The sequence below is a fragment of the Streptomyces sp. NPDC086519 genome (assembly GCF_040686075.1).
Lineage (GTDB): Bacteria > Actinomycetota > Actinomycetes > Streptomycetales > Streptomycetaceae > Streptomyces > Streptomyces shenzhenensis.
This window is the reverse complement of sequence record NZ_JBFBJL010000029.1, coordinates 1-113349: the sequence shown is the minus strand read 5'-3', so window position 1 is coordinate 113349 and position 113349 is coordinate 1. Positions and strand designations below refer to the sequence as shown.

General features: G+C 71.3%; 96 protein-coding genes, 1 tRNA gene and 2 pseudogenes. 55 read left to right on the top strand and 44 right to left on the bottom strand.

The genetic code is table 11. The features are described from left to right. Positions 1 to 437 precede the first annotated feature (437 nt). Both AB0P24_RS26655 and AB0P24_RS26650 read left to right on the top strand, forming a co-directional pair. Positions 438 to 1520 (top strand): helix-turn-helix transcriptional regulator, encoded by a 1083-nt coding sequence (locus AB0P24_RS26655; RefSeq protein WP_365798154.1) that lies wholly within the window; start codon positions 438 to 440, stop codon positions 1518 to 1520. A 334-nt stretch (positions 1521 to 1854) separates the two neighbouring features. Beyond that, a complete protein-coding gene (locus AB0P24_RS26650) occupies positions 1855 to 2340 on the top strand; it encodes a hypothetical protein (RefSeq protein ID WP_365798152.1) in 486 nt (161 codons plus the stop codon). Positions 2341 to 3438: 1098 nt separating this feature from the next. Here the strand turns inward: AB0P24_RS26650 and AB0P24_RS26645 are convergent. Then, positions 3439 to 4092, bottom strand: a complete 654-nt coding sequence (locus AB0P24_RS26645; RefSeq protein WP_365798150.1) for a nuclear transport factor 2 family protein — start codon at positions 4090 to 4092, stop codon at positions 3439 to 3441. 266 nt (positions 4093 to 4358) lie between these two features. Here AB0P24_RS26645 and AB0P24_RS26640 point away from each other — a divergent pair, with 266 nt between their 5' ends. After that, positions 4359 to 4997: a TetR family transcriptional regulator gene (locus AB0P24_RS26640; RefSeq protein ID WP_365798148.1), complete on the top strand. Its 639-nt coding sequence runs from the start codon at positions 4359 to 4361 to the stop codon at positions 4995 to 4997. 79 nt (positions 4998 to 5076) lie between these two features. Here AB0P24_RS26640 and AB0P24_RS26635 read toward each other — a convergent pair whose 3' ends face one another. After that, complete coding sequence (locus tag AB0P24_RS26635; RefSeq protein WP_365798146.1) at positions 5077 to 5715, bottom strand: DUF6518 family protein; 639 nt, start codon at positions 5713 to 5715, stop codon at positions 5077 to 5079. Positions 5716 to 6017: 302 nt separating this feature from the next. Between AB0P24_RS26635 and AB0P24_RS26630 the strand changes: the two genes are divergently transcribed. Further along, positions 6018 to 7004, top strand: coding sequence for a GerMN domain-containing protein (locus AB0P24_RS26630; RefSeq protein ID WP_365798144.1), 987 nt, complete (start codon positions 6018 to 6020; stop codon positions 7002 to 7004). A 254-nt stretch (positions 7005 to 7258) separates the two neighbouring features. Here AB0P24_RS26630 and AB0P24_RS26625 read toward each other — a convergent pair whose 3' ends face one another. Further along, positions 7259 to 7987 carry a DUF4142 domain-containing protein gene (locus AB0P24_RS26625; protein ID WP_365798142.1) on the bottom strand — a complete coding sequence of 243 codons (729 nt, stop codon included), beginning with the start codon at positions 7985 to 7987 and terminating at the stop codon, positions 7259 to 7261. A 955-nt stretch (positions 7988 to 8942) separates the two neighbouring features. On the opposite strand from AB0P24_RS26625, the gene AB0P24_RS26620 reads away from it, so the two are divergent. The 5 genes from AB0P24_RS26620 (at position 8943) to AB0P24_RS26600 (ending at position 13531) form a co-directional block, all read left to right on the top strand. After that, a complete protein-coding gene (locus AB0P24_RS26620; protein ID WP_365798140.1) occupies positions 8943 to 10787 on the top strand; it encodes an ATP-binding protein in 1845 nt (614 codons plus the stop codon). 78 nt (positions 10788 to 10865) lie between these two features. After that, positions 10866 to 11324 (top strand): roadblock/LC7 domain-containing protein, encoded by a 459-nt coding sequence (locus tag AB0P24_RS26615; protein WP_365798138.1) that lies wholly within the window; start codon positions 10866 to 10868, stop codon positions 11322 to 11324. Then, positions 11321 to 11677, top strand: a complete 357-nt coding sequence (locus AB0P24_RS26610) for a DUF742 domain-containing protein (RefSeq protein WP_365798136.1) — start codon at positions 11321 to 11323, stop codon at positions 11675 to 11677. The genes AB0P24_RS26615 and AB0P24_RS26610 overlap by 4 nt, the downstream gene beginning before the upstream one ends. Then, positions 11658 to 12272 (top strand): ATP/GTP-binding protein, encoded by a 615-nt coding sequence (locus AB0P24_RS26605; protein ID WP_365798134.1) that lies wholly within the window; start codon positions 11658 to 11660, stop codon positions 12270 to 12272. The genes AB0P24_RS26610 and AB0P24_RS26605 overlap by 20 nt, the downstream gene beginning before the upstream one ends. Further along, entirely contained in the window at positions 12269 to 13531 is a 1263-nt protein-coding gene (locus AB0P24_RS26600) for a cytochrome P450 (protein ID WP_365798132.1), read from the top strand. Before AB0P24_RS26605 ends, AB0P24_RS26600 begins: the two co-directional genes overlap by 4 nt. A gap of 124 nt (positions 13532 to 13655) precedes the next feature. Here the strand turns inward: AB0P24_RS26600 and AB0P24_RS26595 are convergent, their stop codons facing one another. Next, positions 13656 to 14882 (bottom strand): cytochrome P450, encoded by a 1227-nt coding sequence (locus AB0P24_RS26595; protein ID WP_365798130.1) that lies wholly within the window; start codon positions 14880 to 14882, stop codon positions 13656 to 13658. Between the two features lie 39 nt (positions 14883 to 14921). Beyond that, positions 14922 to 15406 (bottom strand): annotated as a pseudogene (locus AB0P24_RS26590) (ATP-binding protein). A gap of 239 nt (positions 15407 to 15645) precedes the next feature. Here AB0P24_RS26590 and AB0P24_RS26585 point away from each other — a divergent pair. The 4 genes and pseudogenes from AB0P24_RS26585 (at position 15646) to AB0P24_RS26570 (ending at position 18289) form a co-directional block, all read left to right on the top strand. Then, positions 15646 to 16334: pseudogene (locus AB0P24_RS26585) on the top strand (helix-turn-helix transcriptional regulator). Next, positions 16331 to 16534 carry a DUF397 domain-containing protein gene (locus AB0P24_RS26580; RefSeq protein ID WP_365798127.1) on the top strand — a complete coding sequence of 68 codons (204 nt, stop codon included), beginning with the start codon at positions 16331 to 16333 and terminating at the stop codon, positions 16532 to 16534. Before AB0P24_RS26585 ends, AB0P24_RS26580 begins: the two are co-directional and overlap by 4 nt. Positions 16535 to 16779: 245 nt before the next feature. Continuing rightward, a complete protein-coding gene (locus AB0P24_RS26575) occupies positions 16780 to 17319 on the top strand; it encodes a hypothetical protein (protein ID WP_365798125.1) in 540 nt (179 codons plus the stop codon). 154 nt (positions 17320 to 17473) lie between these two features. Further along, complete coding sequence (locus AB0P24_RS26570; protein ID WP_365798123.1) at positions 17474 to 18289, top strand: SAM-dependent methyltransferase; 816 nt, start codon at positions 17474 to 17476, stop codon at positions 18287 to 18289. Positions 18290 to 18379: 90 nt separating this feature from the next. On the opposite strand, the gene AB0P24_RS26565 is transcribed toward AB0P24_RS26570, so the two are convergent. Beyond that, positions 18380 to 19831, bottom strand: a complete 1452-nt coding sequence (locus tag AB0P24_RS26565) for an amino acid permease (RefSeq protein ID WP_365798121.1) — start codon at positions 19829 to 19831, stop codon at positions 18380 to 18382. 217 nt (positions 19832 to 20048) lie between these two features. Here AB0P24_RS26565 and AB0P24_RS26560 point away from each other — a divergent pair, with 217 nt between their 5' ends. The 4 genes from AB0P24_RS26560 to AB0P24_RS26545 all read left to right on the top strand — a co-directional run bounded on the left by AB0P24_RS26560 (position 20049) and on the right by AB0P24_RS26545 (position 23339). Next, complete coding sequence (locus tag AB0P24_RS26560; protein WP_365798119.1) at positions 20049 to 20783, top strand: GntR family transcriptional regulator; 735 nt, start codon at positions 20049 to 20051, stop codon at positions 20781 to 20783. A gap of 68 nt (positions 20784 to 20851) precedes the next feature. Continuing rightward, the gene (locus tag AB0P24_RS26555; protein WP_365798117.1) at positions 20852 to 22324 is read left to right on the top strand and encodes an APC family permease; all 1473 of its coding nucleotides are present in this window, start codon (positions 20852 to 20854) and stop codon (positions 22322 to 22324) included. Positions 22325 to 22478: 154 nt separating this feature from the next. Next, entirely contained in the window at positions 22479 to 22619 is a 141-nt protein-coding gene (locus AB0P24_RS26550) for a hypothetical protein (RefSeq protein ID WP_365798115.1), read from the top strand. Between the two features lie 111 nt (positions 22620 to 22730). Then, positions 22731 to 23339 carry a hypothetical protein gene (locus tag AB0P24_RS26545; RefSeq protein ID WP_365798113.1) on the top strand — a complete coding sequence of 203 codons (609 nt, stop codon included), beginning with the start codon at positions 22731 to 22733 and terminating at the stop codon, positions 23337 to 23339. Positions 23340 to 23716: 377 nt separating this feature from the next. Here the strand turns inward: AB0P24_RS26545 and AB0P24_RS26540 are convergent, their stop codons facing one another. Continuing rightward, positions 23717 to 24595, bottom strand: coding sequence for an alpha/beta hydrolase (locus AB0P24_RS26540; RefSeq protein ID WP_365798111.1), 879 nt, complete (start codon positions 24593 to 24595; stop codon positions 23717 to 23719). 112 nt (positions 24596 to 24707) lie between these two features. On the opposite strand from AB0P24_RS26540, the gene AB0P24_RS26535 reads away from it, so the two are divergent. Next, the gene (locus tag AB0P24_RS26535; RefSeq protein WP_365798109.1) at positions 24708 to 26645 is read left to right on the top strand and encodes an AfsR/SARP family transcriptional regulator; all 1938 of its coding nucleotides are present in this window, start codon (positions 24708 to 24710) and stop codon (positions 26643 to 26645) included. Between the two features lie 261 nt (positions 26646 to 26906). Here the strand turns inward: AB0P24_RS26535 and AB0P24_RS26530 are convergent, their stop codons facing one another. After that, positions 26907 to 27314: a MazG-like family protein gene (locus AB0P24_RS26530; protein WP_365798107.1), complete on the bottom strand. Its 408-nt coding sequence runs from the start codon at positions 27312 to 27314 to the stop codon at positions 26907 to 26909. Positions 27315 to 27353: 39 nt separating this feature from the next. Then, on the bottom strand, positions 27354 to 27899 hold the full coding sequence (locus tag AB0P24_RS26525; protein ID WP_365798177.1) for a DoxX family membrane protein: 546 nt from the start codon (positions 27897 to 27899) through the stop codon (positions 27354 to 27356). Positions 27900 to 28032: 133 nt separating this feature from the next. Between AB0P24_RS26525 and AB0P24_RS26520 the strand changes: the two genes are divergently transcribed. Next, complete coding sequence (locus AB0P24_RS26520; RefSeq protein WP_365798105.1) at positions 28033 to 28359, top strand: nuclear transport factor 2 family protein; 327 nt, start codon at positions 28033 to 28035, stop codon at positions 28357 to 28359. A gap of 43 nt (positions 28360 to 28402) precedes the next feature. After that, positions 28403 to 29449, top strand: a complete 1047-nt coding sequence (locus tag AB0P24_RS26515; protein ID WP_365798103.1) for an aldo/keto reductase — start codon at positions 28403 to 28405, stop codon at positions 29447 to 29449. A 27-nt stretch (positions 29450 to 29476) separates the two neighbouring features. On the opposite strand, the gene AB0P24_RS26510 is transcribed toward AB0P24_RS26515, so the two are convergent. Next, positions 29477 to 30238, bottom strand: coding sequence for an ABC transporter ATP-binding protein (locus AB0P24_RS26510; RefSeq protein WP_365798101.1), 762 nt, complete (start codon positions 30236 to 30238; stop codon positions 29477 to 29479). Between the two features lie 82 nt (positions 30239 to 30320). Then, the gene (locus AB0P24_RS26505; protein ID WP_365798099.1) at positions 30321 to 31787 is read right to left on the bottom strand and encodes an ABC transporter permease; all 1467 of its coding nucleotides are present in this window, start codon (positions 31785 to 31787) and stop codon (positions 30321 to 30323) included. Between the two features lie 199 nt (positions 31788 to 31986). Here AB0P24_RS26505 and AB0P24_RS26500 point away from each other — a divergent pair, with 199 nt between their 5' ends. Next, positions 31987 to 33198: a serine hydrolase gene (locus AB0P24_RS26500; protein ID WP_365798097.1), complete on the top strand. Its 1212-nt coding sequence runs from the start codon at positions 31987 to 31989 to the stop codon at positions 33196 to 33198. A 240-nt stretch (positions 33199 to 33438) separates the two neighbouring features. Here the strand turns inward: AB0P24_RS26500 and AB0P24_RS26495 are convergent, their stop codons facing one another. Next, complete coding sequence (locus tag AB0P24_RS26495) at positions 33439 to 34197, bottom strand: SDR family oxidoreductase (protein ID WP_365798095.1); 759 nt, start codon at positions 34195 to 34197, stop codon at positions 33439 to 33441. Positions 34198 to 34348: 151 nt separating this feature from the next. After that, complete coding sequence (locus AB0P24_RS26490) at positions 34349 to 35347, bottom strand: Gfo/Idh/MocA family oxidoreductase (RefSeq protein WP_365798093.1); 999 nt, start codon at positions 35345 to 35347, stop codon at positions 34349 to 34351. 130 nt (positions 35348 to 35477) lie between these two features. Between AB0P24_RS26490 and AB0P24_RS26485 the strand changes: the two genes are divergently transcribed. The 4 genes from AB0P24_RS26485 (at position 35478) to AB0P24_RS26470 (ending at position 39768) form a co-directional block, all read left to right on the top strand. Further along, on the top strand, positions 35478 to 36806 hold the full coding sequence (locus tag AB0P24_RS26485) for a multidrug effflux MFS transporter (RefSeq protein ID WP_365798091.1): 1329 nt from the start codon (positions 35478 to 35480) through the stop codon (positions 36804 to 36806). Next, the gene (locus tag AB0P24_RS26480; RefSeq protein ID WP_365798089.1) at positions 36749 to 37939 is read left to right on the top strand and encodes a serine hydrolase domain-containing protein; all 1191 of its coding nucleotides are present in this window, start codon (positions 36749 to 36751) and stop codon (positions 37937 to 37939) included. Before AB0P24_RS26485 ends, AB0P24_RS26480 begins: the two co-directional genes overlap by 58 nt. Next, the gene (locus AB0P24_RS26475) at positions 37936 to 38922 is read left to right on the top strand and encodes a small ribosomal subunit Rsm22 family protein (RefSeq protein WP_365798087.1); all 987 of its coding nucleotides are present in this window, start codon (positions 37936 to 37938) and stop codon (positions 38920 to 38922) included. Before AB0P24_RS26480 ends, AB0P24_RS26475 begins: the two co-directional genes overlap by 4 nt. 105 nt (positions 38923 to 39027) lie before the next feature. Then, on the top strand, positions 39028 to 39768 hold the full coding sequence (locus AB0P24_RS26470; RefSeq protein WP_365798085.1) for a bifunctional DNA primase/polymerase: 741 nt from the start codon (positions 39028 to 39030) through the stop codon (positions 39766 to 39768). A gap of 91 nt (positions 39769 to 39859) precedes the next feature. On the opposite strand, the gene AB0P24_RS26465 is transcribed toward AB0P24_RS26470, so the two are convergent. Genes AB0P24_RS26465 through efeO form a run of 4 tightly spaced genes read right to left on the bottom strand, consistent with a single transcriptional unit; the run spans position 39860 to position 44208 of the window. Beyond that, complete coding sequence (locus AB0P24_RS26465; RefSeq protein WP_365798083.1) at positions 39860 to 40774, bottom strand: hypothetical protein; 915 nt, start codon at positions 40772 to 40774, stop codon at positions 39860 to 39862. A 34-nt stretch (positions 40775 to 40808) separates the two neighbouring features. Further along, positions 40809 to 41714 (bottom strand): iron uptake transporter permease EfeU, encoded by a 906-nt coding sequence (gene efeU / locus AB0P24_RS26460; protein ID WP_365798081.1) that lies wholly within the window; start codon positions 41712 to 41714, stop codon positions 40809 to 40811. Positions 41715 to 41717: 3 nt separating this feature from the next. Further along, positions 41718 to 43061 carry an iron uptake transporter deferrochelatase/peroxidase subunit gene (gene efeB, locus AB0P24_RS26455; protein WP_365798079.1) on the bottom strand — a complete coding sequence of 448 codons (1344 nt, stop codon included), beginning with the start codon at positions 43059 to 43061 and terminating at the stop codon, positions 41718 to 41720. 10 nt (positions 43062 to 43071) lie between these two features. Continuing rightward, positions 43072 to 44208, bottom strand: a complete 1137-nt coding sequence (efeO, locus tag AB0P24_RS26450) for an iron uptake system protein EfeO (protein WP_365798077.1) — start codon at positions 44206 to 44208, stop codon at positions 43072 to 43074. Between the two features lie 193 nt (positions 44209 to 44401). On the opposite strand from efeO, the gene AB0P24_RS26445 reads away from it, so the two are divergent. Next, positions 44402 to 45073 (top strand): PhzF family phenazine biosynthesis protein, encoded by a 672-nt coding sequence (locus tag AB0P24_RS26445; RefSeq protein WP_365798075.1) that lies wholly within the window; start codon positions 44402 to 44404, stop codon positions 45071 to 45073. Here the strand turns inward: AB0P24_RS26445 and AB0P24_RS26440 are convergent. From AB0P24_RS26440 to AB0P24_RS26430, 3 genes are all read right to left on the bottom strand, one after another. Further along, positions 45063 to 45245: a hypothetical protein gene (locus AB0P24_RS26440; RefSeq protein WP_365798073.1), complete on the bottom strand. Its 183-nt coding sequence runs from the start codon at positions 45243 to 45245 to the stop codon at positions 45063 to 45065. The genes AB0P24_RS26445 and AB0P24_RS26440 overlap by 11 nt on opposite strands. A 63-nt stretch (positions 45246 to 45308) precedes the next feature. Continuing rightward, on the bottom strand, positions 45309 to 46028 hold the full coding sequence (gene npdG / locus AB0P24_RS26435; protein ID WP_365798071.1) for an NADPH-dependent F420 reductase: 720 nt from the start codon (positions 46026 to 46028) through the stop codon (positions 45309 to 45311). Between the two features lie 37 nt (positions 46029 to 46065). Next, positions 46066 to 47145, bottom strand: a complete 1080-nt coding sequence (locus tag AB0P24_RS26430) for a sialidase family protein (RefSeq protein ID WP_365798069.1) — start codon at positions 47143 to 47145, stop codon at positions 46066 to 46068. Positions 47146 to 47225: 80 nt separating this feature from the next. On the opposite strand from AB0P24_RS26430, the gene AB0P24_RS26425 reads away from it, so the two are divergent. Beyond that, entirely contained in the window at positions 47226 to 47825 is a 600-nt protein-coding gene (locus AB0P24_RS26425; protein ID WP_365798067.1) for a hypothetical protein, read from the top strand. A gap of 91 nt (positions 47826 to 47916) precedes the next feature. Here AB0P24_RS26425 and AB0P24_RS26420 read toward each other — a convergent pair whose 3' ends face one another. Continuing rightward, a complete protein-coding gene (locus AB0P24_RS26420) occupies positions 47917 to 48150 on the bottom strand; it encodes a hypothetical protein (RefSeq protein WP_365798065.1) in 234 nt (77 codons plus the stop codon). Positions 48151 to 48208: 58 nt separating this feature from the next. On the opposite strand from AB0P24_RS26420, the gene map reads away from it, so the two are divergent. Continuing rightward, positions 48209 to 49066 (top strand): type I methionyl aminopeptidase, encoded by an 858-nt coding sequence (gene map / locus AB0P24_RS26415; RefSeq protein WP_365798063.1) that lies wholly within the window; start codon positions 48209 to 48211, stop codon positions 49064 to 49066. A gap of 89 nt (positions 49067 to 49155) precedes the next feature. Here map and AB0P24_RS26410 read toward each other — a convergent pair whose 3' ends face one another. Beyond that, positions 49156 to 49956, bottom strand: coding sequence for a site-2 protease family protein (locus AB0P24_RS26410; RefSeq protein ID WP_365798061.1), 801 nt, complete (start codon positions 49954 to 49956; stop codon positions 49156 to 49158). A 137-nt stretch (positions 49957 to 50093) separates the two neighbouring features. Here AB0P24_RS26410 and AB0P24_RS26405 point away from each other — a divergent pair, with 137 nt between their 5' ends. Both AB0P24_RS26405 and AB0P24_RS26400 read left to right on the top strand, forming a co-directional pair. Then, positions 50094 to 50639 carry a Uma2 family endonuclease gene (locus AB0P24_RS26405; RefSeq protein ID WP_365798059.1) on the top strand — a complete coding sequence of 182 codons (546 nt, stop codon included), beginning with the start codon at positions 50094 to 50096 and terminating at the stop codon, positions 50637 to 50639. Positions 50640 to 50674: 35 nt separating this feature from the next. Then, positions 50675 to 53953: a BTAD domain-containing putative transcriptional regulator gene (locus AB0P24_RS26400; RefSeq protein ID WP_365798057.1), complete on the top strand. Its 3279-nt coding sequence runs from the start codon at positions 50675 to 50677 to the stop codon at positions 53951 to 53953. A 32-nt stretch (positions 53954 to 53985) separates the two neighbouring features. On the opposite strand, the gene AB0P24_RS26395 is transcribed toward AB0P24_RS26400, so the two are convergent. Together AB0P24_RS26395 and AB0P24_RS26390 are read right to left on the bottom strand one after the other, a co-directional pair. Beyond that, on the bottom strand, positions 53986 to 54798 hold the full coding sequence (locus AB0P24_RS26395; protein WP_365798055.1) for an ABC transporter permease: 813 nt from the start codon (positions 54796 to 54798) through the stop codon (positions 53986 to 53988). After that, a complete protein-coding gene (locus AB0P24_RS26390) occupies positions 54795 to 55802 on the bottom strand; it encodes an ATP-binding cassette domain-containing protein (RefSeq protein ID WP_365798053.1) in 1008 nt (335 codons plus the stop codon). Before AB0P24_RS26390 ends, AB0P24_RS26395 begins: the two co-directional genes overlap by 4 nt. 141 nt (positions 55803 to 55943) lie before the next feature. On the opposite strand from AB0P24_RS26390, the gene AB0P24_RS26385 reads away from it, so the two are divergent. Beyond that, on the top strand, positions 55944 to 56465 hold the full coding sequence (locus tag AB0P24_RS26385; protein ID WP_365798051.1) for a GNAT family N-acetyltransferase: 522 nt from the start codon (positions 55944 to 55946) through the stop codon (positions 56463 to 56465). Positions 56466 to 56738: 273 nt separating this feature from the next. On the opposite strand, the gene panB is transcribed toward AB0P24_RS26385, so the two are convergent. Next, entirely contained in the window at positions 56739 to 57614 is an 876-nt protein-coding gene (panB, locus tag AB0P24_RS26380; protein WP_365798049.1) for a 3-methyl-2-oxobutanoate hydroxymethyltransferase, read from the bottom strand. Positions 57615 to 57840: 226 nt separating this feature from the next. On the opposite strand from panB, the gene AB0P24_RS26375 reads away from it, so the two are divergent. The 5 genes from AB0P24_RS26375 (at position 57841) to AB0P24_RS26355 (ending at position 63649) form a co-directional block, all read left to right on the top strand. Next, on the top strand, positions 57841 to 59439 hold the full coding sequence (locus AB0P24_RS26375) for an MFS transporter (protein WP_365798047.1): 1599 nt from the start codon (positions 57841 to 57843) through the stop codon (positions 59437 to 59439). A gap of 196 nt (positions 59440 to 59635) precedes the next feature. Continuing rightward, positions 59636 to 60265: a TetR/AcrR family transcriptional regulator gene (locus AB0P24_RS26370; protein WP_365798045.1), complete on the top strand. Its 630-nt coding sequence runs from the start codon at positions 59636 to 59638 to the stop codon at positions 60263 to 60265. Between the two features lie 184 nt (positions 60266 to 60449). Further along, the gene (locus AB0P24_RS26365; RefSeq protein ID WP_365798043.1) at positions 60450 to 61502 is read left to right on the top strand and encodes an endonuclease/exonuclease/phosphatase family protein; all 1053 of its coding nucleotides are present in this window, start codon (positions 60450 to 60452) and stop codon (positions 61500 to 61502) included. A 149-nt stretch (positions 61503 to 61651) separates the two neighbouring features. Next, positions 61652 to 62875 carry an MFS transporter gene (locus AB0P24_RS26360; protein WP_365798041.1) on the top strand — a complete coding sequence of 408 codons (1224 nt, stop codon included), beginning with the start codon at positions 61652 to 61654 and terminating at the stop codon, positions 62873 to 62875. A gap of 159 nt (positions 62876 to 63034) precedes the next feature. Then, on the top strand, positions 63035 to 63649 hold the full coding sequence (locus AB0P24_RS26355) for a Uma2 family endonuclease (protein ID WP_365798039.1): 615 nt from the start codon (positions 63035 to 63037) through the stop codon (positions 63647 to 63649). Between the two features lie 82 nt (positions 63650 to 63731). Here the strand turns inward: AB0P24_RS26355 and AB0P24_RS26350 are convergent. Further along, positions 63732 to 63803: transfer RNA gene (locus AB0P24_RS26350), tRNA-Gln, on the bottom strand. A gap of 459 nt (positions 63804 to 64262) precedes the next feature. Here AB0P24_RS26350 and AB0P24_RS26345 point away from each other — a divergent pair. Both AB0P24_RS26345 and AB0P24_RS26340 read left to right on the top strand, forming a co-directional pair. Further along, positions 64263 to 64757 (top strand): hypothetical protein, encoded by a 495-nt coding sequence (locus tag AB0P24_RS26345; RefSeq protein WP_365798037.1) that lies wholly within the window; start codon positions 64263 to 64265, stop codon positions 64755 to 64757. A 133-nt stretch (positions 64758 to 64890) separates the two neighbouring features. After that, positions 64891 to 66636, top strand: coding sequence for a S8 family serine peptidase (locus AB0P24_RS26340; RefSeq protein WP_365798035.1), 1746 nt, complete (start codon positions 64891 to 64893; stop codon positions 66634 to 66636). Positions 66637 to 66868: 232 nt separating this feature from the next. Here AB0P24_RS26340 and AB0P24_RS26335 read toward each other — a convergent pair whose 3' ends face one another. Further along, entirely contained in the window at positions 66869 to 67297 is a 429-nt protein-coding gene (locus AB0P24_RS26335) for an ATP-binding protein (protein WP_365798033.1), read from the bottom strand. After that, entirely contained in the window at positions 67294 to 67521 is a 228-nt protein-coding gene (locus AB0P24_RS26330) for a hypothetical protein (RefSeq protein ID WP_365798031.1), read from the bottom strand. The genes AB0P24_RS26335 and AB0P24_RS26330 overlap by 4 nt, the downstream gene beginning before the upstream one ends. 112 nt (positions 67522 to 67633) lie before the next feature. Here AB0P24_RS26330 and AB0P24_RS26325 point away from each other — a divergent pair, with 112 nt between their 5' ends. Next, entirely contained in the window at positions 67634 to 68518 is an 885-nt protein-coding gene (locus AB0P24_RS26325; protein WP_365798029.1) for a helix-turn-helix transcriptional regulator, read from the top strand. Then, positions 68490 to 68765 carry a DUF397 domain-containing protein gene (locus AB0P24_RS26320; RefSeq protein ID WP_365798027.1) on the top strand — a complete coding sequence of 92 codons (276 nt, stop codon included), beginning with the start codon at positions 68490 to 68492 and terminating at the stop codon, positions 68763 to 68765. The genes AB0P24_RS26325 and AB0P24_RS26320 overlap by 29 nt, the downstream gene beginning before the upstream one ends. A 132-nt stretch (positions 68766 to 68897) precedes the next feature. On the opposite strand, the gene AB0P24_RS26315 is transcribed toward AB0P24_RS26320, so the two are convergent. The 3 genes from AB0P24_RS26315 to AB0P24_RS26305 form a co-directional block, all read right to left on the bottom strand. Then, the gene (locus AB0P24_RS26315; protein ID WP_365798025.1) at positions 68898 to 70853 is read right to left on the bottom strand and encodes a S53 family peptidase; all 1956 of its coding nucleotides are present in this window, start codon (positions 70851 to 70853) and stop codon (positions 68898 to 68900) included. A gap of 307 nt (positions 70854 to 71160) precedes the next feature. Beyond that, positions 71161 to 71799 carry a DUF305 domain-containing protein gene (locus AB0P24_RS26310; protein WP_365798023.1) on the bottom strand — a complete coding sequence of 213 codons (639 nt, stop codon included), beginning with the start codon at positions 71797 to 71799 and terminating at the stop codon, positions 71161 to 71163. A gap of 1 nt (position 71800) precedes the next feature. Beyond that, the gene (locus tag AB0P24_RS26305) at positions 71801 to 72472 is read right to left on the bottom strand and encodes a DUF3105 domain-containing protein (protein ID WP_365798021.1); all 672 of its coding nucleotides are present in this window, start codon (positions 72470 to 72472) and stop codon (positions 71801 to 71803) included. Positions 72473 to 72640: 168 nt separating this feature from the next. Between AB0P24_RS26305 and AB0P24_RS26300 the strand changes: the two genes are divergently transcribed. Further along, positions 72641 to 73096, top strand: a complete 456-nt coding sequence (locus AB0P24_RS26300) for an Rrf2 family transcriptional regulator (RefSeq protein WP_365798019.1) — start codon at positions 72641 to 72643, stop codon at positions 73094 to 73096. A gap of 122 nt (positions 73097 to 73218) precedes the next feature. Here AB0P24_RS26300 and AB0P24_RS26295 read toward each other — a convergent pair whose 3' ends face one another. Further along, positions 73219 to 74388 (bottom strand): globin domain-containing protein, encoded by a 1170-nt coding sequence (locus AB0P24_RS26295; RefSeq protein ID WP_365798017.1) that lies wholly within the window; start codon positions 74386 to 74388, stop codon positions 73219 to 73221. 339 nt (positions 74389 to 74727) lie between these two features. Here AB0P24_RS26295 and glnA point away from each other — a divergent pair, with 339 nt between their 5' ends. Then, positions 74728 to 76089: a type I glutamate--ammonia ligase gene (gene glnA, locus AB0P24_RS26290; RefSeq protein ID WP_181802311.1), complete on the top strand. Its 1362-nt coding sequence runs from the start codon at positions 74728 to 74730 to the stop codon at positions 76087 to 76089. Positions 76090 to 76152: 63 nt separating this feature from the next. Here the strand turns inward: glnA and AB0P24_RS26285 are convergent, their stop codons facing one another. The 4 genes from AB0P24_RS26285 to AB0P24_RS26270 form a co-directional block, all read right to left on the bottom strand. Then, complete coding sequence (locus tag AB0P24_RS26285; protein ID WP_365798014.1) at positions 76153 to 77337, bottom strand: PP2C family protein-serine/threonine phosphatase; 1185 nt, start codon at positions 77335 to 77337, stop codon at positions 76153 to 76155. Between the two features lie 73 nt (positions 77338 to 77410). Further along, positions 77411 to 78430 (bottom strand): TolB-like translocation protein, encoded by a 1020-nt coding sequence (locus tag AB0P24_RS26280; protein WP_365798012.1) that lies wholly within the window; start codon positions 78428 to 78430, stop codon positions 77411 to 77413. Next, a complete protein-coding gene (locus AB0P24_RS26275; protein WP_365798010.1) occupies positions 78427 to 79701 on the bottom strand; it encodes an MFS transporter in 1275 nt (424 codons plus the stop codon). Before AB0P24_RS26275 ends, AB0P24_RS26280 begins: the two co-directional genes overlap by 4 nt. Before the next feature lies 1 nt (position 79702). After that, positions 79703 to 80575, bottom strand: a complete 873-nt coding sequence (locus tag AB0P24_RS26270; RefSeq protein WP_365798175.1) for an alkaline phosphatase family protein — start codon at positions 80573 to 80575, stop codon at positions 79703 to 79705. Between the two features lie 289 nt (positions 80576 to 80864). Here AB0P24_RS26270 and AB0P24_RS26265 point away from each other — a divergent pair, with 289 nt between their 5' ends. Beyond that, positions 80865 to 83858: a bifunctional [glutamine synthetase] adenylyltransferase/[glutamine synthetase]-adenylyl-L-tyrosine phosphorylase gene (locus AB0P24_RS26265; RefSeq protein WP_365798008.1), complete on the top strand. Its 2994-nt coding sequence runs from the start codon at positions 80865 to 80867 to the stop codon at positions 83856 to 83858. Positions 83859 to 83970: 112 nt separating this feature from the next. Here AB0P24_RS26265 and AB0P24_RS26260 read toward each other — a convergent pair whose 3' ends face one another. Then, a complete protein-coding gene (locus AB0P24_RS26260) occupies positions 83971 to 84603 on the bottom strand; it encodes a TetR/AcrR family transcriptional regulator C-terminal domain-containing protein (protein WP_365798006.1) in 633 nt (210 codons plus the stop codon). Positions 84604 to 84782: 179 nt separating this feature from the next. Here AB0P24_RS26260 and AB0P24_RS26255 point away from each other — a divergent pair, with 179 nt between their 5' ends. Both AB0P24_RS26255 and AB0P24_RS26250 read left to right on the top strand, forming a co-directional pair. Further along, on the top strand, positions 84783 to 86234 hold the full coding sequence (locus tag AB0P24_RS26255; RefSeq protein WP_365798004.1) for an APC family permease: 1452 nt from the start codon (positions 84783 to 84785) through the stop codon (positions 86232 to 86234). A gap of 82 nt (positions 86235 to 86316) precedes the next feature. Further along, the gene (locus AB0P24_RS26250; protein ID WP_365798002.1) at positions 86317 to 87888 is read left to right on the top strand and encodes an amidohydrolase; all 1572 of its coding nucleotides are present in this window, start codon (positions 86317 to 86319) and stop codon (positions 87886 to 87888) included. 368 nt (positions 87889 to 88256) lie between these two features. On the opposite strand, the gene AB0P24_RS26245 is transcribed toward AB0P24_RS26250, so the two are convergent. Next, the gene (locus AB0P24_RS26245; protein ID WP_365798000.1) at positions 88257 to 89087 is read right to left on the bottom strand and encodes a phosphatase PAP2 family protein; all 831 of its coding nucleotides are present in this window, start codon (positions 89085 to 89087) and stop codon (positions 88257 to 88259) included. Positions 89088 to 89216: 129 nt separating this feature from the next. After that, the gene (locus AB0P24_RS26240; RefSeq protein ID WP_365797998.1) at positions 89217 to 90254 is read right to left on the bottom strand and encodes a LacI family DNA-binding transcriptional regulator; all 1038 of its coding nucleotides are present in this window, start codon (positions 90252 to 90254) and stop codon (positions 89217 to 89219) included. Between the two features lie 383 nt (positions 90255 to 90637). Here AB0P24_RS26240 and AB0P24_RS26235 point away from each other — a divergent pair, with 383 nt between their 5' ends. From AB0P24_RS26235 to AB0P24_RS26215, 5 genes are all read left to right on the top strand, one after another. Then, the gene (locus tag AB0P24_RS26235; protein ID WP_365797996.1) at positions 90638 to 91912 is read left to right on the top strand and encodes an extracellular solute-binding protein; all 1275 of its coding nucleotides are present in this window, start codon (positions 90638 to 90640) and stop codon (positions 91910 to 91912) included. 147 nt (positions 91913 to 92059) lie between these two features. Beyond that, entirely contained in the window at positions 92060 to 93064 is a 1005-nt protein-coding gene (locus AB0P24_RS26230) for a sugar ABC transporter permease (RefSeq protein WP_365797993.1), read from the top strand. A gap of 13 nt (positions 93065 to 93077) precedes the next feature. Continuing rightward, positions 93078 to 93989 carry a carbohydrate ABC transporter permease gene (locus AB0P24_RS26225; protein WP_365797991.1) on the top strand — a complete coding sequence of 304 codons (912 nt, stop codon included), beginning with the start codon at positions 93078 to 93080 and terminating at the stop codon, positions 93987 to 93989. 211 nt (positions 93990 to 94200) lie between these two features. Beyond that, the gene (locus AB0P24_RS26220) at positions 94201 to 95862 is read left to right on the top strand and encodes a glycoside hydrolase family 13 protein (RefSeq protein ID WP_365798173.1); all 1662 of its coding nucleotides are present in this window, start codon (positions 94201 to 94203) and stop codon (positions 95860 to 95862) included. A 149-nt stretch (positions 95863 to 96011) separates the two neighbouring features. Further along, positions 96012 to 97385, top strand: a complete 1374-nt coding sequence (locus AB0P24_RS26215; RefSeq protein ID WP_365797989.1) for an alpha-amylase family protein — start codon at positions 96012 to 96014, stop codon at positions 97383 to 97385. Here AB0P24_RS26215 and AB0P24_RS26210 read toward each other — a convergent pair. Further along, positions 97361 to 98224 (bottom strand): helix-turn-helix transcriptional regulator, encoded by an 864-nt coding sequence (locus AB0P24_RS26210; RefSeq protein WP_365797987.1) that lies wholly within the window; start codon positions 98222 to 98224, stop codon positions 97361 to 97363. The two genes, AB0P24_RS26215 and AB0P24_RS26210, sit on opposite strands and share 25 nt — an antisense overlap. A gap of 86 nt (positions 98225 to 98310) precedes the next feature. On the opposite strand from AB0P24_RS26210, the gene AB0P24_RS26205 reads away from it, so the two are divergent. Then, complete coding sequence (locus tag AB0P24_RS26205; protein WP_365797985.1) at positions 98311 to 99096, top strand: glucose 1-dehydrogenase; 786 nt, start codon at positions 98311 to 98313, stop codon at positions 99094 to 99096. Positions 99097 to 99121: 25 nt separating this feature from the next. Here AB0P24_RS26205 and AB0P24_RS26200 read toward each other — a convergent pair whose 3' ends face one another. Together AB0P24_RS26200 and AB0P24_RS26195 are read right to left on the bottom strand one after the other, a co-directional pair. Next, the gene (locus tag AB0P24_RS26200; RefSeq protein WP_365797983.1) at positions 99122 to 99724 is read right to left on the bottom strand and encodes a DUF4232 domain-containing protein; all 603 of its coding nucleotides are present in this window, start codon (positions 99722 to 99724) and stop codon (positions 99122 to 99124) included. A 136-nt stretch (positions 99725 to 99860) separates the two neighbouring features. After that, on the bottom strand, positions 99861 to 101933 hold the full coding sequence (locus tag AB0P24_RS26195; protein ID WP_365797981.1) for a carbohydrate-binding module family 20 domain-containing protein: 2073 nt from the start codon (positions 101931 to 101933) through the stop codon (positions 99861 to 99863). Between the two features lie 189 nt (positions 101934 to 102122). On the opposite strand from AB0P24_RS26195, the gene pulA reads away from it, so the two are divergent. The 3 genes from pulA (at position 102123) to AB0P24_RS26180 (ending at position 109584) form a co-directional block, all read left to right on the top strand. Beyond that, positions 102123 to 107489, top strand: coding sequence for a pullulanase-type alpha-1,6-glucosidase (gene pulA / locus AB0P24_RS26190; RefSeq protein ID WP_365797979.1), 5367 nt, complete (start codon positions 102123 to 102125; stop codon positions 107487 to 107489). Positions 107490 to 107561: 72 nt separating this feature from the next. Continuing rightward, positions 107562 to 109184, top strand: coding sequence for a fused response regulator/phosphatase (locus AB0P24_RS26185; protein WP_365797977.1), 1623 nt, complete (start codon positions 107562 to 107564; stop codon positions 109182 to 109184). A 34-nt stretch (positions 109185 to 109218) separates the two neighbouring features. Next, positions 109219 to 109584, top strand: a complete 366-nt coding sequence (locus AB0P24_RS26180) for an isomerase (protein WP_365797975.1) — start codon at positions 109219 to 109221, stop codon at positions 109582 to 109584. Between the two features lie 85 nt (positions 109585 to 109669). Here AB0P24_RS26180 and AB0P24_RS26175 read toward each other — a convergent pair whose 3' ends face one another. Further along, positions 109670 to 110359, bottom strand: coding sequence for a TetR/AcrR family transcriptional regulator (locus AB0P24_RS26175; protein ID WP_365797973.1), 690 nt, complete (start codon positions 110357 to 110359; stop codon positions 109670 to 109672). A gap of 347 nt (positions 110360 to 110706) precedes the next feature. Continuing rightward, a complete protein-coding gene (locus AB0P24_RS26170) occupies positions 110707 to 112635 on the bottom strand; it encodes a hypothetical protein (RefSeq protein WP_365797971.1) in 1929 nt (642 codons plus the stop codon). Positions 112636 to 112788: 153 nt separating this feature from the next. Between AB0P24_RS26170 and AB0P24_RS26165 the strand changes: the two genes are divergently transcribed. Next, on the top strand, positions 112789 to 113196 hold the full coding sequence (locus tag AB0P24_RS26165) for a hypothetical protein (protein ID WP_365797969.1): 408 nt from the start codon (positions 112789 to 112791) through the stop codon (positions 113194 to 113196). Positions 113197 to 113349 lie beyond the last annotated feature (153 nt).

Below are 113349 nucleotides of genomic sequence, written 5' to 3'. Positions count from 1 at the left end.
GGGGGGTGGTGCGGCGGGGCGCCTTCTTTTCCCCTTGAGCCGGGGGCGCCCGGGGCCGGGGCGGGGGCCACCCCGTGGTGACTCTTCGGAATGCGCGGCAGATGACCTTCTCCGCGCCGGGAACGCCGACACGCGTATCCCCGCGCGGGCCGGCACCGGCGAGCTCACGCGCGGTCCGGGCGGCGGACCGGGATTTCGGCGTTTCGGCGTCGATCGTCTTTTCCTTGATCATCCTTTCCTTGTTCCATGGGGCCGGAAAGTCACGAGGAACCGCTACCGGGGCCGGAGCGCGGGCCGGGCGGCGGGCACGAGCGCTTCCGGGAAACCGCCGGCGGGAACCTGCCGCCGGGGGCGTCACGACCGGGACCCGTGGCCGCCGATCCCGCTGCGCCCGGGTGGCGTGGCCTGTTGCGAAGGTCACGCGACACGGCACCGGCGTGCCTGTGTACTCCTCCTCGTCCGGGCCGAGTTGTACGGATACTGAACGAATGAACGAACCGAAAGCGCCGGAACCTCCCCGACTCGAGGAGGACGACATCCTCGTGTACGGATGGATCGTCGACGGAGGGGACTCCCGCGCCGACGAGGTGGCCTGCGGGCTCGGTCTTCCTCCCGAGCGCGCCGCCGCGGCACTGGCGCGGTTGAGCAGCGCAGGCCTGATCAGAACCGTGAGGTCGGGCCCCGCCGAGGTCGTCGCGGTGGACCCCGACGCCGTGGCCGACACGCTGACAGAGCCCCTGAACGACTCGATCCGCCGCCAGACGGCCGAACTCAGCCGAATTCAGGGAAAAATCGACCGACTGCGTAATCGTTTCCTTAGTCAGCGGCCCGGTAGCCGGGACTCCACTGTGGAGCTGATCCCGACGCTGGAGGAGGTACGGGCCGCCCTGAACCGGGCTTCGGCGGAATGCAGGGAGGAAGTGGTCAGCAGCCAGCCCGGCGGCAACGGCCGGATCCCCGAGGCGATGGAGGAGGCACTGGGCCGCGATCACGCGCTCCTCTCCCGGGGGGTGCGGATGCGCACGCTCTACCACCACACGGCGCGCTTCAACGGTCCGAGTCAGGCCTATGTCGCCGCGGCGACCGTTCTGGGCGCCGAATACCGAACGTCGTACGAACTGTTCGGCCGGTTGATCATCTTCGACCGCAGCCTCGCGTTTTTACCGGACGACAGAGGGGAGTGGGGGGCGGTCGCGGTCAGAGAACCCGCTGTCGTCTGCTACCTCTACGACATATTCGAGCAGTTCTGGGTTCGGGCCACCCCGTTTTCGGACGCGGCCCAGGACGGTCTGGAACGCGTGGCGAAGGAGATCCACCAGACCATCGTGGACCTGCTGGCCGCGGGCCTGAAGGACGAGTCGATCGCCCGCCGGCTGGGTATGTCCCTGCGTACGGCCCGTCGGCATATCGCGGACATCATGGACAGTCTGGGGGCTGACAGCCGCTTCCAGGCGGGAGTGCTCGCGGCGAAAGCCCAACTCGCGCACCGGCCTCCGGAGCAGGGTCCCGAAGACGCGTGACTTTCGGATACCACGACGATGCGGCATAGTCGCCGCTGTGGCGGGCACGGGCGTCCGCTGCGGCGGCGTCCGGTGATTCTGCCGAAACGCCTTCTGAATTACGGGGCATCGATTCTCCGCGTACTTCGATGCCCGGCGTCAAGAGAGCTGTCCATCCGTCCGCACGGCCAGAGCGTGCTGTCGGAGTTTCCCTCGGGAAAATGCGAGCCACAGCAACGGATTGACAGTGAAACCAGCTCCCTGTGAAGCACTGCCAGATAATGTCTGAGGGCGGTCCGGCGACCGGATAGACTCCCACCTCCCTTCGACGGAATATTGCTCTGGAGAGAGGCGTATGGACAACCTGGCACCAAATTTTCATTCGGACCTGGAGAACTTCCTCCAAGACATCTTGGCGTCTTTCCGTACCCATGGCGGTCGCAGTGCCGCGGTGGTGTGGCCCCGGGGTGACGCGTCGGTCGTGCAGGCCCTTGTGGCGGCCCACGACAAGACCGAATCGTCCGTCGAGGAGACCGCCCGTGCCATGGGTCTGCTGTTCGGTGAGGTGTTGAAGCGGCGGGTCGGTGTCACGTACCGCGTTGTTCCTGCGGGGAAAAGCGACGAGGAAAGGGAGATCACGGCTGACACCTTCGCCGTGATGCTGCAAGGCGCCCTGGAGATCCAGCTCTCGCCACTGGGTGATGGCTGGCCGGCCGAAGTGGGCAGTTTTCGGCACCGATTACTGGCGGGTGAGGTGCTGTACATTCCGATCGGCTTCGGCTGCACCATGGTCGGTCAACGCAGCCTCGCGCTTCTGATGGAGCTGACGCTCCACGACTGACGGCTCCTCGGCGGGCGCAAACCCCGCGTGCCCGACCCGTGACGTACGCGGGTCGGGCAGGCGGATGACGTGCCGGTGGACGCCGTGCGCGCGGACGAGCGCCCGCGGCGGGGCGGCAACAGGCAACTGTGCGCGGGTGTTTCGGCATTCGCCAGAGCGACGCTCACGGGCACGGGGGAAGTGCCTGGAAGGGGGGGCGGCGACTTCGAGAGCTGGCGATCCGTCGCAGGGGGATGGTGACGGTGAAGGACACGCATCGGCGGGTGGGGCACGCCTGATGCGCCGGCACGGCCGGCCTCGTCACTCCTGCGGTGTCATCCCCGTGGGGTGACAGGGAACATGCGGTTCAGGGTCCTGCGGGCCGGGCTGACGCGGATCAGCCGCCCCAGGAGGTGTCGTCGCAGTGAAGCGCCGGAGGGCAGTCCGCATCGGCTTTGACCTGGGAGGCCTGCTCCGATGCGGAGGCGGGGAGGACATGAGCCGTCAGTCCTACACAGAACAACGCGGCGACCGCGGTGCAGAGCCGGATGCACTTCAGGAAAAACGTGCGCTTCATGACTTCTTCTCCTGTCTCTTGCGCGTGTCGAGACGCGGCAGCGGCAACATCGGGACGAGGTACAGCCTGGTCCGGGCAGGGGTCCGGCCGCGACAGTCGAAGGCTTCATCAAGATGCCTGGCAGTAAAACGACAAGCGAAAAAGTATCAGTAAGCACTATAAAAATGGACATTCTTCAAGTAAATCCGCTGTATCGGATGGGTGCTATGGACTCCTGGGGTTAGACATCCGGCCACGGCCTGGTGCCCGCGGCAGGTCCGCGTGACGTGGCCGCGCGCATACGACGCCGACGCCCGGCCGGCGCCGACAGCGGATCGGCGTGTTGTCCGCGAGGGTCCGCGACGGCGCCTTCCGTGAACCCGGAGCCCTCTGCCCCGCTCGACGGAAAACACAGAGGCACCCCCCTCGGAGGGTGCCTCTGTGAGCGGAGGTCCGCGCCGCGGAGGTCCGCTGCTGAGCGACGGCTGCCTGCTCTTACGTGTGGCGGGAACCGGCGGGTGATGTGCGGCCGTTGGAGCCGGGCGTCACCCGCCGGGAACGGCTCAGTGGTGGTCGACCGCCGAGGCCCAGTCGAAGTCCACGCCCATCTGGGCGTACATGGTCGAGTACCCGGGATAGCAGTTGAACTTCTCGACCTTGCCGTCGTGCAGGTACCAGAAGTCGGCGGTCGGCACGTCGACCTTCGCGCCGGTCGGCTTGACGGTCCCCGCCGGCGACTCCAGCGGCCCCTCGAAGGTGCCCTGGATCGACAGCTCGATGCTGATCACGTCGCCGTGCACGGTGATGCGCTTGAGGTCACGGTGAACATCGGGGAAGAGGTTCGCCATGTACGGCAGCACGTCGCCGAGTGTGCTGCCCCGGTACGCCTTGCCGGCGACCATGTCGTTGAAGACACCGTCCTCGGCGAAGCTGCCGACGAACGTGTCGACGTCGAGGCTCTTTCCCTCCGCCGCGTGGTACGCGCGCAGGACCACCGCGAGATTGGCCTTCTCGTGCGCGGTCAGGTGGCGGTCCGTGAGCGGCAGCCGCGCCAGGTCGCGAGCGGTCAGGCCCCCGTCGGCCGCGGCACCGGCGTGGACCGTCGCACCGCTGTGGACGGGGCCTGCGGCCTGTGTCGGCGCCGCGGCGATGGAAAGACCGCCCAGGACGGCCACCGCCGTCGCGGCAGTGATCGACTTCCGGCTTGTCAGCTTCATGTCGTGCTCCTCCAGTAATAAATCAAATGCTTGCTTGACTTTATGGTCGCCGGTGCATGCTGTCAAGCAACTGTTTGAATTGTGTGGTGGTGTGGCCGCGGCGCCGTACCTGGCCGCGTCATGGCTGGTCAGGGCGGCGCTGTGGCGGTGATCCGGAGTGGCGGCCCGGGCGTCCGGTCCTCGTGGGATCCCGTGTGCTCGGGCCGGGGCGCCCTTCGCGAGGCGTCTGTTGACGATGTACTCAAGCATCTGCTTGGGTACATGGCGTGAAACGGGCGGAAAGGACGGACCTGCGCCGGGAGGCCGGTCAGCGCACGCGGGACGGCCTACAGGCGGCCGCCCTGGAGCTGCTCGCGCAACGCGGCCAGGAGGGCGTGACGCTCCGCGAGATCACGGACCGCGCCGGAGTCAACGTCGCCGCCGTGAGTTACCACTTCGGGTCGCTGAAGGCGCTGTGTGACGCGGCGATAGAGCACGCGTTGGAACAGTATCTGGACGCACAGCTTCTGGCGCTCGGTCCGCTCGGCTCCACGTCGACGCTCCAGGACGTGGCGGCGGCGTTCGCCCGGCCGATGATGCGCGCGCTGGCGGCCGGCGGGCATGACCTGGCCGTGATGCGGACCGTGGCGCGCGTCGGGATCGATCCGCCCCAGGGGTGGGAGAGGCTGACCGGCAAGTTCGACCTGAGCCGCCGGGAGGCCCTCCGGGTGCTGACGGCGAACCTTCCCGGAGTCCCCGAGCCGGAACTCGTCTTCCGTACGCGATGCGCGGCCGGCCTGCTGAACTGGCTCGCGCTGGCACCCATCGGCACCGAGCTCGCCGCGATGTCCGCGGAGCAGATCGAGCGGCAGCTGGTCCCGGTGGTGGCCGGGGCGTTCCGGGGAGACGCGTCCGTCGGCTGCTGACCGGGTCGGAGGCGACCGGAAGCGGGCCTCGGCTCCGCCTGGCAGGCGGCAGTGGACGGCGCGGTCGGCCGAGGCGGAGTCAGACCGATCCGAGCAGGCCGTCGAGGATGCCCTTCTCGGCAAGGTAGAAGACGAGACCTCCCACGGGGGCGAGCACGGGGCACAGCCAGTAGCGGTGCGCCCCGGCGCGGGCCAGGTAGACGGTCAGGAGAGCGGTGAGCAGCGCGCCGGCGGCCAGGAAGACGGCCGCGTCCGTCCAGTAGCGGAGGCCCAGCCCCAGCCAGAGCCCCTCGCCCAGCACCACCATCGTGATGACCGCCCCGGCCACCGGCCGCAGGTCCCCCTGTCCTCGCCGCACTGTCCACCCGGCCCATCCCAGCAGGGGCCCGCCGGCCAGCCCCGCCAGCGACCACACGGCGGCGGTTCCGAGCCCTCCGCTGCCGAAGGTGCCGCCGAGCGTGGACGCCGTGTAGTAGCCGCCACAGGTGGCGAGCATCATCAATGCTCCGGCCCAGACGGCGAGTCGCCGGCCCCGGACCAGCGCGCCGGCCGCGGCGGTCCAGATGATCCAGGTGGACGTCGAGTTGGTCGCCCGGTCCAGCAGGGGCGCTGTCCCGTGCAGGGTGTACGTCGCCCAGCCGAGCAGCAGTCCGAAGGCGGTGGTCGCGGCGAGAACGGCAAGGGGGGCGTCGCGCCGGAAGGCGGTTACGGAAGACATGCCGCCGTACTATACATGCGAGGTATACATGCAGTGTGTAGTTGCTGAGGAGGGCTGGCTTGTTCTCCCATTGAGCCTCTGACCTGCGGAGTTCCCGCAGAGGTGGGCACCCGTTGTGCACGGGGGACGGCGGCGACGGTGGGCCCGCCCGGACAAGGACACCGGTGACCCGCGCCGAGGTGCTTCCGCCACGGGACCGAACGGTCCGCCGATCCATGCCGATCGGCCTCGTGAAGAGTGCCGATCAGCCCTGGAGGGCCCCCTTTTCACAGGGTTGACTCGAAGGACCGCAGGAGGCTGCCATGAACAGCGAAGCCCTCAGTATCCGCGCCCGCCGACACCACCGCACCATGCTCACCGCGGCGTTGGCGCTTCCCCTTCTCGCGGTCACCGCGTGCGGCACGGGCACCCACTCGGCCGCGCCGGGCGGCAGCAGCGGGCCCTCGGGGGCCTCGGCCGGCGCCACGTCGGGCGGTACCTCCGCAACGCCCGCGCCGTCCGCGTCGGCCACGGCCACCACGCCGGGAACGGCGGTCCCCACGCCCTCGGCGAGCGGCGGCACCGGCGGTGCGGCCCAGCAGATCCGCACGGCGGTGTACTTCCTGCACGGCGAGCAGGTCTCGCCCGCCCCGCGCACCGTGACCGCTCCGGCCACCGCCACCGCGGCCGTCCGTGCCCTGCTGAACGGCCCGAGCCGCTCCGAACGGAACCACAGCCGCACCACGGCCATCCCGTCCGGCACAAAGCTGCGCTCCCTCACCGTCCGGAACCATGTGGCGACCGTTGACCTCTCCGGCCGGTACGACGACGGCGGCGGCAGCCTGTCGATGCGGGCCCGGCTCGCCCAGGTCGTGTTCACCACGACCCGCTTCGCCACCATCCACTCGGTCCGCTTCGAGCTCGACGGCAAGCCGGTGAAGCACTTCGGCGGCGAGGGCATCGTCCTGAGCGGACCGGTGGGACGGGCCGACTTCGAGGATCTCGCGCCTGCCGTCCTGGTGGAGTCCCCGCTGATCGGCGACACCGTGCGCACTCCCGTCCGGGTATGGGGCAGTGCCAACACGTTCGAGGCCGTGTTCCGGCTGAAGGTCACCGACACCACCGGCCGCACCGCGGCAGACGTCCGGGTGACGGCCACATCCGGCACCGGGACCCGGGGCACTTTCGACGTGACCTTCCCCTACAAGCCCGTCCGCACCGGTCCGGGCCTGCTGACCGCGTACTACCTCTCTCCCCGGGACGGCAGGGCCGTGACCGTGGACACCGTTCCGCTGTACCTGAACCGGTGACGACGGTGACGGTCCGCCGCCGCGAGGCGGTGCCCCGGACACCCGGCAGCCGAAGGCGCCCGGGCCGACCGGCGCGGTCCCGGGGGAGGAGCCCGCGCTCCAGTGGTGGGCGCTGATCCGGACGCCGGTCAGGCAGTGGACCCACCCCCCTGAGAGGTGCTGATCAGCCTCCCGCCGCCGGGGCACGGCGGAAGGCCGGGGCCGGACACGACGGCCGCCCGGTCGGCGGAGGCGGTTCGGCCCAGGTCCTCACCTCACCCCGCCGCCGGACTCGGCGACACCGTGCTGTTCGCCGGCGGAGTGAGGACGACCTGCGGCTGGCCCGCGACCGCGGGCGGCGGGGTCAGGTTCTGGGCCGGCACGTTGGGAGAGGTGGTCTCCTGGACGAGGACCTGGCCGAAGTCGACCAGGCCGGTCTTCTCCACGACCGAGATGTGGTCCAGGACGGTGTTGTTGACCTGGTCGGCCAGAGCGCGGACCAGTGAGTTCCTCGTGGTGGTGCGGACGCTGGCGATCGTGGTGAGGAACTGGCCGTTCGTCGTGCGCACGGTGGTGGCCAGGTCGGTGTCGAACTGCTTGCCGCTTTCCGCGTTCAGCCGGGACTCGAGGCTCTGCTGCTGCGGCGACGGCTGGTTGGGCAGCGCGATCCCCAACTGGTTGGCGACATTGCGGCAGGCGGCGTCCAACGCGGCGTCCCCGTCGACCAGATGCTCCCCGGCGCTTCTGACCGCCTTCGTGGTCCCCTTCTTCAACGCCGTCTGACCGACGGGGTACTCCCACAGTCCGGCCGCGCGCACCTGGACGACGAAATCCCGGTCGGCTTCCGTCAGTGTCCCGGTCGCCGGGGCGGCGATGACCCGCGAGGGCGCGCTGCTGACCTTCTGAACTCCGAGCATGGAGGGGTAGAGGAGGGAACTGAGGGTGAAGCTGAGCGCGCCACCCACCACGAGAGTTCCCGCCGCCTTCTGTGAAACGAGCACCATGACTCCTGATCCGGTCCTTCGGATCCCGCACGCACAGACATACGGATGCGAGGGTTCCATGGAACCTTTTGGAATGGTCATGGATGGGTAAAGCGATGGGTGGTCGGCGAGCTTCTGAGGAGCCGTCAGTTCTGTGAGCGGCTGTTCCCCGGCCGGCCGCCGCCTTCCGCTCGACGGCGCGAAAAAGGGCCGTTCGACCCTACCGGTGGCCGGAGAAGGGACTGTTAGGCCCTATCGGGGCCGGGCGCCTCACGGCCGACCATGGAGCGGCGACCGGGAAGGGCCAGGTCCATTCCCGCACTTCTGGTCCTTTCCGGCTCGTCCACGACCCCTGGCGGGGAGGTTGCCGTTCGGTTGACGGGGGCCGGCGGACACCGGTTGTCGCCGCCCGTCACCGCCGCGACCCGTCCTGCCGGCCCGCGGCCGGCGTGGACCGCAAAAGCGCAGGCCGATTGAGTGCCTCGGGCATGCCCGGCGTACGGTCGGACTCGGCCGCCGCCCCCGCGACCGCCATCACGCAACCTTCACGATCACCGGTATTCCTGCACCTCGGCGCCCCGGTCGTCGACGCGGTCGCGGTGCCAACGGGGTTTCTCACGAGCGTGATTGGCCGATAACCGATCGCTAGTGAGGCTGATCGGATCAGTGTATGGTCACCTCTGAGCATGATGTGACGTCACATCAGGGGGATCTTCCTGTTTTCCCGCCTTTTGGTTGTGTCCCATCGGAGTCTCACCCCATACCACAACGGGACATGCAGGCGATGGTTTCACGACGAAAATCGGGTTGCCGACGGGCTGGGCCGTCGTCGGCGGCTTCCCGCACAGCGGCGTGACTAGCATGAGCCGTACGTGGTCGGAAGATCGCCTTCCCACCGGCTGACCTCCCTTCCGGCCCGCGGCGCTCCGTGCCGCCGTCCTGATTCCCCTGTTCGCACAGACCGAGGGACCGCTCCATGCCAGTGTCTGCTTCACCCCGCCAGCGCCAACCGGTGGGGGTGCCGCGCACCTCGTTCGCAGTACCGTCGGTAGTGCTGGTGGCGAGCGCCGCTGCCGGCGGCGTTGCGATCGCCTTGGCGCCGTCCGGCGCCTTCGCATGGGCCCTGGCTGTGGTGGTGACCGCCTGGGTGTGCGTGGCCGTCGCCGTCCTCGTCGGTCACCGGCTCGTCCACCGGGCCCGGAGAACGGCCGCCGAGCAGGAGGCGGAGAAGGGCCGTCTCGGGGCGGAGGCCAACCGGCGTGCGGCCGAGATATCCCACCTGGCCGGTGTGACGCTGCCCGCCGTGGCCGCACGGCTGCGGGAGGGCGCGAGCGCGGCCGACGTGCTGGGCAGCGTGCCGCCGACGTCCGACCCTCAACTTCAGCGGCTCGTGCACACCTTCGCCGCCGTCGTCGAGGAGGACGTGCACAGGACGGCCGCCGTGGACGGCGAGTACCGCAAGGCCCGGCACGAACTCGACCAGGCGGTGAACGAGTTGGAGCGGCTGGTGCGGGAGACGCTGCCCGTCTCGGTCGCCCGGCTGCGTGACGGCCGGTCCGCCGGTACCGTGCTCGCCGAGGTCGAGCTGCCCCGGCTGCCCGCGCTGCGTGCCCCGGCGGAATCGTTCATCCGCGAACTCGCCCTCAGCGAGCGGCGCGCCGCCGCGGCACAGGCCGCCTCCGCCAAGGCGCTCAGCCGCGTCCAGGCCAAGGCCGTGAGCATGCTCGCCGACCTGCGGGACATGCAGGAGCGGCACGGCGCGGAGGTCTTCGGGGACCTGCTGAAGCTGGATCACAGTACCTCCCAGCTGGGCCTGATGGCCGACCGGCTGGCGCTGCTCATGGGCGGCAGGTCCAGCCGCGCCTGGAACAAGCCGATCGTGATGGAGAGCATCCTGCGCGGTGCCGTCGGCCGCATCGCCGCCTACCAGCGGGTGCGCCTGCACTGCTCCACCCGCGCCGCGGTCTCCGGCTTCGCCGCCGAGGGTGTGATGCACCTGCTCGCCGAGCTGATGGACAACGCCGCGAACTTCTCCCCGCCGATCGACGAGGTGCACGTCTACGTCGAGGACCGCAGCGCCGGCATCGTCGTCACCATCGAGGACAGCGGCCTGAAGATGGCCGACGCGGCGATGCGGCGCGCCGAGGAGGCCGTGGCCGGCCGCGTCACCGACCTCGCCTCGCTACAGGGCACCAGGCTCGGACTGGCCGTGGTGGGGCGGCTCGCCGTGAAGTACGGCATCAGCGTCAACTACCGTCCCTCCTCCCGCGGCGGCACCGGCGTCGTCGTCCTGCTGCCCCTGGACCTGCTCGCCCAGCAGCGCGACCTGGCCACGCACGAGACGGCCGCCCCCCGGCTCGCGGCAGCGCCCGCCCCCGCGGCACCGGCGCCCGCCCCCGCGGCGCCCGCACCCGCGCCGCGCCCGCTGCCCGACGCCCCCGTCCGCCCCGCCGTCGCGGGGGCGGCGGTGGGATCGGAACCGCCCGCGGTCACCGAGCGCCCCGTCGCACGGCCCGGGCTTCCCGACCACGCGCGGCTCCGGCAGCCCGACGGCACCACGCCGAACGGTCTGCCGGTCCGTGCCCCCGGCCGCACCATGGCCGAGGCGGAGCGCGAACGCGAGCAGCGGCAGCGGGCGTCCGGGCAGGCCGATGACGCAGCGACGGCACCGGCGGCACCGAACCCCGCACGCGACGCGGGCTCGCGGTTCGGCGCCTTCCACCGCGCACGGCAGCCCGGAAACGCCACCGGAGACGGCACCGGAACGGGTACCGCCGGACCGGGTGCGCGTTTCGAGGCCGAGCCGCCGACGGCTTTGTAGTCCCAGCCCTTCCCGTACGGCGTCCGGGGCGACGGCGCCCCGTTCCGCTTGAGTTCGTGAGATAGGAGAAACGGGCCGGTGACCGGTCAGCCGGACACCACCGTCCCATCACCCATCATGCAGACCACCGACAACAGCCTCAGCTGGCTCCTGCACAGTCTCCTGGCGCAGACCCCCGGCGCGCGGCACGCCCTCGTCCTGTCCCGTGACGGCCTGAAGCTCTGCTGGAGCGAGCACCTGACGCTCGACCGGGCCGACCAACTGTCCGCGATCTGCTCCGGTATCCAGGCCCTCGCCCAAGGGGCCTCCATGGAGTTCGGCGACGGCACCGGCGGCGTCCGGCAGTCGATGACCGAGTTCCACGGCGGCCTGCTGTTCATCGTGGAGGCCGGCCAGGGGGCGCACCTCGCCGTCGTGGCCGGGGAGGAGGCCGATCCCGGGGTCGTCGGCCACCAGATGACGGAACTGGTCGAGCAGATCGGCGAGCATCTGCGGGCCGAGCCGCGGGCCCAGGCCGCGGGGAGCGGCACCTCGTGACGCGCAAACCCGTCGACACGGGTGATCCCGACCGGCTCTACACCATCACCGGCGGACGCAGCCGCGCCGACGACTCCTTCGACCTGGTCACCCTCATCGTCAGCGAGAGCGGGCCGGTGCCGGGCATGCAGTCGGAGCACGCCAGGATCCTGGAGATGTGCCGGCACCCCGCCGCCGTCGTCGAGATCGCCGCGGAACTCGGGCTGCCGGTCACGGTGGTACGGATCCTGCTCGGCGATCTGCTGGACATGGGCCGCATCACCGCCCGCCATCCGCGCGCGGCCCCGTCCGTCGCCGCCATGCCCGATTCCGCTCTACTCCAAGAGGTGCTCCATGGGCTCCGCAACCTCTGAGCTGCCCTCCCACCGCACGCCGCTGAACGACACCGCGGAGACCGGCCTGAAGATCGTCGTCGTCGGGGGGTTCGGCGTCGGCAAGACGACCCTGGTCCGCTCCGTCAGCGAGATCCGGCCGCTCAACACCGAGGAGGTGATGACCCAGGCGGGCGTGGGCGTCGACGAGAACGGCGCGGTGGCGACGAAGACCACCACGACGGTCGCGTTCGACTTCGGGCGGATCAGCCTCAACGACAGCATGGTGCTGTACCTGTTCGGAGCACCCGGACAGGAGCGCTTCTGGTTCCTGTGGGACAGGCTGTTCTCCGGCACCCTGGGCGCCGTCGTCCTCGTGGACACGCGCCGGATGGACGACTCCTGGTACGCGATAGACAGGCTGGAGCACCACCGCACCCCCTTCGTGGTGGCCGTCAACCGGTTCGACGACGGTGTCCGGTACTCCCTGGACGAGATCCGCCAGGCGCTCGCCCTGCCCGCCCACGTGCCGATGATCGACTGCGACGCACGGTCCCGGCAGTCCGGCAAGGACGTGCTGATCACCCTCGTCAATCACCTCCACGACATGGCCATCGCCCAGGAGGCGACACTGTGACCGACTCCGGCTATCCCTCCGCGCACCCGGCGCCCCCGGGCTGCCCCGCCCACGCCGACGCGGTACGCCTGGGCGGGCTCGAGTACCAGCAGGCGCCGTCACAGCTCTACCGGACGCTGCGCCGGGACTACGGCCCGGTCGCACCGGTCCTGCTCGACGGCGACATCCCCGCCTGGCTGGTCCTCGGCTACTCCGAGGTCACCTATGTGACCAGCCACGACGACCTGTTCGCCCGCGACTCACGGCGCTGGAACCAGTGGGAGAACATCCCGCAGGACTGGCCGCTGCTGCCGTTCGTCGGGTACCAGCCGTCGGTGCTGTTCACCGAGGGCGAGGAGCACCGGCGGCGGGCCGGAGTGATCACCCAGGCGCTGGAGGGCGTCGACCAGTTCGAGCTGTCCTACGACTGCCGCGAGATCGCCGACGACCTCATCGCGCGGTTCTCCGGCAGCGGCCAGGCGGAGCTGATGGCGGACTTCGCGCACGCCCTGCCCATGCGGGCCGCCGTGCAGATGTGCGGGATGCCGACCTCGGGCGACGACACCCGCCAACTCGTCGACGACCTGCGCGCCTCCCTGGACGCGGGGGAGGACGACGATCCCGTGGCGGCGTACGGGCGCGTGGGCGAGCGGCTGCGGCAGCTGGTGAAGGACAAGCGGGCCGCCCCCGGCCCGGACGTCACCTCGCGCATGCTGACCGACCAGGCCGGTCTCACGGACGAGGAGATCGTCCAGGACCTGATCTCCGTGATCGCGGCGGCGCAGCAGCCGACGGCGAACTGGATCGGCAACACGCTGCGTCTGCTGCTCACGGACGAGCGGTTCGCCGTGAACGTGTCGGGTGGCCGGCTCAGCGTCGGCGAGGCGCTCAACGAGGTGCTGTGGCTGGACACACCGACGCAGAACTTCATCGGGCGGTGGGCCACGCGGGACGTCCAGCTGGGCGGCCGGCAGATCAGGGCCGGCGACTGCCTGGTGCTGGGGCTGGCCGCGGCCAACACCGACCCGCAGATCTGGCCCGAGGGGCACGTGGGCGCGGAGAACGCCGCGCACCTGTCGTTCAGCAACGGCGAGCACCGCTGCCCCTATCCGGCTCCCCTGCTGGCGGACGTCATGGCGCGGACGGCGGTCGAGACGCTGCTGGAGCGGCTGCCCGACCTGGTGCTGACGTCGGAGCCGGAGGACCTGAGTTGGCGTCCGTCGATCTGGATGCGGGGCCTTACGGCGCTTCCGGTGCGGTTCACGCCGGTGATGCAGTAGCCCGGGTCCCCGGGCCCCGGCGAGGGGCCCGGACCCCGGCGCGCGCCGGCGAGCGGTGGATCGGTGTGCGGCGGACGGCGGATCGGCAGGCAGTGGACCGGCGGACGGTGACCGATCGGTACGGTCAACCCCGCACGGGGGTGAACCGCACCGGCAGGCTCTGCGGGCCGCGGGTGAAAACGCCCTGCTCGGCCGGTTCGAAGCCGTCGGCGAGACGTACGTCGGGCATGGCGTCGAGGAGCTGTCCGACGCCGATCTCCACCTCCGCCTTGGCCAGCAGCGCGCCGACGCAGAAGTGCCGGCCGAGCGCGAAGGCGAGATGGTCGGCGGCGGCGGAGAAGGCGGTCGTGGTGGTGAGGTCGTCGCGGAAGATGTCGAAGCGGTCGGGATCGCGGTAGCGGCTCTCGTCGCGGTTGGCGGCGCCTATCAGACAGGTGACGGTGGCCCCCGCGGGTACGGTGCCGCCGCTGAGCTTCACCTCCGTCGCCGACTGCCGCATGATCATGTGGACGGGCGGGGTGAACCGCAGGGTCTCGGCGAAGGCACGCGGGATCAGCGAGCGGTCCGCGCGGACGGCGGCGAGCTGGTCGGGGTGGAGCAGCAGGTTCGCGAAGATGCCGGCGATGGCCTTGTCGGTGGTCTCCCCGCCGGCGGCGAGCAGCAGGCTGCAGAACGCCTTGACGTCCTCGTCGCTCATCCGCACCCCGTCGACCTCGGCGGCGCACAGCGTGGACAGCAGGTCGTCCCCGAGGTTCTCGCGGCGGTCCCGGATGATCGGCAGCATGTACTCGGCGAACTCCACCCGGGTCCGCTCACCGGCCGCCGTCACCTCGGGGTCGCCCGAGAGGTTCCCGAGGAAGGCGATGACGGTCGTGTACCAGCGGTGGAAGCGGGCGTGGTCGGCCTTGTCCAGGCCCAGCATGTCCGCGATGACGTTGACGGGGAAGCGGGTGGCGTAGTCGGCGACCAGGTCGACGGATCCGGTGTGCCGGAAGGCGTCGATCAGTTCGCGGGAGTTGCGCTCGATGACGGGCAGGAACTTCTGCTCCAGGTCGCTGCCGCGGAAGGCGGGGGCGACCAGGGCCCGGCGTACGGCGTGCTCCCGCCCACTGAGCTGGAGGATCGTCTTGCCGTGCACGGGCTCGATCTGCCAGGCGTAGTTGTCGGTCGTGAACTCGCCGGCCTTGTCCTTGAAGACGCGCTCGACGTCCTCGTAGCGGGAGACGATGTAGCTCTGGGTGGCCTCGTGCCAGATGAGGGGCGCGGTCTCCCGCATGACCTTGTAGGCGGGATAGGGGGCCGCGGCGAACTCGGCCGAGAGGATGTCGGGCACCTGCTGTGCGGTGGACATGTGGCTCCCTGGTCTCATGGTGTCGCGTACCGGACAAGGTTAATGATCAACCTTCAGGTGCGACAGAGGGAGCGGGATCCGGCCGTCCACGGGGTGGGCATCGGCCGGAAATCGCCCCTGGGTGCTTGCCGCGTACGGTACGCGCAGTTCGGCCCAGACGGTCTTGCCGGGGGGGCGGTCGGGCGAGGGGTGACGCCCCAGTCGTCCGCGAGGGCGGCGACGAGGTGGAGGCCGCGGCCGGACTCGGACAGGGAGTCGGGGGCCGGGGGAGCGGGCGAGGGTTGCTTCTCGGCGCGGGTGTCGGTCACCTCGATGCGGAAGGTGCCCTTGGCCAGGGTGAGTCGGAGGTGGAAGTCCCGGCCGGGGACGTGGCCGTGGCGTACGGCGTTGGCGGTCAGTTCGGCTGTGATGAGGGTGAGTGTCTCGTTCACCGGGGCCGTGTAGGGGTGGCCCCAGTCGTTCAGACGGTGCGAGACCAGTCGGCGTGCGAGTCGGGCCCCGCGCGGGGTCGAGGTGAAGCGCATGGTGAATTCGCTGTCGGGTGCGGGGTGCTGTGGCAGGTGCCCGTTCGGGGGAGCCGCTGACTTCATGGGGTCAACGGTCGCGGCCCCTGCGTAGCGTTGACCAGGAGCGACGTGCTGACGGGTGCCTGCTGTACACGTGGGCGGTGCGCTTGTATGCGGCGCGGGGCGTGACGGTTTCCTGGCGCCGCGCGTTGGGCGAAGTCCGGTGACTGTGACGGTCGTACGGGAGGAGCTGCGGCGTGGAGGACGAGGTTCAGCAGCCGGGGTACGAGTCCGGGGCGGGCGGGTTGTGCGTGTTCGGGCGGCAGTTGAAGCTGTTCCGGGAGCGGGCGGGGATGGATCGCGCGAGGTTCGGGTCGCTGACCGGGTACTCGGCCTCGACGATCGCGGCGTTCGAGCAGGGCAGGCGTATCCCGCCGCCGAGGTTCATCGAGCAGGCGGATGAAGTGCTGGGGGCGGGCGGGGTGTTGTGCGCGAGCAAGGAGGAGGTGGCTCGGGCTCAGTATCCGTCGTTCTTTCGGGATGCGGCGCGGTTGGAGGCGGAGGCCGTTGAGCTGCATCTGTATGCGAACCAGGCAGTGCCTGGGCTCTTGCAGACGGAGGAGTATGCGCGCGCCGTCTTCATGATGATGCGGCCGCCCATGGATGACGAGCTGATCGAGCAGCGAGTGTCCGCGCGTCTGGCTCGGCAGGAGATCTTGTCTGGCCGTGATGCACCGCTCGCCAGCTTTGTCATCGATGAGGCGGTCCTGAAGCGTCCTATCGGAGGGCGGGAAGTCCTGCGTGGCCAGCTAGAGCACATCCTTCTGACGGGGGAGCGGCGGAACATCGAGATCTTGGAGGCCAAGTACGGGATCCTCCGGGCAAACAGGCCCTGACTCCTCGTGAATCATTGGCGTACGTAGAGAAGTTGCTGGGAGAGCCATGAACGAGCACGTACATCAGCCCCCCATAGGCCAGTTGACATGGCGCAGAAGCAGCTACAGCAGCGAGGAAGGCGGCGAATGCGTCGAGCTCGCCGCCTCCCCCGGCACGGTCCACGTCCGCGACTCGAAGGACACAACCCGCGCCCCCCTGGCCATCGAACCCACGGCCTGGACCGCGTTCGTCGAGTTCGCGGCACTCTGACAGGGGCAGGGCCCTGCGTACGCCCCGGCGGGCGCTTTGGGAGCGCCTGCTCACCCGCGCCGGGTCCGCGCGGTGGCTCCGTGACGGTCTCCGCACCAGGCGGCGCCCGGAAGGCTGCGGCCTTCCGAGGCGCGTGGTGCGGAAGGGCCCCCTGCGCCGCAATGGACTGCTCCACCACGCACAACCTTCCGGAAGGCCGCCGGTCTGAACAGGCACACACCTACGCGGAACTACTGGGGGTAGTCATGCGACGGATAGGTACTGCACTGGCCGCCATGGTGCTGGCGGGCGGCGGCCTGCTGGCCGGCACGGTTCCGGCGGTGGCCGCGCCGACGGCCGTGGACTGTGCCGTGACATGGGGGAGCCTGGACAAGTCCGGTGACGCGGTTGCCTCCAGGCGACTGGCCGGCGTGCGGGCCGGGCAGCACGAGTGCTTCGACCGGCTGGTCTTCGACGCCGCGGGCACGGCGGCCGACCCGATCGGCTACTACGTTCGCTACGTCGACGTGCTGCACCAGGACCCGTCCGACGCCGTGGTCCCGATCAAGGGCGGAGCCGTTCTGGAGATCTCGCTGTTCTCCCCGCGCTACGACCCCGAGACCGGCGAGCCCTACCCGCCGCTTCCGGCCGTCGACGTCGCCGGGTACCGGACCTTCCGGGAGTTCAAGTTCACCGGTGGCTCCGAGGGCCACACCCAGGCCGGGCTGGGCGTCCGCGCCCGGCTGCCGTTCCGGGTCTTCCAGACGGCCAACCATCTCGTGGTGGACGTGGCCCACACCTGGTGACCGTGTACAGCCGGGGGCGTGTCTCTTCCGGCACGCCCCCGGCGGCCACGGCCAAGCCAGGCAGGAAGGCATGAACGGGCAGGCGGGGAACCGGAGTTCGATCGTAGGATGGGCCGCGAGCGATCCCCGCCCCGCCGAAGGAGGTACCCGGCCCATGGCCGACCCCGTGACCGCGCCCGAGCCGGCCGAGCGGCAGGAGATCGACACGTCGGTGCCGCATTCCGCCCGCATCTGGAACTACTGGCTCGGCGGCAAGGACAACTATCCCGTCGACGAGGCGGCCGGCGACGCGTACACCGATGTCTTTCCCGGGATCGTCACCATCGCCCGCTCCAGCCGGGCCTTCCTGCGGCGCACCATCACGTGTCTCGTCTCCGAGGCGGGGATCCGGCAGTTCCTGGACGTCGGTACCGGGCTGCCGACCGCGCAGAACACCCACGAGGTCGCCCAGAGGCTCGCTCCCGAGGCGCGGATCGTCTATGTGGACAACGATCCGATGGTGCTCGCGCATGCCCGGGCGCTGCTCACCTCCACGGAGGAGGGTGCGACCGCCTACATCGACGCCGATGTGACGGACCCGGACCGGATTCTCGAAGCCGCCGCCAGGACGCTGGACCTCGGTCGTCCCACCGCGCTCATCCTCAGCAACATCCTCGGCCATGTCGCCGACCACGACCAGGCCCGTTCCATTGTCACCCGGCTGATGGACGCCCTGCCCTCGGGCAGTTACCTCTCGATCAACGACGGGTCGCGCGGCATCGACCCCGTCTTCGAACAGGCCCAGGACGCCTACAACAACAGCGGCGCCGTGCCCTACAACCTGCGCGGCATCGATGAGATCACCGCGTTCTTCGACGGTCTGGAGCTCGTCGAACCCGGTGTCGTGTCGGTGACGGAGTGGCGGCCGGAGCCCGGTTCGGGTGCTCCGCAGGTCGTCGCCGAGCACGGTGGACTCGCGCGGAAGCCCTGACGGCACGAGGGGGGCGGGACCTGGGCGGACCGCTTCGGACCCGGGCGGTCCGGGTCCGGGACCGCCGCCCGCCCCCGCTCGCGGCGCGGGTCAGGAGACGGAGGCCGTGTCCGGTGCCGTGTCCCGCGCCGTGTCCCGTGCCCCGGCCCGGCCGGAGACACGCTGGCGGACCACGGCGAAGACGACGACGGCCAGGGCCACCAGGGTGGACAGGACCACCTGGTCGCGGCCGCCGCCGTTGCTCGTGTCGGTGAGCATGTAGCCGAGCACGAAGGTGATCAGGGCGATGGTGGCCCAGGTCAGGTAGGGGTAGAGCCACATCCTGACGATCAGTTTCTCCGGTGCCTCGCGCTCGATGACGCGGCGCATCCGCAGCTGGGAGAAGCAGATGACCAGCCACACGAACAGGGCGATCGCGCCGGAGGAGTTCAGGAGGAACTGGAAGACCGTGTCCGGCCACAGGTAGTTGAAGGCGACGGCGACGAAGCCGAAGACGACCGAGGCGAGGATGGCCGCCCGCGGCACCCCGCGGCCGGTCGTCCGCGCGAACGCGGCCGGGGCGTCGTTGCGGCCGCCCAGGGAGAACGCCATGCGGGAGGCCGTGTACAGGCCGGAGTTGAGGCAGGAGAGCACGGACGTCAGCACGATGGCGTTCATGATCTGGGCCGCGTGCGGGATGCCGATGGAGCTGAGCGCGGCGACGTAGGAGCCGTCCTTGAGGATCGCCGGGTCGTCCCAGCGCAGCAGGGAGACGACGATCAGGATGGAGCCCAGGTAGAACACGGCGATGCGCCAGATGACGCTGTTGGTCGCCTTGGTGACCGCGGCCCTCGGGTCGGCGGTCTCGCCCGCCGCCAGCGTGACGATCTCGCTGCCCATGAAGGAGAAGACCACCATCAGGACACCGGTGAGGATGGCGCCGGGGCCGTGGGGGAGGAAGCCGCCGTGCGCGGTGAGGTTGGTGAAGCCGGACGCCGGGTGGTCGGAGCCGGGCAGCAGGCCGAAGAGGGCGAGGCCGCCGATCACGATGAACGCGGCGATGGCGACCACCTTGATGCCGGCGAACCAGAACTCGAACTCGCCGTAGGAGCTGACCGAGGCGAGGTTGGTGGCGGTCAGGACGAGCATGACGATCAGTGCCCAGCCCCACTGCGGGACCGCCGGGATCCAGCCGGCCAGGATCTTCGCCCCGGCGGTCGCCTCGACGGCGAGCACCACGACCCAGAAGAACCAGTACAGCCAGCCGATGGTGAAGCCGGCCCAGCGGCCCAGGGCGCGGTCGGCGTAGGCGGAGAACGAGCCGGAGCTGGGGTTGGCCGCGGCCATCTCGCCGAGCATGCGCATCACCAGGACGACGAGGATGCCGACCAGCGCGTACGACACCAGGATGCCGGGGCCGGCGGCGGCGATGCCGGAGCCGGAGCCGACGAACAGGCCGGCGCCGATGACGCCGCCGATGGCGATCATCGACAGGTGGCGGCTCTTGAGTCCGGCCTTCAGACCGGGCTCGGTGGGTGGGCTTGCGGGCAGGGTTGTGGTCATCTCGCCATCCATGGAGGGGGTGCGGACCAGGGCGTCACGGAAATTAGTTCAGTAGGATCTAAAAAAACAGTCTTGTTTAAATGTTCACCTTGCTCTATTTTCCGTTCAGCGTGGAGCCACGCCCTCCGGGCGCGGCCGTCGCCCCGTCCCCCCGTGTTCCGGCCCTGAGGGGAACTCATGCACGTAGCAGCACCGTGGTCGCCGTTAGGGTGGCGTCGTGGTGAACACAGCGGGCAAGTTCGGCCCCTACAGCCAGCCGGGTCCCGGGCGGCCCGCGCCGGGTGCCGGGGCCCTGGCCGCCCGTGTCCTGCCCGGCCGGGGCCTGACGGGAGCGGAACTCGTCCGCTCGCGGATCGCCCTGCGGGTGCGGCTGCGGTCCGCGGCGCCCGGAGACCGGCTGCCGGACGCCGGGGTGCTCTCCGAGGAACTGGGGATCAGTGAGATCACCGTGCGCCGCGCGCTGGAGGGCATGTGCCAGGACGGTTTGCTCGACCGCCGCCGGGGCCGGTCCGGCGGCACGTTCGTGGCCGGGGAGTGGGACACGGTCGTCGCCGTGCTGCACGATCCCGCCGAGGCGGCCGCGCTGGACGCGGTCCACGTGCTCCTGGAGTGCGGCCTGGTCTCCCACGCGGTGGGCGAGCTCCCGGACGGCGGGCTGGACGGGCTGCGGGCGCTGGTCGAGGAGATGGACCGGTCCGAAGCGCCGGCCCGGCTGCTCGAACTGGAGACCCGCTTCCACCTCGACCTCGCCCAGGCGCTCGGCGGCCCCGGTATCCGCGAGTTCGCCGCCGACCTGCTCGGCCGCCAGTGCCTGCTGGTGCCGGCCCCGGCGCCCGAAGCCGTCCGGGCGCGCAACCACCACCACGCCGACCTGCTCGACGAACTGGCCCGCGGAGCCATGGCCGAGGCGGTGGCCGCGGTGAAGGCCCACCGGGACACCGAACCGGCCTGACGCCGGCCCCCGCAGTCCCCGGCGACCGCCTCGCCCCGACCCCACCACCCGCTTAAGGAGCTGGCGCCATGTCCGACCCCGCAGCCGCCGGACCGCCGCCGACACCGGGCCCCGCCGGATCCGCGCCCCAGCGGCTGCGCGGCGGTGTCCTCGGCATGGCCGACATCGCCGCCGCCACCATGGCCAACGTCGGTCCGGCCATGAGCTTCTTCTTCGGTTTCGCCTTCCTGGCCACCACCGCGGGCGTCGCCTCCCCGCTGACCATCGCCGCCGCCGGCGTCGCCGTCGCCCTGCTGGGCAACACCCTGGCCGAGTTCTCCCGGGCGCATCCCTCGGCGGGCAGTTTCATCACCTTCGTCGGCCGGACCTTCGGGCCGGTCAGCGCGGTGACCACGGCCCTGCTCGCCGGACTCGGCTACATCATCGCGATGGCCTCCGTGATCGCCATCTCGGGCGGTTTCGTGCAGATCACCCTGCACCACTACACCGGCCTCGACGTGCCCTGGATCATCTGGACGCTGCTGCTGACGGGGCTGTCGGTCGTTCTGATGCTGCGCGGGATCGTGGTCTCCACCAAGTGGGCCGGCTACTTCTTCGCCGTGGAGATGCTGGTCCTCGTCGTGGTCTCGGTCGTGGCGCTCGCCGAGCACCGCGGCGGCCTGTCCGCCGACCCGTTCCTGCCCGGTCACATCACCCACGGCGTCAGAGGGCTGGCCGCGGGCTTCCCGCTCGCCGTGTACCTGTTCGTCGGCTGGGAGAACTCCGCGGCGCTGGCCGAGGAGACCGAGAACCCCCGGCGCAACGTCGGCCGCGCGGTCTTCTCCTCCGTCGCCATCATGACGGTGAGCTACATCCTCTTCGCCTACGCCACCGTGACCGGCTTCGGCTACGACGTCGAACGGCTCGGCGACTCACCCATCCCCTTCGTCGACCTCGCCCAGAACACGTTCGGCGCGCTGGCCGTCCTCGCCTACGTCGGCGGCCTGACCTCCACCCTCGGCGTGCTGATCGCCGGCATCAACTCCCAGGCCCGGCTGATCTTCAACGCCGGACGGGAGGGGCTGCTGCCGTCCTTCTTCGGCTACGTCCATCCCACCCGCCGTACGCCGAACAACGCGATCGTCACCTTCGCCGTCACCGCCCTGCTGATCATCGGCGGCTGGGGGCTCGGGCACCTGCTGGGCGCCGACGGCGGTCCGATGGACCCGGTGGTCTTCTTCACCGAGTCCTCCAGCCTGGGCACGATCCTGATCCTGCTGGTCTACCTGGCCTCCAACATCGCCCTGCCGCTGTACTACCGCAGGTACCGGCCGCAGGAGTTCCGGACCGTGCGGCATCTCGTCCTGCCGGCGACCGGCGCCCTGGCGATCCTGGTTCCCCTCTACTACCTCACCAAGCCCGGCCAGCCCGCCCCGTACAGCTGGTTCCCGTACATCGCCCTGGCCGCCCTGCTGGCGGCGGTCTGCTACGCCACGGTACTGGTCCGCCGCGACCCGCGGCTGGCCGACCGGGTCGGCTCCGTCGTCGCCGATGAGGAGTGACCTCCGGTCTGCCGCCACCCCGGCCGCGGGGAGCGCCGGGCGTTCCCGGTGAGCCGCCGTGCGCGGCCGCCCGGCTCGCGCGGACCTGTCCGGCCGACGCCGTCGTGCCCAGTTGGTAGTTGGTAGCTGGTAGCTGGTCGGGGCCGGCGACCGGATGAGCCCGCCGCCGGCCCAGCGGCCGACGGCCGAGCGCGTGGGCGCCACGGTCGTCGAGGCACCCGGCGGCCATGCCGGCCGGGTGGCGCGGCCCGAGGCGGTCGTCGGTGTCATCGACGGCGCCACCGCCGCCGGTTGAGACACCTGTCGGCCCAAGTCATGTCCGTGGAACAGCTCATGTGCGTAGGCTGGGCCCCCGCGCGGCACATAGACATCCCGCGCGGAGCACATCGACGAGAGGCCCGATCGCATGTCCGAGTCACCCGGCACCGAGCTGGCGTCCGAGTACAGCGCGCGGATCGCGCAGGACCTCGAACTCAACGCCGAGGAACAGGACCGCCTCGCCACCGAGATCGCCGCCCTGGAAGAACAACTGCGCGCGGTACGGGAGAACAGGGTGGTGCTGGAGCGGCTCCGGCAGGCGCTCACCCCGCAGGCCCCCGCCCCCGCCTCCGTCTCGGCCACGGCCTCCGGCTCCGGAACCGCCGAACCGGCTGAGCCGGCCGAAGCAACCGATGCCGTCGAGGCCGCCGTGCCGCACCAGCGCACCGAGCCCGCGGTGAAACGCCGTGCCTCGGCGAAGCCGAGCCCCACGCAGACGAAGCAGAGCCTCATCGAGGCCGTGCACACCTACCTCGCCCAGCAGCGGGAACCGGTGTCCGCGACCGACGTCGCCGAGGCGATCAGGGCGGCCCGGCCCGGCCGCACCATCAAGACGACGGTCATCCGTACGACCCTGGAGAACCTGGTCGCCAAGAACCGGGCCCGGCGCACCAAGCAGGGCAGGGCCGTCTCCTACACGCTCTCGGCGTCGCAGGATCCCCAGGCACCGGAGGCCGATACGGACGCCGAGGCCTAGGGACCGCCGCCCCCCTCGATCCGCCGCCGGTCCGGCCGGGAGACATATGTCTCGGCCGGACCGGCGGAGACGTGTCACCTTTGCGGCACCGACAGCACATGAACTCAAGCCGCCCGCAGACATGTCCGGGTGTCTTCATGTGCGAACGTTCAGATACGTGAGGCACGTCTCCTCCTGGGCAGCTGGAGGCCACCATCGCGGGCAGGAGGGGACGTGTCGTTCAGCGTCCACCGCATCCTGGCCTCGGTCGTGGACGGTTCGGTGGACCACGGGTGCGAGTAGACGGGGTACGGGAAATCCCGGCGAGAACGATCATGGCCGTCCAGGTAGCGCTCGCCGACCGACGTGGCCCGGCCGACGAGTCGAGAGCAGGAGGCTCAGCGGGCCAGCAGGCTCTGGATCGCGGCCGCGATCTCGTCGGGTGCCTCTTCGGCCATGAAGTGCCCGGCGCGGGTCAGCCGGTGATCCAGGTCCGGCGCCCACGCCTTCCACACCCCGGCAGCGTCGTAGCCCAGCTGCGCGCCCCAGTCCTGCTGGACGACCGTCACGGGCATGGCCAGTTGCGACCCGGCGTCCAGGTCCGCCTGGTCGTGCATGACGTCGATGTCCGCCGAGGCCCGGTAGTCCGCGACGATCGACGTCACCGCCGCGGCGCTCGCGCGCAGGTATTCGGCACGCACATCCTCGGGCATGGCGGTCGGGTCGTTGGCCCAGGCGTCGAGGAACGAGCCGAAGAACGCGTCCGCACTGCCCGCGATCATCGCCTCCGGCAAGCCCGGCGGCTGCGCCATCAGGAAGAGGTGGTAGCCGACCGCCGCCGAGACGCCATGCAGGACGTTCCACATGTCGAGCGTCGGCACGATGTCGAGGATGCCCAGGTGCGTGACGGTCTCAGGGTGGTCCAACCCCGCCCGGAAGGCGACCAGGGCGCCTCGGTCGTGGCCGACGAGGGCAAAGCGCTCGTGGCCGAGCGCCGCCGCCAGGGACACGACGTCGGCGGCCATGGTGCGCTTGGCGTACACATCGGGGCCGGTGGCCGCCGGCTTGTCGCTCGCGCCGTAGCCCCGCAGGTCAGGACAGATCACCGTGTGCTCGTCGGCGAGCCGCTCGGCGACGTGTCGCCACATCAGGTGGGTCTGGGGAAAACCGTGCAGCAGTACGACCGGGCTGCCGCTGCCGCCGACAGCCGCAGCCAGCTCCACACCGTCCGTACCGGGCAGGCGAACGTGATCGAAGCCGGGAATGGTGAGCGTCATGAGGGACCACCCTTTGGGGTCGGGGACTTGACCGGATCAGCGTGGGCGACGGCGATCAGCAGCCGATCAGTACGGTTGGGCGCAGCCGGCCCCTGGCACGGAGGATGGGGGCATGCGAATCGACGTGCTCGGTGCGGTGCGGGCCCTCCGCGACGACGGCAGCCCGGTTGACCTGGGCGGCCCCCGCCATCGTGAGGTACTCGCCCGGCTCGTCGCCGCCGAGGCACGGATGGTCACCACCGACACCCTTGTCGATGACCTGTGGACCGATCCGCCGGCCCGCGCCGTGGGTGCTTTGCGTACGTTCGTCGCCGCGCTGCGCCGTGCCCTCGAACCCGACCGGCCGCCCCGCAATCCGCCGCGCGTCATCGTCACCGAAGGCCCCGGCTACGCGCTGCGCCTGCCGCGCGATGACGTGGACGTCCATCGGTTCCAGGACACCCTGGCCCGAGCCCGCCGCAACCCCGACGCGGTCACCGACCTCAGCGCGGCACTCGCGACCTGGCGCGGACCCGCCTACGCCGATGTGACCGGCTCCGCGTGGGCGCAGCGCGAGCGGACCCGACTGGAGGAACTGAGGTTGGAGGGGGTGGAACTGCGCGCCCGCATCCTCCTCGACTCCGGGGAAGGGGCCGACCTCGTCGCCGAACTGGGTGCCCATGTCGCCGAACACCCGTGGCGCGAGCCGGCCTGGGAGCTGCTTGCCCGCGCGCTGTACCGCGCGGGCCGCCAGGCCGACGCACTGGCCATCCTCCGCCGCGCCCGCGCGATGCTCCTCGACCAACTCGGACTCGACCCCAGTGCCGGCCTTCAGCGCCTGGAGACGGACATCCTCAACGGGTCCGCGCCCCCAGAAGGAGCGCGTACCGCGTGGACCGGCCATGGTGCCCGGCTCGGCCCGCGCACCACCGTGGATCTGGCCCGCACCCTCGCGCTGGCGGGTGGTGACGCCCTCGTCCACTCTCGGCGCGACCGCCTCGCCGCCATCCGTGCGGCGGAACGCACGGGAGACCTCTCGCTGACCGCCCGGACCATCGGCGCCTACGACGTGCCCGCCCTCTGGAGCCGTGCCGACGACCCCGAGCAGTCCCGCGCCGTCGTCGCGGCTGCCGAGCGCACGCTCACCGGGCTCGGCCCAGACGGCCCCGCCGACCTGCGCGCCCGCCTCCTGGCCACGGTCGCCGTCGAGAGCCGCAGCGCCGATCTGTCCGGGACCGAGCTGAAGCACGCGCGGCAGGCGGCGCGACAGGCAGAGGAGCTGGCACGGCACTTGGCCGACCCCGCCCTGCTCGCCTTCGCCCTCAACGGGGTGTACGTGCAGTCCTTCACCCGCCCCGGGCTCGCGGCGGCACGGGACAGGACCGGCGCCGAGATCCTCGACCTGGCCACCCGGCACGAGCTGCCGAACTTCGCCGTACTCGGCCGACTCGTCCGCCTGCAATCCGCCTCGGCCCTCGGCGACCTCGACGCCGCGACCTCACACGCCACGGCAGCCGACCAGCTCGCCGCCACCACCGAGGCACCCCTCGTCCCCGTCCTCACCGGGTGGTTCAGGGCCCAGGCCACAGCCGCCCGCAGCGCCGAACCCGGCGGACCGACCGCCGCCACGGCAGCAGCGCACTACCGCTGTGCCGAGGACGCCCTCCGGACGGCCGGAATGCCGGGACTGCACCGCGGCCTGTTCCCGCTCGCCCTCCTGGGACTGCGCCTGCTGCACGACCGGCCGGCGCCCACCGACCCGCACCTCGACTGGGGCCCGTACAGGCCCTGGACGCGCCCCCTCGTCCTGCTCGCCCAGGACCGGGGCGAGGAGGCCCGTACCGCCCTCGCTGCGGTACCCGAACCACCACGTGACCACATGCAGGAGGCCATGTGGTGCCTGACCGCCCGCGCCGCCGTACGCCTCGGCGAGCGCGGAATCGCCGCACACTCCGCGGCTGCCCTGCGTGATGCCAGTGCAGAACACGCCGGAGCCGCTAGCGGAATGCTGACCCTGGGCCCGGTGGCGCGATACCTGGCAGAGGCGGAGGCATGCGCCCGAGCGGGGTAAGCGACCGCGATCCGCGAACCCCGAGCCCGTCCGCGCTCACCCCACGGCCCCGGCAGAATCAGGTCGCCATGACGTTCAGGGGCACCCGTCGCCGACGCCAGGCGGTTGGCGACGGTCTCGATGCCACGCGTGGTGAAGCACACCTACCTCGCCCGGCAACGGGAACCGGTGTCCGCGACCGACGTCGCCGAGGCGATCAGGGCGGCCCGGCCCGGCCGCACCATCAGGGCCCGCGCCCGCGCGGTCTCGGCGCCGGGTGCCCTACGGCGCGGCCGTGCCCAGCGAGCGTTCCGTGACCCGCGCCAGATGCCGCTCGAACGTCTCGCGGACGTCCGGAGTCAGCGTCCGCAAGGCCACCAGCGCCGTGATCACCACGTCGCACAGTTCGCCCTGGACGTCCTCCCAGGTGTGGGTGACGCCCTTGCGGGGGTTCTGGCCGGTCGCGCCGATCACCGCCTGGGCGACCTCGCCCACCTCCTCCGTGAGCTTGAGCATCCGCAGCACGAGGCCGGTCTCGCCGCCGTGCCGGCGGTTGGCGTCCAGCCAGGTCCAGAGGTCTTCGATGGAGGTCCACAGGTCCGGGGCTTCCGGGGCTTCCGGGGTGGCCGGGCGGTTCGCAGGCGGTGTCGTCCGCTGTTCCTGTTCCTGTTCCTCTTCCTGTTCCGTCATGGCGGACAGCCTGCCCCACCCCCCCACCCCGCCTCGCCCCTACTCCTCGAAGAGCGCCTCCTGCTCGCCCTCCTTCGCCCGCCGCACCCGCCGGTTCCGGGCGCCGATGACCACGGCCGTCACCGCCCCCGTCACGCCGAGGGCCGCCGGGACCATCCAGCCGCGGTCCAGGACATGGCCGAACGCGTGGTCCAGGGAGAGCCGGCCGGGGCCGGTGACGGCGAGGCCCGCGGTGGCCAGGCCCAGGGTCGCCGCGTACTCGTAGCCGCCCTCCTGGGCGAAGAAGCCGTTCGGCTTGTGCAGGGCGGTCGCGCCCGCCATCGAGCCGGCCGCCGCGGCGCCCGCCGCCGGTGTCGCCAGGCCCAGCGCCAGCAGCGCCCCGCCGCCCGCCTCCGCCAGCCCCGCCGCCAGCGCGCTCTGCCTGCCGGGCGCGTACCCGACCGACTCCATGTACTGGCCCGTGCCCTTGATCCCGCCCCCGCCGAACCAGCCGAACAGCTTCTGCGCACCGTGCGCGGCCAGTACCCCGCCGGTGCCCAGCCGGAGCAGCAGCAGGCCCACGTCACGTCGGTCGTAGCAGGTCACAGGAACTCCCATCGGCGGCAACGGATCGCGGGTTTCCACCGTCGCACCCGGCACACCCGATCGGCCCGTCGTCGCCGCCGTTCGGGTGGCGGGCGGGTGGCGGGCCGCCGGGACCGATGTGACGCTGACTGGCATGACGATCAAGACAGCCAAGCTCAGCGACCCGGCCGTCCGGGCCTTCGTCACCGCCGTCAACTCCAACGACCGCGAGCGCCTCCGGGATCTCCTCACGCCGGACGCGACCATGGCGGACGACGGTTCCGACCGGAACCTGGACGACTGGATCGACCGGGAGATCTTCTCCTCCAACGGCCACATCGACGTGGACAACGAGTCCAACGGCGGCCACTCCCTGCTGGCTCACTACCGCAACGACACCTGGGGCGAGATGGTCACCCGCTGGGACTTCACGGTCGAGGAGGACGGCCGCATCTCCCGCTTCGAGACCGGACAGGCATGAACTCTTGCCTTCGTGTGCGCTCCAACTCCTAGCGTCCTCAACCATGGAAACCAAAAGGACGGAAACCAAAGGGACGGGAAGCGAAGGCACGGCAACCGCAGGCACGGCAACCGGCAGTGCCACCAGGATCCTGGGGCGTTCCGGCATCCGCGTCAGCGCGCTCGGCTTCGGCTGCTGGGCCATCGGCGGTGAGTGGCAGGACGCCACCGGGCAGCCGCTCGGCTGGGGCAAGGTCGACGACGAGGAGTCCGTACGGGCGATCCACCGCGCCCTCGACCTCGGCGTCACCTTCTTCGACACCGCCGACACCTACGGCGCCGGTCACAGCGAGCGGGTTCTCGGCCGCGCCCTCGGCAAGCGGCGCGACGAGGTCGTCGTCGCCACCAAGTGGGGCAACGTCTTCGATGAGGAGACCCGCACCCTCATCGGCCGTGACGACTCCCCGGCCCACGTCCGCCGCGCCCTCACCGCCTCCCTGCGCCGCCTCGGCACCGACCACGTCGACCTCTACCAGCTGCACATCTCCGACGCCGACCCGGCCCGCGCCGCCGGACTTCGGGACGTGTGCGAGGAGTTGGCCGGCGAGGGACTGATCCGGGCCTACGGCTGGAGCACCGACGACCCGGCCCGCGCCGCCGTCTTCGCCGAGGGGCCGCACTGCACGGCCGTGCAGCACACCCTCAACGTGCTCCAGGACGCTCCGCGACTCATCGCGTTCGCCGAGCAGTCGGAGCTCGCCGCCATCAACCGCAGCCCGCTCGCCATGGGGTTGCTGGGCGGACGGCGGGCGGGGGCCGCGGCGGGCGACATCCGCAGCAGGCCGCCGGCCTGGCTGCCCGGGTTCGGGGACGGCGACGGCGCGGACCCCGCGTGGGTCGAGCGGATCGATTCCCTGCGCGAGGTCCTCACCAGCGACGGGCGGACCCTCGCCCAGGGCTCCCTCGCCTGGATCTGGGCCCGTAGCCCGCGCACGGTCCCGATCCCCGGCTTCCGGTCCGTCGCCCAGGCCGAGCAGAACGCCGGCGCGATGGCGAAGGGGCCGCTCACCGCCGAGCAGATGGCCGAGATCGACCGTCTCCTCGGGCGCTGAGCGGCCCCGAGGGCCCGCGCGCGGAACTCAGTGCCCCTGGCCGCCGCCGTACCCCGCCTGCTGCGGCTGGGCCGCGGTGTGCGCGGCCGCCTGCTGCGCGTACCGCCGGCCGCCGCCCTGCTCGGTGAGGGTGATCTGGCCGGCCTTGATGGTGGCCAGACGCGGGGCGCGGCGGGCGATGGAGGAGTCGTGGGTGACCATGACGAAGGTCAGCCCGTACTCGTGCCACAGACCTTCCAGGAGGGCCATGATGTCGTCGCGGGTGCCCTCGTCGAGGTTGCCGGTCGGCTCGTCGGCGAGCAGCACCTTCGGCTTCTTCACCAGCGCGCGGGCGATCGCGACGCGCTGCTGCTGGCCGCCGGAGAGCTCGGAGGGGGCGTGCGTGAGGCGCTCGCCCAGGCCCACCGAACGCAGGGCCTCGGCGGCGCGCTCGCGGCGCTCGGCCGGCTTGACGCCCAGCGGGACGAGGGCCGTCTCGACGTTCTCCTGAGCGGTGAGCGTCGGGATGAGGTTGAACGACTGGAAGATGATGCCGATCTTCTCGGCGCGCAGCCGGGTCAGTTTGGTCTCGCTGATCCGGGCGAGGTCGACGCCGTCCAGCTCGACGCTTCCCTCGGTCGGGCGGTCCAGGCCGCCGATCATCTGGAGCAGGGTCGACTTGCCGCCGCCGGTCGGGCCCTGGATGACGAGCTGGTCGCCGTCCTCGATGGTCAGGTCGACGCCGCGCAGTGCCTCGACCGTCTCCTTGCCCCGCGTGTAGCGCTTGGTGACTCCGCTGAGTCTGTACATGGGATCTCCACTGGCTGGTAAGGGGGTGGGGCGCCGCGTCCCGGGGGGAGTGGAAGCGGCGCCCCGGCTTGGGGGCGGGGTGTTACGAGACGCTGCGCAGGGCGTCGGCCGGGCGCATCCGGGAGGCGCGCCAGCCGCCCATCGCGCCGGCGATCAGACCGCCGGTGACCGCGAGGCCGACCGCGAGGGCGATGGTGGTGAGGGAGACGGGCGCGGACAGCGCGATCTCCAGGGTGTTCTGGGAGGCCTGCTGGCCGGGGCCGCCGCCCGGGCCGCCGCCCGCTCCGCCGGCGCCGGTGTTGCCCAGCTGTGCGGTGAGCTTCGGGCTGACCGCGGTGACCGCGTAGGCCGCGCCCACGCCGAGGGCGATGCCGAGGGCGCCGCCGATCAGGCCGTTGACCATGGACTCGCCGACGACCTGGCGGGTCACGTTGCGGGAGGGCCAGCCGAGCGCCTTCAGGGTGCCGAACTCACGCACCCGGCGGGAGACCGCGGACGACGTCAGCAGGGCCGCCACCAGGAAGGCCGCCGCGAGGACCGCGATGGACAGCCACTTGCCGACGCTGGTCGCGAGGCTGGAGGCGGTGGAGAGGGAACCGGAGACGGTGGACGCCAGGTCGGCGGAGGTGGTGACCGTCGTACCGGAGATGTTGGCCGTGATCTCCTTCTTCACAGCGGAGATCTGCTGGGAGTCGGTCGCCTTGACGTAGATCGTGGTGACCTGGTTCTTGGCGTCGCCGAGGGTCTGCGCGACCTTCAGCGGGACGAACACGTCGGTGTCGGACTCGCTGCTGTCCGGGGTGGCGATGCCGATGACCGTGAACTTGGTGCCGGAGATCTTGAAGGTCGAACCGACCTTGTACTTCTTCTCCTTGGCGTACGACTTGCTGACCACCGCGACCTTGGCGCTGGTCTGCGCGGAGGTGAAGGTCTTGCCCGTGGTGATCTTCATGGTGGACAGCGGGCCGAGGCCCTGGTGGGCCACGTCGACGCCGACCACGGAGTAGCTGTTGACGTTGAAGTCGGCGCCGCCGCCCTGGACTTGCGGCGCGCCGCCCGAGCTGCTGCTGCCGCCCGGCTGCCCCTGGCCGCCGCTGTTGCTCGTGCTGCTGCCGCTGGTGGAGGACTTCGCCTGGCCCTGGGTGAAGGAGCCGTCGACCTTGGTGACGTTGAGGGAGAGCGCTCCGACCGCGCTCTCCACGCCCTTCTGGCCGGCGACCTTGGTGACCAGGGACGACTTCAGGGCCTGACCGCCCTGCGTCTGCACCCGGTCCGAACTCTGCGTGGAGCTGCTGCTGGACTTGGCGTCGAACTTGAAGTTCGGGCCGCCGGAGCTGCCCGAGGTCGGCGCGGTACGGGCCTTGGTGACCGTCATGTCGGTCCCGAGGCCGTAAAGCGACTTGAGGACCTTGTCCTGCGCCTGGGTCATGCCGGCCGACACCGAGTTGACCGTGATGACCAGCGCGATACCGAGCGCCAGACCCAGAGCGATGACCAGGGCCGCCTTCTTTCTACGGCCCAGCTCGCGCTTGAGATAGATGCCAAACATCCCGTTCCTCGAAGGTTCTTGGCGCCCGCTGTGGACGCGAGCTCAAGTTAGGGAGGAACCTTTGAGCCACACTGGGTAAAAGATGTGTCAGAGCTGAGAAACGGGGAGGTCTCAGGAAACTTTCATAAGACAGCACATTCATGTGCCGGGGAGGGGTCCTCCCGGCAAAGCGCTGTTGGGTGCGGTGTACGGTCCCGGGATGCGTGCTTCCTCTCGGCTGACCCGGCGTGCCGTCCTCGGACTGACGGCCGCCGCCCTTCCCGTGTCCGCGGCGGCCCCTGCCTTCGCCGCCACCGTCATAGGCGGCGACCGGCTGGCCCGTGGCGGTATACAGGTGAGCGGGGCCACCGGCCTGCCCAAGAAGATCACCGCTCGCGCGTGGCTGATCGCCGACTGCGACAGCGGTGAGGTGCTCGCCTCGTACAACGCGCACCGGCGGCTGGCGCCCGCCTCCACCCTGAAGATGCTGTTCGCGGACACCGTGTTGGAGAAGTTCGAGCGCACCGAGCGGTACCGGGTCAAGGACTCCGACATCTCCGACGTCCCGGCCGGTTCCAGCCTGGTCGGCATCAAGCCCGGCCTCACCTACACCGTCGAGCAGCTGTGGCAGGGCGTCTTCCTGCGCTCCGGCAACGACGCCGTGCACGTGCTCTCCCACATGAACGGCGGGATCGCGAAGACCGTCGCCGAGATGCAGGCCAAGGCGGTGGACCTGCAAGCCCTGGACACCCATGTGGTCAGCCCCGACGGCTTCGACCACAAGGGGCAGCTGTCGTCGGCGTACGACCTGACCCTCTTCGCCCGGCACGGGCTGAAGGACGACGACTTCCGCGGCTACTGCGGCACGCGTACCGCGGACTTCCCGGCCGGCGGCAAGAAGACCTTCCAGATCCAGAACACCGACCGCCTGCTCACCGGTGCCTGGGGACTCGACGTCTACAAGGGCCTGTTCGGCGTCAAGAACGGCTACACCAGCCACGCGGGCAACACCTTCACCGGCGGTGCCACCCGGGGCGGCCGCACCCTGCTGGTGACCGTGATGCACCCGGACCCCGGCACCAACGCCGTGTACGAGCAGACCGCCGCGCTGCTCGACTGGGGCTTCGGGAAGGGGAGTTCGGCGCAGCCGGTGGGGGTGCTGGTCGATCCGCTCAGCGAGGGCGGGGGGAGCGCGAGTGCGTCGCCGTCGAAGGGCAAGGGGGCCGCGGGGGCGTCCGGGACGGGGGCGGCGGCCGGTTCGGGGGCGTCCGGGCCCTCGCCGTGGCGGCTCGCGGTGGGCGGGGCGGGCACGCTCGCGCTGCTGGGCGCGGGGGCGTGGGCGCTGCGCAGGCGACGGCGGCCGGCCGGCGCCGCGGCCGCCTCCGACCCGGGTGACACAGCGGTCGACTCGGCTGACACCCCGGCGAGTTGACGTCTCGCGGCAGCCGCCCCACCCACCGGTGCGTGCCCGCGGTGCCGTGCGGGCCCACCCCCACCCCGGTCCGGTGGAACGGCTGCCGCCTCCCCCCTCGGTGTGGTCGGCGGAACACCAGAGCCTCAACTGTGAAGTTCTGGTGGAGGAAAGTTGAGCATAGGGCCGTTACCGGCCGCAATACCTCGGATGCCGGAATTCCGCTTGTGCAGGTTGTGGCAGGTCCGGCTGAACGACCGTTCAGCCCCGGCCCACGTACGGCATCGCCGTCGCCAGTACCGTCGCGAACTGCACGTTCGCCGCGAGCGGCAGCTCGGCCATGTGCCGCACGGTCCGCGCCACGTCGGCCACGTCCATCACCGGTTCCGGGGCGACCTCCCCGTTCGCTTGCAGCGCCCCGGTCTGCATGGCCGCCGTCATGTCCGTCGCCGCGTTGCCGATGTCGATCTGCCCGACCGCGATGCCGTACGGCCGCCCGTCCAGGGACAAGGACTTGGTCAGCCCCGTCAGCGCGTGCTTGGTCGCGGTGTAGGCGACGGAGCGCGGGCGGGGCGTGTGCGCCGAGACGGACCCGTTGTTGATGATCCGGCCGCCCTGCGGCTCCTGCTCCTTCATCTGCCGGAACGCCGCCTGCGCGCACAGGAACGCCCCGTTGAGGTTGGTGTCCACGACGTGCCGCCACGCCTCGTACGGCAGGTCCTCCACGGCCACCCCGCCGGGCCCGAACGTCCCCGCGTTGTTGAACAGCAGGTCCACCCGCCCGAACCGCTCCACGGCCGCCGCGAACAGCGCGGTCACGTCGTCGGGTTGTGACACGTCGGTCCGTACCGCGACAAAGGCGCCCTCGGGCACCAGCGCCGCCGTCTCCGCCAGCCGCGCCGGGCGCCGGCCGGCCAGCGCCACCGACCAGCCGGCCCGCAGCAGTTCCGTGGCCACGGCGCGGCCGATACCGGAACCGGCGCCGGTGACCACGGCGATCTTTGGTTGCTTGGTGTTCATGGGGTCGCAGCGTAGGCGCTCCGCTGGGAGGGCCGACTGTTCGGTCGTCGTTCGGCTGCGGGTGCGTGGGGGCTGGGCGCGCCCACGCGGCGGAGCCGCATATCAAATACAGCCCCGCGCCCCTGACGGGGCGCTTCACTTCGGGGCGCTTCTACGCCTCGCCCGGGTAGCGGACGCCGATCAGTTCGCGTAGGCCGTCCAGGGTGCGCATGATCGCCAAGGTGCCGGCGTGGGGGACGAGGGCGGACTCCTGTTCGCCGGCGCGGACGGCGCGCATGGCCTCCCTGGCCTCGTGGCGGAAGGTGTCGCGGGGGCCGTCCTCCGCGGTCAGGGCGAATTCCTCCGGGACGCGGCCGTCGCGGTGCAGCACGAAGCGCTCGGGGTTGAAGAAGCCGTCCGGTATGTCGATCCGGCCCTTCGAGCCGGTGACCGAGGCCGTGGTGCCGGTGCCGCCGGCGATGGAGCAGTGCAACGCCGCGAGAGCGCCGCTCTCCCAGGAGAGCAGGGCACCCGTCTGGAGATCGACGCCCTCGTCCGAGAGCACCGCTCGCGCCGACATCCCGTCCGGCTCACCGAGCAGCAGGTGCGCGAACGACACCGGATACACCCCCAGGTCGAGCAGCGCGCCCCCGCCGAGCAGCGGGTTCCGCAGCCGGTGCGCCGGCGGGAACGGTCCCTCCAGGCCGAAGTCCGCCTGCACGGTCCGGACCTCGCCGATCGCCCCGTCCGCGACCAGCGCCGTCAGCCGCCGGACCAGCGGGTTGCAGTACATCCACATCGCCTCCATCAGGAAGCGGTCGTGCTGCTTGGCCAGCGCGATCAGTTCCGCGGCCTCGCGGACGTTGAGCGTGAACGGCTTCTCGCACAGCACGTTCCGCCCGGCCTCCAGGCACAGCCCGGCGGCCGCCCGGTGCGCCGAGTGCGGAGTGGCGACGTACACGATGTCGATGTCCTCGTCCCGGGCCAGCGACTCCCAGTCCCCGTACGCCCGCCCGATCCCGAACCGCTCCGCGAACCCCGCCGCCGACTCCGGGGAGCGCGAGGCCACCGCCACGATCTCCGCGTCCGGCAGATCGACCAGGTCCGCCGTGAACGCGGCCGCGATCCCGCCCGTCGCCAGGATCCCCCACCGCACGCTCTGCTCAGCCATGTCCCGGCCGCCCCACCCTCGCTCATGTGTTTCCCGGCAGTCTGTACGAGCTGAGAGCATATGTGGGGGCCACCGGTGTCCATCAAGAGCGGACCGGAGCGCGAGACCGACGAAGACAGACGGGGGACACATGCCAGAGCAGCCGGCGCCGTCGACACCGGACGCGCAGGACGCGCGGGACGCGCGGGACGCCGCCGCACCCGTGGCGCCCAGCCCCGCCCCGCCCGCGGCCCGCCGGGCCGGTCTCCTGCTGGTGCTGGTCCTCGGCGGCCTCACCGCGACGCCCCCGCTGGCGATGGACATGTACCTCCCCTCCCTGCCGGAGGTCACCCGCTCCCTGCACGCCCCCGCCGCGACCGTCCAGCTCACCCTCACCGCGTGCCTCGCCGGCATGGCTCTCGGGCAGCTGGCCGTCGGCCCGATGAGCGACCGCTGGGGCCGCCGCCGCCCGCTGCTGACCGGCCTCGCCGTCTACGTCGTCGCCACCGCGCTGTGCGCCCTCGCGCCGGACGTCGAGACCCTGGTCGCCGTCCGCCTCGCGCAGGGTCTCGCGGGCGCGGCCGGGATCGTCATCGCGCGAGCCGTCGTACGCGACCTCTACGACGGGGTCGCCATGGCCCGGTTCTTCTCCACCCTGATGCTGGTCTCCGGGGTCGCCCCGGTCATCGCACCGCTGATCGGCGGGCAGGTCCTGCGGGTGACGGACTGGCGGGGCGTCTTCGTCGTCCTCACGGTCGTCGGAGCACTGCTCGCCGCGCTGGTCTGGGTGCGGCTCCCGGAGACCCTGCCGCCGGCCGGCCGGCACGCCGGGGGAGCGGCCGCCGCCGTCCGCGCCATGCGCGCGCTGCTCGCGGACCTGCCCTTCACCGGCTACATGCTCGCGGGCGGCTTCGCCTTCGCCGCGCTGTTCGCCTACGTCAGCGCCTCGCCGTTCGTGATCCAGGAGATCTACGGCGCCTCCCCGCAGACCTTCTCCCTGCTCTTCGGCCTCAACTCGGTCGGGCTGGTGATCGCCGGGCAGGTCAACGGGAAGGTGCTGGTCGGCCGGGTCAGCCTGGACAAGGTGCTGGGCACGGGCCTGGTCGTGACCGTGCTCGCCGCGACCGCCCTGCTGCTGATGTCGTCCGGTCTCCTCGGCCCGGTCGGCCTCGCCCCGGTCGCCGCCGCCCTCTTCGTCCTGATGTCCGCGATGGGCCTCACCCTCCCCAACGCCCAGACCCTCGCCCTGCTGCGCACCCGGCACGCCGCCGGGTCCGCGTCCGCGCTGCTCGGGACCACCTCGTTCCTCGTCGGCGCGGTCGCCTCCCCGCTGGTCGGGATCGCCGGGGAGAGAACCGCCGTGCCCATGGCGATCGTCCAACTGGCGGGGGCACTGGTGGCGCTGGCCTGCTTCGTGGGAATGTGCCGTCCCTGGGCACGCGGGAACACCCGTGCGAGCGTGGAGGGAGCAGAGAGCTGAGCGTACCGAGACTGCGCGTCGAGACACCGGAACGGGCCGGTCTCGACCCCACGCAACTCAGGCACCTGGTTCGCGAGGTGCGCGACCTCACCACCGGTGAGCGGCCCTGGGCGGCCGGGGCCGTCGTGGTCGCCGGACGCGGACCCGTGATCGCCGTACAGGAGGCGGCCGGCTGGGCCGTGCGCTACTCCGCGTACGACCCCGCGACCGACGCCGGTGTCGAACTCCCGCCCGCCGCCCGGGTCCCGATGACCGTCGACACCCCCTTCGACCTGGCCTCCCTCACCAAGCTGTGCACCGCGGTCGCCGCCGTGCAGCAACTGGAACGCGGCACCCTCGGCATCGACGCCCGCGTCGGCGCCTACCTCCCCGACTTCCGCGGGGCCGCCGCCCACGGCATCACCGTCCGCCAGCTCCTCACCCACACCTCGGGCCTGCGCCCCGAACTCCCGCTCTACGACTGCCCCGACGACGCGGCCCGTCTCGACCTGCTGCGTGCGGAGACCCCGAGCAGCGCACCCGGCGCCTACCGCTACTCGGACCTCAACATGCTCCTCCTCCAGCACGTCCTGGAGCGGATCACCGGCCGTCCCCTCGACGTCCTCGTCCGCGACGGCATCACCCGCCCGCTCGGCATGACCGCCACCGACTTCGGCCCCTGCCCGGGGGCGGCGGCCACCGAGGACCAGCGGCGGCCGTGGGCCAAGGCCGACCGGGGGATGCTGCGGGGCGTCGTGCACGACGAGACCGCCTGGGCGCTGGGCGGGGTGGCCGGGCACGCCGGCCTCTTCTCCACCGCCCGGGACCTGGCGGTCTTCAGCCGTGCCCTGCTCTCGGGCGGCGCGTACGGCACCGCGCGCATCCTCGGCCCCGACTTCGTGGACCTGCTGCTGGGCCCGCCGGGCCTGGGCTTCCTGGTGGACCAGCCGTGGTTCATGGGCGAACTGTCGGGCCACGGCGCGGCGGGCCACACCGGGTTCACGGGCACGTCCCTGGTGCTGGACCGGGCGACGGACACGTTCCTGGTGCTGCTGGCCAACACCGTGCATCCGCGCCGCCGCCCCGGCGACAGCGCTCCGCGGGCGGCGGCGGCGACCCGCCTTGCCAGGGCTGTCCATACAATCGCCGGGTGAACCACCCCATCCCACCGGCCGACCGGCTCCGCGCCACCCTCACCGACCTGCTCGGCGGCCTCCCCCCGAAGCAGGCCGCCGGCGCCGTCGACCGGCTGATCGCCAACTACCGCGGGGCCACCCCGACCGACGCGCCGATCCTGCGGGACCGGGCGGACGTGGTGGCGTACGCGGCGTACCGGATGCCGGCGACCTTCGAGGCGGTGCGGTCCGCGCTGGCGGCGTTCGCCGACGCGGTGCCGGAGGGATGGGTGCCGGGCAGCCACGTGGACGTCGGCGGCGGCACGGGCGCGGCGACCTGGGCGGTGACCGACACCTGGGAGGGCGCGCGGCCGGTGACGGTCCTCGACTGGGCCGAGCCGGCGCTGGCCCTCGGCCGGGAGATCGCCGCGGCGCACCCGGCCCTGCGGGACGCGAAGTGGCAGCGCTCCCGGATCGGAGCGGGGCTCACCATCGAGAGCACTGATCTCGTCACGGTGTCGTACGTCCTCAACGAGCTCGACGAGGCCGGCCGTGCCGCCCTCGTCGGCGCCGCCGCGGCCGCCGCGCAGGCAGTCGTCCTCGTCGAGGCCGGCACCCCCGCCGGCTACGCCCGGATCATCGAGGCCCGGGACCGCCTGATCGGCGCCGGGTTCCACATCGCCGCCCCCTGCCCGCACAGCGCCGACTGCCCGATCGTCCCCGGCACGGACTGGTGCCACTTCTCCGCCCGGGTCAGCCGCTCCTCCCTGCACCGCCAGGTCAAGGGCGGGTCACTGCCCTACGAGGACGAGAAGTTCAGCTACGTGGCCGCCACCCGTTTCCCGCCCGCCCCGGCGCCTGCCCGGGTGGTCCGCCGCCCCCAGATCCGCAAGGGCCAGGTCCTGCTCGACCTGTGCGAGACCGACGAACAACTGCGCCGGACGACGGTCACCAAACGCCACGGCGACCTGTACAAGGCGGCCCGGGACGCGGACTGGGGCGACGCCTGGCCGCCGCGGTGACACAGCCCGGTGCGCCAGTACGTGACACACCCCCGTACCCCCCGCTTCGCACCCAGACGGGGCCATAAGGCATCCTGGCCGGACCACAGCGAGGCGAGGCGATAGATGAGCGCGACGTTCGGCGGCCCCAGCGGCCGGCAGGGCAGACTCTCCCGGTGGCTGCGCGGACGCCGCCCGAAGGAGACGGCCGCCGCCGACCCGGGCCGCGCGGCCCTGCTGCTCGCCGCCGCCGAAGCGGGCCTCCCGCTGGCCCCCGCCGCCCATCCCGCCCCCGGCTACGGCTGCTCCTGCGACCGCGTCGGCTGTCCCACCCCGGCCCGGCACCCGGTGTCCTTCGCCTGGCAGACGCAGTCCACCACCGACCGCGCCCAGATCGAGCGCTGGGCCCGGCACCAGCCGCAGGCCAACTTCATCACCGCGACCGGCATGACCCATGACGTCCTGGACGTGCCCCTGGAGGCCGGCCGGCAGGCGCTGGAACGGCTCCTCGCGGGCGGCGTCGAGGTCGGTCCGGTTGCCGAGAGCGACGACGGCCGCATGCTCTTCTTCACCCTCACCCGCGGCACCCCCGAGGACGAGGACGAGTGGTGGCCCTGCGAGCTGGACTGCCACCCCGAGACCATGGACGAGCACCCGGGCCTGCGCTGGCACTGCCGGGGCTCCTACGTCCTGGTACCGCCCGCCCGGCTGCCCGGCGACGACGACCGGCGGGTGCACTGGGTACGCGGCCCCGAGCACGCGCTCCCCGACCCGCTGAGCCTCCTGGAGATCCTCACCGACGCGTGCGCCCGGTACGCGGGCGAAGAGGCCGACCAAGTGGGCGCCGCCTGGCCACTCCGGCGCTGAGCGTTCAGCGGGGGGCGCCGCGCCCACGCGGCGGTAGCCGCACATCGATACGGCCCCGCGCCCCTTCGGGGGCGCTGAAATCGGGCGCTGTTCAGGAACCCTGTGCCGAGGTCAGGCCCTGGACGCGGCCGAGGACGGAGACCTTCCCGGTGCCCGCCGGGTCCAGCGCGACCTGGTTGGAGACGAACTCCATCGTCAGCGACTGCTTGATCTCGCCCTTGGTGAGCGCCTTGACGTCCTGGTTCGGCGTCGGCACGGAGGTGCCCGCGGCCGCCGTCTGCTTGGCGTAGTAGCGGGTGGTGAAGAACACCACCGCGCCGCCGTCGGCGGTGCGCAGCGCGAGCGGCGCGTAGTCGCCGCCCGTCAGCGGCTCGTCGATGTACTGGGTGGCCAGGCCCGGCTTGGTGGACTTCTTGCGGTCCGCGCGCCAGCCGCTGGTGTGCGGGCCGTCCGCGAAGACGGCGCCGCCGCTCCTCAGGTACGTGGCGTAGTCCTGGCCCAGGTCGGCGGGGGAGACGGCGAGTTGGGCGCTGTTCGCCGGTACGGCCTCGGCCCAGCCGTCCTTGTCGGTGGTGAACTTCGGTACGTCGCCCGGCGCGACCAGCGTCAGGTACGCCACCTGGAACGGGGCGGAGAGGCTGTCGCGGGTGAAGACCAGCAGCCACCGTGCGTCGCCGCCCTTGTTGCCGTGCGCGTCGGCGACGAACCAGCGCGGCCAGCCGGCCTTCTTCGGGATGGTGTAGGTGACGTCGTCGAACGCCAGGGGCGAGTGGCCGGAGTTGCCGCCCGGACTGTTGACGTGCCCGGCCTTCAGGCGCGCGGAGTCGATGTCGGCGAGGGCGCCGGTCGTGTAGTCCGCGTCCAGGGAGCCGTCGTAGGCCTTGTCGGCCTTGTTGTAGGCGTCCGTGAACTGCCGGAGCGCCTTGGCGGCCTCGGCGCGGGTGGTGGTGGGGAGCACCTCGCGCTCCCCGTGCACCACCACGCATCCGCTCGCCGTCAGCGACATGGCGGTCAGCGAGACCGCTATGAGTGCGCTCCGGTCACGTCTGCGGAGTCCGCGGAGCCGCCGAGGGCTGCGGTCCCCGGTCGTCGGATGCGTCCTCAGATGCCTCATCAGGTGCCTTCACCTTCCCCTTCCCGGAGCCGAACCCTACCGGGGCGAAGAAGAGGACGAGCGTCGGGACCAGGTACAGCAGCCACACCGTGACCTGGAGCACGGTCGGGTCCGGCTGGAAGTTGAAGACGCCCTTCAGCAGCGTCCCGTACCAGCTGTCCGGCGGGACGGTGCCGCTGATGTCGAAGGCCTGGTGGGTCAGGCCCGGGAGCCAGTCGGCCTCCTGGAGGTCGTGGAAGCCGTACGCGAGGACGCCCGCCGCGACCACGACCAGCATGCCGCCGGTCCAGGTGAAGAACTTGGCGAGGTTGATCCGCAGCGCGCCCCGGTAGAACAGCCAGCCCAGGAAGACCGCGGTGGCCAGGCCGAGCGCCACACCGATCAGCGGGCGCGGGGTGCCGTCGCTCGCCGCGTGCACGGACGCCCACACGAACAGGGCGGTCTCGAGTCCCTCTCGCCCCACGGCGAGAAAGGCGGTGGCGACGAGCGCCCCCGTGCCCATCGCGAGAGCCGCGTCCAGCCTGCCGTGCAGCTCCGTCCTCAGGTGCCGGGCGGTGCGCCGCATCCAGAACACCATCCAGGTCACCAGGCCCACCGCGGCGACGGACAGCGACCCGCCGAGCGCCTCCTGCGCCTGGAACGTCAGCTCCTGGGAACCGAATTCGAGGGCGCACCCGAAGCCCATGGCGATCAGCACCGCCACCGCGATGCCGGTCCAGATCGGTTTCAGGGCGTCGGTCCGCCCGGTCTTGACCAGGTAGGCGATGAGGATGCAGACGACGAGGGACGCCTCAAGGCCTTCCCGCAGACCGATCAGGTAGTTGGAGAACACGGATCACGCCCCCTTGGAGGACTTGGAGGACTTGGAGGACTCGGATGATTCGGAGGACTTCGAGGATTCGGAGGATTGGGAGGATTCGGAGGATTCGGAGGATTCGGAGGATTCGGAGAACAGCGTCCGGCCCCACCAGTCGTCCGTGTCCCGGACCCCGGGCGGCACCGCGAACACCGCCGAACCCACGTGCTGGATGTACTCGTTGAGCGCGTCGGACGCGGACAGCCTGCGCTGAAGCGGGATGAACCCCTCGCGCACGTCGCGCTGGTAGGCCAGGAAGAACAGCCCCGCGTCGAGCCGCCCGAGTCCGTCCGTCCCGTCGGTGAAGGAGTAGCCACGGCGCAGGATGGTGATCCCGCCGTTGGAGTCCGGGTGCGCGAGCCGGACATGGGCGTCGGGCTTCATCGCCTTCAGGAACGGCGCGTCGTGCTCCTTCGCCCTGCCGACCGGGGCGCCCTCGCCCTTGTCCCGCCCGAAGACGTCCTCCTGCTCCTGGAGCGAAGTCCGGTCCCAGGTCTCGATGTTCATGCGGATGCGGCGGGCGACGAGGTACGACCCGCCCGTCATCCACTCCGGCCCGTCCCCGTCCCCCACCCACACGAACTTCTTCAGACGGCCGGTCTCGGTGCCCGCGATGTTGCGGGTGCCGTCCTTGAACCCCATGAGATTGCGGGGCGTCTGGGCGTCCGGGGTCGTCGACGAGGTCTTCCCGAAACCGAGCTGGGACCACCGGACGGCGACCTTGCCGAAGCCGATCCGGGCGAGGTTGCGGATGGCGTGCACGGCGACCTGCGGATCGTCGGCACAGGCCTGGATGCACAGATCGCCCCCGGTGCGGGAGGAGTCGAGGTTGTCCCCGGGGAACCCGGGCAGGTCGACGAGCGCGGCCGGCCGCTGCCCGGTCAGGCCGAACTTCTCGAAGAGGGACGGCCCGAAGCCGATCGTCAGCGTCAGCCGGGACGGCCTGAGCCCGAGGGCCTCGCCGGTGTCGTCCGGTGGCGCCTCGGCGAGCCCGCCGTACGCGCCCTCGCCCACGGCCTTGCCCGCGGTCAGCCGCCGGGCCGCGGCCGTCCAGTCCTTGAGCAGCCGCACGAACTCGGCCCGGTCGTCGGTCTTCACGTCGAACGCGGCGAAGTGCAGCCGGTCCTGGACGGGCGTGGCGATCCCGGCCTGGTGGGCGCCGTGGAACGCCACCGCGCCCCCGGCCTCGGCGGCCGCCGGGTCGGCGTCGTCACCGGCCTCGGCCATCGCCACCGCGCCCCCGGCCACGGCGGCCCCGAGCGCGAGCCCGGCCCCGCCCCACCCGATCAGCGCCCGACGCGACGGATTGACTTTCTCACCCATGTCCCGCCCCTTACTTGACCACGGCCGCGGCGAGCTTGGACAGCGGCTCCGCGAGGGCGTTGACCGCGTCGGACAGCTCCTTGCGCTGGTCCTTGGTGACCTTGTCGTACGAGACGAAGTCGTAGGACGTCTTGTCCGCGCGGTACGTGTCGAGCAGGGTGTCGAGCGCGGCGAACTGCTTGTCCAGCTCGCCCGTCAGCGCCGGGTCGTTCTTCGCGGCGACCGGCTTCAGCAGCTCGTACGCCTTCTGCGCGCCCTCGACGTTGGCCTTGAAGTCGACCAGGTCGGTGTGGGAGTAACGGTCCTCCTCGCCGGTGACCTTGCCGGTGGCGACCTCGTCGAGGAGTTCCTTGGCGCCGTTGGCCATGGAGGTCGGGGTGATCTCGGCCTTGCCGACCCGCTTCTGCCAGCCGGTCAGGTCGGCGACGAGCCGGTCGGCGAGGGCCGCCTCGGTGGCACCGATCTTCCGGTCCGCCCAGAGGGCCTTCTCCAGCCGGTGCCAGCCGGTCCACTTCTGCCCCTCCTCCAGGCCGTCGGCGCGGGTGTCGGTCTTCGGGTCGATGTCACCGAAGGACTCGGCGATCGGCTCGGTGCGCTCCCAGCCGAGCCGCGAGGGGGCGTAGGCCTTCTTGGCGGCCTCCAGGTCACCGGCCTTGATCGCGTCGGCGAAGGTCCGGGCGAGCGGGACGGTGGCGTCGGCCTGCTCCTGGGCGTACTCGCGGTAGTCGGCGACGGCCTTGTCGAGCGTCGGGTTGCGCTTGGCGACGGCCCCGGAGCCGGTGACGGTCAGCTTCTGCCGCACCCCGTGCCCCTTCATCCCGGGCCGGCAGGCTATCTCGTACGACCCGGCCTTGACCTCGGCGGTCAGCGTGTACCTGGTCCCCGGCCCGATGTTCTCCTTCTCGGAGACGATCCGGTCGTCCGGGAAGAGGATCTCGACCTCGGTGGCCTTGGAGCCCGTGTTCTCGATGGCGAGCGTGACGTGCCCGGCCGGAACCGACTTCGTGGACGTCTCACACCTGGAGTCGGCGGCGGTGACCTTGATCGCGCCCTCGCCCTCGGCGTCGCTCTTCGCCGTGCAGGCCGAGAGGGCGGTCAGGGCGGCCGCGGTGGCGGCGGCGGTGACGGTGAGTCGGACGGCACGCATGCAGGCTCCAAGCGGGGTTGGTGTGGTGAGGCTGACCTAACTTACCCGAGGCTTACCTTACTTTTACCGGGAGTGGTGGTGATGTGCCAGACATAGAAAGATCACAGGCGTGGCCTGATCCCGCTGGCTCAAAATATGCGCCAAGAGAAAGTAAAGGGAAAGTCAAGGGTGCTGTGAGTGCTTCAATGCCGGAGTGACTGATTACGACGTGCTGCGTGTCTTCTGCGCGGCGAACGGCGGGTACGGCAACGAGCTCGGGGTCGTCCGGGACGGCTCCGTGCTGCCCGACCGGGAGGACCGGCAGGCGCTGGCCGCGAAACTCGGGTTCAGCGAGACCGTGTTCGTGGACGACCCCGAGCGCGGGGTCATCGACATCTACACCCCCACCCTGCGCCTGCCGTTCGCCGGGCACCCCTGCGTGGGCAGCGCCTGGCTGCTGGACGTGCCCGAACTGGTCACCCCGGCCGGTGTGGTGGGCGCCCGGCTGGACGGCGAGTTCAGCTGGATCGAGGCGCTCCCGGAGTGGGTACCGCCGCGCACCCTGCGCCAGTACGCCACGGCCGCCGAGGTCGACGCGCTGCCGGTGCCGCCGCCGGGGGAGTGGCTGTATGCCTGGGCGTGGGAGGACGAGTCGGCCGGCCGGGTGCGCGCCCGCGCCTTCCCCGGCCGTGACGACGGCATCGACGAGGACGAGGCGACCGGCGCGGCGGCGCTGCTGCTCACCGCGCAGCTGGGCCGGGCCCTGAACATCACCCAGGGCAGGGGCTCGCAGATCCTCACCGCACCCCAGCCGTACGGCTGGGTGGAGATCGGCGGGCGGGTCCTGCTGGAGGGCGAGGAGAAGCAGCCCCGGATCAGCCGGTGACCGACTTGTCCTGCCGGGCGCGCCTCGCGTAGTACCAGGTCATGTTGGACGACAGGCCCGTCAGCAGCACCCAGACCACCCCCATCAGCCAGCTGCCCTGGACGAAGGAGATGACAGCGGCGGTGACGGCCAGGACGCAGACGGCCAGGGCGTAGAGGGCGAGGCGGGGCATGAGGCGGGTCGCTTTCGGATCGGTCGGGGACACTGGCGGCGACCACCAGTGTCCCCCATCCGCTCAGACGTCCGTGAGGCGGAGTCCGGCGTGTGCCTTGTAGCGGCGGTTGACCGAGATCAGGTTCGCGACCAGGGACTCCACCTGGTGGGCGTTGCGCAGCCGCCCCGCGAAGACGCCGCGCATCCCGGGGATGCGCCCGGCCAGCGCCTGCACGATCTCGACGTCGGCCCGCACCTCCCCGAGCACCATCACATCGGTGTCGATCTCCTCGATCTCCGGGTCCTGGAGAAGCACCGCGGAGAGGTGGTGGAAGGCGGCCGTGACCCGTGAGTCCGGCAGCAGCGCCGCGGCCTGCTCCGCCGCGCTGCCCTCCTCCGGCCGCAGCGCGTAGGCGCCCTTCTTGTCGAAGCCGAGCGGGTTGACGCAGTCCACGACCAGCTTGCCGGCCAGTTCCCCGCGCAGTGACTCCAGCGTCTTGCCGTGCCCGTCCCACGGTACGGCGACGATCACCAGGTCGCTGCGGCGCGCGCACTCGGCGTTGTCCGCGCCCTCGACACCGTGCCCGAGCTCGTCGGCGGCGGCCTGCGCGCGCTCGGCGGCCCGGGAACCGATGATCACCTTCTGGCCGGCCCGCGCCAGCCGGTAGGCGAGGCCCTTGCCCTGCGGGCCGGTGCCGCCGAGCACACCCACGACCAGACCGGAGACGTCGGGCAGGTCCCAGGGATCCTTGGCGGGGGCCTTCTCGGCCGCCGGCTGCTGTGCACTGTCGGTAGAGGTCATGGGCCGACTCTACGTCCGGGCCGGCGGCCGTACCCGGTCAGGTGAGCCGGTTCACGGGCACCCGGCGGAAGGTGATCGTCTCGTACGCGCCGAAGTCACCGGTCTCGTACAGCAGTCCGACGGTGGCCGCGTCGATCCGGGTCAGGTCGGAGTAGGCGGCGGGCAGTCCGTCCACCGTGTACGCGGGGCGCCAGGTGGTACCGCCGTCGGCGGAGACACGGACCGTCATCAGGGCGCGGGCCGCCGGGTCGGCGGGGCCGGAGTACAGCAGCAGGTCCGGATCGCGCAGTTGGAGCACGCTCGCCTCGCAGACGGGGGCGGTGAGCCCGGCCTGCGGCCGGAACGGCTTCACGAGCGTGCGCCCGCCGTCCGCGGAGTGGGCGTCGGCCCTGTTCCCCGGCGCCGGGGAGTCGTTGCGCGTGTTGAAGTAGACGCGCCCGTCGGGCAGTTCGGCGGCGGTGGTCTCGTTGACGTTGACGTATCCGTCGGTGTTCTCGTCGAGGTAGCCGAGGTACCAGGTCTCCCCGCGGTCGTCGCTGAGCAGGCAGTGCCCGCTGTTGTACCTGCCCTCGGTGCCGTTGTCCGTCCCGGTGGGCGGCAGGGTGTGGTTGGCGGCCACGACGACCCGCCCCGAGCGCAGTTGGACGGCATGGCCGGGCGTGGTGGCGTACCACCGCCATCCGGCCTTCTTCACCGACGAGGTGATCTCCTTCGGCGCGGACCACGTCACCCCGTCGTCGTCGCTGTGCTGCACCCACACCCGCCGCCCGTCGGCGTCCGGCACCTGCCCGCGCAGGACGGCGTCCTCGGTGGCGGTGGCGGCACTGCGGACGTGCACGAGCAGGATCCGTCCGCTGTCGAGCACCACGGGCGCGGGGTTCCCGGCGAGATCGGTCCCGTTGCGGGCGGCGGCCTGGAGAGCTCCCCAGGTGCGCCCGCCGTCCCCGGACCTCTTCAGCACGACCTCGATGTGCCCGTGGTCGGCGGCGGAGTCGACTCTCCCCTCGCAGAAGGCGAGCACGGTGCCCGCCCGGGAGACCACCACCGCCGGGATCCGGAAACTGGCGTAGCCCTCTTCGCCCGCGCGAAAGGGAATGCTTGCCTCTGCGTCGCTCATGGGCCGCCTTCTCCCCGGGTCGGGCGAATTCGGGGTGAACTCCGCGTCACGAGTGCCCGATTACGGCAGTATGCGGAGGCATGGACGCCGTACGGGTCGCGTTGCTGCGTGAAGTGCTCGCCGGGACCGAGTGGTTGACCGCCACACGCAGATTCGCGGGTGCCCTTCGGGGCTCGGTGGTGACCCACGGCGGCGGACTGCTGCTGATCGGCACCCCGGAGTACGAGCCGTGGCATCTCGCCGCGCACCTGGTGGACGAGGCGGCGTGGTCCGGTACGCCGGAACTGGCGCCGACCCTGGTACGGCACGACGCCCGTCCCACCGACCCGGCGCACCTCGCGGTCGGCCCCGCCCGCATCGAGACGGCGCGCCGGGGCGAGACGCTGCTGGTGGTGGCGCCGGGTGACACCGAACCGCTGCTGGAGCGGGTCCACACGGCGCGCCGCGCCGGCGTGACGGTCCTGACCCTGTCCACCACCGCCGACGACGCGCTGACCGCCATGGCCCACGAGACCCTCACCGTCCCCGAGAGCGCGGAACTGGATCTGGACACGGTCCAGCACCTGGTCAGCGCGGCAGCCGGCGAGAACGGCCCCTCCCCGAGGACCCGCCGCCGCTTCCGCGACCGCCTGGCCCGCCTGGCGGAGACGGTGACGGCCCCGCCTCCGACCCCCTGGTGACGGCCCGCCCGCCCGGCGCACGACCGTGGCCGCCGTCCCCACCCGTCCCCACCCGGCCCTGACCGTCCCCACCCGGCCCTGACCGGTCCGGTCAGTCCTCGTCCGAGGAGTCACCCGCCGGCGCGTCGTGCCAGCGCGGGTCGTTCTCCCACTGGAGGTTGCGCTCCCGGGCGGTCTCCATCGCGTGCTCGGCCTCCGCACGGCTGGCGTAAGGACCGAACCGGTCCTTGGCGGGGCACTCCGGCCCCTCCTCGACCTTGTGGTGCTCCAGGCAGTAGTACCACTCGCCCGCCTTCGCGACGGTCCGCTTCTTGAACAAGGCCATGACCGGCTCCTTTCGCCATCCACATGTTCCCGCATGCCCGCTGGTTAGACTCGCTGGCATGTCTGGCCAGTCGCTGCTCGTACCAGGGGAGCTCTCTCCCACCCGTTCGGTACCCGGAAACATCCGCCGCCCCGAGTACGTCGGCAAACCCGCGCCGACCCCGTACACCGGGCCCGAGGTGCAGACCCCGGAGACCATCGAGGCGATGCGGATCGCCGGCCGCATCGCCGCACAGGCGATGGAGGAGGCCGCGAAGATCATCGAGCCGGGTGTGACGACGGACGAACTCGACAAGGTGGCGCACACGTACATGTGCGACCACGGGGCCTACCCGTCCACCCTCGGCTACCGCGGTTTCCCCAAGTCCCTGTGCACCAGCGTCAACGAGGTCATCTGCCACGGCATCCCGGACTCGACGGTGCTCCAGGACGGTGACATCGTCAACCTGGACGTGACGGCGTACATCGGCGGGGTGCACGGCGACAACAACGCGACCTACCTGGTCGGGGACGTCGACGAGGAGAGCCGGCTGCTGGTGGAGCGGACCCGGGAGTCCCTGGACCGGGCGATCAAGGCGGTCCGGCCGGGCCGGCAGATCAACATCATCGGCCGGGTCATCGAGTCGTACGCCAAGCGCTTCGGCTACGGGGTGGTCCGCGACTTCACCGGGCACGGCATCAACTCGTCCTTCCACTCCGGGCTGATCATCCCGCACTACGACAGCCCGCACGCGACGACCGTGATGCAGCCCGGGATGACCTTCACGATCGAGCCGATGCTGACGCTCGGGACGCACGAGTACGACATGTGGGACGACGGCTGGACCGTCGTCACCAAGGACCGCAGGCGAACCGCGCAGTTCGAGCACACGCTGGTGGTGACCGACACCGGCGCGGACATCCTCACGCTTCCCTGACACCTGCCCGATCAGGCCTGGCCTCCCCTCGGAGGGCAGGCCTGATCGCGGTGCTTCTCACCGACATGACGTCGGCCTGATCCCCCGTGCTACCGGCTGATCGAGCAGAACTCGTCCGTCCCCTGCCAGAAGCGGTAGAGCCGCTGGCCGCAGTACCGGTCCAGGTCTCCGACGCCCAGGTGGCGCAGCAGCGCGTCGATCACGTCGAAGAACGCGCTGTTGACCGACGGCACCCACAGCAGCGCGAACACGAACAGCAGGCCGAACGGCGCGAACGGCTCCACCTGGCGCTTGACGCCGTACGACAGCCAGGGCTCGATCACGCCGTAGCCGTCCAGGCCCGGCACCGGCAGGAAGTTCAGGATCGCCGCCGTGACCTGGAGCAGGGCGAGGAAGGCGAGGGCGAAGCGGAAGTCGCGCGGGACGCCGTCCAGCGCGTCCAGCCAGAAGGGGGCCGTGCAGACGGCGGCGAACAGGACGTTCGTCAGCGGACCGGCGGCCGAGATGAGGCTGTGCCGCCAGCGGCCCCGGATCCGGCCGCGCTCGATGAAGACCGCGCCGCCCGGCAGACCGATCCCGCCCATGATCACGAACAGCACCGGGAGCACGATGCTCAGCAGGGCGTGCGTGTACTTCAGCGGGTTCAGGGTCAGGTAGCCCTTCGCGCCCACCGTGATGTCGCCGCCGTGCAGGGCGGTGCGCGCGTGCGCGTACTCGTGCAGGCAGAGGGAGACGATCCAGGCGGCCGTCACGAACAGGAACACGGCGACCCCGGGCTGCTCGGCGAACCCGGACCAGGTGGCCCACCCGGTGACCGCGGTGACGGCCAGGATCCCGACGAACACGGGACTGATCCGCCGGTCACTGGGGCGGGTGGTGGTGGCGGTCATGGGGTGGGACTCCCGGGTCGCTTCGGCGGTGGTGGCGTGCGGGTCGACCGTACAGGTGACGTGAGAAGAACGTCATGCGGAGGGCCGTGGGTTCCTGGTAGTCGTTAGTCTGGAAGCAACTGGATCTGGGAGGTGCCATGACCGTTGCCGAGGGCTGGGTGGCCGATGTCCTTGAGACCCTGCAGCTGCCAAGGCGGATGCGCCTCCGGCTGACCCGGAACGGACTCACTGTGGTACCAGTCACACAAGCGCATGTGACGACTCAGATGCGCATCTTCAGCCAGATCGATGCGGGGCTGCCCGGGTGGGTGCCGATCGGTGAGTTCAGGGTCCGGCCTGCCCGTGAGGGTTACATGCCTGAACCGGACGTCTCCGCGCTTCCTCAGGAGCAGTTGGATCCGGGCAGCAGCGAATTCGACGAGGGAGTGCTGCCCTTCGTCGTCGAGGTAGTCTCGCCCGAGAGCAAGAATCGTGACTACAGTACGAAGTCCGATCACTACGCGTTGCGCGGCATCCCGGCGTACCTGATCGTCGACCTGCTCGCCGCCCGCTGGACCCTGCTGACCCGGCCCCGGGACGGCGCGTACCAGCACGAGGAGGCCGGCGTCTTCGGCGACCGGATCGAGATCCCCGTAGCCGACCAGACCCTCACCCTCGACTCCTCGCAGTTCATGCGCATCTGAAACCCTGCGGCGGTACCGGGGCGTCCCCAGGGACAATGGACCCCGTGCGCTACACGATCCTCGGCACCACCCAGGCACTCCGCCCCGACGGCACCGCCGTCCCCGTGGGCGGGGCGCGGCTGCGTGCCCTGCTGACCGTGCTGGCGCTGCGGCCGAACCGCGCGGTGTCCGCCGGGCTGCTCGTCGACGAGGTGTGGGGCGACGACCCGCCCGCCGACGCGACCGGTGCGCTTCAGGCCCTGGTCGGCCGACTGCGCAGGGCGCTCGGCGCGGACGCCGTCGACTCCGCCGACGGCGGCTACCGGCTCGCCGCCGCCCCCGACGACGTCGACCTGCACCGCTTCGAGCGGCTCACCGGCGAGGGCCTGCGCGCCCTCGCCGACGGCGACCCGGCCAAGGCGGCCGGCGTCCTCGACGACGCCCTCGCCCTGTGGCGCGGCCCGGCCCTCGCCGACCTGCCCGACCGCACCGCCGAGGCGGCCCGCGTCGACGTCCGCCGCCTGGACGCCCTGCGCGCCCGCCACACCGCCGCCCTCGCCCTCGGCGAGGCCGAGCAGTCCCTGCCCGAGCTCACCGCCCTGTGCGACGCCCACCCCCTCGACGAGCCCCTCCAGGCCCTGCGCCTGCGCGCCCTGCACGGCACCGGGCGCAGCGCCGAGGCGCTGGCCGCCTACGACGACGTACGCCGCCTGCTCGCGGACCGCCTCGGTTCCGACCCCGGACCCGAACTGCGCGCCCTGCACGCCGAGTTGCTGGACCCGGCACCGGCGGTGTCCGCCGGGCACCCGGCCCGGCCCGGCAACCTGCGCGCCCGGCTCACCTCCTTCGTCGGGCGCGAGGCCGACATCGAGGCCATCCGCGGCGACCTGGCCGCCGCCCGGCTGGTCACCCTGCTCGGACCGGGCGGAGCCGGCAAGACCCGGCTCTCGCAGGAGGCCGTCGAGACCGTGCGGTACGCCCCGGACGGCGTCTGGCTGGCCGAGCTGGCCCCCGTCGACGACCCGGCCGACGTCCCCGAGGCCGTGCTCAGCGCGCTCGGCGCCCGCGAGGCCGTGCTGTACGGCGGCGGCGCCGAGGCCATGCGGGCCGCCTCCGACCGGCACCACGATCCGGTCGAGCGGCTCGTCGACCACTGCGCCCGGCGCCGGATGGTGCTCGTCCTCGACAACTGCGAGCACGTCGTCGACGCGGCGGCCGGCCTCGCGGCCCGGCTCCTGGAAAGCTGCCCGGACCTGACGATCCTGGCCACCAGCCGCGAACCCCTCGGCGTGCCGGGGGAGTTGCTGCGCCCGGTGGAGCCGCTGCCCGAGCCGGTGGCGCTGCGGCTGCTCGCCGACCGGGGCGCCGCGGCCCGCCCCGGCTTCACGGTCGACGCCGACGAGGAGACCGCGGCGGCCTGCGCCGAGATCTGCCGCCGCCTGGACGGACTGCCCCTCGCCATCGAACTGGCCGCCGCCCGGCTGCGGATGCTGACCCCACGTCAGATAGCCGACCGGCTGGACGACCGTTTCCGCCTCCTCACCTCCGGCAGCCGCACCGTGCTGCCCCGCCAGCAGACCCTGCGCGCCGTCGTCGACTGGTCCTGGGACCTGCTCGACGCCGGCGAACGCGACGTCCTCGGCCGCCTCTCGGTCTTCGCGGGCGGCTGCGACCTGGCCGCCGCCGAGGCCGTCTGCGGCCCCGCCGCCCTCGATGCGCTCGGCTCACTGGTCGACAAGTCCCTGGTCGTGGCGGCCCCTTCGGGCGAGGCCGAGCACGACGGGATGCGCTACCGCCTCCTGGAGACCGTCGCCGAGTACGCCGGCGAGCGCCTGGACGAGAACGGCGGACGCGCCGCCGCCGCGCGCGCCCATCTGACGTACTACCGCGAACTCGCCCGCACCAACGAACCGTTGCTGCGCGGACCCCGCCAGCGGGCCGCCATCGCACGGCTCCAGCTGGAGTACGAGAACCTGCGCACCGCGCTGCGGCACGCCATCGCCGCGCGGGACGAGCACGAGGCGCTCTGCCTGCTCCACTCCCTGTTCTGGTACTGGCAGTTGCACGACCAGCGCATCGAGACCCGCACCTGGTGCGCCGACGTCATGGCCCTCGGCCCCGACCCGTTCACCGCACCGCTCAGCCGGGCCGAACCGGTGTGGCGGCGCTGCACCGACACCCCGCCGCCGTACACCGGCGAGGTCCTCGCCGAGGCCTGGCGAGGCGTGCACCTGGCCCATCTGGCCTGCATGGACACCGAACTGGAGGTCTGGCAGACGCCTCAGGCGCAGGCCAGACTGCGCGCCGTCACCGAGGTCTACGAGCCCGGCCTGCCGCAGACCTGCCGGGCCCCGGGCATGTTCTGGTTCTTCGCCGTGATGCTGACCGGCGGCATGGACCGGCTGCGCGAGATCCTCGACGCCGCCGTCCGCACCTGCCGCGAGACGCCCGGCTACGAATGGGAGCTGGCCGGGTCGCTCGCCATGCGCGCCAACCTGCTCGCCAACCGGGCCGCCTGGGCGGGCGACGCCACCCGGGACGCCGACGAGGCACTGGAGATCTTCCGGCGCCTCGGGGACGACTGGGGCACCGCCGACGCCTTCTCCGGGCGCGCCGAGGCCCGGGAGCGCAAAGGCGACTACCTGGCCGCGGCCGCCGACTACGAGGCCGCGATCGAGCGGGTCGGCCGGCTCGGCGCCCGCGCCCAGGTCGCCGTGTTGCACGCCCGTCTCGGCAGCGTGCTGATCGAGTCGGGCCAGACCGAGCGCGGGGAACGGCTGCTGCGCCAGGTCGTCGCCGACAACGAGGGCCTGAACAACGAGGCCATGGCCGCCGCCCGGCTCTTCCTCACCACCTGGCTCCTGCTGAGCGGCCGCGTCCCCGAGGCCCGTGAGCAGGTCCGGCTGGTGCGCAGCGAGTTCAAGATCTCCCACTTCGTCGTCTTCGACGCCCTGATCCTCACCCAGGAGGCCTGGGTGGACGCCCTCGACGACCGCCACGCGGAGGCCCTGGACAGGCTGCGGAACGCGCTGCGGCTCGCCGTCGACCCGTTGAGCGAGGCCATCACCCCGCACCTGACCTCCCTGTGCCTGACCGTCGCCGCGGTCGCGCTGGCCGGCCTCGACGGGGGTGCGCGCGCCCTGGACGCCGCCCGCTGCCTGGGCGCCGCCGACGCCCTGCTGCCGCCCGGCCACCTCCAGGTCGGTCTGGAGCGCACCTCACGCGACCGGTCGGAGACCCGGGTCCGGGCCGCCCTCGCCGACGAGCGGGCCTACGAGTCGGCGTATGCCGAGGGCGGTGCCCTCTCCCGTGCGGAGGCCACCGCCCTGCTCTGACGTCTTCTTTTGTCCGCGCCTCTTGGCGAACGTCAGCTCTTCGTACGGAACTTGTAGATCGCGTACGGTGCCGCCACCGCGGTGAGCCCGACCGACCAGGCCAGGGTGATCCACAGACTGTGCGTCACCGGACCGCCGAGCATCAGCCCGCGCCCGGTGTCGGCGAGCGCGGACAGCGGGTTGTAGTCGGTGAAGGCCTGGAGCCAGCCCGGCATCGAGTTCGTCGGCGCGAAGATCGAGGAGCCGAACTGTAGCGGCATCAGCACCAGGAAGCCCATCGCCTGCACCGACTGCGCGTTCTTCATCACCACCCCGAGGGTGAGGAACACCCACATCAGGGCCGAGCCGAACACCGCCGACAGCCCCACCGAGGCCAGCAGGCCCGACCAGTGAGTGATGTCGAAGCCCACCAGGACGGCGACGACCATCAGGACCGCGGTCGCGAACAGCATCCGCATCAGCTCCACCGCGATCTTGGCGAACAGCACGGAGCCGCGCCCGATCGGCAGGGACCGGAAGCGGTCCATCACACCGGAGTTGAAGTCGGTGTTGAAACCGGTGCCCACCCCCTGGGCCATGTTCATCCCCATCATGGCCATCAGGCCGGGGACGACGTACTGGACGTAGGCCTGCTGGCCGCCGCCCAGCGACTTGCCGATGGAGCCGCCGAAGACGTACACGAACAGCAGGGTGAAGATCACCGGGAACAGGATGGCGTCGAACATCGACTCCGGGTCCTGCCGGATCCACAGCAGGTTGCGGCGGACGAGCGCGCCGGTGTGGCGCAGATGGGCGCGCAGCGAGATGGGCGTGTCGGCCACGGGGACAGTGACGGCGGTGGTCATACGGCGGCCTCCTGACGGTCGTCGGCGGGCATGGCGTCCTGCGGGGCACTGGCGCGGTGGCCGGTGAGGGACAGGAACACCTCGTCCAGGCTGGGCAGTTCGGTGGTGATGGAGCTGATGGTGATGCCGCGGGCGGTCACGGCGCCGACCACGGCGGTCAGCTGCTCGTCGCTGAGGATCGGCACCAGCAGCGTGCCGTTCTCGCCGTCCACGGTCGTACCGGCGAGCCCGGTGATCCCCAGCTCGTCGATCATGGCGGCGAGCGGCCGGACCTGAAGCGGATCGACGGGCCGCACCCGCAGCGTGCGGCCGCCGACCTTCGCCTTCAACTCCTCCACCCGGCCGTTCGCGATGACCTTCCCGCGGTCCACGACGGTCAGCTCGGAGGCGAGCTGTTCGGCCTCCTCCATGTACTGGGTGGTCAGCAGCACGGTCACGCCCTCGCCGACCATCGACTTGACCTCGCCCCACACCTCGTTGCGGGTGCGCGGGTCGAGACCGGTGGTCGGCTCGTCCAGGAAGAGCACCTGGGGGCGCCCGATCATCGAGGCGGCGAGGTCGAGCCGGCGCCGCATGCCACCGGAGTAGGTGCTCGCCGGCCGCTTGGCGGCCTCGGTCAGGGAGAAGCGCTCCAGCAGCTGGTCGGCCCGGGCCCGCGCGTCCTTGCGCGACAGGTCCAGCAGCCGGCCGATCATGTACAGGTTCTCCCAGCCCGGCAGCTTCTCGTCCACGGAGGCGTACTGCCCGGTCAGCCCGATCACCCGGCGCAGCCGACGGGGCTGGCGCAGCACGTCGTACCCGGCGACGGTCGCCTCTCCCGCGTCGGGCCGCAGCAGCGTGGACAGGATCCGCACCAGGGTGGTCTTGCCCGCCCCGTTCGGTCCGAGCACGCCCATCACGGTGCCCTGGCGGACGTCCAGATCAACTCCGTCGAGTGCCTTGGTGTCGCCGTAGTGCTTCACCAGCCCCCGTACGGACACGGCGTTGTTGTCGATTCGCGTCATGGCAAGAACCGTGCCAGGCACCACCGACAAACCACCGACAGGCCGCCGACACCTGCCGACGGCCCGCCGACAACGCCTGCCGACAACGCCTGCCGACGGCCCGCCGACAGGCCGCGGACACCGGGGCGTACGCTGTCGGGCGTGACCCCGCTCTCGGCCGAGGCCATCAGCACCGGGCGGCTCGATCTGCTGCCGCTGCGGGTCGGGCATGCCGAGGAGATGGCCGCGGTGCTGTCCGACCCGGCGCTGCACGCCTTCACCGGCGGCACGCCGGACACCGCCGGGGAACTGCGCTCGCGCTACCGCCGGGTCACCGCGGGCTCCGGTGACCCGGACGTCTCCTGGCTGAACTGGGTGATCCGGCTCCGGGCCGAGGACTGCCTGACGGGTTACGTCCAGGCGACGGTGCGGGGCCCGGTCGCCGAGATCGCCTGGGTGGTGGGCACTCCCTGGCAGGGCAGAGGCATCGCCACCGAGGCCGCCCGCGCTCTCGTCGACTGGCTCACCCGCCGGCCGACGGCCGACGTGATCGCCCACATCCACCCCGACCACCACGCCTCCGCCGCGGTGGCCAGGGCCGCCGGGCTGGTCCCCACCGGCATACGGCAGGACGGCGAACTCCGCTGGCACCGCCCGACAACCTGGGGAGCGGCGCCGGCCTGAGCGGCTCCGGCGAAGTCCGCCGCGGTCCGGCGGCGTCCTGAAGGGGCGCGGGGTGGTGTCCGACAGGCCGCTCCCGCCGCGTGGGCGCGGCCGGCCACGCCGGCGCCGCAGCCGACGGACGGCGACCGCGCGGCACTTCCGGCGGAGCGCCCGGCCGGCCCGTCCGAACGATGTCCCCCACGACGCGGGACAGCCCGCCGACGGGGGAAGATCGGCGGGCTGTCCTTGGTGTTGCCGCAGTGGCTCTGATGGGTGCCTCGGCGCGGGGCGGGGCTAGTGGACGGAGTGCTCCTCCTGCGGGAACGTTCCGCCGACGACGTCCTCGGCGTAGGCCCTGGCCGCGTCGCCCATGATCTCGCGCAGGTTCGCGTACTTCTTCACGAACTTCGGGACCCGGCCCGAGGTCAGGCCGAGCATGTCCGTCCAGACCAGGACCTGTGCGTCGGTGTCGGGACCGGCGCCGATGCCGACGGTCGGGATGTGCAGCACCCGGGTCACCTCGGCCGCGAGCTCCGCCGGGACCAGTTCGAGTACGACCGCGAACGCGCCCGCGTCCTGCACCGACTTGGCGTCGCGCAGCAGTTGCTGGGCCGCCTCCTCGCCGCGGCCCTGCACCCGGTAGCCCATCGCGTTGACGGACTGCGGGGTCAGGCCGATGTGCGCCATCACCGGGATGCCGGACTCGACGAGCAGCCGGATCTGTTCGTGCGACCGCTCGCCGCCCTCCAGTTTGACGGCGCCGACGCCCGCCTCCTTCACCAGCCGGGTCGCCGAGCGCAGCGCCTGCACCGGGCCCTCCTGGTAGGAGCCGAAGGGGAGGTCGCCGACGATGAGGGCGCGCCGGGTGCCGCGGACCACGGCCGCCGACAGCATCGTCATCTCGTCCAGGGTGACGGGCACCGTCGACTCGTAGCCGAGGTGACAGTTGCCGGCCGAGTCGCCGACCAGGAGGACCGGGATGCCGGCCTCGTCGAAGACGGAGGCGGTCATCGCGTCGTAGGCGGTGAGCATGGGCCACCTCTCGCCGCGTTCCTTGGCGAGGGCGAGGTCGCGGACCGTGATGCGTCGAGTGCCCTTACCCCCGTACAGCGCCTTGCTGCCGTCGGAGGGGCTGTTCTGCACAGTCTGGGCAGCCGAAAGCTGCGTCATGACAACGGCTCCTTCAAGTCATCTCGTGGCACCCTCACGGTGTCCCCGGATCGCTCCCATGGTGGCACCTCGTGCCGTCCTCGGCCAGAGCGCCTCCGTGTGATCCATCGGTCACCGCCACCGGCCGCCCCCTATCCCGCGTCATCCTGTCGCGTTATGTAAGGTTCAGGTAAAGTGATTCAGATACGAGACGGTGCCGTATTGAAATGGGTCTAGGCTCGTCCGTATGACAACTCCTGCCGACCACGCACCATCGGGTCCGCGCATATCCGAGGCGGTGCACCGGCGCCGCTGGGCCATTCTCGGCGTGCTCATGCTGAGCCTGCTGATCGTGGTGCTCGACAACTCGATCCTGAACGTCGCGGTCAAGACCATCTCCACCCCGGCTCCGGTCGGCCTCGGCGCCACCCAGAGCCAGCTGGAGTGGGCGATCAACGCCTACACCCTCGTCTTCGCCGGCCTGCTCTTCACCGCCGGCCTCGTCGGCGACCGCCTGGGCCGCAAGAAGGTGCTCGTCGGCGGCCTCCTGGTCTTCGGCGTCGGCTCGGCCCTCGCCGCCGAGTCCGGCTCCCCTGACCAGCTGATCGCCTTCCGCGCCCTGATGGCCCTCGGCGCCGCCTTCGTGATGCCCGCCACCCTGGCCGTCCTGATGAACGTCTTCGAGCGTGAGGAGCAGCCCAAGGCGATCGGCATCTGGGCCGGTGGTGTCGGCCTTGCCATCGCCATCGGCCCGATCACCGGCGGTGTGCTGCTGGACCACTTCTGGTGGGGCTCGGTCTTCCTCGTCAACGTACCGATCGTGATCATCGCGCTCGCCCTGATGTTCTGGCTGGTGCCGGACTCGCGCGACCCGCGCCCGGGACGCATCGACCCCGTCGGCGTGGTCCTCTCCGTCGTGGGCCTGGTCCTCCTCGTCTACGGCATCATCAAGGGCGGCGAACTCGCCGACTTCACGGACGCCAAGGTGCTTGCCACCGTCGCCGCGGGCGTCGTGGTGCTCGCCGCCTTCGTGATCTTCGAGAAGCGCAGCGACCACCCGTCCCTGGACGTCACCTACTTCAAGAACAAGGTCTTCTCGGCCGCCATGGCCGCCATCGCGCTGGTCTTCTTCGCGCTGATGGGCGTGACCTTCTTCTCCGTCTTCTACACCCAGAGCGTGCGCGGCTACTCGCCCCTTCAGTCCGGTCTGCTGCTGCTCCCGCTGGCCGTCGCGCAGATGATCTTCGCGCCGCGGGCCCGGCTGGTGGTGGAGCGGCTCGGCAACAAGGCCACCACCGCGGGCGGCCTGGTGCTGATCGCCGCCACCCTGGGCGCCTTCGCCACCTTCGAGGCCGACACGCCGATCTGGATCCTTGAGATCGTCTTCTTCCTGATGGGCTTCGGCATGGCGCACATCATGACGCCGACCTCAGTCGTCATCATGCAGGCCCTGCCCCGTGAGAAGGCCGGTTCCGCCTCCGCGCTCAGCAACACCTTCCGCCAGGTCGGCGGCGCCCTCGGCATCGCCGTGCTCGGCTCGGTGCTCTCGACGTCGTACCGCAACGGCATCGAGGGCAAGCTCGGCACGCTGCCGCCCGGGCTGCGCGAGACCGCCGGCGAGTCCATCGAGGCCACGCTCGGCGTCGCCGCCAAGCTCGGCGCGCAGGGCAAGGCCCTGGTCACCCCCGCCAACGACGCCTTCCTGCACGCCATGCACACCACCGCCCTGTGCGGCGCGGGCGTCGCACTGATCGGCGCCGTGGTCGTGGCCCTCTTCCTCCCGGGCAAACCACCGGCGGGTCAGCAGGGCGACCGGGAGCCGGAGTTGGTCGTAGCGGCGGAATGACGAACGACTGAAGGTCCTCCGGCACCGGCAGGAACCACGGGGGACACCCAGGGCCCCTGGAGTCCGTGGGCAACCCTGACGGCCCCGGGAAGCGCGGGGACAGTGGGGGCGGCCCACGGGGGAAACCTCGTGGCGACCACGGGGGGAGGCTTCGGCTGCGGGAGGATTCTCGTAGTCAGTGAGAGGACGGTATGACGTGACGCTTGCCGACAGCGGTCCGCGGTCGATGGCCCCGGCCCGGGGCCGCCCCCGTAGCGAGGCGGTGGAAGTCGCCATCCTGGAGGGCGTGATGAAACTCCTGGAGGACGGCGTGCCGCTCGGCGAGCTGTCCATCGAGCGGATCGCCCGGACCGCCGGCGTCGGCAAGGCGACCATCTACCGCCGCTGGAACGGCAAGGAGGAGCTCTTCGTCGACGTCATGCGCGCCGCCGAGCCCCCCGACCCCGAACTCCCCGGCACCTCCATGCGCGACGACCTCGTCGTGCTGCTGGAGTCGCTGCGGCAGCGCGGACTGATGAACCGTTCGTCGGCGATCCTGCACAACGTCTACGCCCAGATGAAGAGCAGCCCCCGCATCTGGAACGCCTACCACGCCAACGTCGTCAACCCCCGGCGCGAACTCGGCAAGGAAGTGCTGCGCCGGGGCCAGCGCAACGGCGAACTCCGCGCCGACATCGACCTCGACCTGGCCAACGACATGTTCACCGGCCCGATGCTGCTCAGGGCCATCCTGCGCCCGGACGCGGATCTCCCCGAGGGTCTGGCCGAACAGATCGTCGACGCCGTGCTGGCGGGTCTCGGGCCCGTCACCGCACCGGAGTCGTGAGCGTGGAGTGTTCGCGTTTCGTCACAGTCCCCGCCGACCCGGCGGTAACCGGAACTCCTCCCCCCGGCCTGTTCGTCCTCGTCTTCCGTACGGCCGTCATGTGAGGGCGGGAGAGGAGCCGATCATCCCCTAGGGTCGTATCCGGGGGACGACGGTGTGCACGGCAGGTTGTGAGGCAGACGGTATGGCGCAGCAGGCGTACATGACGGAGACGGACAACGGAGGCTCGGGACCCGAGCGCCGGGGAGACCGGTTCCGGCGCCTGGTGAACAGAATGCTGTCCGGCTGGCGCGACGATCCGCGCATCTGGCGCCGGGGCGTCGTCACCGCGGTGGTGGCGCTGCTCCTCGCCGGGGTGATGCTGCTGCACTCCCGCATCCCCAACAGGATCGGCAACCTCGGCAGTCTCACCGAGACCTTCCTGCCCTGGCTCGGCCTGCTGATCCCGGTGCTGCTCCTGCTCGGCCTGCTGCGCAGGTCGGCGACCGCGCTGATCGCCGTACTGCTCCCGGCGATCGTCTGGCTGAACATGTTCGGCGGACTGCTCACCGACAAACAGGGCACCGGCGGCGACTTCATGGTGGCCACCCACAACGTCAACGCGGAAAACCCCGACCCGACCGGTACGGCCACTCGGCTCGCCGCCTCCGGCGCCGGGGTGCTGGCCCTGGAGGAGCTGACGGCGACGGCCGTGCCGACGTACGAGAAGGCGCTGGCGTCGACGTACAAGTACCACGCGGTCGAGGGCACCGTCGGAGTGTGGAGCAAGTACCGCCTCACCGGAGTGAAGGCCGTCGACATCAAGCTCGGCTGGACGCGTGCGATGCGGGCCACCGTCGCCACCCCGCACGGCCCCCTCGCCGTCTACGTGGCCCATCTCCCCTCCGTCCGCGTCAAGATGAACGCCGGCTTCACCGCCCGGCAGCGCGACACGAGCGCGGACGCGCTGGGCGAGGCCATCGTCGACGAGACCCTGCCCCGGGTGATCCTCCTCGGCGACCTCAACGGCACGATGAACGACCGTTCCCTCAACGCCGTCACCTCGCAGATGCGTTCCACGCAGGGCGCGGCGGGCAGCGGCTTCGGGTTCAGCTGGCCGGCCTCGTTCCCGATGGCCCGCATCGACCAGATCATGGTCAAGGGCGTGGAGCCGGAGAGCTCCTGGACCCTCCCGAGGACCGGCAGCGACCACCTCCCGGTCGCCGCACGGGTGAACCTCACCACATCGGGTTCGTAGAAACCGCTGGTCACCCGCTTGCTCTCGCCCTTGTAAGGACAACTGGACACCACGCCGTAACCTGGCGGAATACTCGGCCTGGGAGACTTTGTTCCGTAGCTGAACTTAGAACGCACGGAAACCCTGCTCCCCGAAAGGCAGAGCCCTTCATGCCTCTGGCCCTGCTCGCCCTGGCCGTCGGCGCTTTTGGTCTCGGCACCACCGAGTTCGTGATGATGGGCCTGCTGCCCGACGTCGCCGACGACCTGCACATCTCGATCCCCGCCGCCGGCCACCTGGTCTCGGCGTACGCGCTGGGCGTCGTCATCGGCGCCCCGCTCCTGGCCGCGCTCACCGCGCGCCTGCCCCGCCGCACGGTCCTCATCTCCCTGATGGCCCTGTTCGTCGCGGGCAACGCGCTCTCCGCGCTGGCTCCCGGCTACGACTCCCTGCTGGCCGCCCGCTTCCTCAGCGGCCTCCCGCACGGCGCCTTCTTCGGCGTCGGCGCGGTCGTCGCCACCAGTGTGGTGGCACCGGAGCGCAAGGCCCGCTCCGTCTCCCTGATGTTCATGGGCCTGACCGTCGCCAACATCGCGGGCGTCCCGGTCGCCACCCTCATGGGCCAGCACCTCGGCTGGCGGGCCACCTTCCTGGGCGTGAGCCTGATCGGCGTCGCCGCGATGGCCGCCGTCTTCTTCCTGATCCACCCGGCGCACACCCCGGCCCCGGCGTCCGGCCTGCGCGGCGAACTCACCGCCCTGCGCTCCCTGCCCGTCTGGCTGGCCCTGGCCACCACGGTGGTCGGCTTCGGCGCGCTCTTCTCCGCGTACAGCTACATCACGCCGATGCTGACGGACGCCGCCGGCTACGCCGCCTCGAACGTCACCCTGCTCCTCGCCCTCTTCGGCGTCGGCGCCACGATCGGCAACCTGGCCGGCGGCCGCCTCGCCGACCACGCGATGCGCGGCACGCTGTTCGGCGGCCTGGTGTCGATGGTCGCGGTGCTGCTCCTCTTCCCGGTCCTGATGCGGGCGGAGTGGAGCGCGGCCCTCGCGGTCGTCCTGCTGGGCGTGGCGGCCTTCGTCACCGGCTCGCCCCTCCAGCTGATGGTCATGGAGCGGGCGGCCGCGGGCCCCTCCCTCGCCTCCTCCGCCAACCAGGCGGCCTTCAACCTCGCCAACGCCGGCGGCGCCTGGATCGGCGGGGTGGCCCTGGCCGCGGGCTTCGGCGTCACGTCCCCGGCGCTGGCGGGCGCGGCGCTGGCGGTACTGGGCCTGGGCGTGGCGAGCGTGGCGTACGCGGCGGACCGGCGCCGGGACATCCCGGCGGCGGGCCGTGACCGGGTGGTCGCCTCGCACGTTCCGGAGACCGCGGAGTGGGCGCACTCCTCCTGACCGCCCGTGTCCCGGCCGGTCGCCGGTGCGCGCCGCGCGTCCGGCCGTCAACGGGCAGGGGAGGAGCGCTCACCTTCGGGTGAAGCGGTTCGGATGGGACGCCGACGGCCTGATCTGCCTACGATGATGCTCTCGACACCGGCCCCTGGGAGGCACGCGATGTCCGCCGCAGCCATCGAGCAGCCCTTCGACGACGAGCCGTTCTCGCTCACGGCCATCGCCGACGAGATCATGGAACGGCATCCGGGCTACCGAGTCGAGATCATCGGAGGCCACCTCCTCGTGACCCCATCACCGGATGCCCCGCACGCCCGTGCCCTGACCGGCCTGATGATTCCCTTCATCGCAGCCGGTCTGCACGGAGAGGAAACCGAGGTCCTCCAGAACGTCGGCCTGTGGCTTCCCACCGGGGCCGAGGACTACGCCATCCCCGACCTCGCGATCGTGGACGCCGACATCGACGACCACCTCGTCGAGAACAACGCCTACGACCCGGTCTGTTTCCGTCTCGTCCTGGAGGTCACCTCCAGCAACTGGAAGGACGACCTGAAGACCAAGGCCGTCGCATATGCCCAGGCCAAGGTTCCGGTCTATGTAATCGTCGACCGCAAGCACCAGCGCGTCCACGTGCTCACCGATCCCGGCGGGGAGCAGTACGAGCACCACCGCCCGTACTCGCCGGGCGAGTCCGTCACGCTGCCCCGGTCGATCGGCGCCCAGGTCGTCCTCGATGTCGACCAGATCCTCAAGGCCGCCCAGAAGAAGGCCACCTGACCGCGTCCGCCTCCCCGGCGGCGAGCCTCACGTCGTGAACCGAAGCCGCCCCTCCTGTCCCGGAGGGGCGGCTTCGCGCTTGCTGGGATACCAGGACTCGAACCTGAACTAACGGAACCAGAAACCGTCGGGCTGCCAATTACCCCATATCCCATTCGCACCGAAGACCGCGGGAGCTCGGTCAGCCGGGCGTCGCCCTGCCGCGAGTCGCTGTAGGGCCGTGCCCAACCTATCCGCGCTCCCCGCGGTGCGCCGTGAGGTGCGCGGGGTGTGTCGACCGGAGTCCTGACCGTGCTCTCCTCCCGGACCCGCCGAGGGCTTCGGCCGGTCCTGTACGCCGCCGGTCCTCGAAGCCCCCTGCCGCGCCACCGGCCGGCAGGGGCGTGGCGAGGTCGGCGCGGTCGGTTCGGCGCCTTCGGACAGAAGCTCATCCTGCGGCGTCCGGGGCCGGTTCGCCGGTCACCGGAGCCGATCGGGGGATTCCTCGCGCCGATCGGCTCGCCCGATTGCGGGACGGCGCGGCGTGGCCATAACTTCGCCATGTCGGAAATATTCCGAAAAGGTAAACAGAGTGTCTTATGTTTGCCTTCCTGTGACATCGAACGGAGTATTCATGTCGGTGATGACCGGTACCCCGCCCCTGCAACAGTTCGGCCAGCAGTTCGGCCAGCAGTTCGCCGGGCCGCAGCAGCAGCTCGCGCAGGTCGTCCAGCAGTCCATCCAGCAGGCCTGCCAGCAGGCGAGCCAGCAGATCGCGCAGCGCATGCAGCAGACGCTGCAGCAGCTGCACCAGGTCCAGCAGCAGTTGCAGCAGCAGGGCATCGCCCACCACGCCCACCCCTACCTGGCCGTCGCGCTCCAGCACACCCTGGTCCAGGGCGTGCGCAGCGCCGTGGAGCAGGCCGTGCAGCAGGCGCTGCCGACCGCGATCCTGACGCTGGTGCAGCAGAGCCAGCAGAGCCAGCAGGGTCAGCAGGGCCAGCAGGGTCAGCAGGGCCAGCAGCCGTGGGGCGGCGGGTTCGGCCAGCAGTCGTTCGGCCAGCAGTACCCGCAGCAGTACCAGCAGCCCGGCTTCGGCCCGATGGGTCAGCACTTCGGTATCGGCTGACGCAAGGCAGTGCCCTGTGCGGTGTGCCCGGGACCGGTTCCCGGGCACACCGCACAGCCACGGAAGGCACGAGCCGCCCGTCATACGGATCAGAAGCGCAGAAACCGACGTAGGCATGGTTGAGGTGGATGTAATGGTCAAAGACAGGCCCGGAAGCAAGCCCAGGAGCAGCCGCCAGAGCGAATCCGAGGGTGCGGGGGCCGGCGGGCCGGGCCCCGAGGAGAAAACGACGCCACGCAAGAAGGGCGGACCGTCGCCGATCGCGGTACAGCCGCGCCGGTCCCGCTACCTGGTGACCCCGCTGCCGCAGCAACTGCTGCCCCTGGGAGTGCCCGAACTCGGCATGGACGCGATGTGCGACCAGCTGGAGCGGATGCCCGAGGTCACGGTGGTCCGCAGACTCACCCCGTCGGACAAGCTGCATTCGGCGGGAGTGCAGCCCTCGTGCCCCGAACTCGTGGTCGTCGAGGCCGCCGAAGCCCAGGTACCGGCGATGCGGTCGCTGCATGTGCACATCGAGCCGGATCTGCCGCTGTCCACGGCCGTACCCGTCGCCATGCCGGCCGCGGGGCTGCTGCCGCTGCGCGACCCGGGGCTGGTCATGCCGCTGGAGGAGCCCCTTCGGGTCTCGATCAGTGTCTGCGGTCCGGACGGCGAACCGCTGGCCGGTGCGGGGGTGTTCCTGATCGGGGCGGCATGGCCGAGCCAGGGCGTCACCGGCCCCGACGGGAGGGCCACCCTCACGCTGGCGACGGAGACCGCGCAGTCCGTGCAGGCACTGTACGTGCGGCCCGCGGGCGGCTACACGGACCGCTGGATCCACCGCCCCGAACTCTCGGCGACCCAGGACAACCTGGTCACCCTCACCCCGCTGACCAAGGTCTACCCGGAACTGGAACAGCGGCAGAGTTACGGCTGGGGCCAGCAGGCCATGCGGCTGGACCGGCTGCCCCCCACGTTCCGTGCCTTCGGCACCAAGATCGCCGTCATCGGTACGGGCGTCAGCATCGACCACCCCGACCTCAAGCAACGGGTGCGCTCCGGCATCGACCTCGTGCGCGGCACGAAGGAGGGCTGGTCCCACGATCCGGTCGGCACCGGCACCCACGCGGCAGGCATCATCGCCGGGGCGGACACGGGCAAGGGCGTCATCGGCATCGCCGTCGACGCCGAACTCGAGGTCTGCGAGATCATGCCCGACGGCCACTTCAGCGACCTGATCGCAGCCCTGGACCACTGCGTCGAGCACGAGGTCGACATCGCCCACATCCAGGTGGCGACCCCGTACCCCTCGTCGCTGGTCTCCCGCAAACTCGCCGATGCCACCGCGGCGGGCATCGCCTGCATCGCTCCGGTCGGCGACAGCGGCGGACCGGTCTTCTTCCCCGCCTCCCTGCCCACCGTCTTCGGCGTGGGCGCCCTGGGAGCCTTCGGCACCTACCCGCCCGACACCTCCCACGCCACCCACATCGGGCCGCAGTTGAGCCCGGAGGGGCTGTTCGCCGCGCCGTTCAGCTGCCACGGTCCCGGAGTGAACGCGGCCGCCCCCGGCGTCTCGGTCCTGTCCTGTTCCCCGGACGGCGGCTACACCGCCCTCGACGGCACCGGCACCGCGTCCGCCCACATCGCGGGCCTGGCCGCGCTCGTGCTGGCCCACCACGAGGACTTCCACGGCCAATCGCTGCCCCGGGGGCCGGGCCGCGTGCAGCACCTCTTCGGGATTCTCGCCGCCAGCTGCCGCCCGCTCGCCGCACCGGGAACACTGGACGCGGCCCGTACCGGGTGCGGCGTACCCGACGCTCTTGCCGCCCTCGGCCTGGCCCACAGCACCCAGCTCGGCCCGGCCCTGTCCCCCTTCGCCCCGTCCATGACCGGGTAGCTCCCTCTCCCGGCCCGCGAGCCGGAAACTCCGGACCCTCCGGGTACTCCGGCCGGGGCGAAAGCCTTCCGCTCGTCGTCCTGCGGAGGGGGTGAGGTCACCAGGACCCCACGCCCCTCCGCCCGGCGAGTCAGCCGAACAGCGGCTCCGCGACGACCTGCCGGCGTACGCGCACATGAAGGTTCGTGAAGTGGCCGAGCGGAACGGGGGCCGGTCGGCCTTCTTCATCGTCTCATCGTCCTCGATGCCGGCCTGTTGTCGCTTGCGGCGAAAGCCGCGGCGGGGATTCCTCGCGAAGGGCCGGATGACTGATCTCGCACCAGACCGTCTTGCGGTCCGGGCCCCGGTCCACGCCCCAGCGATCGGTCAGCGCCTTGAGGACGGCCAGGCCGCGCCCCGATTCCTCCGTCTCCGTGGCGGGGAGCAGGACGGGCAGCGTCCGTGGATCGGAGTCGGTCACCTCGATCCGGGTACGGCCGTGCTCGTGCGTGCCCATGACCCGGACGGTGACCGGCGTTCCCTCGCCGACGTGCTCGATCACGTTCGTCAGCAACTCCGTTGCGCACAGCCGGACATCGAAGGTGTGGTCGCGGAGCATGTGACGCAGCTCCGGTGCCGCCTTCGCAGTGGCCGCCAGGTGGAGTTCGAGATGCGTCGTCATCGTTCTGCCCCCGCCGTCTTCCTGAGCGCGAGGGCGAGCGCCCGTGCCGTCGCTGTGTTGCAGTTCCCGAGCGCGACGAGGCCGGCGGGCGGGGAGTACGTGCCCGCGAAGCCCGCGAGGTCGACGCGGAGGGACGGGAGCGAGATGCCGTGTTCGGCCAGGGCGGTGCGGAGGTCCTCGACGCAGAGGGCGACGTCGTAAGCGGTGGGGGAGGGATCGGGCATGAGACCGGACTACCTTCTGTGCGCTGTGTGACGAATTCCTCACAGACTGTCGCCCCGCTCGCTACCGTGGAAGGGCATTCGCGTACGCGACGCGAACTGCGGAAACAGCCCCATGAGTTACGGCGGTGAGCGCGTGGCCCGACGCAAGGACATCGACGGCTCTTCGAGCGTCCCCGGCTTCTACGGCAAGGAGTTGAGGTGGAAGAGGGAGGCGGCGGGACTCTCCCTGGAGAAGCTCGTCGAGGGCAGCTTCTACGGCAAGTCCCACCTCAGTGACATCGAACGCGGCGAGCGGCGGATGCCGTTGGAACTGGCCCGGCATGTGGATCGGGTGCTGGGGACGGACGGGTACTTCGAGCGGCATTGCGAGGATGTGCGGAGGGCGAGGAGGGGTCCGCATGCGTCGTACTTCGAGAAGGTCCTGGAGGCGGAGAAGCACGCCGAGTCCATCGAGGAGTGGTGCCCCAGCACCTTTCCGGGGCTGCTTCAGACCGCCTCGTACGCGCGGGCCCTGGTCTGGTCGGCTCACCCGGCGGCGGTCGACGAGTGGGTCGAGGAGAAGGTGCGGGCCCGTCTCGCCCGCGCCCGGCTGTTCGAGGAGGACCACTCCACTCCGGAGTACTGGGCGATCCTGCACGAGTCGCTGATCACTGATGCGATCCTGCCGCCGCAGGAGATGGCCGAACAACTGGGTCGCGTGGCGGAGTTGGCCGGGCGCCGCCGGATCGTTCCGCAGATCGTCCCGCGGAAGACCGGGGCGTATCCCTTGATGGCGGCCTCCATCATGGTCATGACGTTCCCGGACGCCCCGCCGCTGGTGTACACCGAGGCGTCCTACAGCGGGGACACCATCGATGATCCGGCCCTCGTGAAGCAGTACCGCAAGGCATACGATCGGCTCAGGGCCGTCGCACTGTCACCGGAGACGTCCCTGGCCATGATCGAGGCAGCGGCAGGGGAATACCGAAATGGCAAGCAGCCGGATCGACTTGAGTGACGCTCTCTGGTTCAAGAGCAGCTACAGCAACGAAGACGGCGGCAACTGCGTCGAGGTCGCCCGCGACTTCCCCGGCGCCGCCCTCTGGCGCAAGTCGAGCTACAGCAACGGCGACGGCGGCAACTGCGTCGAGGTCGCCGACGACATCCCCGGCCTCGTCCCCGTCCGCGACTCGAAGGCACCTCAGGGGCCCGTCCTCGTCCTCACCGCTGCCGCCTGGGGCCCCTTCATAGCCTCCCTCAAGTAGGCGCAACGCGATCTCGCCCGAGCCTCTGAACGCGTCGGGCCGACGGGTCGCGTACCAGGACTTCTGACCGGAACACGAAGGGGCGTGAGGTCCGTCAGGACCTCACGCCCCTTCGCTGGGCCGCGCGGCGGATCAGTGCTTGCGGTGCGCCTGCGACTGGTACGACTCGACGTAGCCGGCCGCCGGGGTGCCGACGCCGGTCACGTCGTCATAGCCCTTGACCGCGGACAGGGAGCTGTCCTTGCCGAGGCTGCGGACCGAGGTCAGCAGGCCGTCGGTGGCGTCGTAGCCGTTGGCGAAGTCGACGCGGGCGACCGCGAGGTCCTTGCCGGTCGGCTTGTCCGTGACGTCGTGGTAGACCTTCGTGCCGTACTTGGAGTAGATCAGCGGGTTGGCGAAACCGATCGCCTTGCCGCCGCGCGCCTCCTGGGCGAGGGCCTGGACGGCGGCGATGACCGGCGCGGCCAGCGACGTGCCGCCGATGCGGTACTCGCTGTACGCCTCGGTGCCGTCCGCCTGGGTCTGCGTCTGGCCGACCTTGAAGCCCGTGTTGGGGTCCGCGATCGCCGAGATGTCGGGGACGACCCGGTTGCCGGCGGCGCTGTTGGCCGTGGCCAGCGCCGTCGGGACGACGTTCTTCTGGTAGTACGGCTCGCCGACCGTCTTGCTGGTGCCGCCGCCCGCGCCCGAGGTGAAGGCGCCGGGGAAGTTGGTCCAGCTCTTGCCGTCGGCCGACAGCGAGGCCTTCTCGGTGCCCCAGCCGGTCTCCCACAGGTACTTGTCGCCCTTGCCGACGGCCAGCGAGGTACCGCCGACCGCGGTCACCCACGCGGAGTTGGCCGGCGTGTCGACCTGCTTCGTCTTGGTGTTGGCGACCTCGTCGCCGTTGTCACCGGAGGAGAAGTAGAAGCCGATGCCCTGCACCGCGCCCAGCTGGAACACCTGGTCGTAGGCGGCCGCGAGGTCCGGGGTCTGGTTGGCCTCGATGTCGCCCCAGGAGTTGGAGACGATGTCGGCCAGGTGGTTGTCGACGACCTTGCTGAGCGAGGCCAGCAGGTCGTCGTCGTAGCAGGAGGCGGCGCCCACGTAGGTGACGTCGGCGTCCGGCGCGACCGCGTGCACGGCCTCGACGTCGAGGGTCTCCTCGCCGTACCAGCCGGCCGCGCCGCACTCCTCGGTCTTGGTGTAGGTGTCCGGCAGCACCTGGTGCAGCTGGCTGGTCTTCCAGGCCGCGTCGCCGTGCGCCTTGGCGTAGGTGCCGGCGTCGAAGGCGATGGTCGGCGAGGCGTACGCGTCGGTGATCGCGACGCGCACGTGCTTGCCGGTGTACTTGCCGGCGCCGTAGGCGGCCCGCAACTGCTTGCCGGTGTAGCCCTGGACGGCGTACGGGATCTTCGTGCCGTACGCGTCCGGCAGCGTGGTTGCGATGTTCGAGCCGTAGTACGAGGAGAACGGCCCGGAGTTCTTGAACACGGAGTCCGGCGGCGGCAGCGTGTCGTCGTGGCTCGCCTTGTGCGGCGCGCTGTCCAGGCCGGTGACGGTCAGGACGGCGGAGCTGACGGAGGCCGGCACCGAGGCGGTCTTCGCGGGGGCGCGGTAGGTCTTGGAGCCCTTGGCGTAGTTGTGCAGCTGCGTGCCGAACGCCTTCTCGGCGGCGGACACGTCGCCGGTGACGGTGATGTAGTGCTGCGTGACCTCGGTGACCGTCAGGCCGGACGCGGTCAGCCAGGACTTGACGGCCTTCACCTGGGCCTTGGTGGCGCCGTAGCGGGCCTGAACCTGCTTGGCGCTGAGGTACTTGCCGTAGAGCGGCGAGCTGGGGTCGGACACCGCCTTCGCGTAGGCCGCGAGGCCCTTGGCGTCCTGGCCGGCCAGGTAGACCCGGGCCTTGACCTGCGCGCTGTCGGAGGTTGCGCCCTTGTCCGCCTTGGCCGTGGCCCACGTGGGCTTGGTGCCCTTCAGGGCCTCACGGGCCGGGCTGTCCGCGGCGTGCGCCGCGGGTATGCCGAGTGCGAGCGCGCCGGCGATCATTGGCAGTGTCGCTGCCATGCTCACGCTGGCCCGCACCTTGGCACGGTTGGATCTCATACTGCCCCCTGCTATGCGGTTCGTCGCATGGAGTGGTCGGTCGTCCGTGATCACCGGGAGGCCTGCGGCGGAACGGCCCGTGAATGGATCACACGGTGGAGGTCACTCTTTCGGCGAACTGTTCATGTCAGGGGAATGAGAAAGCCAAGGAAATCCCAAGTGGGCGTTGATTAGGGGCTTTTGGTCCACTTTCGACGGCGCGCAGAACATTACAGATCGATTGCGATTGTTGCTGAACGCTTGCGGTGCCGTTAAGTCGACAAATCGCCCACCTGGTAAGGCGGTTGGGTGTCCTCTGCGCGGCGGTTCAGTCGCGCGGCCTGGCGCCCCGCTCCGTCAGCATCTGCTTCATCGCCGTCAGCTCCGACTGCTGCGCGTCCACCATGCCCTGGGCGAGGCTCTTCTCCACCGCGATGGTGCACCTGGCCACGCACCCCTCGGCCATGTGGATGCCGCCCTTGTGATGGTCCGTCATCAGCTGGAGGTAGAAGATCTCCGCCTGCTTGCCGTTCAGGGTCCCCAGTTTCTTCAGCTCGGTGTCGGTCGCCATGCCCGGCATCAGCGAACCGTCCCCGCGCTCGGGCATGTCGCCCATGCCCATCCAGGACATCGGCGGCTTCGCCGAGACCTTCGGCAGGTCCCACAGATCCAGCCAGCCCAGCAGCATGCCGCGCTGGTTGGCCTGCGTCTGCGCGATGTCGTAGGCGAGCCGGCGCACTTCCGCGTTCTTCGTGCGGTCGCGGACCAGGTACGACATCTCCACGGCCTGCTGGTGATGGACCGCCATGTCCCGCGCGAACCCGGCGTCCGCCCCGTCCGCGCTCGGGACGCTCAGGCCCCCGCCCCCGCCCCCGCCGCCGTCCTCGGCGACCGCGTAGGTGATCGCGCCGGCCGCGACCAGTGCCGCCGCGGCCGTCCCGGCGATCCAGCCGATGTGCTTCCTCACGTCACATCGTCCCGCCGGTGCAGGAGGCACCCGGCTCCGGGGTCTGCTTGCCCTGCACGTACGTCTCGAAGAACTTGCCGACCTTCGGGTCGTCGGCGCTCGTCACGCTCAGCTGGTGCCCCCACGCCGACAGCTCGATCGGCGAGGTCTGGTTCGCGTACGGGCTCATCAGCGAGTACGGCGTCTGCTTCACCTTCGCCGCCAGCTTGTCCACGTCCGACTTCTTCGCCTTGTCGGTGTACGTCACCCAGACCGCGCCGTGCTCAAGGGCGTGCACGGCGTTCTCGTCCTTCACGGCCTCGGTGTAGACGTTGCCGTTGCAGTTGAGCCAGACCGGGTTGTGGTTGCCGCCGACCGGCGGGTGCATCGGGTAGCCCACGGTCCCCGTGACGTGGGTGCGGGACAGCTTGCCCGTCCAGGTCCGCACGCCGTCGCTGCCGGTCACGAAGTGCCCGGAGTCCCCGGAGCCGCCCTTCGTGTCGCTCGCGCTGTCGCTCTTGCCCGACTGCGAGTTGACGAGTACCACTCCGCCGACGACGAGACCGGCGACGACCACGACACTCGCGCCGATCGTCAGGATCCGGTTGCGCCGCTCACGCGCCTGTTCGGCACGCCGCATCTCCTCTATGCGTGCCTTGCGCGCTGCGTTGGTGCTCTTCTTGGCGGTGGCCATGACCGTGTCCTTCTTGGGGGAAAGGGACGTGGAGGATGGGGCCCGCTGATCGTAGTGGGGGAGGCGGGGGCGGTCGTAGGGCGGGCACAGGAAAGAACTGGAAAGATCCCTGTCCGACAGGAAACCGATTATTTGAACCGCGGATGCGTATTACCTACGCTGGCTGGTATGCGGCTGCTGCGCTCCACCGACCTGGCTCTGCGTCTCCTGATGCGGCTCGCCGTCGCGGGCGGCTCCAGCCCCACCACCCGCGAGGTCGCGGCGGACATGGACGTGCCGTACACGCACGCCGCGAAGGTGGTCGCGGAACTGCAGCACCTGGGGCTGGTCGACGCGCGGCGGGGCCGGGGCGGCGGGCTCACGCTGACCGAGAAGGGCCGTACGGCCTCGGTGGGAGCGCTGGTGCGGAGGTTCGAGGGCGACGGCGACGTCGTCGACTGCGACGGCACCGCCACCAACGCAGCCCCCTGTCCCCTCAACTCCGCCTGCCGCCTCCGGGGTGCCCTGCGCCGGGCCCAGGAGGCGTTCTTCGCGACCCTGGACCCGGTGACGGTGGCGGACATGGTGGTGGAGCCGACGGGACCTTTGCTGCTCGGTATTTCCAAGAGGCCGGGGGCGGTCTGAGGCGCCCACGGGGGTGCTGCGGGCTGCCGTCGGCGGCCGCGGTGCCGTCGTGGCTTGTCGCGCCCGTGCGGCGGCAGCCGCATACCGGACAGGGTCCCGCGCCCCTTACGGGGCGCTGATGCTCAAGCCGCCGCCAGCCACAGGTCCGGGCCGAACACCTCGTAGTGGATGTCCGCCGGAGCCACGCCCTTCTCGATCAGCTGGGTGCGCACCGCGCGCATGAAGGGGAGCGGTCCGCACAGGTACGCGCGGGTGCCGGCCGCGACCTCGATGCCGGCGAGGTCGACCAGGCCGGTGCGGGTGCCGGGCTCGGCGTCCCGCTCGTAGAAGAAGTGGACGGCGGTGTCCGGGAGCTTGGCCGCGTAGGTCCCGTGGTCGGCGCGCAGGGCGTGGTCGGCGGGGGAGCGGTCGCCGTGCACGACGGTCACCGGGGCCGAGTGGCCGTCGGCCGCGAGCGCGGCGAGCATCGCCACCATCGGGGTCACGCCGATACCGGCGGAGGCGAGCAGCAGGGGGCGCTCGGCGGCGTCGCCCAGGACGAGGTCGCCGTACGGCTCCGACAGTTCGAGGACGTCGCCCACCTGCACGTGCGCGTGCAGGTGGCGGGAGACCTCGCCGTCGCGCTTGACGCTGAACTGGCGGACCGACTCGCCCGGCGCGCCGGAGAGGCTGTACTGGCGTATCTGGCGGGCGCCGTCGGCGAGGGTGACGCCCACGGAGACGTACTGCCCGGCCCGGAAGCCGCGCACCGCCGGTCCGCCGTCCACCGGCCGCACCCGGAAGGTCACCACGTCGGCGGTCTCCACGACCCGCTCGACGACCTCCCACGGCCGCAGCCCCTCCAGGCCGCCGTTCTCCTCGTACAGCCGCTTCTCGATCGCGACGAGCGCGTTCGCCATCAGCCAGTAGACCTCGTCCCAGGCGGCCGCGACCTCGGGGGTGACGGCCTCGCCGAGCACCTCGGCGATGGCGGCGAAGAGGTGCTCGTGGACGACGTCGTACTGCGCGGGCGTGACGCCCAGGGAGGCGTGCTTGTGGGCGATGCGGCTCAGCAGGGCGTCGGGTCGCTGGTCCGGGTGGTCCAGCAGGTGGGTGGCGAACGCGGCGATGGAGCCGGCGAGGGCCTGGCGCTGGGTGCCGGCGGCCTGGTTGCCGCGGTTGAAGAGGTTCCGCAGCAGCTCGGGGTGGGCGTCGAAGAGACGGGCGTAGAAACGCTCCGTGATCTCACCGATGGCCGCGCCCACTACGGGGAGGGTGGCGCGGACGGTGGCGGCGGACGGCTCGGACAGCATCGGGGCTCCTTGTGGCTCGGCGTGGTTCGACCGAACGGCTCGTTGTCCCAGACGCTATTAAAACTTGCATCTGAGATTCAAATTTATCGGCCGTGGTCTCCGTCACCCGCCTGCGGCCCGGAAACCGAATCGGCCATTACGGATGTCGCTGCGAGCAGGCAAGATGGGCGGCAGGGCAGGACACCTGCCGTACGAGAGCCGTTCAGGCCGAGGTCGCTCGGGCGATCAAGGTGCGCAACGCGCATGAAATGCTGTTGTGGTGTGATGCTCAGGTGCCCGACCGCCTCCCGCGGGACAGGGAGACAGGCGGCCTGACCAGCAAGGATGGGGAAGCGGAAGATGGACAAGCAGCAGGAGTTCGTGCTCCGGACCTTGGAGGAGCGCGACATCCGGTTCGTACGCCTGTGGTTCACGGACGTGCTGGGCTTCCTCAAGTCAGTCGCCGTGGCCCCGGCGGAGCTCGAGCAGGCCTTCGACGAGGGCATCGGCTTCGACGGCTCCGCGATCGAGGGCTTCGCCCGGGTCTACGAGTCCGACATGATCGCCAAGCCGGACCCGTCCACCTTCCAGGTGCTCCCGTGGCGCGCGGAGACCCCCGGCACGGCCCGCATGTTCTGCGACATCCTCATGCCGGACGGCTCCCCGTCCTTCGCGGACCCGCGGTACGTCCTGAAGCGGGCCCTGGCCCGCACCTCCGACCTCGGCTTCACCTTCTACACCCACCCCGAGATCGAGTTCTTCCTCCTGAAGGACCGCCCGCTGGACGGCTCCCGCCCCACCCCGGCCGACAACTCGGGCTACTTCGACCACACGCCCACCAGCGTCGGCATGGACTTCCGCCGCCAGGCGATCACCATGCTGGAGTCGATGGGCATCTCGGTCGAGTTCTCCCACCACGAGGGCGCGCCCGGCCAGCAGGAGATCGACCTGCGCTACGCCGACGCGCTCTCCACGGCCGACAACATCATGACGTTCCGGCTGGTCATGAAGCAGGTGGCGCTGGAGCAGGGGGTGCAGGCGACGTTCATGCCGAAGCCGTTCTCCGAGCACCCCGGCTCCGGCATGCACACCCACCTCTCCCTCTTCGAGGGCGACCGCAACGCGTTCTACGAGTCGGGCGCGGAGTTCCAGCTCTCCAAGGTCGGCCGCTCCTTCATCGCGGGCCTGCTACAGCACGCCGCCGAGATCTCCGCGGTCACCAACCAGTGGGTGAACTCCTACAAGCGCATCTGGGGCGGCTCCGAGCGCACGGCCGGCGCCGGCGGCGAGGCCCCCTCCTACATCTGCTGGGGCCACAACAACCGCAGCGCCCTGGTCCGCGTCCCCATGTACAAGCCCGGCAAGACCGGCTCCGCGCGCGTCGAGGTCCGCTCCATCGACTCCGGCGCCAACCCGTACCTGGCCTACGCCGTCCTGCTCGCCGCCGGCCTCAAGGGCATCGAGGAGGGCTACGAGCTCCCGCCGGGCGCCGAGGACGACGTCTGGGCCCTCTCCAACGCCGAGCGCCGCGCCATGGGCATCGAACCGCTCCCCCAGAACCTCGGCGAGGCCCTCACCCTCATGGAGAACAGCGACCTCGTCGCCGAGACCCTCGGCGAACACGTCTTCGACTTCTTCCTGCGCAACAAGCGGCAGGAGTGGGAGGAGTACCGCAGCGAGGTGACCGCGTTCGAGCTGCGGAAGAACCTGCCGGTGCTGTAGGAGCGGAGCGCGGGGCACGGCTTTTCCCGTTCCTCAGGACGCCGCAGTTCCCCGCTGTGGGGTTCAGGCGGCCCGTGACACCGTCCGGTCGCGCTGGAGGACGACCATGGCCAGGTCGTCGTTCAGCCGGCCGTCCGTGTACGCCCGGACGTCCGCGGCGAGCTGCTCGACGAGCAGGCCTGGCGCGTTGTCCGCCCAGACCGCGGCGCGCTCCGCGAGCGGATAGAACTCGCCGTCCGCGTTCCGGGCCTCGCTGACGCCGTCCGTGTACAGGACCAGCCTGTCGCCGTGCTCGAAGGGGAAGGTCGCCGGTGCGTAGCGGCCGTCGGCGCTGTCCGTGCTGTCCGTGCCGTGCGGGTCGGCGGGCCATACCCCGAGGCCGAGCGGAGGCGACGGTTCGGGGACCGTCAGCGCCAGCGCCGTCCCGGTGGAGCCGCGCAACAGGAGCGGTGGCGGGTGCCCGCAGCTGATCAGATGCACCACCGGCTCGTCGTCCGGGATGTCCAGGACGGCGGCGGTCACGAAGCGCTCGGCGGCGTCCTCGTCCGGCTCCGAGAACTCCGCGAGCCCCCACCGGACGGCGTCCTCGATGTAGCCGACCAGCTCGGGCAGCGGGATCCGGCGGTGTGCGGCGGCGCGGAAGGCGCCCAGCACGATCGCCGTGTCACTGATCGAGGGGAGTCCCTTGCCCCGGACGTCCCCGATGAGCAGTCGCGTGGAGCCGGGGATCCGGGCGGCGGCGTACAGGTCGCCGCCGATGGTCGGGTCCGCTTCCGCGCTGCGGTAGTGCGACGCGAGAGTGACCGGCCCGGCCCGCTTCGGCAACGGCCGCAGGACGACACGCTGGGTCGCGTCGGACACCGAGCGCACCCGGACGAGTTCGCGCTCGCGACGGTCCCGCAGCCGGGCGAAGAGGACGAGGAAGGCGCAGACGGCCAGGAGGGCGGAGAGTTCGACGAGGACACTCTCGGTGGCCAGGGTGCGTCGCTCCAGGCCGGCGCAGACCAGCGCGAGGACCGCCAGCGCCCCGATCAGCGCGGTGGCGCGCGGCCCGCTGCCGACCGCGGTGACCGCCACCGCGACCACGAGCAGGTGGGCGAGATGCACGTCCGGCGGCAGGAACCCGTCGGCCACCGGGATCGCGATGATCAGCAGCAGGGGACCGGCCACCCACAGGAGCCGCAGGGCGGAACGGCGCCACGCCCGCACGCCCTCGACCACTGAACTCGCGATGGTGGCAGTACTCACGTCGTGCTCCGGTACTGGTGTGCTCTGTGCCTGCCAGCGGAAACGCAGGACGAGGCGCTCCCCATTCCCGGGGTCAGCCGACGTACGCCGGCGACACCGCCGAGACGCTGATCCGCCGCGGCTTCCCCGTGCCGTCCGCCGGCATCGCGTACAGGTCCGCCCCGTAGTCGCCCGGCAGGGCGTAGACGATCGTGTGCCCGTCCTTCCACACCGCCTGGTCGTCCACGCTGCGGGTCTCGGCGAGCGGGGTCTCGCGCATCGTCCGGAGGTCGAGGACGTACAGGCGCCAAGGGGCGTCCTTGGGCAGGCCCCGTACGCGTTTCTTGTAGGCGATACGGGTGCCGTCGGGGGAGAGGGACGGGCATTCGACATTGGCGTGGAGTGTGGTGACCGTGCGGGTGGCGAGGTCGCCCCGGATCAGGTAGGTCGAGCCCTTCGTCGCCAGCGTCGCGTAGAAGGTGCGGTCGTCCGGCGCGAAGGTGACACCCCAGAAGTTGACGTCCGCGGCCTGGTAGGGACGGCCGTCCTTGACGATCCGGAACTCCTCCAGGGAGGGGATCAGCCGGCCGGTGCGGGTGTCGGCGATGGCCGTGCGGGTCGAGAAGTTCGTGCCCGCGTACGAGTCGCCGCCCACGAACGCCGTCCAGGCCGCGTAGTGGCCGGTGGGCGAGACCCGGGCGCGGGACGGGATGCCCGGGACGTCGTAGTGGGCGGTGGCGCGCAGGTTCGCGTCCAGGATCAGGGCGCGGTAGGTGTCCGAGACCGGGCCGTGGACGGCCTGGAGGCAGACGCCGGTGCCCGCGGCGGCGTAGAAGCGCAGGCATTTCACGCCGGAGGCGGTACGGGGGCCGGCGGGGGAGGCGGCGGGGACCGTGGAGAGTTCGTCCCGGTGCGGGCCCCAGGCCATGTTGCGGAAGACCATGCGGCCGGGGGTGGTCAGCGTCACCGTCCCCGGGGTGACCTTCGGGCCGCCCGCCTGAGTGTGGTCGCGGCGCTCCGCCCGGGCGGAGGCGTGCAGGACGGAGGCCAGGGCGACGGCCGCCAGGACCGCCAGCGCCGAGAGGAGGATCAGGAGGCGGGAGCGGACGGTCATACGGCGGCCTCCCGGAAGGGCCGGAGGGTGAGGGCGTACACCGCGCACACCGCCAGGGCCACCGCCGACACGCTCAGGGCCGTACGGTCGCCCCACAGCGTCCAGGCCGCCCCGAACCCCAGCGAGCAGGCGAAACGCGCCGCCGCCTGACCCGTCTGGACCAGCGCGAGACCGGACGAGCGCAGTGCCTGGGGCACGCTGTCCGACGCGGCCGCCATCAGCACACCGTCGGTCGCCGCGTAGAACGTGCCGTGCAGGGCCAGCACCGCGTACGGCAGGGCGGAGCCGTGCCAGGACGCCAGCAGGAGCACGTAGGCGAGCAGCAGGGCCGCGTGGCCGGCCAGGAAGACCCGCCAGCGGCCCCAGCGGTCCGCCAGGCGGCCCAGCGGGACGGCCAGGAGGAGGAACGCGGCCGCCGTGCCGAGGGGGAGAAGGGCGAACCAGCGGTCCGGGACGCCGAGCCGGCGTTGCAGCAGCAGGTAGACGAAGGAGTCGCTCACCGTCGCGAGGCCCAGCAGGAGGGCGCAGAGGGTGATGCGGCGCAGGTCGCGGTCGGCCAGCAGGCCGAGTGCCGCGCGCAGGGTGGGGCGCGCGCCGGGGGCGGCCGGTTCCGTACGGCCGCCGGACGGAACGAACAGGACGAGGACCAGCACGCCCAGCACCGCCACGCAGAAGCTCACCGTGAACACCGCGTCGTAGCCGTCCACCGTCGCCCGCAGGATGAGGAACGCGGCCAGGGGGCCGAGCAGGGCGCCCGCCGTGTCCATCGCGCGGTGCACGCCGAAGGCGCGGCCCCGGGTCTCCTGGGTGCTGGAGAGTGAGATCAGGGCGTCCCGGGGGGCCGTGCGCAGGCCCTTGCCGGTGCGGTCCGCCGCCAGGATCAGGCCGATGGGGGTGAGGGTGTGGGCGATCAGCAGGAGGGGTTTGCACAGGGCCGACAGGGCGTAGCCCGCGGCCGCCACCCCTTTGTGGCGGCCGCCGCCGCGGTCGGCGAGGTGGCCGCCGACCAGGCGTACGACCGCCGAGAAGCCGTTGTAGACGCCGTCGAGGAGGCCGAAACCCAGCGGGGACAGGCCCAGGCCCGCCACCAGGTACAGCGGGAGGACCGCCGTGACCATCTCGGAGGACACGTCCGTGACCAGACTGACCGTGCCGAGGGCGAGGACGGTGGGCGCGATCGTGGAGCGGTACCGCCCGGCCGTCGCCGGCCGGGCGGCACCTTCCACGGACGCCGTCGCCGGAGTGCTCGCGCGGCTGTCCGCTACGTACACGTCAGGACGCCCAGATCCCGGTGATGTCGGACGCGGACGCCGCGTTGCCCGCGTGCGCGGTCAGGCCCTGGCTGTCCTCCAGGGTGCGCAGCAGGTCGTAGTGGTCGTACGTGGTGGACGAGGTCGAGCCCGCCGTGACCGGCTGGCCGTACAGCACCGTCGGGATGCGGTTGCCGGCCAGGCGGTTGTCCTCGTCCATGGTGACGACGAGGAGGCTGTTGTGGGTCTTGGCCCAGGTGGCGTACGCGCCGAGGTTGTTCTTCAGCCAGGTGTCACCGGTGGACACCGAGCAGTCGTGCATGTCGCTGCACAAGTTGGGGATCACGTAGGACAGCTGGGGGAGGGTGGTGTAGTCGGTCGGGAACTGGGCGAACGTCTTCGCGGTCGACGTCGGTACGTTGCTGAAGCCGAACCACGGGTTGTGCTTCTGCGCGTACTTGCCGCTGCTGCACGTGGTGGAGCCCTGGCTGGGCAGGGTCTCGTTGTAGCTGGCCCAGGTGCGGCCGGCCGCGAGCTGCTCGGAGGCCAGGTTCGCCGCCGAGGAGAAGCCGGGCGTGACGCAGCTGTCGTCCGTGATGCCCTGGGTGGAGCCCGAGAACATCGCGTAGTAGTTGGGCTGGCTCGGGTGGGTCTCGGCGTACATCTGGGTCAGATTGGCGCCGCCGGTCGCCAGCGAGTTGATGTACGGCGCGCTGGAGGAGCCGATGACCTGGCTGTAGGCGTGGTTCTCGAAGACCACGACGATCACGTGGTCCGGGGCGGGTACGGCACTCGCGGCCTGCGCGGACGTGCCGCCGAGCCCGGTCCACAGACCGATCGCGGCCGCGGTGAGGGCGGTGGCCGAGGCCACCGCCGTACGGGCGCGGCGGATCATCGCCGGACGTGCGGAACTGCCGGACACATCAACCTCCGGTGCTGGGGAAGGGAAAGCCTGGTGGCGGTGCGGGGACTGAGCATGCACACGCCAATAATCCACCGCGCCGCCGCGCTCGGCCAGACAGGTGAAGACCGGATGAACTACTCCCGCCTCGGGTTCGCGCACGATGCCTCCCTGGAGCGCCGGCCGGTACGACCACGATCCCGCCCACCACTCGTCGGCGCTCGTGACGGGGTCTGCGGTTAGGCTCGGGCGGGGACGACCTTGATCCGGAGGGAGGCCGCGGATGACGCCGGGGCGCAGGAGCAGTACCTTCACGCGACTGCTGCGGCACGGCTTCACCGATGCCTCGGCCGCCGAGCGGCTGCTGGACAGCGTCGAGCTGGCCGGCGTGCGCGACGACCCGGTGCTCCTCGAAGCCCTCGGCGCCACCGCCGACCCCGACCTCGCCCTGCACGGCCTGGTGCGGCTCCTGGAGGCCCAGCCCGGCCCCACCGCCCGCCGGGAGCTGCTCGACACCCTGATAGCGGCCAAGCCGCTGCGGGACCGCCTGCTGGGTGTCCTCGGCGCCTCCGCCGCCCTCGCCGACCACCTCGCCCGGCACCCGCGCGACTGGGAGGCCCTGGTCACCTACGAGCCCCGTGACCTGCACCCCGGCGTCGCCGAGTTCGAACGCGGGCTCGCCGAGGGCGCCGACCCGGTCTCCCTGCGCGTCGCCTACCGGCGCTGCCTGCTGTCCATCGCCGCCCGGGACGTGTGCGGGACGACGGACGTCGCCCAGACCGCCGCCGAACTCGCCGACCTGGCCACCGCCACCCTGCGCGCCGCGCTCGCCCTCGCCGAGGCCGCCGCCCCCGGGGACGCCGCCGCCTGCCGGCTCGCGGTGATCGCCATGGGCAAGTGCGGCGGCCACGAGCTGAACTACGTCTCCGACGTCGACGTCATCTTCGTCGGCGAGGCCGCCGACGGCGCCGACGAGAGCAAGGCCCTGCGCTCCGCCACCAAACTCGCCTCGCACATGATGCGGATCTGCTCCGAGACCACGGTGGAGGGGTCGATCTGGCCCGTCGACGCCAACCTCCGCCCCGAGGGCCGCAACGGCCCCCTCGTGCGCACGCTCAGCAGCCACCTCGCCTACTACCAGCGGTGGGCCAAGACCTGGGAGTTCCAGGCCCTGCTCAAGGCCCGCCCGGTCGCCGGCGACCTCGACCTGGGCCAGGAGTACGTCGCCGCCCTCGACCCCCTGGTCTGGAAGGCCGCCGAGCGCGAGAACTTCGTCGCCGACGTGCAGAAGATGCGCCGACGCGTGGTGGAGAACATCCCGGCCGCCGAGATCGACCGCGAGCTGAAGCTCGGCCCCGGCGGCCTGCGCGACGTCGAGTTCGCCGTCCAGCTACTGCAGTTGGTGCACGGCCGGGCCGACGCCGCACTGCGCAGCGGTACCACCCTGGACGCCCTCCAGGCGCTCGCCGCCGGCGGCTACGTGGGGCGCGCCGACGCCGTCCAGCTCGACGACGCCTACCGCTTCCTGCGCTCCATGGAGCACCGCATCCAGCTCTACCGGCTGCGCCGCACCCACCTGGTCCCCGAGGACGAGGCCGACCTGCGCCGCCTCGGCCGCTCGCTGGGCCTGCGCACCGACCCGGTGACCGAGCTGATCCGCGAGTGGAAGCAGCACACCGGTGTCGTACGGCGCCTGCACGAGAAGCTCTTCTACCGCCCGCTGCTCGACGCCGTCGCCCAGCTCGCCCCCGGCGAGGCCCGGCTGAGCGCCGAGGCGGCCCGGGAGCGCATGGTGGCCCTCGGCTACGCCGACCCCGCCGCCGCCCTGCGCCACCTGGAGGCCCTCGCCTCCGGCGTCACCCGCAAGGCCGCCATCCAGCGCACCCTGCTGCCCGTCCTGCTGGGCTGGTTCGCGGATTCCGCCGACCCGGACGCGGGCCTCCTGAACTTCCGCAAGGTCTCCGACGCCCTCGGCAAGACCCCCTGGTACCTGCGGCTGCTCAGGGACGAGGGCGCCGCCGCCGAGAACCTCGCGCGCGTGCTGTCCGCCGGGCGCCTCGCCCCCGACCTGCTGATGCGCGCCCCGGAGGCGGTGGCGCTGCTGGGCGACGGCGACGGGGGCGGCCTGGAGCCGCGCGGCCGCGCCCAGCTGGAGCAGGAGATCCTCGCCGCCGTCGGCCGCGCCGACAACGCCGAGGACGGCGTGCGGGCGGCCCGTGGCGTGCGCCGCCGCGAGCTGTTCCGCACGGCCGCCGCCGACATCGTCGACTCCTACGGCACCGAGACCAAGCCCGCCGAGGCCGACCAGGGCGCCCTGGTCGACCGGGTCGGCGCCGCCGTCTCCGACCTGACGGCGGCGACCCTGGCGGGGACCCTGCGGGCGGTGGTCCGGGACGGCTGGGGGGACACCCTGCCCACCCGGTTCGCCGTCATCGGCATGGGTCGCTTCGGCGGCCACGAACTCGGCTACGGCTCCGACGCCGACGTCGTGTTCGTGCACGAGCCGCGGGACGGCGTCGCCGAGCGGGAGGCCACCGACGCGGCCAACAAGGTCGTCGCCGAGATGCGCCGGCTGCTCCAGATCCCCAGCGCCGACCCGCCGTTGCTCATCGACGCGGACCTGCGCCCGGAGGGCAAGTCCGGGCCGCTGGTGCGCACGCTCAAGTCCTACGCGGCGTACTACCGCCGGTGGTCGCTGGGATGGGAGTCGCAGGCCCTGCTGCGGGCCGAACCGGTCGCCGGGGACGAGGAGCTGGGGCGCCGGTTCATCGAGCTGATCGACCCGCTGCGGTATCCGGCGGAGGGCCTCGGCGAGGACGCGGTGCGCGAGATCCGGCGGCTGAAGGCCCGGATGGAGTCCGAGCGGCTGCCGCGCGGGGCCGACCCGAAGCTGCACACCAAGCTGGGGCCGGGCGGGCTGTCCGACGTGGAGTGGACCGTGCAACTGCTTCAGCTGCGGCACGGGTGGGCCGAGCCGGGGCTGCGCACCACCCGCACCCGGGCGGCGCTGGCCGCGGCGCAGGCGGCGGGGCTGCTGCGGGCCGAGGAGGCCGGGACGCTGGACGAGGCGTGGGTGCTGGCGACGCGGGTGCGCAACGCCGTGATGCTGGTGCGGGGGCGGGCCGGCGACACGTTCCCTTCCGAGAGCCGGGAGCTGGCCGCGGTCGGACGGTACTTGGGATACGGGGACGGGCATGCCGGGGACATGCTCGACGCGTACCGGCGGACTGCGCGGCGGGCCAGGGCGGTTGTGGAGGAGCTCTTCTACGGGGCGTAGGGGATTGACCGGGGGGCGTTCGGTCGTGTCACGGGTGCGGCCGTGTCGTGGTTGCCCGCGCCCACGCGGCGGAGCCGCACACAGGTGCGGTCCCGCGCCCCTTCGGGGCGCGTCAAGGTGACGCCCGCAGCGGCCCGGGCCGCTGTCCGAGCGTCGCCCGCGCGTGGTTCATGAGGCCCGCGAGCCCCACCTCGAAGGCCCGGTCCGCGCGGCCGTCCCCCACCGCCGCCAGCGCCTCCGCCAGGCGCGGGGTCGGCAGCTCCGCCGTCAGCTCCCACATCGTCTCCGGGGCCGCCAGGTCCAGCGCCGAGCCGAGGACCAGGTTCTCCAGGGCGATCAGCAGCGGCATCACGTCCGCCGGGGCGAAGCCCGCCGCCAGCAGCAGCGTGACCGCGCGCTCGTACTGCTCCAGGACCCGGGGCGCGCGCACCGGCGACGTCATCAGCAGCGGGATCGTCCTCGGGTGCGCGGCGAACGCGGCCCGGTAGGAGCGGGCCCAGGACTCCAGCGCGGTGTCCCAGGGGGCCAGGTCCAGGGTCGCCGGGTCGATCGCGGCGGCGACGCGTTCGCGCAGCAGCTCGACGATGCCGTCCCGGCCGTCCACGTGGTGATACAGCGAGCCGGCCTGGGTGCCGAGCCGCTTCGCGATCTGCGGGACGCTGAAGTCGCCCTGTTCGTCCACGAGTTGCAGCGCGGTCGTGGTGATCCGCTCCCGGTCGAGGAGCGGGGTGCGCGGCCGTCCCATCGGTGTGTTCTCTCCTGAAGGTGTGAAACGGGGCTTCCCGGATGTCCAGGAGGAGGCTACATTGCCAAAACCGAAAGGCTTTAGATTTACGGGTCCGGGGCAGCACCTGCCCTGGTAGCGCCGGTCATCCCGCACGCCCGGAACCCTCCCCTCCATCGCGCTCGAAGGGCTCCCCCTCCATGTCCGTCACCGCCCGCCAGGACAGCTCGCCGCCCGCCGCGGCGACGCTCCGCTCCGGCTCGCTCGGCACCGCCGACATCGCCTTCTTCGTCATCTCCGCCGCCGCCCCGCTCACCGTGATGGCCGGCGTCGCCCCGCTCGCCGTCCTGCTCGGCGGCATCGGCGCCCCGGCCGGCTACCTCATCGCCGGCATCACCCTCGCCGTCTTCGCCGTCGGCTTCACCACCATGAGCCGGCATGTCAGAAGCGGCGGAGCCTTCTACGCCTACATCACCCGCGGCCTCGGCCGCCCCGTCGGCATCGGCGCCGCGCTGCTCGCCCTGATCGGCTACAACGGCATGGAGATCGGCGTCTACGGCCTGCTCGGCAGCGCTGGGCGGGACACCGCGAAAGCCCTCTTCGGCGCCGACGTCCCCTGGCTGCCGATCGCCCTCGCCGGACTGCTCCTCATCGGCTACGGCGGCTACCGCTCCGTCGAGTTCGGCGCCAAGGTGCTCGGCGTGCTGCTGGTCGCCGAGACCGGGATCCTCGCGCTGCTCGCGGGCGGGGTCCTCGTCAAGGGCGGCGCGCACGGCCTGTCCGCGGCCTCCTTCGCGCCGGGCCACGTCCTCGTCCCCGGCACCGCCGTCGTCCTGGCCTTCGCCTTCGCCGCCTTCACCGGCTTCGAGTCGACTGTCATCTACCGGCGCGAGGCCCGCGCCCCCGAGCGGACCGTACCGCGCGCCACCTACGTGGCCGTCGCGTTCCTCGGCCTCTTCTACGCCTTCTGCGTGTGGATCGTCATCCAGGCCTTCGGCAACGACGAGGTCGTCGCACAGGCCGCCAAGAACCCCGGCGGCCTGTTCTTCTCCGCCATCACCACCTACGTCGGCGGCTGGGCGGCCGACCTGATGCACGTCTTCATCGTGACCAGCATCATCGCCTCGCTGCTCGCCTTCCACAACGCGATCAACCGGTACGCCCTCGCGCTGTCCGAGGAGGGCGTACTGCCGAAGCCGCTGGGCACGATCCATCCGCGGCACCGCTCCCCGTACGCGGCCGGCCTGGCCCAGACCGTCCTCGGCCTGGTGGTCGTCCTCGCCTTCTGGGCGGCGGGCGCCGACCCGTACGACCAGTTGCTGCTGTGGGTCAACACCCCGGGAATGATCGGCCTGTTCGCCCTCCAGCTGCTGGCCGCGATCGCCGTGCCCTGCTACTTCCGGCGGGTACGGCACGACGAGGGCACGCTGCGGACCGTGGTCGCCCCGACGGTCGCGGCCGTCCTGCTCGCCACCGCCATAGGGCTCGTCATCACCCACATCGACCTGTTCACCGGAGCGTCCAGCACGGTGAACACGCTGCTGGTCCTCATCGCGCCCGCCGTCTTCGTGGCAGGACTCGGCCTCGCGTGGTGGCTGCGCCGCGAACGGCCGGCCGTGTACGCGGAGTTCGCCGCGGAGCCCGCTGAATAACCGTACGGAAGATCCGGAACACCCGCAGAACCGAAGCATCCGGAACATCCGGAACATCTGGAACAAAGGAGTTCACCCCGCCATGACCGCCGCCCCCGACCTGATCCTCACCGGCGCCGAGGTCCGCACCCTCGACCCCGCCCGGCCGTTCGCCACCGCCGTCGCCGTACGCGACGGGCTGATCGCCGCCGTCGGCGACGAACGGGACGTACGGGACTGGCGGGGGCCGGGCACCGAGGTCGTGGCACTGGACGGCGCACACCTGGTGCCCGGCCTGGTGGACGCGCACAGCCATCCGGTGTGGGGGCTGGACATGGCGAACGGGGCCGACCTGTCGGGGGTGACCGACCTGGCGGGCCTGAAGGCGGCGCTCGCCGGTGCCGCCCGGACCGACGGATGGGTGATCGGCTACGGCCTCGACCACAACACCTTCGAGGGCGGCCCCGTCCACCGCGCCCTCGTCGAGGACGTCCTCGACGGCGTACCGGCCTTCCTCCGCCTGTACGACGGCCATTCCGCGCTCGCCACCGGCCCGGCGCTCGCCGCGGCGGGTGTCACCGGGCCCCGGTCCTTCGCCCAGCGCGCGGAGGTGGTCTGCGACCCCGAGGGGCGGCCCACCGGGCACCTCGTCGAACACGCGGCGATGCAACTGGTCGAGCGGATCATGCCCCGCCCCTCCTACGAGGCCCGCCGGGCGCGGCTCGTCGAACTCCTCGCCGCGATGGCGGCCACCGGCCTGACCGGGGCGCACGTCATGGACGCCGGCGACGCGGAGCTGGTCGGGGCGGTGGCGGCGGAGACCGTCCTGCCGGTGCGGCTGCGCTTCGCGCCGTGGTGCATGCCGGGGACCGACGCGGCCGGGCTGGCGGAGCTGGTGGCCGCGCAGGGCCGGGGCGGGCGGCACTGGGTGGTCGACGGGGTCAAGTTCTTCATGGACGGGACCGTGGAGGGAGGCACGGCCTGGCTGGAGCACGCGGACTGCCACGGGCGGGGGACGGAGGCGTTCTGGCCCGACCCGGACGCGTATGCCGCCGCGGTGCGTCACCTGCACACGGCCGGGGTACGGACGGCCACGCACGCCATCGGGGACGCGGCGGTACGGCATGTCCTGGACGTGGTGGAGGGGCTGGGCGCGGGGGCCGCGGGCCGGCACCGCGTCGAGCACATCGAAACGGCGCCGGACGATCTCCTGCCGCGCTTCGCGGAGCTGGGGGTGGCCGCGTCGATGCAGCCGCCGCACACGGCGTACACGCGGGCCGACGGAACGGACGAGTGGTCCCGCCGGCTGGGCCCGGACCGCGCCGGGCACGCCTGGCGCCTGCGCGACCTGCGGGACGCGGGCGCGACGGTCGCCCTCGGCTCGGACTGGCCGATCGCCCACTACGACGTACGCGCCGTCCTGGCGACGGCCCGCACCCCACGCGGCGCCGCGTCGGCCCAGCAGGGCCTCACCGGCCTGGAGGCCCTGGAGGGCTGTACGAGCCATGCGGCGCGGGCGGCGGGCGAGTCGAAGACCGCGGGCCGCGTCGCGGTGGGCCACCGCGCCGACCTGACGGCGTTCACCGTGAACCCGGTGACGGCACCGCCCGACGAGCTCACCCACGCCCCGGTACGACTGACGGTGACCGGCGGCTACGTGGTGCACCGGGGCTGAGACGCCGACGGCCTGAGGCCGGTCCGGCACCGCCGGGATCCGCGGTGGCGGCTGGGCGCCGTTGCGGCGGGGGGGAAGGGGGCCGGGGGTTGTTCGGGTGTCGACAGTCGTGGTGGGTCGGCGGGTACGTGGTGCACCGGGGGTGAGACGCCGACGGCCTGGGGCCGGTTCGGCGCCGCCGGGATCCGCGGTGGCGGCTGGGCGCCGTTGCGGCGGGCTCAGGGGGGCGGCGGTTGTTCTTGGGGCGGGGTGCTGCTGTCGGACCGGCGGTCACTTTCTCTCCGCCGCAGCGATGCTCAGCCGCGACGGCGGAATCCGGCGGTGCCGAACCGGCCGTACGTGCCGCCTCGGTACGCCCCGGTACCGGCTCAGCCACCCGCAGGGCTCCGCGGCAACGCGCACGGCAGTGCCCCGTACCACAGGCGGGCCACCAGGAAGCCGAACGCCAGGCACAGGGCGCCCCCCACCGCGTCGAGCCAGAAGTGGTTGGCGGTGGCGACGATGACGAGGAGGGTGGCCGCGGGGTAGAGGAGGCCCAGGACGCGGACCCAGGGCACCGAGGCCAGGGCGAAGATCGTCAGGCCGCACCACAGCGACCAGCCGATGTGCATGGACGGCATCGCGGCGTACTGGTTGGACATGTGCTTGAGGTCACCGGAGGCCATCGAGCCCCAGGTGTGGTGGACCGTCACCGTGTCGACGAAGCCGCCGCCGTTCATCAGGCGGGGCGGGGCCAGCGGGAACAGGTAGTAGCCGAGGAGGGCCACCCCGGTGGCCGCGAAGAGGGCCAGGCGGGCCGCCGCGTAACGGCCGGGGTGGCTGCGGTAGAGCCAGACCAGTACGCCCAGCGTCACCACGAAGTGCAGCGTGGCATAGTAATAGTTCATGCCGATGATCAGCCAAGTCACCGAGTTCACGGCGTGGTTGACCGACTCCTCGACGGCGATCCCCTGGTACCGCTCGGCCTTCCAGAGCCAGGCGGCGTTGCGCAGCGCCTGCGCCCGCTGCTCCGGGACCGCGTTGCGGATCAGCGAGTAGGTCCAGTAACTCACCGCGATCAGCAGGATCTCGAACCAGAGCCGGGGCCGGCGCGGCGTCCGCAGCCGCCGCAGGAACCGCTGCTCCCCCTCGCCCGTGACGGTCCGCGGAAGGGTCTGTTGTGCGCGACCTTCCGGCTCTGTCACGGTCGAGTCACTCATAGGCACAGAGTCTGCCAGAAAAGACGTCTTCGACAGATCATCCCAAGGTTGGGTTCACCGCGCATGTCCTACCGCGCGGCGACTACTGCTCAGGTACCGCACAGCCGACAGCGAGGTACTCGGGCGTCGTCAGGGGCGGTTGGTGCGGTCGCCCGGCGCCGACGCCGTAGAACCGCGTACCACCAATTCCGGCATGAAAACGAACTCGCTGTGCGGAGCGGGAGTGCCGCCGATCTCCTCCAGAAGGGTGCGCACCGCCGCCTGGCCCATCGCCGGGACCGGCTTGCGGATGGTGGTGAGAGGGGGATCGGTGAACGCGATCAGCGGGGAGTCGTCGAAGCCGACCACCGAGATGTCCCGGGGGACGTCGAGGCCGCGCTGGCGTGCCGCCCGTATCGCGCCGAGCGCCATCATGTCGCTGGCGCAGACGATCGCCGTGCAGCCCCGGTCGATGAGCGCCGTGGTGGCGGCCTGGCCGCCCTCCAGGGTGTAGAGCGAGTGCTGGACCAGCTCGGACTCGATGGTGTCCGCCGACAGGCCCAACTGGTCCTGCATCGCCCGCACGAACCCCTCGATCTTGCGCTGCACGGGGACGAACCGCTTCGGGCCGAGGGCGAGCCCGATCCGGGTGTGGCCCAGGGAGGCGAGGTGGGTGACGGCCAGCGTCATGGCGGCCCGGTCGTCGGGGGAGATGAACGGCGCCTGCACCTTCGGCGAGAACCCGTCCACCAGGACGTACGGCACGCCCTGCGCCCGCAGCCGCTCGTAGCGCTGCATGTCGGCGGTGGTGTCCGCGTGCAGGCCGGAGACGTAGATGATGCCCGCGACCCCGCGGTCCACCAGCATCTCGGTCAGCTCGTCCTCCGTGGACCCGCCCGGGGTCTGGGTGGCGAGCACGGGGGTGTAGCCCTGCCGGGTCAGCGCCTGCCCGATGACCTGCGCCAGGGCCGGGAATATCGGGTTCTCCAGCTCGGGGGTGATCAGCCCCACCAGGCCCTCGCTGCGCTGCCGCAGCCGTACCGGACGCTCGTAGCCGAGGACGTCCAGGGCGGCGAGCACGGACTGGCGGGTGGTGGCGGCGACGCCCGGCTTCCCGTTCAGAACCCGGCTCACCGTCGCCTCGCTCACCCCCGCCTGCGCTGCGATGTCGGCAAGCCGTGTGGTCACGGCACTGGACTGTACCGGCCGTATGTCCCCTTGCACACCGATCGGGCGCCTGATGCGGCCTGGGGGGCGGCCCGTCCTGGGCTGCTGCGTCATCGCACTCCCTACTGAGACTTGACGGCAAGAGCTTGCAGAGTCTTGCACAAATGACCGTCGTAGCGCTCTACCGCCGTAAACAAGCGTCTCATGGCGGTCGCCGACAGGTCACGCCCGGATAACTTCGGAGATCTCTTGCACTTTTTTGCTGCAAGGTCTTTCGCGGGGCTTACATCGCTGTTACGTTCCCTGACGCCCGGCCGCCGCAGCAACGGCGCAGTCGGCACGACAGCGGGACGGTGGACGGGACCGCCCCCGCATCACTCGGGCTTAACCCTCAAGGAGAACTCATGCGGCGTGGCATAGCGGCCTCCGCGCTGGTGGCGTCCCTCGCCCTCACGGCGACGGCGTGCGGCGGGAGCGACAGCGACAGCAAGTCGGACGGGCCGGTCACCATCACCTGGTGGGACACCTCCAACGCCACCAATGAGGCACCCACGTACAAGGCCTTGGTCAAGCAGTTCGAAGCCGCGAACAAGAACATCAAGGTCAACTACGTCGACGTCCAGTTCGACCAGGCGCAGAACAAGTTCGACACGGCCGCCCAGTCCGGCAAGGGCGCCCCCGACGTGCTGCGCTCCGAGGTCGGCTGGACCCCCGCCTTCGCCAAGGCCGGCTACTTCGTGCCGCTGGACGGCACCGCCGCCCTCGCCGACAAGGACAAGTTCCAGTCCAGCCTGATGACCCAGGCCCAGTACGAGGGCAAGACCTACGGTGTCCCGCTGGTCACCGACACCCTCGCCCTCGTATACAACAAGGCGCTGTTCAAGAAGGCCGGCATCACCGCGCCCCCCACCAGCTGGGACGAGGTCAGGGCCGACGCCGCCAAGATCCAGGACAAGGCCGGGACCACCGGCTACTGGGGCCCCGAGGCCGCGTACTACACGCAGCCCTTCCTCTACGGCGAGGGCACCGACATGGTCGACGCCTCCGCCAAGAAGATCACCATCACCTCGGCGGCGGCCAAGAAGGGCTACCAGACCTGGCTCGACCTGTACTCCGGCAAGGGCCTGCACAAGGCGGACGTCACCGCCGACGCCTACGCCCACCGCCAGGACGCCTTCGTCAACGGCAAGGTCGCCATGACCATCGAGGGTCCCTGGGAGATCACCAACTTCTACAAGGGCTCCGCGTTCGGCGACAAGTCCAACCTCGGCATCGCCACGGTCCCGGCCGGCTCCACCGGCAAGGCGGGCGCCCCGACCGGCGGCCACAACCTGTCGGTCTACGCGGGCTCGGACAAGGCCCACCAGGCCGCGGCCGAGAAGTTCGTCGCCTTCATGACCTCCGCGAAGACGCAGACGGAGATCGCGCTGAAGAACTCCACCCTGCCGACCCGCTCCGACGCCTACACCGCCGCGGTCAAGGCCGACCCGGGCATCGCCGGCTACCAGGCCGTCCTCTCCTCCGCCCAGCCGCGCCCCGCGCTCGCCGAGTACTCCTCCCTGTGGGGCCCCGTCGGCACCGAGCTGACCAAGATCGCCGGCGGCAAGGAGTCCCTGGACAAGGGCCTGGGCAACGCCGAACTCGGGATCGAGAAGCTCGTCCCCGACTTCAGCAAGTAAGCGCCGGGTGGCCGCCGGAGCGCCCTGTTCAGGGGGGAGCGCTCCGGCGGCCACCGGCCTGTGCCAGCCGCCCAGCCCACCCCGGAGATCCGGCCGGCGCGAACCAGCCGGAAGAACCAGCCGGGAGAACCAGAAGGTGTCGAACCCATGACAGTCGCCATCGACCGCGCGACCGGCCAGCGCCGCGGTGACCGCGCGCCCCGCCCCGGGCTGGGCCAGCGGCTGAAGAACAGCTACCAGAAGTACTGGTACGCCTACGCGATGATCGCCCCCGTGGCCGTCGTCCTCGGGGCGCTCGTCATCTACCCGTTGGTGTACGGGTTCTACCTGACGTTGACGGACGCCAACAGCCTCAACACCGCCCGCACCATCGGCGTCAACCACATCGACGCCACGTACAAGTTCATCGGCCTGGACAACTACAAGGACATCCTGTTCGGACCGACGTCCTACGACCGTTTCTGGTCCCACTTCCTCTGGACGATCGTCTGGACCGCGCTCTGCGTCACCCTGCACTACACCATCGGTCTCGGCCTCGCCCTGCTGCTCAACGAGAAGTTCCGCGGCCGCACCTTCTACCGCATGGTCCTGGTCCTGCCCTGGGCGGTCCCGACCTTCGTCACCGTCTTCGGCTGGCGGTTCATGCTCGCCGACGGCGGCATCATCAACAGCGCCCTGCACTTCCTCCATCTGCCGCAACCCGGCTGGCTGGAGGACACCTTCTGGCAGCGGGCCGCGGCGATCCTCGTCAACACCTGGTGCGGTGTGCCGTTCATGATGCTGTCGCTGCTCGGCGGCCTCCAGGCCATCGACGGCACGCTGTACGAGGCCGCCGAGATGGACGGCGCCGGCGCCTGGCAGCGCTTCCGGTACGTCACCCTGCCGGGCCTGAGGTCCGTCAGCTCCACCGTCGTACTCCTCGGCATCATCTGGACGTTCAACCAGTTCGCCGTCATCTTCCTGCTCTTCGGCGACACCGCCCCCGATGCGCAGATCCTGGTCACCTGGGCGTACTACCTCGGCTTCGGACAGCAGCCGCGGGACTTCGCCCAGTCCGCCGCCTACGGCATGCTGCTGCTGGCCATCCTGATCGTCTTCACCTCCTTCTACCGCCGCTGGCTCAACCGCAACGACCAGCAGCTCGCGATCTGAGGCAGGAGTTCCCATGAGTACGACCACTGTCCAGACCTCCGCCCAGGTCGCCGAGGAGGCCCCCGTGACCAGCAGCCCGCGCCGCGTCCGCGGCCGCGGCGAGCGCGGCCCGCTCGCCACCACCGTCACCCACGGCATCCTGGGTGTCGCCAGCCTGGTCGCGTTCTTCCCGGTCGGCTGGCTGATCTTCCTCTCCCTCGGCCCGGACAAGGACGACTACCTGCACCCGAGCGGCATCTGGCACAAGATGACGCTGGACAACTACTCCTTCGTCCTCCAGCACACCGGGTTCTGGGACTGGTTCAAGACGACGATGATCGTCGTCGGCGGTACGACGGTCATCGGCCTGATCCTCGCCTCCACCACCGGCTACGCGGTCTCCCGGATGCGCTTCCCGGGCTACCGGAAGTTCATGTGGCTGCTGCTGGTGACCCAGATGTTCCCGATCGCCGTGCTGATCGTGCCGATGTACCAGATCATGTCGCGGCTGGGCCTCGTCGACAGCTACCTCGGCCTGATCCTCGTCTACTGCACCACCGTCGTGCCGTACACGGCCTGGCTGCTCAAGGGCTACTTCGACACGATCCCCTTCGAGATCGACGAGGCCGGCCGCGTCGACGGGCTCTCGCCGTTCGGCACGTTCGGCCGGCTGATCCTGCCCCTGGCGAAGCCCGGCCTCGCGGTCGCCGCGTTCTACAACTTCCTCACCGCCTTCGGTGAGGTCGCGTTCGCCTCCACGTTCATGCTCAGCGACGACAAGTACACGTTCGCGGTCGGCCTACAGAGTTTCATCAGTGAGCATGACGCGCAGCGGAACCTGATGACCGCGACGGCGGTGCTGATCGCGATACCGGTGGCCGTGTTCTTCTACCTCGTGCAGAAGAACCTGGTGACCGGCCTCACCGCCGGCGGGACCAAGGGCTGACGCCACGCCGGTTGCCGGAAAGCCGCCTCGGCCGTCGTTCGTCTGCGGCGCCGTCGTGGCTGGTCGCGCAGTTCCCCGCGCCCCTTCGGGGCGCGGGGGTGGCGGCCGCGGTCTCCATCCGACCCCGCTGTGACCGCGGCCGCCTCGTCACCGCCCCGCCGCCGTATTCACCTCTGACCCGATGACCCTGTCACGACGCATCAAGGACGCCATGAGCCAGCAGCAATCCGCCGCACCGGCCCCCGCCCTCGCCACCGTCGCCCGTCGCCGCGACTGGTGGCGGGACGCGGTGATCTACCAGGTCTATCCGCGCAGCTTCGCCGACAGCAACGGCGACGGGATGGGGGACCTGGAGGGCGTGCGCTCCAGACTTCCGTACCTGCGTGACCTCGGTGTCGACGCCGTGTGGCTCAGCCCGTTCTACGCCTCCCCGCAGGCCGACGCGGGCTACGACGTCGCCGACTACCGGGCCGTGGACCCCATGTTCGGCAACCTGCTCGACGCGGACGCGCTGATCCGGGACGCCCATGCGCTGGGCCTCAGGATCATCGTCGACCTCGTGCCGAACCACTCCTCGGACCAGTACGAGTGGTTCAGGCGGGCGCTGGCCGAGGGGCCCGGCTCGCCCCTGCGGGACCGCTACCACTTCCGTCCGGGCAAGGGCGAGAACGGCGAACTCCCGCCCAACGACTGGGAGTCCATCTTCGGCGGGCCGGCGTGGACGCGGGTGGCCGACGGGGAGTGGTACCTGCACCTCTTCGCCCCGGAGCAGCCCGACTTCAACTGGGAACACCCCGCGGTCGGCGACGAGTTCCGCTCCATCCTGCGGTTCTGGCTGGACATGGGCGTGGACGGCTTCCGCATCGACGTCGCCCACGGGCTGGTGAAGGCGGCGGGGCTGCCGGACATCGGCGGCGGCGACCAGCTGAAGCTGCTGGGCAACGATGTCATGCCGTTCTTCGACCAGGACGGTGTCCACGAGGTCTACCGCCAGTGGCGGCACGTCCTCGAGGAGTACGCCGGCGAGCGGATTTTCGTCGCCGAGGCCTGGACGCCGACCGTCGAGCGCACCGCGAACTACGTCCGCCCGGACGAACTCCACCAGGCCTTCAACTTCCAGTACCTGAGCACGGCGTGGGACGCGAAGGAGCTGCGGGCCGTCATCGACCGCACCCTGGAGGCGATGCGCCCGGTCGGCGCCCCGGCCACCTGGGTCCTCTCCAACCACGACGTCACCCGGCACGCCACCCGCTTCGCCAACCCGCCCGGCCTCGGCACCCAGATCCGCTCGGCCGGCGACCGGGAGCTGGGGCTGCGCAGGGCGCGGGCGGCCACCCTCCTCATGCTCGCGCTGCCCGGCTCGGCGTACATCTACCAGGGCGAGGAGCTCGGCCTCCCGGACGTCGTCGACCTGCCCGACGAGGTCCGCCAGGACCCCGCGTACTTCCGGGGCGCGGGCCAGGACGGCTTCCGCGACGGGTGCCGGGTGCCGATCCCGTGGGAGCGGGAGGGCTCGTCGTACGGCTTCGGGGCCGGGGGCAGCTGGCTGCCGCAGCCCGCGAGCTGGGGCGGGCTGAGCGTGGCGGCGCAGACCGGGGTGGCCGGTTCCACCCTGGAGCTGTACCGCGGCGCGCTGCGCGTCCGCCGTGAGCAGGCCGACCTCGGCGCGGGCGACGCGGTGGAGTGGCTGCGCGCCCCGGAGGGCGTCCTCGCCTTCCGGCGCGGGGAGTTCGTCTGTGTCGCGAACACCAGCGGCGAGTCGGTGACGACTCCGGCGTACGGCAGGGTGCTGCTCGCCAGCGGTGAGCTGACGGAGGCCGCCGGCGAGGCGAAGGTGCCGGCCGACACCACGGTGTGGTGGACGACCGCCTGACGCACACCCGACGGTCCGTCACCCGGTAACTCCTTGCAGCAACTTCACGGGGCCCGCTACCCAACTGGGTGGCGGGCCCTTAACATCTGCGCAACCGCAAGGTTTCAGCAACCTTTCAGCAAGAGCCTTCAACGGCGAAGGAACCCCACATGGCACGTAAGACCCTCTCCGCCGCACTGGCGCTGGCCGCCTGTAGCGTTGTCATGACCCCGTCCGTCGCGTCGGCCTCCCCGCCCGGCACCAAGGACGTCACCGCCGTCCTCTTCGAGTGGAACTACGGCTCGGTCGCCAAGGAGTGCACCACCACCCTGGGCCCCGCGGGCTACGGATACGTCCAGGTCTCCCCGCCCGCCGAGCACATACAGGGCTCGCAGTGGTGGACGTCGTACCAGCCGGTGTCGTACAAGATCGCGGGCAGACTCGGCGACCGGGCCTCCTTCCAGAACATGGTGAACACCTGCCACGCGGCGGGCGTGAAGGTGGTCGTCGACACCGTCATCAACCACATGTCGGCGGGCAGCGGCACCGGCACCGGCGGCTCGTCGTACACGAAGTACGACTACCCCGGCCTGTACTCCTCGTACGACTTCGACGACTGCACCTCCCTCGTCTCCGACTACACCGACCGCTGGAACGTCCAGCACTGCGAACTCGTCGGCCTCGCCGACCTGGACACCGGTGAGGAGTACGTCCGCAAGACCATCGCCGGCTACCTGAACGACCTGCTCGGCCTCGGCGTCGACGGCTTCCGGATCGACGCGGCCAAGCACATCCCGGCCGAGGACCTCGCCAACATCAAGACCCGGCTGACCAACCCGTCCGTGTACTGGAAGCAGGAGGTCATCTACGGCGCCGGCGAGGCCGTCCAGCCGACCGAGTACACCGGCAACGGGGACGTCCAGGAGTTCCGCTACGCCTACGACCTCAAGAGGGTCTTCAACAACGAGAACCTCGCCTATCTGAAGAACTACGGCGAGGGCTGGGGCTACCTGAGCAGTTCGGTCGCCGGCGTCTTCGTCGACAACCACGACACCGAGCGCAACGGCTCGACGCTCAACTACAAGGACGGCGCCGACTACACCCTGGCCAACGTCTTCATGCTCGCCTACCCGTACGGCGCCCCGGACATCAACTCCGGCTACGAGTGGACGGACGCCGACGCCGGGCCGCCCAACAACGGTGTCGTGAACGCCTGTTGGCAGGACGGCTGGAAATGCCAGCACGCCTGGCCGGAGATCATCCGCATGGTCGCCTTCCGCAACGCGGTGCGCGGCGAGTCGGTGACGAACTGGTGGGACGACGGCGCGGACGCGATCGCCTTCGGCCGGGGCGCGAAGGGCTACGTGGCCATCAACCACGAGTCGGGCTCGCTGACCCGGACGTACCAGACGTCGTTGCCGGCCGGGACGTACTGCAACGTGCAGGCGAACACGTCGGTCACGGTGAACGCGAGCGGCCAGTTCACCGCCACCCTGGCCGCGAACACCGCCCTCGCGGTCTACGCCGGGAAGTCGACCTGCTGATCCATCCGCTGCGTCCCGATCACCGACAGCAGCCGCAGCGCCTCCTCGGACCGTGAGCCCGGGGTGGCGGTGTAGATCACGACCTGCTGGTCCCGGTCGGTGATGTCGAGGGCGTCGCAGTTGACGGTGACCGGGCCCACCACCGGGTGCAGGAAGGTCTTGCACAGGGTGGGCTCGGCGGACACGTCGTGCGACTCCCACAGCCGGCGGAACTCCTCGCTTCCGGCGAGGAGTTCGGCCACCAGCCCGGTCACCTCCGGTGAGTCGGGATAGCGGCCGGCGGCGGCCCGCAGCCGCCGCGCCGAGTGCCGGGCGAAGACGTCCACGTCCGACACCCCGTACAGCCTGCTGCCCGCGGGGCGCGGGGTGAGGAAGACGCGGCGCACCAGGTTGCGGTCGCGGGGCGGCAGGGCGGAGAAGTCCTCCATGAGGGCGGCGGCGAGATCGTTCCAGGCCAGTACCTCGAAGGTCGCGGACGTCACGAAGGCCGCGGCCTGCGGCAGCCGGTGCACCAGGTCCAGGAGGCTCTGCCGCACCTCGCGCGAGGGCCCGGGCGGCGGCCCCGGCGGAGCCCCGGCGAGGTGATGGAGGTGCCCGCGCTCGGCGTCCGACAGCCGCAGTGCCCGTGCCAGACCGCCCAGCACTTCGCGGGACGGACGCGGCCCACGGGCCTGTTCGAGCCGGGTGTAGTACTCGGCCGAGATGAACGCCAGCTGCGCCACCTCCTCGCGCCGCAGTCCCGGTGTACGGCGCCGCGGGCCGCGCGGCAGCCCCACCTCGGCGGGGGAGATCCGTTCACGCCGGCTGCGCAGGAACGCCGCGAGTTCTTGCCTGTCCACGCCTTCAGTGTGCGCCCGGCGCCCGGCCCCATCCAGGTACCGCCGGTGCCTGGATGAGCCGCGGGTCCGGGTCCAGGCTCGAAGCCATGGAAAACACTGCGATCACCTACCAGGGCCTGCTGACCGGCAAGGTCGCCTTCATCAGCGGCGCCGGACGGGGCATCGGCGCGGCCGCCGCCCGGCTCTTCGCCCGCGAGGGCGCCCGGGTCATGCTGGCGGCCCGCACGGAGGCCCAGCTCAAGACGGTCACCGAGGAGATCCGCGCGGCGGGCGGCACCGCGGACCACGTGGTCTGCGACCTGGCCGACGCGGCGAGCGTCCGCGCGGCCGTGGACCGCACGGTGGAGGTGTACGGCCGCCTCGACGTCGCCTTCAACAACGGCGCGATCGGCCAGCACCACCCCGGCCCGCTGGACGAACTCCCCGAGGCCGAGTTCGACCACCTCACCGCCGTCAACCTCAAGGGCGTCTGGCTGGCCATGACCGCCGAGGTCGCCGCCATCCGCGCCACCGCGGGCACCGGCGCCATCGTCAACAACTCCTCCGTCGGCAGCCTGCGCGCCAACCCCGTCCTGCCCGTCTACGGCGCCCTGAAGCGCGCCGTCAACAGCCTCACCGAGTCGACCGCCGTCACCTACGGCCCCGAGGGCATCCGCGTCAACGCCGTCGCCCCCGGCGGCACGCTCACCGAGATGATCCGCGACTGGGAGGCGGCCACCCCCGGCGTCATCGACCACATAAAGTCCGTGTCGCCCCTGCGCCGCATGGCCGCCCCCGAGGAGATCGCCGAGGCCGCCGCCTGGCTCCTGAGCGACCGGGCCTCCTTCGTGTCGGGCGCGATTCTGCAGGTGGACGGCGGGGCCGGGGCGTAGGCGCCGCCGTCCATGGCGCGGGACGTCAGTCGGTGACGTCGATGTGGCCGGCCAGCGCGGTGACCGAGAGGTCACCGTGGTCGACCCACTGGTGGAACGCCAGCGTCTTGTGCTTGGTCGAGGCGGGCGGGGTGATCTCCAGGTAGGAGGCGTGCACCGCGCCGGAGGTGCCGGTGTTGGCGTGGGTCCAGGCGACGACGGCCTCGGCGCTCTGGCCGTCCTTGAGGACCAGGGTCTTCTTGCCGGGGTCCTTGGCGTACCAGGTGTCGCCCCAGTGGGTGTGGGTCGTGATCGCCTTGTGCGCGGAGTTCTCCAGGCCCAGGCCGGGGTAGCCGCGCAACGCGCACGTCCGGCCGCTGAGGTTGCGCAGCCTGATGACGACACCCTGGTGGTTCATGCCGCCGGCGAGCTGCCGGCCGAAGGTGGCCTTCAGCGCGGCGGCGGAGCAGGTCGGCGTGGCCTTGGCGGTGCTCGGGGTGGCGGCCTGCGCGGTGCCCGTCCAGACGAGGCCGAGGCCTGCGACGGCGGCCGCGGCGAGCGCGGTGCGCCCGTACCCGCGCCTGGTGCGGTGCCTGCTCGCGGGCCGGGCATTGGTCTCGGTGATGCCGGTGTTCAGCTCTTCGTTCACGGCGACGGCGCTCCACTCGTGTCCTGCGGCACGGGGCGCGGTGTGCGCCCCGTGCCGTCCTGCGGTGCGGTACACGAGGTGGGATGCGCGGCGCTGCGGATTTGTTCGCCGGGGCCGCGGCGCTCTTTCCAGGCTCTTACTTCCAGGTGTCGCTCGTCGTGTAGCCGGACGAGGTGCCGGTCGTGTACGACCGGTTCGTGCCCGACTCCCACGTCACGTTTCCGGAGCTGTCCTTCTTGATGTACTTGTACGTGAAGGCGGTGCTCTTCGGGACGATCACGAGCTTGCTCCACGTCGGGTACGACTCCGACGACAGCGGGATCGCGTCGCTGGTGTTCCAGGAGCCGAGGGAGGCGACGGAGCCGACGACGTAGACGTTGGTGCCCCAGTCGGTCGTGGCGTACTCGTTGAACGTCACGTCGGTGGCGTCGGCGTTCGCCACGTTCCAGGAGTTGTCGAGGGAGACCGCCGAAGTGGTGGCGGCCGCCGCTCTGTTGGCGTTGGACTCCCAGGTCACGTTGCCTGAGCTGTCCTTCTTTATGTACTTGTAGGTGAAGGACGTGTTGATCGGCACGTTCACCGCGCCCGACCAGATCGGGTACCCGGTGGACGAGAGCCGGACCGCCTTCGAGGTGTCCCAGGCGCCCAGGGCGTCGATGGAGCCGACGACGTAGACGGTGGTGCCGCTCGTGGTGGACGCGTACTCGTTGAAGGTCGCGGTCACCGTGGAGGTCGAGCCGCCGCCGCTGCCGCCGCCGTCGCAGCCGACCGTGCAGGTGTAGGAGGAGTTGTAGAAGGCGACGGCGCCCTTCGCGGGGATCGTGATGCTCGCGTTGCCGCCGGAGACGGTGACCGTGGTGGCGCCGCCGTCGACGACGTCGGAGTACGTGCCGTCGGCCATGCCCGTCGCGAAGGTGTAGGTCGCCGACGACGAGCCGTTGTTCAGGGCGAAGAAGCCGGCGCCGCTGCGGCCGAAGCCGATCACGGAGGACGACTTGGTCGACCAGTCGGAGACGGCGGCGCCGCCGGCCGCGTTGTGCCAGGCGACCATGCCGACGACGGCGGTGTCACGGTCGAGGCAGTTCCAGCCGTTGGAGCAGTCCGTGTCGGTGACGAAGCCCGCGGAGTTCGGCGGCGCCTGGTCGCTCTGGGTCCACTGCCAGCTGGAGTAGATGGTCGGTGTCGACCACTTGTAGGCGAGTTCGAAGAGGTTGGCGAGCTTGTAGCTGTCGCCGTCCTTGTAGCTCATGTGCAGGCCGTTGCGCTCGGTGTCGTGGTTGGTCACGAAGGACACCGAGTTGGCGGCGGGCAGGATGCCGGACGAGGACAGCGACTCCAGGTCCGAGACGTTGCCCTGGAAGGCCGACTTCATCTTGCTCGCGTAGGTGAAGTCCAGGACGTCCCCGGAGCCGTAGTAGTCGCTCGGCTGCGGGGTCGAGCCCGGGTACACCTCGTCGAAGACGTACGGCGCCGCACCGGACGTCGTGGTGTTCAGCTTGGCGACGATGGCGGCCATGTCGGCGGCCGGGATGTGCTTGGCCGAGTCGACGCGGAAGCCGTCGACGCCCAGCGCGATCTGCTTGTTGAGGAAGGCCGCGAGGCCCGAACGGACGTTGTCGGCGCCGGTCTTGAGGTCGGGCAGGCCCAGCAGTTCGCAGTTCTGGACCTGGGTGAGGTTCGAGTAGTCCTGGACGGTCAGGTCGGAGGTGGGGCAGTCGGCTGAGGTGTGGTAGTCGCTCGGGTCCCAGTCCGGGGTGTCGTACTTGCTGGTGAGGGTGGTGCCGGCGTAACCGGTGCCGGTCTGGGCGGCCGTGTGGTTGATCACCGCGTCGGTGTAGACCTTCACGCCCGCGGCGTGGCACGCGGTGACCATCGAGGCGAACTGGGTGGCCGTCCCGAAGCGGCTGTTCAGGGTGTACGAGTAGGGCTGGTAGACGTCCCACCAGTAGTAGTTGGACTGCTTGAGGGACTCGGAGGGCGGGGCGACCTGCACCGCGCCGTACCCGGCCGGGCCGAGCACGTTGGTGCACTCGGACGCGATCGAGTTCCAGTTCCATTCCCAGAGGTTGGCGATCACATCGCCCTTGGCGGTGGTGTCCGCCTGCGCGGCGGTGGCCGGCAGGGCGATCACGCCCGCGAGTGCCAGGGCGCCCGCGGCGATCGCGACGGCCGTGCGTCTGAAGACACCCGGGGGTCGGTGTCCGGTCATGTGCGGCTCCGAAACGAGAGGGGCAGGTTTCAACAACCCTGGAGAGTGGGCCAGTTGAGACAGCGCGTCAATACGCCTCGTGAAAGTTCTTGCTGTGAGTTTCAAGCCTCTTGCTGTAAACCTTTCGTTAGCGATACGGTCGCGCGGGGTCGGACCCAAGAGAGCAGCTATCGCTAGGAGTTCATGCCGGTGATACATGTCAGACGGGTCGCGGCGGTCGCCGTCGCCGCCCTCGCCGCCGCGCTGGTGCAGCCCCTCGCCGCACACGCCGCCGCCCCGCCCGCACCACCTTCCGACGCGAAGCTCGCCGCCGCGCCCGCCCGCCACGACGACACCCGCGAGCAGTTCTACTTCGTCATGCCGGACCGTTTCGCCAACGGCGACACCGGCAACGACAAGGGCGGCCTCACCGGCTCCCGCCTCTCCACCGGCTACGACCCCACCGACAAGGGCTTCTACCAGGGCGGCGACCTCAAGGGCCTGACCAAGCGGCTCGACTACATCAAGGGGCTCGGCACCACCGCCATCTGGATGGCCCCCATCTTCAAGAACAAGCCCGTGCAGGGGACCGGAAGCAACGCCTCGGCCGGCTACCACGGTTACTGGATCACCGACTTCACCCAGGTCGACCCGCACTTCGGGACCAACAAGGACCTCCAGACCCTCATCTCGAAGGCGCACGCCAAGGGGATGAAGGTCTTCTTCGACGTCATCACCAATCACACCGCCGACGTCGTGGACTACGCGGAGAAGTCCTACGACTACCTCTCCAAGGGCGCCTTCCCCTACCTGACCAAGGACGGGCGGCCCTTCGACGACGCCGACTACGCGGACGGGAAGAAGAAGTTCCCGGCCGTCACCAGCGCCTCCTTCCCGCGGACGCCCACCGTGACGAGCGCCGGCAAGGTGCCGTCGTGGCTCAACGACCCGACGATGTACCACAACCGGGGGGACTCCACGTTCGCCGGCGAGTCCGCGACCTACGGCGACTTCTCCGGCCTGGACGACCTGTGGACCGAGCGGCCCGAGGTCGTGCACGGCATGGAGAAGATCTACCAGCGGTGGGTGAAGGACTTCGCCATCGACGGCTTCCGGATCGACACCGTCAAGAACGTCGACATGGACTTCTGGACCCAGTGGGCGACCGCGCTGGACACGTACGCGGCGCGGCACGGCCGCAGGAACTTCTTCATGTTCGGCGAGACGTACTCCGCGGACACCTCCGTCACCTCCCCGTACGTCACCCAGGGGCGGCTGGACGCGACCCTCGACTTCCCCTTCCAGGACGCGGCCCGCTCCTACGCCTCCCAGGGCGGCAGCGCGCAGAAACTGTCGAGTGTCTTCGCCGACGACTACAAGTACACGACCGACAAGGCGAACGCCTATGAGCAGGTCACCTTCCTCGGCAACCACGACATGGGCCGGATCGGGTACTTCCTCAAGCAGGACAACCCGAAGGCCACGGACGCCGAACTGCTCGCCAAGGACAGGCTCGCGAACGAGGTGATGTTCCTCAGCCGGGGCAACCCGGTCGTCTACTACGGCGACGAGCAGGGCTTCACCGGCTCCGGCGGGGACAAGGACGCCCGGCAGACGATGTTCGCGTCCAAGGTCGCCGACTACCTGGACGACGACGAGATCGGCACCGACCGCACCGCCGCCGGCGACTCCTACGACACGAGTGCGCCGCTCTACCGGCAGATCAGTGCTCTCGGCAAACTCCGCAAGGACAACCCGGCCCTGGCCGACGGCGTCCAGACCGAGCGGTACGCGGCCGACGGCGCCGGTATTTACGCGTTCACCCGGACGGACGCCCGGACCGGCCAGGAGTACGTCGTCGCCTTCAACAACGCCGACACGGCGCGGACCGCGACCTTCGCCACCGGCTCCGCCGGCATGCGCTACCGGGCCATCCACGGCACGGACGGCACCCTCACCTCCGACGGCTCGGCCGAGCTGACCGTCACCGTCCCCGCCGAGTCCGCCGTCGTCTACAAGGCGGCCGGCCCCCTCGCCCAGCCCGCCACCGCACCCACGATCACCCTCCGGGCCCCGTCCGCCGGCGCCACCGGCACCGTCGACCTCACCGCGGACGTCACCGGCGGACAGCTCGACCGCGTCGTCTTCGCGGCCCAGACCGGCAACGGCAGGTGGACCACCCTCGGCTCCGCCGACCACGCCCCCTACAAGGTCACCCAGACCATCGCCAAGGACGTCCCGGCCGGCACCGCCCTGCGCTACAAGGCGGTCGTGATCGACTCCGCCGGGCACACGAGCAGCGCGCTCGCCGAGACCACCAGCGGCACCCCGCCCGTCGCCGGGCCCCCCGTCGCCTCCTCCCGTGACTACGCGGTCGTCCACTACCAGCGCACCGACGGCGACTACGACAACTGGGGCCTGTACGCCTGGGGCGACCTCGCCGACGGCGAGGCGACCACCTGGCCCGCCGGCCACCCCTTCACCGGCCGGGACGCGTACGGCGCCTTCGCCTACGTCAAGCTGAAGCCGGGGGCCACGAACGTCGGCTTCCTCGTCGTCGACAAGAACGGCGACAAGGACGTCTCCGCCGACCGCTCCATCGACGTCACCAAGACGGGTGAGGTCTGGATCGAGCAGGGGAAGACGGACGTCCTCACGACCAAGCCCGGCTACCCGGCCCAGGACACCACCAAGGCGGTCATCCACTACCACCGCGCCGACGGGGACTACGACGGCTGGGGCCTGCACGTCTGGACGGGCGCCGCGAACCCCACCGACTGGTCGAACCCGCTGAAGCCGGTGAAGACTGACTCCTATGGCGCGGTCTTCGAGGTGCCGCTCACCGAGGGTGCCACCAGCCTCAGCTACATCATCCACAAGGGCGACGAGAAGGACCTCTCCGCAGACCAGTCCCTCGCCCTCACGTCCGACGGCTACGAGGTGTGGCTGTTGAACGGCCAGGAGAAGCACCTGCTCCCGCAGCCCGCGGGCAGCGCGGCGGCCCTCGACCTGTCCACCTCCAAGGCGGTCTGGATCGACCGGGACACGGTCGCCTGGGACGGCGCCGACGGCGCGGTCTCCAGCCAGCTGGTCTACTCCCACGACGGTTCGATCGCCGTCAAGGACGGGACGCTGACCAGCGACGACGAGCGGTGGCTGCGGCTGACGAAGACCACCCTCACCGACGCGCAGAAGGCCAGGTTCCCGTATCTGAAGGACTACACGGCCTGGTCGGTCGACCCGCGCGACCGGGACCGGGTGCGCGAGGCGCTCGGCGGACAGCTCGTCGCCTCCCAGCGGGCCGCCGACGGCGCGGTGCTGGCGGCGACCGGCGTACAGCTCGCCGGGGTGCTCGACGACGTGTACGCCAAGGCCACGACGGCGGACCTCGGCCCGGTCTTCCACCACGGAAAGCCCACGCTCTCGGTGTGGGCGCCGACCGCGCAGAGCGTCGCCCTCGAACTCGACGGCTCGCTGAAGACGATGCGCCGCGACGCCGCCACCGGCGTCTGGTCCGTCACCGGCCCCACGTCCTGGCGGAACAAGCCCTACCGGTACGTCGTGAAGGTGTGGGCGCCCAGCGTCGGGAAGATCGTCACCAACAAGGTCACCGACCCCTACTCGGTCGCCCTCACCGCCGACTCCGAGCGCAGCCTCGTCGTCGACCTGAACGACCGGTCCCTCGCCCCGAAGGACTGGTCCACGTACACCAAGCCCAAGGCCGTACCGATGAAGGACGCCCAGATCCAGGAGCTGCACGTCCGGGACTTCTCGGTGGCGGACTCCACCGTCCCGGCCGCGCTGAGGGGCACGTACCTCGCCTTCACCGACAAGAACAGCGACGGCTCCCGGCACCTCAGGGCGCTCGCCAGGGCCGGGACCTCGTACGTCCACCTGCTCCCGGTCTTCGACTTCGCCACCGTGCCCGAGAAGAGGGCCGACCGGACGAGCCCCGGCTGCGACCTCGCCTCCTACCCGGCCGACTCCGACCAGCAGCAGGCGTGCGTGGCGAGGACCGCCGCCACCGACGCCTACAACTGGGGTTACGACCCGTACCACTTCACGGTCCCCGAGGGGTCGTACGCCACCGACCCGGACGGTACCGCGCGTACCGTCCAGTTCCGGAAGATGGTGCAGTCGCTCAACCAGGACGGACTCAGGGTCGTCATGGACGTCGTCTACAACCACACGGCGGCCGGCGGCCAGGCGGACACCTCCGTCCTCGACCGGATCGTGCCCGGCTACTACCAGCGGCTGCTCGCCGACGGCAGCGTCGCCAACAGCACCTGCTGCGCCAACACCGCGCCCGAGAACGCCATGATGGGCAAGCTGGTGGTCGACTCGATCGTCACCTGGGCGAAGGAGTACAAGGTCGACGGCTTCCGTTTCGACCTGATGGGCCACCACCCGAAGGCCAACATCCTCGCGGTCCGCAAGGCCCTGGACGCGCTGACCCCGAAGAAGGACGGCGTCGACGGCAAGAAGATCATCCTGTACGGGGAGGGCTGGAACTTCGGGGAGGTCGCCAACGACGCCCGGTTCGTGCAGGCCACGCAGCAGAACATGGCCGGCACCGGCATCGCCACCTTCTCCGACCGCGCCCGGGACGCCGTACGCGGCGGCAGCCCCTTCGACGACGACCCCGGCATCCAGGGCTTCGCGTCCGGCCTGTACACCGACCCCAACTCCGCCACCGCCAACGGCACCCCGGCCGAGCAGAAGGCCCGGCTGCTCCACTACCAGGACCTGATCAAGGTCGGCCTGACCGGCAACCTCGCCACGTACCGGTTCACCGACACCGGCGGCAAGGAGGTCACCGGCGCCGAGGTCGACTACAACGGCTCGCCCGCCGGATACGCGGACGCGCCCGGCGACGCCCTCGCCTACGTCGACGCGCACGACAACGAGTCGCTGTTCGACGCGCTGACGTACAAGCTGCCGGCCGGCACCTCCGCCTCCGACCGGGCCCGCATGCAGGTCCTGGCGATGGCCACGGCCGCCCTCTCGCAGGGACCGTCGCTCTCCCAGGCCGGCACCGACCTGCTGCGCTCCAAGTCCCTGGACCGCAACTCCTTCGACAGCGGCGACTGGTTCAACGCCATCCACTGGAACTGCGCCGACGGCAACGGCTTCGGGCGCGGGCTGCCCATGGCCGCCGACAACCGGTCCAAGTGGTCCTACGCCAAGCCGCTGCTGACCTCGGTGCAGGTCGGGTGCGCGCAGATCGACGGGGCCTCGGCCGCCTACCGGGACCTGCTGAGGATCAGGACGACCGACAAGGCGTTCTCGCTCGGCACGGCCGCGCAGGTGCAGTCGAAGCTCTCCTTCCCGCTGTCCGGCAAGGACGAGACACCCGGCGTGATCACCATGGAACTCGGTGACCTCGTCGTCGTGTTCAACGCGAGCCCCGAGCGGCAGGAGCAGCGGGTGAGCGCCCTGGCCGGAACCGGCTACCGGCTGCACCCGGTGCAGGCGTCGGGCGCGGACTCCGTCGTCAGGTCCGCATCTTACGAGCGGGAAACGGGTACGTTCGTGGTTCCGGGGCGCACGGTGGCGGTGTTCTCCCGGACCACGTGACCGTGGCCTTACTGTGGTGGGGCAGGCCTGGCACCGGGCACTGCCCCACCGCTGTTGTCCAGGGGCTGGAGAATGGACGTCAACGGCAAGCTGACAGACACGACCGTGCTGGTCGTGGACGCCACCGCCGCGAGCCGCTACGCGATCGGCACCGTACTGCGCCGGGCCGGCCACGAGGTCGTCGCGGTGACCGGCGGCCGCGAGGCACTCGGCGAACTCGACGTACGGCGGCGCAAGGGCAATCTGCCCGATGTGGCCCTCATCGACGTGCACCTGCCGGACATGAGCGGCTTCGAGCTGTGCCGCCGGCTCAAGGAGCGGCCGCACATGGCCGGTCTGCCCGTCGTGCACTTCTCCGCGCTCTCCGTCGTACCCGCGGACCGCTGCCCGGGGCTGGACTCGGGGGCCGAGGCGTATCTGACGGTGCCCGCCGAGCCGGAGGACATCGAGGCCGCGGTCCGGGCCGCGGTGCGCGCCGCCCGGCTGCGCGCCGACGACCAGGCGCTGGTACGGCGGCTGCGGCTGCTGTCGGAGACCATCGTCACCATCCAGGCGGCCCGCTCACTGCGCGAACTCGCCGACGCCGCGGCGGACGGCGCGGCCCGGCTCCTCGGCTGCCCCGCCGCCGTCTTCGTCCTCGACCAGGACGACGAGCTGTACCGGGGCCTGTACCGGGAGCGCACCTCCCTCGCGCTGCCCGGCGAGGACGCCCACCGGACCGTGCGCGACCTGCTGCGGCGGCTCACCCGAGGGCGGTCCGACGTGCAGATCACCACCGTGCCGTCGCCGCAGTGGCCCGCCGGGTTCTTCCGGCCCGGAGTGCAGCACGACGCCCGGCTGGCGCTGGTCCTCACCCAGGACGGCAAGGCGCCGGTCTGCCTGGCCACGCCCACCCGCGGGCTGCGCCGGGTCAGCCCCGAGGGCGAGGCACTGCTGGCCCAGCTCGCCCAGGCCACCGCGCTCGCCGCCGAGCCCCTGCTCATGTACCAGGTGGAGCGGCATGTCGCGCTCACCCTCCAGCACAGTTTCCTGCCCCGCCCGCACCAGCTGCCCGAGCTGCCGGGCGTCGACATAGCGGTGCGCTACGAGCCGGCCTCCCAGCAGACGGAGATCGGCGGCGACTTCTACGCCGCGCTGCGGGTCCGCGACGAAGTGCTCACCGCGGTCGGGGACGTCGTGGGGCACTCGCTGGACGCGGCCACCGTCATGGTCGAACTGCGGCACGCGCTGCGCGCCTACTGCCTCACCGAGAGCGACCCGGCCGCCCTCGCCGAACGGCTCGACCAGGTGCTCCAGCACTACCACGCCGATGTCACGGCCACCGTGTGCCTGGCCCTGATCGACCCGGCGACCGGGCGCACCCGCATCGCCAACGCCGGCCACATCCCGCCGCTGATACTGGGCGACGACGGCAGCGCCGAGTACGTCAAGGCGTCCGGTCCGCTGCTCGGGGTGGGCCTGCCCCATCCGCCGCCCACCGAGCTGGTCCTCGCACCCACCGACCGGCTCCTCATGGTCACCGACGGCCTGATCGAGACCCGCGGCACCGACCTCGCGGTCTCGATGGAACACCTCAGGGCCGCGGCCGGCGGCGCCCTGCCCGGCCTGGAGGCCCTGTGCGACACCCTCCTCGCCTGCTTCGGCCGCGACCGCGAGGACGACGTCGCCCTGCTGGCGCTGAGCCTGGCGAACTAGGCTGAGCCCCAGTAGCCGTAGAACAGGAGTGCTGATGCCGCAGATCACCGTCGACTACACCGCTGTGCTGACCGACGAGGGCGCCTTCGACACGGCCGGTTTCGTACGGGCGCTGCACGAGGCCGTCGTCGAGATCGCCGCCGCCGAGCCCAAGGCCTGCAAGACCATGTTCCGCGACGGGTACTCCGCGTACGGGTACAACGCCATGGACCAGAGCGACGCCCTGGTGCATGTGACCATCGGGCTGCTCGCCGGACGCACCGAGGAGACGAAGGCGAAGCTCACGGAGGCCGTGCTGGAACTGGTCCGCAGCCATGTGACGCCGGTGGACGGGATCACCCTGCATGTCTCTGCCGAGGTACGGGACCTGGATCCTTCGTACCGGAAGTACGAGGGCTAGGTCGCTTTCTGCGGTCGTCGTTCGGCTGTCGCGCCGTCGTGGTCGCTCGCGCAGTTCCCCGCGCCCCTGTGGGGCGCGCTGTGGTTCAGCCCGCCAAAGCGATCAGCCGGGCGGCCAGGTCGGCGAACGGGCCGTCGGTCGGTTCGTCCTGGACCACCCGCCGGACCAGCGCCGTCATCTCCGCGTCGTACGCCGCGCTGACCGCCGTCAGCGCGGCGAAGTCGTGGACGAGCTGGATCTCCAGTTCCCCGCGGGGAATGCGCCGCCCGTCCAGCCAGATCAGTGCCGTCGACTCGGCGAGCGAGATCCAGGAGCGGACGACCAGTTCGAGACGGGCCGGGGCCTCGGTGATGCCGAGGTGGGAGAGGATCTGCTCGTAGGCGGCCTGCCGTACGGAGTCGATCAGCGCGTTGGTCGCCGAGGAGCCGACCGCCGGGCCGCCGCGCATCAACGCGGCGAAGCCGGGCCCGTGTTCGTCGACGAAGTCGAAGAAACGGCGCATCACACGCAGCAGCCTGGCCCCGAGCGGGCCCTCGTGGGGTTCGTCGAAACGGCCCGCGAGATCCTCCGAGGCACGCTTCAACGCGGCCTCGTACAGGCTGAGTTTGCCGGGGAAGTAGTGATAGACGAGCGGCCGCGAGATACCGGCGGCCGAGGCTATCTCGTCGATGGAGACCTCGTCGGGCGAGCGACGGCTGAACAGTTCGAGGGCGACGCCGATCAACTGCTGCCGCCGCTCCTCGACTCCCATCCTGCGGCGTACCCCGGTTGTCATGTGGACACCTTACCGATCGGATCCGGCCTCCCACGGACCTGACCCTTCACGAGTGTTCACAGATCCAGCACAAATTCTCCCATTTCGCGCCCGGGACACACAGGTCACCATCGAGTCGGCACGCTCCGTGCCCGAACCGTCAACGCCGCCCCGCTGCACCCGGGTTCCAGCTTGAGTACGGGGGTTCCGCCCGTCTCCGCGCCCGGCGCCAAAGGCTTGAGGCGGATGGCCGGAAATCTCTCCTTCGGTGTCACCGTCAGTGGCTCGGGTCACAGCGGCACACCACCGCGCCCTCGGGGACCCGCCACGGCTCTCAGTCCCGGCGGCGGGTCTCGGCGGTGCCGGGCTCACCGCAACCCGCTGATCTCCCGCCCGTCCTCCAGGGTGCCCGTCAACTCGGCCTGTGCACCCTGCTTCGCCGCCGCCACCAACTGCGTCCCCTGTGCCGACGCCGTGACCCCGCCGGTCGCCCGGACCGACGCGGTGTCGTGGCCGCCCGCGGCCAGCAGGTACCACCGGCCGCCCCCGGACTTCCACAACACCCCGGCCAGCACGTGCGGATCGCGCGGACCGCAGGCCGTCACATCGGCCCCCTTCGCCGCGACCGCCCCGTACCGGCTGCCCGGCGTCCGGAACTGGGCCAGCGACACGGTCCCGTCACCCCGCCAGGTCTCGGCGCGCGTGCACACCCACGACCCGGTGCCGCCGGCGTCCGGCAGCCGCTGCTCGGCGAACGCCCACGCGTTGACGCTGCGCACCCCGGCCGACTGCTCCGCGACCAGCGAGCAGGCGAACGGCGCCCAGTCGCGCAGCCCCTGCGCGCCGGAGGCCTCACCGCTCTCGCCGGGCCGCCCCGCGGTGAGCCGGGCCGGCACCAGTTCGCCCAGGTCGGTCGCGAGGTGCACACCCTGCGCGTCGGTCAGCTGGAGCACGTTCCAGGACGTGCACGCCCCCGGTCGCAGCGCGGAACTGGCCAGCGGCCCGGTCACCCCGTCGGTCAGCCCGAGGTCCATCGCCCCCGCGGTCGGCTTCATCAGGTCCCGCTCGGCCGCCCCGGTCACCCAGGGAGCCGTCAGATAGCGGACGTTGTCGTCTGCGCGGCCGAGGACCAGGGCGCTCGCCGCCGCGCCGGTCGCGCCGTCGGCACGGGCGAGGTCCAGGGCCGCGCCCCGGGTGCCGTCCTTCGGTTCGGCGTAGCGGGCGATGCGCAGGCCGTCGTAGAGGATCACCACCCGGGCGCTGTCGACCACGCCCGCGTAGAGCAGCTGGGGTGGTCCCGCCGGGCCGCCGGTCTGGGTGCCGGGGGTCGCCGAGACGCGGACGGTGGCGCCGGGGCGGGCCCAGACGGCGAGGGCGCGGCGCAGCAGCGCGGTGTCGCCGGTGAGGGCGCCGCGGGCCGGCCAGACGGAGAAGTCGGTGCGCGCGGCGGTCTTCCAGACGGTCGCCGGGACCTTCGTCAGCTGGGCCGGGTCCAGGGCGGCCCGGGCGGCCGGGTTCTGCGCGTACACCGGGGCGGCCGCGCCGTCGGCGCCCCAGCCGCCGGCCGGCAGCGCGACCAGCGCCCCGCACACCGCGAGGGCGGCGGCGGCGGCGAGCGCGGCCTTGGTGTGCCGGCGGCGGCGCATCAGATCCGTGGGCCGGGCCTGTAGGGAACAGGGGTCGAACTCGGGGGAGTCGAGCAGCGGGTACTCCGCCGGGACGCCGTTGGCCTCGGCGAGCGCGCCCTCGGGGTGCTCGACGCCGACCGCCCGGAGGATCTCGCGGACGTCGCCGTCGGGAAGCTGTTCGAGGCCGCGCAGCGCGTAGGCGGCGCGGGCCGCACCGGAGAGGGCGGCGAGCCGCTGGTCCAGGGCGAGTTCGTCGGCGCCGCCGGAGCGCGGGAAGAGCCTGAGGCCCCACACCTGGGGCAGCAGCGGCGGCAGCTGGGCGCGCGTGGGCCACGCGGTGAGCCGCAGCGGCCGGCCCGCCTCCAGTGCCGTACGCACCACTTCGAGGCGGACGAGGGAGTACCCGGGGTCGGTCTTCCGCCCGTCCGGCTGGGCCGGGATCACCGGGACCTGCCGGCGGCCCCGGGGCAGGGCCCGCTGGACCAGGGAGTGCGCGGTCAGGACGCGGCGGCCGCGCGCGAGGCCCGACGGCAGTACCAGGTAGGCGAGCCGGACCAGCCGTGGGTAGTGTTCGACGAGCGCGGCCTCGGCCTGCTCGACGTCGACGGCCGGATGCGGGGCTCCGGTGGAGGCGGCTGCGTGACGCTGGGCTACATCCTGTGGCTGCACGTCCTGAAGAACGAGCGACCCGTTGGTTGGTCACCGCCGCACAGGTGACACCGCGGTGTCCGCACGGCGTGAGTGCTTCGCGGCCCGCAGCCGTATCGAAGGGGACGGGCCCCCTGAAGGCACCCGGGGCCGGCAATGCGACCGGAGGAACAGATGAGGTTGACCCGACCGATGCTCGCCGTGGCCGGCGCCGTGGCCGTACTGGCGCTGGCGGGCTGTGGATCCGGAGACGGCAAGGCGGAGGCCGGGATCCCGGTCACCGCGACCGGCAGCCTGGAGAGCCTGGCCGCCAAGGTGAAGTGCACCCCGGACATGCAGATCGACTCCGACGAAGTCCGCCAGGCCATCTGCAAGGTCTCCGCCGGCAAGTTCGTCTTCGCCACCTTCGCCACCGACCGCGGCCAGCGCGAGTGGATCAACGACGCGAAGGACTACGGCGGTTTCTACCTCGTCGGCCGCAAGTGGGTCGCCGTCGGCACCGACAAGGTCGTCAAGGCGCTGCAGACCACGCTGGGCGGCGAGGAGGAGATCGGGGTCGACCACAGCAAGCACACCAGCTGAGGTCCGCTCCGCCGAAGTCCAGGCTGAGGTCCGAGGCACATACGGAAGCGGGCGGTGGTGCCAAGTCGCCCTCCGATGGCCTTAGTTATATGAAAATATGATCGTCATGCGGACTGGTCATGGAATTCAGCCGATCGATGGGATCGACGCAGA

Bases quoted from the DNA above. Each gene is read 5' to 3' on its own strand.
- AB0P24_RS26650 (WP_365798152.1), top strand. From the start codon at position 1,855: ATGGACAACCTGGCACCAAATTTTCATTCGGACCTGGAGAACTTCCTC.
- AB0P24_RS26645 (WP_365798150.1), bottom strand. From the start codon at position 4,092: ATGAAGCTGACAAGCCGGAAGTCGATCACTGCCGCGACGGCGGTGGCC.
- AB0P24_RS26635 (WP_365798146.1), bottom strand. From the start codon at position 5,715: ATGTCTTCCGTAACCGCCTTCCGGCGCGACGCCCCCCTTGCCGTTCTC.
- AB0P24_RS26630 (WP_365798144.1), top strand. From the start codon at position 6,018: ATGAACAGCGAAGCCCTCAGTATCCGCGCCCGCCGACACCACCGCACC.
- AB0P24_RS26625 (WP_365798142.1), bottom strand. From the start codon at position 7,987: ATGGTGCTCGTTTCACAGAAGGCGGCGGGAACTCTCGTGGTGGGTGGC.
- AB0P24_RS26620 (WP_365798140.1), top strand. From the start codon at position 8,943: ATGCCAGTGTCTGCTTCACCCCGCCAGCGCCAACCGGTGGGGGTGCCG.
- AB0P24_RS26605 (WP_365798134.1), top strand. From the start codon at position 11,658: ATGGGCTCCGCAACCTCTGAGCTGCCCTCCCACCGCACGCCGCTGAAC.
- AB0P24_RS26595 (WP_365798130.1), bottom strand. From the start codon at position 14,882: ATGTCCACCGCACAGCAGGTGCCCGACATCCTCTCGGCCGAGTTCGCC.
- AB0P24_RS26580 (WP_365798127.1), top strand. From the start codon at position 16,331: ATGAACGAGCACGTACATCAGCCCCCCATAGGCCAGTTGACATGGCGC.
- AB0P24_RS26575 (WP_365798125.1), top strand. From the start codon at position 16,780: ATGCGACGGATAGGTACTGCACTGGCCGCCATGGTGCTGGCGGGCGGC.
- AB0P24_RS26570 (WP_365798123.1), top strand. From the start codon at position 17,474: ATGGCCGACCCCGTGACCGCGCCCGAGCCGGCCGAGCGGCAGGAGATC.
- AB0P24_RS26565 (WP_365798121.1), bottom strand. From the start codon at position 19,831: ATGACCACAACCCTGCCCGCAAGCCCACCCACCGAGCCCGGTCTGAAG.
- AB0P24_RS26555 (WP_365798117.1), top strand. From the start codon at position 20,852: ATGTCCGACCCCGCAGCCGCCGGACCGCCGCCGACACCGGGCCCCGCC.
- AB0P24_RS26550 (WP_365798115.1), top strand. From the start codon at position 22,479: ATGAGCCCGCCGCCGGCCCAGCGGCCGACGGCCGAGCGCGTGGGCGCC.
- AB0P24_RS26545 (WP_365798113.1), top strand. From the start codon at position 22,731: ATGTCCGAGTCACCCGGCACCGAGCTGGCGTCCGAGTACAGCGCGCGG.
- AB0P24_RS26540 (WP_365798111.1), bottom strand. From the start codon at position 24,595: ATGACGCTCACCATTCCCGGCTTCGATCACGTTCGCCTGCCCGGTACG.
- AB0P24_RS26535 (WP_365798109.1), top strand. From the start codon at position 24,708: ATGCGAATCGACGTGCTCGGTGCGGTGCGGGCCCTCCGCGACGACGGC.
- AB0P24_RS26530 (WP_365798107.1), bottom strand. From the start codon at position 27,314: ATGACGGAACAGGAAGAGGAACAGGAACAGGAACAGCGGACGACACCG.
- AB0P24_RS26520 (WP_365798105.1), top strand. From the start codon at position 28,033: ATGACGATCAAGACAGCCAAGCTCAGCGACCCGGCCGTCCGGGCCTTC.
- AB0P24_RS26515 (WP_365798103.1), top strand. From the start codon at position 28,403: ATGGAAACCAAAAGGACGGAAACCAAAGGGACGGGAAGCGAAGGCACG.
- AB0P24_RS26510 (WP_365798101.1), bottom strand. From the start codon at position 30,238: ATGTACAGACTCAGCGGAGTCACCAAGCGCTACACGCGGGGCAAGGAG.
- AB0P24_RS26505 (WP_365798099.1), bottom strand. From the start codon at position 31,787: ATGTTTGGCATCTATCTCAAGCGCGAGCTGGGCCGTAGAAAGAAGGCG.
- AB0P24_RS26500 (WP_365798097.1), top strand. From the start codon at position 31,987: ATGCGTGCTTCCTCTCGGCTGACCCGGCGTGCCGTCCTCGGACTGACG.
- AB0P24_RS26495 (WP_365798095.1), bottom strand. From the start codon at position 34,197: ATGAACACCAAGCAACCAAAGATCGCCGTGGTCACCGGCGCCGGTTCC.
- AB0P24_RS26490 (WP_365798093.1), bottom strand. From the start codon at position 35,347: ATGGCTGAGCAGAGCGTGCGGTGGGGGATCCTGGCGACGGGCGGGATC.
- AB0P24_RS26485 (WP_365798091.1), top strand. From the start codon at position 35,478: ATGCCAGAGCAGCCGGCGCCGTCGACACCGGACGCGCAGGACGCGCGG.
- AB0P24_RS26470 (WP_365798085.1), top strand. From the start codon at position 39,028: ATGAGCGCGACGTTCGGCGGCCCCAGCGGCCGGCAGGGCAGACTCTCC.
- AB0P24_RS26465 (WP_365798083.1), bottom strand. From the start codon at position 40,774: ATGTCGCTGACGGCGAGCGGATGCGTGGTGGTGCACGGGGAGCGCGAG.
- efeB (WP_365798079.1), bottom strand. From the start codon at position 43,061: ATGGGTGAGAAAGTCAATCCGTCGCGTCGGGCGCTGATCGGGTGGGGC.
- efeO (WP_365798077.1), bottom strand. From the start codon at position 44,208: ATGCGTGCCGTCCGACTCACCGTCACCGCCGCCGCCACCGCGGCCGCC.
- AB0P24_RS26440 (WP_365798073.1), bottom strand. From the start codon at position 45,245: ATGCCCCGCCTCGCCCTCTACGCCCTGGCCGTCTGCGTCCTGGCCGTC.
- npdG (WP_365798071.1), bottom strand. From the start codon at position 46,028: ATGACCTCTACCGACAGTGCACAGCAGCCGGCGGCCGAGAAGGCCCCC.
- AB0P24_RS26430 (WP_365798069.1), bottom strand. From the start codon at position 47,145: ATGAGCGACGCAGAGGCAAGCATTCCCTTTCGCGCGGGCGAAGAGGGC.
- AB0P24_RS26425 (WP_365798067.1), top strand. From the start codon at position 47,226: ATGGACGCCGTACGGGTCGCGTTGCTGCGTGAAGTGCTCGCCGGGACC.
- AB0P24_RS26420 (WP_365798065.1), bottom strand. From the start codon at position 48,150: ATGGCCTTGTTCAAGAAGCGGACCGTCGCGAAGGCGGGCGAGTGGTAC.
- map (WP_365798063.1), top strand. From the start codon at position 48,209: ATGTCTGGCCAGTCGCTGCTCGTACCAGGGGAGCTCTCTCCCACCCGT.
- AB0P24_RS26410 (WP_365798061.1), bottom strand. From the start codon at position 49,956: ATGACCGCCACCACCACCCGCCCCAGTGACCGGCGGATCAGTCCCGTG.
- AB0P24_RS26405 (WP_365798059.1), top strand. From the start codon at position 50,094: ATGACCGTTGCCGAGGGCTGGGTGGCCGATGTCCTTGAGACCCTGCAG.
- AB0P24_RS26400 (WP_365798057.1), top strand. From the start codon at position 50,675: ATGGACCCCGTGCGCTACACGATCCTCGGCACCACCCAGGCACTCCGC.
- AB0P24_RS26395 (WP_365798055.1), bottom strand. From the start codon at position 54,798: ATGACCACCGCCGTCACTGTCCCCGTGGCCGACACGCCCATCTCGCTG.
- AB0P24_RS26390 (WP_365798053.1), bottom strand. From the start codon at position 55,802: ATGACGCGAATCGACAACAACGCCGTGTCCGTACGGGGGCTGGTGAAG.
- panB (WP_365798049.1), bottom strand. From the start codon at position 57,614: ATGACGCAGCTTTCGGCTGCCCAGACTGTGCAGAACAGCCCCTCCGAC.
- AB0P24_RS26375 (WP_365798047.1), top strand. From the start codon at position 57,841: ATGACAACTCCTGCCGACCACGCACCATCGGGTCCGCGCATATCCGAG.
- AB0P24_RS26365 (WP_365798043.1), top strand. From the start codon at position 60,450: ATGGCGCAGCAGGCGTACATGACGGAGACGGACAACGGAGGCTCGGGA.
- AB0P24_RS26360 (WP_365798041.1), top strand. From the start codon at position 61,652: ATGCCTCTGGCCCTGCTCGCCCTGGCCGTCGGCGCTTTTGGTCTCGGC.
- AB0P24_RS26355 (WP_365798039.1), top strand. From the start codon at position 63,035: ATGTCCGCCGCAGCCATCGAGCAGCCCTTCGACGACGAGCCGTTCTCG.
- AB0P24_RS26345 (WP_365798037.1), top strand. From the start codon at position 64,263: ATGTCGGTGATGACCGGTACCCCGCCCCTGCAACAGTTCGGCCAGCAG.
- AB0P24_RS26340 (WP_365798035.1), top strand. From the start codon at position 64,891: ATGGTCAAAGACAGGCCCGGAAGCAAGCCCAGGAGCAGCCGCCAGAGC.
- AB0P24_RS26335 (WP_365798033.1), bottom strand. From the start codon at position 67,297: ATGACGACGCATCTCGAACTCCACCTGGCGGCCACTGCGAAGGCGGCA.
- AB0P24_RS26330 (WP_365798031.1), bottom strand. From the start codon at position 67,521: ATGCCCGATCCCTCCCCCACCGCTTACGACGTCGCCCTCTGCGTCGAG.
- AB0P24_RS26325 (WP_365798029.1), top strand. From the start codon at position 67,634: ATGAGTTACGGCGGTGAGCGCGTGGCCCGACGCAAGGACATCGACGGC.
- AB0P24_RS26320 (WP_365798027.1), top strand. From the start codon at position 68,490: ATGGCAAGCAGCCGGATCGACTTGAGTGACGCTCTCTGGTTCAAGAGC.
- AB0P24_RS26315 (WP_365798025.1), bottom strand. From the start codon at position 70,853: ATGAGATCCAACCGTGCCAAGGTGCGGGCCAGCGTGAGCATGGCAGCG.
- AB0P24_RS26305 (WP_365798021.1), bottom strand. From the start codon at position 72,472: ATGGCCACCGCCAAGAAGAGCACCAACGCAGCGCGCAAGGCACGCATA.
- AB0P24_RS26300 (WP_365798019.1), top strand. From the start codon at position 72,641: ATGCGGCTGCTGCGCTCCACCGACCTGGCTCTGCGTCTCCTGATGCGG.
- AB0P24_RS26295 (WP_365798017.1), bottom strand. From the start codon at position 74,388: ATGCTGTCCGAGCCGTCCGCCGCCACCGTCCGCGCCACCCTCCCCGTA.
- glnA (WP_181802311.1), top strand. From the start codon at position 74,728: ATGGACAAGCAGCAGGAGTTCGTGCTCCGGACCTTGGAGGAGCGCGAC.
- AB0P24_RS26280 (WP_365798012.1), bottom strand. From the start codon at position 78,430: ATGACCGTCCGCTCCCGCCTCCTGATCCTCCTCTCGGCGCTGGCGGTC.
- AB0P24_RS26270 (WP_365798175.1), bottom strand. From the start codon at position 80,575: ATGATCCGCCGCGCCCGTACGGCGGTGGCCTCGGCCACCGCCCTCACC.
- AB0P24_RS26265 (WP_365798008.1), top strand. From the start codon at position 80,865: ATGACGCCGGGGCGCAGGAGCAGTACCTTCACGCGACTGCTGCGGCAC.
- AB0P24_RS26260 (WP_365798006.1), bottom strand. From the start codon at position 84,603: ATGGGACGGCCGCGCACCCCGCTCCTCGACCGGGAGCGGATCACCACG.
- AB0P24_RS26255 (WP_365798004.1), top strand. From the start codon at position 84,783: ATGTCCGTCACCGCCCGCCAGGACAGCTCGCCGCCCGCCGCGGCGACG.
- AB0P24_RS26250 (WP_365798002.1), top strand. From the start codon at position 86,317: ATGACCGCCGCCCCCGACCTGATCCTCACCGGCGCCGAGGTCCGCACC.
- AB0P24_RS26245 (WP_365798000.1), bottom strand. From the start codon at position 89,087: ATGAGTGACTCGACCGTGACAGAGCCGGAAGGTCGCGCACAACAGACC.
- AB0P24_RS26235 (WP_365797996.1), top strand. From the start codon at position 90,638: ATGCGGCGTGGCATAGCGGCCTCCGCGCTGGTGGCGTCCCTCGCCCTC.
- AB0P24_RS26230 (WP_365797993.1), top strand. From the start codon at position 92,060: ATGACAGTCGCCATCGACCGCGCGACCGGCCAGCGCCGCGGTGACCGC.
- AB0P24_RS26225 (WP_365797991.1), top strand. From the start codon at position 93,078: ATGAGTACGACCACTGTCCAGACCTCCGCCCAGGTCGCCGAGGAGGCC.
- AB0P24_RS26220 (WP_365798173.1), top strand. From the start codon at position 94,201: ATGAGCCAGCAGCAATCCGCCGCACCGGCCCCCGCCCTCGCCACCGTC.
- AB0P24_RS26215 (WP_365797989.1), top strand. From the start codon at position 96,012: ATGGCACGTAAGACCCTCTCCGCCGCACTGGCGCTGGCCGCCTGTAGC.
- AB0P24_RS26205 (WP_365797985.1), top strand. From the start codon at position 98,311: ATGGAAAACACTGCGATCACCTACCAGGGCCTGCTGACCGGCAAGGTC.
- AB0P24_RS26195 (WP_365797981.1), bottom strand. From the start codon at position 101,933: ATGACCGGACACCGACCCCCGGGTGTCTTCAGACGCACGGCCGTCGCG.
- AB0P24_RS26185 (WP_365797977.1), top strand. From the start codon at position 107,562: ATGGACGTCAACGGCAAGCTGACAGACACGACCGTGCTGGTCGTGGAC.
- AB0P24_RS26180 (WP_365797975.1), top strand. From the start codon at position 109,219: ATGCCGCAGATCACCGTCGACTACACCGCTGTGCTGACCGACGAGGGC.
- AB0P24_RS26175 (WP_365797973.1), bottom strand. From the start codon at position 110,359: ATGACAACCGGGGTACGCCGCAGGATGGGAGTCGAGGAGCGGCGGCAG.
- AB0P24_RS26165 (WP_365797969.1), top strand. From the start codon at position 112,789: ATGAGGTTGACCCGACCGATGCTCGCCGTGGCCGGCGCCGTGGCCGTA.